Annotated in this window: 106 protein-coding genes, 2 pseudogenes and 1 riboswitch (1 of these 109 running past the window's edge); of the genes and pseudogenes, 57 read left to right on the top strand and 51 right to left on the bottom strand. The window is 59.8% G+C overall.

Annotated elements, in window-relative coordinates; translation table 11 throughout:
• Positions 1-728: 728 nt before the first annotated feature.
• Together CCGE525_RS29480 and CCGE525_RS29475 are read left to right on the top strand one after the other, a co-directional pair.
• Positions 729-1019 (top strand): exopolysaccharide production repressor protein, encoded by a 291-nt coding sequence (locus CCGE525_RS29480; RefSeq protein ID WP_120707767.1) that lies wholly within the window; start codon positions 729-731, stop codon positions 1017-1019.
• 88 nt (positions 1020-1107) lie between these two features.
• A complete protein-coding gene (locus CCGE525_RS29475; protein WP_120708694.1) occupies positions 1108-2118 on the top strand; it encodes a glycosyltransferase family 2 protein in 1011 nt (336 codons plus the stop codon).
• Positions 2119-2130: 12 nt separating this feature from the next.
• Here CCGE525_RS29475 and CCGE525_RS29470 read toward each other — a convergent pair whose 3' ends face one another.
• Together CCGE525_RS29470 and CCGE525_RS29465 are read right to left on the bottom strand one after the other, a co-directional pair.
• Positions 2131-3075 carry a polysaccharide pyruvyl transferase family protein gene (locus CCGE525_RS29470; protein WP_120707766.1) on the bottom strand — a complete coding sequence of 315 codons (945 nt, stop codon included), beginning with the start codon at positions 3073-3075 and terminating at the stop codon, positions 2131-2133.
• Between the two features lie 89 nt (positions 3076-3164).
• A complete protein-coding gene (locus CCGE525_RS29465; RefSeq protein WP_120707765.1) occupies positions 3165-4124 on the bottom strand; it encodes a glycosyltransferase family 2 protein in 960 nt (319 codons plus the stop codon).
• A gap of 119 nt (positions 4125-4243) precedes the next feature.
• Between CCGE525_RS29465 and CCGE525_RS29460 the strand changes: the two genes are divergently transcribed.
• The 9 genes from CCGE525_RS29460 (at position 4244) to CCGE525_RS29420 (ending at position 15674) form a co-directional block, all read left to right on the top strand.
• Positions 4244-5731, top strand: a complete 1488-nt coding sequence (locus tag CCGE525_RS29460; protein ID WP_120707764.1) for a lipopolysaccharide biosynthesis protein — start codon at positions 4244-4246, stop codon at positions 5729-5731.
• A gap of 382 nt (positions 5732-6113) precedes the next feature.
• Positions 6114-7229 (top strand): acyltransferase family protein, encoded by a 1116-nt coding sequence (locus CCGE525_RS29455; protein WP_245472204.1) that lies wholly within the window; start codon positions 6114-6116, stop codon positions 7227-7229.
• Between the two features lie 9 nt (positions 7230-7238).
• Positions 7239-8042 carry an endo-1,3-1,4-beta-glycanase ExoK gene (gene exoK / locus CCGE525_RS29450; protein ID WP_120707763.1) on the top strand — a complete coding sequence of 268 codons (804 nt, stop codon included), beginning with the start codon at positions 7239-7241 and terminating at the stop codon, positions 8040-8042.
• 107 nt (positions 8043-8149) lie between these two features.
• The gene (locus CCGE525_RS29445; RefSeq protein WP_120707762.1) at positions 8150-9358 is read left to right on the top strand and encodes a glycosyltransferase family protein; all 1209 of its coding nucleotides are present in this window, start codon (positions 8150-8152) and stop codon (positions 9356-9358) included.
• Positions 9359-9372: 14 nt separating this feature from the next.
• On the top strand, positions 9373-10380 hold the full coding sequence (locus CCGE525_RS29440) for a glycosyltransferase family 2 protein (protein WP_281024662.1): 1008 nt from the start codon (positions 9373-9375) through the stop codon (positions 10378-10380).
• Positions 10377-11291: a glycosyltransferase family 2 protein gene (locus tag CCGE525_RS29435; RefSeq protein ID WP_120707760.1), complete on the top strand. Its 915-nt coding sequence runs from the start codon at positions 10377-10379 to the stop codon at positions 11289-11291. The genes CCGE525_RS29440 and CCGE525_RS29435 overlap by 4 nt, the downstream gene beginning before the upstream one ends.
• Positions 11288-12337, top strand: a complete 1050-nt coding sequence (locus CCGE525_RS29430; protein WP_120707759.1) for a glycosyltransferase family 2 protein — start codon at positions 11288-11290, stop codon at positions 12335-12337. Before CCGE525_RS29435 ends, CCGE525_RS29430 begins: the two co-directional genes overlap by 4 nt.
• Positions 12338-12341: 4 nt before the next feature.
• A complete protein-coding gene (locus tag CCGE525_RS29425) occupies positions 12342-13247 on the top strand; it encodes a UTP--glucose-1-phosphate uridylyltransferase (protein WP_120707758.1) in 906 nt (301 codons plus the stop codon).
• Between the two features lie 84 nt (positions 13248-13331).
• Positions 13332-15674 (top strand): polysaccharide biosynthesis tyrosine autokinase, encoded by a 2343-nt coding sequence (locus CCGE525_RS29420; protein ID WP_120708692.1) that lies wholly within the window; start codon positions 13332-13334, stop codon positions 15672-15674.
• A gap of 32 nt (positions 15675-15706) precedes the next feature.
• On the opposite strand, the gene CCGE525_RS29415 is transcribed toward CCGE525_RS29420, so the two are convergent.
• The 5 genes from CCGE525_RS29415 to CCGE525_RS29395 all read right to left on the bottom strand — a co-directional run bounded on the left by CCGE525_RS29415 (position 15707) and on the right by CCGE525_RS29395 (position 20035).
• Positions 15707-16594 (bottom strand): DMT family transporter, encoded by an 888-nt coding sequence (locus tag CCGE525_RS29415; protein WP_120707757.1) that lies wholly within the window; start codon positions 16592-16594, stop codon positions 15707-15709.
• Between the two features lie 129 nt (positions 16595-16723).
• Complete coding sequence (locus CCGE525_RS29410) at positions 16724-17284, bottom strand: NADPH-dependent FMN reductase (RefSeq protein ID WP_120707756.1); 561 nt, start codon at positions 17282-17284, stop codon at positions 16724-16726.
• A gap of 82 nt (positions 17285-17366) precedes the next feature.
• Positions 17367-18593 (bottom strand): NAD(P)/FAD-dependent oxidoreductase, encoded by a 1227-nt coding sequence (locus tag CCGE525_RS29405; protein WP_120707755.1) that lies wholly within the window; start codon positions 18591-18593, stop codon positions 17367-17369.
• An 11-nt stretch (positions 18594-18604) separates the two neighbouring features.
• Complete coding sequence (locus CCGE525_RS29400) at positions 18605-18919, bottom strand: MocE family 2Fe-2S type ferredoxin (RefSeq protein WP_120707754.1); 315 nt, start codon at positions 18917-18919, stop codon at positions 18605-18607.
• 30 nt (positions 18920-18949) lie between these two features.
• Complete coding sequence (locus CCGE525_RS29395) at positions 18950-20035, bottom strand: fatty acid desaturase family protein (protein WP_120707753.1); 1086 nt, start codon at positions 20033-20035, stop codon at positions 18950-18952.
• A 152-nt stretch (positions 20036-20187) separates the two neighbouring features.
• On the opposite strand from CCGE525_RS29395, the gene CCGE525_RS29390 reads away from it, so the two are divergent.
• Together CCGE525_RS29390 and CCGE525_RS29385 are read left to right on the top strand one after the other, a co-directional pair.
• Positions 20188-21216 carry a LacI family DNA-binding transcriptional regulator gene (locus tag CCGE525_RS29390; protein WP_120707752.1) on the top strand — a complete coding sequence of 343 codons (1029 nt, stop codon included), beginning with the start codon at positions 20188-20190 and terminating at the stop codon, positions 21214-21216.
• Between the two features lie 168 nt (positions 21217-21384).
• A pseudogene (locus CCGE525_RS29385) lies at positions 21385-22196 on the top strand (TIM barrel protein).
• A gap of 37 nt (positions 22197-22233) precedes the next feature.
• Here CCGE525_RS29385 and cobM read toward each other — a convergent pair.
• Both cobM and cbiE read right to left on the bottom strand, forming a co-directional pair.
• The gene (gene cobM, locus CCGE525_RS29380; protein ID WP_120707751.1) at positions 22234-22992 is read right to left on the bottom strand and encodes a precorrin-4 C(11)-methyltransferase; all 759 of its coding nucleotides are present in this window, start codon (positions 22990-22992) and stop codon (positions 22234-22236) included.
• Between the two features lie 16 nt (positions 22993-23008).
• Positions 23009-24256, bottom strand: coding sequence for a precorrin-6y C5,15-methyltransferase (decarboxylating) subunit CbiE (gene cbiE / locus CCGE525_RS29375; RefSeq protein ID WP_162950342.1), 1248 nt, complete (start codon positions 24254-24256; stop codon positions 23009-23011).
• Between cbiE and CCGE525_RS29370 the strand changes: the two genes are divergently transcribed.
• Positions 24240-25010 (top strand): cobalt-precorrin-6A reductase, encoded by a 771-nt coding sequence (locus CCGE525_RS29370; protein WP_120707749.1) that lies wholly within the window; start codon positions 24240-24242, stop codon positions 25008-25010. The genes cbiE and CCGE525_RS29370 overlap by 17 nt on opposite strands.
• On the opposite strand, the gene CCGE525_RS29365 is transcribed toward CCGE525_RS29370, so the two are convergent.
• The 6 genes from CCGE525_RS29365 to CCGE525_RS29340 form a co-directional block, all read right to left on the bottom strand.
• Positions 24974-25738, bottom strand: a complete 765-nt coding sequence (locus CCGE525_RS29365; protein WP_120707748.1) for a precorrin-3B C(17)-methyltransferase — start codon at positions 25736-25738, stop codon at positions 24974-24976. The genes CCGE525_RS29370 and CCGE525_RS29365 overlap by 37 nt on opposite strands.
• Positions 25735-26472: a precorrin-2 C(20)-methyltransferase gene (locus CCGE525_RS29360; RefSeq protein WP_120707747.1), complete on the bottom strand. Its 738-nt coding sequence runs from the start codon at positions 26470-26472 to the stop codon at positions 25735-25737. Before CCGE525_RS29360 ends, CCGE525_RS29365 begins: the two co-directional genes overlap by 4 nt.
• Positions 26469-27101, bottom strand: a complete 633-nt coding sequence (locus CCGE525_RS29355; RefSeq protein WP_120707746.1) for a precorrin-8X methylmutase — start codon at positions 27099-27101, stop codon at positions 26469-26471. The genes CCGE525_RS29360 and CCGE525_RS29355 overlap by 4 nt, the downstream gene beginning before the upstream one ends.
• Positions 27102-27486: 385 nt before the next feature.
• On the bottom strand, positions 27487-28509 hold the full coding sequence (locus tag CCGE525_RS29350; protein WP_342637441.1) for a hypothetical protein: 1023 nt from the start codon (positions 28507-28509) through the stop codon (positions 27487-27489).
• An 82-nt stretch (positions 28510-28591) separates the two neighbouring features.
• Positions 28592-29368 carry a precorrin-6A synthase (deacetylating) gene (gene cobF / locus CCGE525_RS29345; RefSeq protein WP_120707745.1) on the bottom strand — a complete coding sequence of 259 codons (777 nt, stop codon included), beginning with the start codon at positions 29366-29368 and terminating at the stop codon, positions 28592-28594.
• Between the two features lie 231 nt (positions 29369-29599).
• Positions 29600-30328, bottom strand: a complete 729-nt coding sequence (locus CCGE525_RS29340) for an SDR family NAD(P)-dependent oxidoreductase (protein WP_120707744.1) — start codon at positions 30326-30328, stop codon at positions 29600-29602.
• 91 nt (positions 30329-30419) lie between these two features.
• Here CCGE525_RS29340 and CCGE525_RS29335 point away from each other — a divergent pair, with 91 nt between their 5' ends.
• Complete coding sequence (locus CCGE525_RS29335; RefSeq protein ID WP_120707743.1) at positions 30420-30803, top strand: winged helix-turn-helix transcriptional regulator; 384 nt, start codon at positions 30420-30422, stop codon at positions 30801-30803.
• Positions 30804-30913: 110 nt separating this feature from the next.
• Here the strand turns inward: CCGE525_RS29335 and CCGE525_RS29330 are convergent, their stop codons facing one another.
• From CCGE525_RS29330 to CCGE525_RS29315, 4 genes are all read right to left on the bottom strand, one after another.
• A complete protein-coding gene (locus CCGE525_RS29330; protein WP_120707742.1) occupies positions 30914-31897 on the bottom strand; it encodes an ABC transporter permease in 984 nt (327 codons plus the stop codon).
• Complete coding sequence (locus CCGE525_RS29325) at positions 31894-32889, bottom strand: ABC transporter permease (protein ID WP_120707741.1); 996 nt, start codon at positions 32887-32889, stop codon at positions 31894-31896. Before CCGE525_RS29325 ends, CCGE525_RS29330 begins: the two co-directional genes overlap by 4 nt.
• Positions 32886-34424, bottom strand: a complete 1539-nt coding sequence (locus CCGE525_RS29320; RefSeq protein WP_120707740.1) for a sugar ABC transporter ATP-binding protein — start codon at positions 34422-34424, stop codon at positions 32886-32888. Before CCGE525_RS29320 ends, CCGE525_RS29325 begins: the two co-directional genes overlap by 4 nt.
• 81 nt (positions 34425-34505) lie before the next feature.
• The gene (locus CCGE525_RS29315; protein ID WP_120707739.1) at positions 34506-35645 is read right to left on the bottom strand and encodes a sugar ABC transporter substrate-binding protein; all 1140 of its coding nucleotides are present in this window, start codon (positions 35643-35645) and stop codon (positions 34506-34508) included.
• A gap of 218 nt (positions 35646-35863) precedes the next feature.
• On the opposite strand from CCGE525_RS29315, the gene CCGE525_RS29310 reads away from it, so the two are divergent.
• Positions 35864-36868 carry a LacI family DNA-binding transcriptional regulator gene (locus CCGE525_RS29310; RefSeq protein ID WP_120707738.1) on the top strand — a complete coding sequence of 335 codons (1005 nt, stop codon included), beginning with the start codon at positions 35864-35866 and terminating at the stop codon, positions 36866-36868.
• Between the two features lie 57 nt (positions 36869-36925).
• Here the strand turns inward: CCGE525_RS29310 and CCGE525_RS29305 are convergent, their stop codons facing one another.
• The 5 genes from CCGE525_RS29305 to CCGE525_RS29285 form a co-directional block, all read right to left on the bottom strand.
• Positions 36926-37744, bottom strand: a complete 819-nt coding sequence (locus CCGE525_RS29305; protein ID WP_120708691.1) for a carbohydrate ABC transporter permease — start codon at positions 37742-37744, stop codon at positions 36926-36928.
• A 6-nt stretch (positions 37745-37750) separates the two neighbouring features.
• Entirely contained in the window at positions 37751-38617 is an 867-nt protein-coding gene (locus tag CCGE525_RS29300) for a carbohydrate ABC transporter permease (RefSeq protein WP_120707737.1), read from the bottom strand.
• Between the two features lie 53 nt (positions 38618-38670).
• Positions 38671-40002, bottom strand: coding sequence for an ABC transporter substrate-binding protein (locus CCGE525_RS29295; RefSeq protein WP_120707736.1), 1332 nt, complete (start codon positions 40000-40002; stop codon positions 38671-38673).
• A 53-nt stretch (positions 40003-40055) separates the two neighbouring features.
• Positions 40056-41573 carry a putative N-acetylmannosamine-6-phosphate 2-epimerase gene (locus tag CCGE525_RS29290; RefSeq protein WP_120707735.1) on the bottom strand — a complete coding sequence of 506 codons (1518 nt, stop codon included), beginning with the start codon at positions 41571-41573 and terminating at the stop codon, positions 40056-40058.
• A 68-nt stretch (positions 41574-41641) separates the two neighbouring features.
• Positions 41642-42391 (bottom strand): GntR family transcriptional regulator, encoded by a 750-nt coding sequence (locus CCGE525_RS29285; protein ID WP_120708690.1) that lies wholly within the window; start codon positions 42389-42391, stop codon positions 41642-41644.
• A gap of 191 nt (positions 42392-42582) precedes the next feature.
• Between CCGE525_RS29285 and CCGE525_RS29280 the strand changes: the two are divergent.
• The 8 genes and pseudogenes from CCGE525_RS29280 (at position 42583) to CCGE525_RS29245 (ending at position 50663) form a co-directional block, all read left to right on the top strand.
• A pseudogene (locus CCGE525_RS29280) lies at positions 42583-43325 on the top strand (FadR/GntR family transcriptional regulator).
• The gene (locus CCGE525_RS29275) at positions 43309-44904 is read left to right on the top strand and encodes an ABC transporter substrate-binding protein (protein WP_120707734.1); all 1596 of its coding nucleotides are present in this window, start codon (positions 43309-43311) and stop codon (positions 44902-44904) included. The pseudogene CCGE525_RS29280 and the gene CCGE525_RS29275 overlap by 17 nt, the downstream one beginning before the upstream one ends.
• A gap of 59 nt (positions 44905-44963) precedes the next feature.
• Positions 44964-45923: an ABC transporter permease gene (locus CCGE525_RS29270; RefSeq protein WP_120707733.1), complete on the top strand. Its 960-nt coding sequence runs from the start codon at positions 44964-44966 to the stop codon at positions 45921-45923.
• 2 nt (positions 45924-45925) lie between these two features.
• A complete protein-coding gene (locus CCGE525_RS29265) occupies positions 45926-46804 on the top strand; it encodes an ABC transporter permease (RefSeq protein ID WP_120707732.1) in 879 nt (292 codons plus the stop codon).
• Positions 46805-46823: 19 nt separating this feature from the next.
• A complete protein-coding gene (locus CCGE525_RS29260) occupies positions 46824-47741 on the top strand; it encodes a dihydrodipicolinate synthase family protein (protein WP_120707731.1) in 918 nt (305 codons plus the stop codon).
• A gap of 8 nt (positions 47742-47749) precedes the next feature.
• Positions 47750-48766, top strand: coding sequence for an ABC transporter ATP-binding protein (locus CCGE525_RS29255; protein WP_120707730.1), 1017 nt, complete (start codon positions 47750-47752; stop codon positions 48764-48766).
• Positions 48767-49720 carry an ABC transporter ATP-binding protein gene (locus CCGE525_RS29250; protein WP_120707729.1) on the top strand — a complete coding sequence of 318 codons (954 nt, stop codon included), beginning with the start codon at positions 48767-48769 and terminating at the stop codon, positions 49718-49720.
• Positions 49721-49730: 10 nt separating this feature from the next.
• The gene (locus CCGE525_RS29245; protein ID WP_120707728.1) at positions 49731-50663 is read left to right on the top strand and encodes a dihydrodipicolinate synthase family protein; all 933 of its coding nucleotides are present in this window, start codon (positions 49731-49733) and stop codon (positions 50661-50663) included.
• Between the two features lie 55 nt (positions 50664-50718).
• Here the strand turns inward: CCGE525_RS29245 and CCGE525_RS29240 are convergent, their stop codons facing one another.
• The 10 genes from CCGE525_RS29240 to CCGE525_RS29195 form a co-directional block, all read right to left on the bottom strand.
• Complete coding sequence (locus CCGE525_RS29240; RefSeq protein ID WP_120707727.1) at positions 50719-52353, bottom strand: FGGY-family carbohydrate kinase; 1635 nt, start codon at positions 52351-52353, stop codon at positions 50719-50721.
• 2 nt (positions 52354-52355) lie between these two features.
• Positions 52356-53084, bottom strand: coding sequence for an SDR family oxidoreductase (locus CCGE525_RS29235; RefSeq protein ID WP_120707726.1), 729 nt, complete (start codon positions 53082-53084; stop codon positions 52356-52358).
• Between the two features lie 25 nt (positions 53085-53109).
• On the bottom strand, positions 53110-54360 hold the full coding sequence (locus CCGE525_RS29230) for a sugar ABC transporter permease (RefSeq protein ID WP_120707725.1): 1251 nt from the start codon (positions 54358-54360) through the stop codon (positions 53110-53112).
• Entirely contained in the window at positions 54357-55178 is an 822-nt protein-coding gene (locus tag CCGE525_RS29225) for an ATP-binding cassette domain-containing protein (protein WP_120707724.1), read from the bottom strand. The genes CCGE525_RS29230 and CCGE525_RS29225 overlap by 4 nt, the downstream gene beginning before the upstream one ends.
• Before the next feature lie 93 nt (positions 55179-55271).
• Positions 55272-56357: an ABC transporter substrate-binding protein gene (locus tag CCGE525_RS29220; RefSeq protein ID WP_120707723.1), complete on the bottom strand. Its 1086-nt coding sequence runs from the start codon at positions 56355-56357 to the stop codon at positions 55272-55274.
• Positions 56358-56565: 208 nt separating this feature from the next.
• Entirely contained in the window at positions 56566-57450 is an 885-nt protein-coding gene (locus CCGE525_RS29215) for an AraC family transcriptional regulator (protein WP_120707722.1), read from the bottom strand.
• Positions 57451-57722: 272 nt separating this feature from the next.
• Positions 57723-58490, bottom strand: a complete 768-nt coding sequence (locus CCGE525_RS29210; protein WP_120707721.1) for a sulfite exporter TauE/SafE family protein — start codon at positions 58488-58490, stop codon at positions 57723-57725.
• Positions 58491-58536: 46 nt separating this feature from the next.
• The gene (locus tag CCGE525_RS29205; protein WP_120707720.1) at positions 58537-59694 is read right to left on the bottom strand and encodes a M20 family metallopeptidase; all 1158 of its coding nucleotides are present in this window, start codon (positions 59692-59694) and stop codon (positions 58537-58539) included.
• A gap of 38 nt (positions 59695-59732) precedes the next feature.
• Positions 59733-61229: an ABC transporter substrate-binding protein gene (locus tag CCGE525_RS29200; RefSeq protein ID WP_120707719.1), complete on the bottom strand. Its 1497-nt coding sequence runs from the start codon at positions 61227-61229 to the stop codon at positions 59733-59735.
• 62 nt (positions 61230-61291) lie between these two features.
• Positions 61292-62221 (bottom strand): polysaccharide deacetylase family protein, encoded by a 930-nt coding sequence (locus CCGE525_RS29195; RefSeq protein ID WP_120707718.1) that lies wholly within the window; start codon positions 62219-62221, stop codon positions 61292-61294.
• Between the two features lie 119 nt (positions 62222-62340).
• On the opposite strand from CCGE525_RS29195, the gene CCGE525_RS29190 reads away from it, so the two are divergent.
• Entirely contained in the window at positions 62341-63111 is a 771-nt protein-coding gene (locus tag CCGE525_RS29190; RefSeq protein WP_120707717.1) for an IclR family transcriptional regulator, read from the top strand.
• 86 nt (positions 63112-63197) lie between these two features.
• On the opposite strand, the gene CCGE525_RS29185 is transcribed toward CCGE525_RS29190, so the two are convergent.
• The 5 genes from CCGE525_RS29185 to CCGE525_RS29165 all read right to left on the bottom strand — a co-directional run bounded on the left by CCGE525_RS29185 (position 63198) and on the right by CCGE525_RS29165 (position 66529).
• A complete protein-coding gene (locus CCGE525_RS29185) occupies positions 63198-63731 on the bottom strand; it encodes an NUDIX hydrolase (RefSeq protein WP_120707716.1) in 534 nt (177 codons plus the stop codon).
• A 4-nt stretch (positions 63732-63735) separates the two neighbouring features.
• On the bottom strand, positions 63736-64749 hold the full coding sequence (locus CCGE525_RS29180) for a LacI family DNA-binding transcriptional regulator (protein ID WP_120708689.1): 1014 nt from the start codon (positions 64747-64749) through the stop codon (positions 63736-63738).
• A gap of 255 nt (positions 64750-65004) precedes the next feature.
• Positions 65005-65652: a protein-L-isoaspartate(D-aspartate) O-methyltransferase gene (locus tag CCGE525_RS29175; RefSeq protein WP_342637440.1), complete on the bottom strand. Its 648-nt coding sequence runs from the start codon at positions 65650-65652 to the stop codon at positions 65005-65007.
• A 35-nt stretch (positions 65653-65687) separates the two neighbouring features.
• Positions 65688-66122 (bottom strand): CBS domain-containing protein, encoded by a 435-nt coding sequence (locus CCGE525_RS29170; protein ID WP_120707714.1) that lies wholly within the window; start codon positions 66120-66122, stop codon positions 65688-65690.
• Between the two features lie 179 nt (positions 66123-66301).
• Positions 66302-66529: a hypothetical protein gene (locus CCGE525_RS29165; RefSeq protein WP_120707713.1), complete on the bottom strand. Its 228-nt coding sequence runs from the start codon at positions 66527-66529 to the stop codon at positions 66302-66304.
• A 163-nt stretch (positions 66530-66692) separates the two neighbouring features.
• Here CCGE525_RS29165 and CCGE525_RS29160 point away from each other — a divergent pair, with 163 nt between their 5' ends.
• The 3 genes from CCGE525_RS29160 to CCGE525_RS38530 all read left to right on the top strand — a co-directional run bounded on the left by CCGE525_RS29160 (position 66693) and on the right by CCGE525_RS38530 (position 67557).
• Positions 66693-67034, top strand: coding sequence for a hypothetical protein (locus CCGE525_RS29160; RefSeq protein ID WP_162950341.1), 342 nt, complete (start codon positions 66693-66695; stop codon positions 67032-67034).
• Positions 67035-67110: 76 nt separating this feature from the next.
• Positions 67111-67398: a BON domain-containing protein gene (locus tag CCGE525_RS29155; RefSeq protein ID WP_245472203.1), complete on the top strand. Its 288-nt coding sequence runs from the start codon at positions 67111-67113 to the stop codon at positions 67396-67398.
• A gap of 15 nt (positions 67399-67413) precedes the next feature.
• Positions 67414-67557, top strand: coding sequence for a hypothetical protein (locus CCGE525_RS38530; protein WP_162950260.1), 144 nt, complete (start codon positions 67414-67416; stop codon positions 67555-67557).
• 341 nt (positions 67558-67898) lie between these two features.
• Here CCGE525_RS38530 and CCGE525_RS29145 read toward each other — a convergent pair whose 3' ends face one another.
• Complete coding sequence (locus CCGE525_RS29145) at positions 67899-68222, bottom strand: hypothetical protein (protein WP_120707709.1); 324 nt, start codon at positions 68220-68222, stop codon at positions 67899-67901.
• 198 nt (positions 68223-68420) lie between these two features.
• Positions 68421-69320, bottom strand: coding sequence for a LysR family transcriptional regulator (locus CCGE525_RS29140; RefSeq protein ID WP_120707708.1), 900 nt, complete (start codon positions 69318-69320; stop codon positions 68421-68423).
• Positions 69321-69425: 105 nt separating this feature from the next.
• Here CCGE525_RS29140 and CCGE525_RS29135 point away from each other — a divergent pair, with 105 nt between their 5' ends.
• Positions 69426-69905 carry an ester cyclase gene (locus tag CCGE525_RS29135; RefSeq protein WP_120708688.1) on the top strand — a complete coding sequence of 160 codons (480 nt, stop codon included), beginning with the start codon at positions 69426-69428 and terminating at the stop codon, positions 69903-69905.
• Positions 69902-70831, top strand: coding sequence for an NADP-dependent oxidoreductase (locus tag CCGE525_RS29130; RefSeq protein WP_120707707.1), 930 nt, complete (start codon positions 69902-69904; stop codon positions 70829-70831). Before CCGE525_RS29135 ends, CCGE525_RS29130 begins: the two co-directional genes overlap by 4 nt.
• An 83-nt stretch (positions 70832-70914) precedes the next feature.
• Here the strand turns inward: CCGE525_RS29130 and CCGE525_RS29125 are convergent, their stop codons facing one another.
• A complete protein-coding gene (locus CCGE525_RS29125; protein ID WP_120707706.1) occupies positions 70915-72240 on the bottom strand; it encodes a dicarboxylate/amino acid:cation symporter in 1326 nt (441 codons plus the stop codon).
• Positions 72241-72458: 218 nt separating this feature from the next.
• Here CCGE525_RS29125 and CCGE525_RS29120 point away from each other — a divergent pair, with 218 nt between their 5' ends.
• The 4 genes from CCGE525_RS29120 (at position 72459) to CCGE525_RS29105 (ending at position 78636) form a co-directional block, all read left to right on the top strand.
• The gene (locus CCGE525_RS29120; RefSeq protein ID WP_162950340.1) at positions 72459-74336 is read left to right on the top strand and encodes a sensor histidine kinase; all 1878 of its coding nucleotides are present in this window, start codon (positions 72459-72461) and stop codon (positions 74334-74336) included.
• Positions 74333-75718: a sigma-54-dependent transcriptional regulator gene (locus CCGE525_RS29115; protein WP_120707705.1), complete on the top strand. Its 1386-nt coding sequence runs from the start codon at positions 74333-74335 to the stop codon at positions 75716-75718. The genes CCGE525_RS29120 and CCGE525_RS29115 overlap by 4 nt, the downstream gene beginning before the upstream one ends.
• A gap of 163 nt (positions 75719-75881) precedes the next feature.
• A complete protein-coding gene (locus CCGE525_RS29110) occupies positions 75882-77027 on the top strand; it encodes an HlyD family secretion protein (protein WP_425375906.1) in 1146 nt (381 codons plus the stop codon).
• A 1-nt stretch (position 77028) separates the two neighbouring features.
• Complete coding sequence (locus CCGE525_RS29105; protein WP_120707704.1) at positions 77029-78636, top strand: DHA2 family efflux MFS transporter permease subunit; 1608 nt, start codon at positions 77029-77031, stop codon at positions 78634-78636.
• A gap of 33 nt (positions 78637-78669) precedes the next feature.
• Here CCGE525_RS29105 and CCGE525_RS29100 read toward each other — a convergent pair whose 3' ends face one another.
• The 4 genes from CCGE525_RS29100 to CCGE525_RS29085 form a co-directional block, all read right to left on the bottom strand.
• Positions 78670-80739 (bottom strand): acyltransferase family protein, encoded by a 2070-nt coding sequence (locus CCGE525_RS29100; protein ID WP_245472202.1) that lies wholly within the window; start codon positions 80737-80739, stop codon positions 78670-78672.
• A gap of 305 nt (positions 80740-81044) precedes the next feature.
• The gene (locus CCGE525_RS29095) at positions 81045-82670 is read right to left on the bottom strand and encodes a hypothetical protein (RefSeq protein ID WP_120707703.1); all 1626 of its coding nucleotides are present in this window, start codon (positions 82668-82670) and stop codon (positions 81045-81047) included.
• Between the two features lie 561 nt (positions 82671-83231).
• Complete coding sequence (locus CCGE525_RS29090) at positions 83232-83378, bottom strand: DUF1127 domain-containing protein (RefSeq protein WP_120707702.1); 147 nt, start codon at positions 83376-83378, stop codon at positions 83232-83234.
• Positions 83379-83545: 167 nt separating this feature from the next.
• Entirely contained in the window at positions 83546-83947 is a 402-nt protein-coding gene (locus tag CCGE525_RS29085; protein WP_120707701.1) for an ester cyclase, read from the bottom strand.
• Positions 83948-84271: 324 nt separating this feature from the next.
• Here CCGE525_RS29085 and CCGE525_RS29080 point away from each other — a divergent pair, with 324 nt between their 5' ends.
• The 6 genes from CCGE525_RS29080 (at position 84272) to CCGE525_RS29055 (ending at position 89458) form a co-directional block, all read left to right on the top strand.
• Positions 84272-84991: a ParA family protein gene (locus tag CCGE525_RS29080; protein WP_120707700.1), complete on the top strand. Its 720-nt coding sequence runs from the start codon at positions 84272-84274 to the stop codon at positions 84989-84991.
• 310 nt (positions 84992-85301) lie between these two features.
• Positions 85302-86780 carry an MDR family MFS transporter gene (locus CCGE525_RS29075; RefSeq protein ID WP_120708684.1) on the top strand — a complete coding sequence of 493 codons (1479 nt, stop codon included), beginning with the start codon at positions 85302-85304 and terminating at the stop codon, positions 86778-86780.
• Positions 86781-86903: 123 nt separating this feature from the next.
• Positions 86904-87000, top strand: a riboswitch (TPP riboswitch).
• Between the two features lie 49 nt (positions 87001-87049).
• Positions 87050-87853 (top strand): hydroxyethylthiazole kinase, encoded by an 804-nt coding sequence (thiM, locus tag CCGE525_RS29070; RefSeq protein ID WP_120707699.1) that lies wholly within the window; start codon positions 87050-87052, stop codon positions 87851-87853.
• The gene (gene thiE, locus CCGE525_RS29065) at positions 87850-88485 is read left to right on the top strand and encodes a thiamine phosphate synthase (RefSeq protein ID WP_120707698.1); all 636 of its coding nucleotides are present in this window, start codon (positions 87850-87852) and stop codon (positions 88483-88485) included. Before thiM ends, thiE begins: the two co-directional genes overlap by 4 nt.
• On the top strand, positions 88482-89303 hold the full coding sequence (gene thiD, locus CCGE525_RS29060; RefSeq protein ID WP_120707697.1) for a bifunctional hydroxymethylpyrimidine kinase/phosphomethylpyrimidine kinase: 822 nt from the start codon (positions 88482-88484) through the stop codon (positions 89301-89303). Before thiE ends, thiD begins: the two co-directional genes overlap by 4 nt.
• Positions 89273-89458, top strand: a complete 186-nt coding sequence (locus tag CCGE525_RS29055) for a hypothetical protein (RefSeq protein ID WP_120707696.1) — start codon at positions 89273-89275, stop codon at positions 89456-89458. The genes thiD and CCGE525_RS29055 overlap by 31 nt, the downstream gene beginning before the upstream one ends.
• Before the next feature lie 4 nt (positions 89459-89462).
• Here CCGE525_RS29055 and CCGE525_RS29050 read toward each other — a convergent pair whose 3' ends face one another.
• From CCGE525_RS29050 to CCGE525_RS29040, 3 genes are all read right to left on the bottom strand, one after another.
• Positions 89463-90320, bottom strand: coding sequence for a sigma-70 family RNA polymerase sigma factor (locus tag CCGE525_RS29050; RefSeq protein WP_120707695.1), 858 nt, complete (start codon positions 90318-90320; stop codon positions 89463-89465).
• 234 nt (positions 90321-90554) lie between these two features.
• Positions 90555-90869, bottom strand: a complete 315-nt coding sequence (locus tag CCGE525_RS29045; RefSeq protein WP_120707694.1) for an EthD family reductase — start codon at positions 90867-90869, stop codon at positions 90555-90557.
• Positions 90870-90913: 44 nt separating this feature from the next.
• Positions 90914-91225, bottom strand: coding sequence for a putative quinol monooxygenase (locus CCGE525_RS29040; RefSeq protein ID WP_120707693.1), 312 nt, complete (start codon positions 91223-91225; stop codon positions 90914-90916).
• 246 nt (positions 91226-91471) lie between these two features.
• On the opposite strand from CCGE525_RS29040, the gene CCGE525_RS29035 reads away from it, so the two are divergent.
• From CCGE525_RS29035 to CCGE525_RS28995, 9 genes are all read left to right on the top strand, one after another.
• Positions 91472-92491, top strand: coding sequence for a LacI family DNA-binding transcriptional regulator (locus CCGE525_RS29035; protein ID WP_120707692.1), 1020 nt, complete (start codon positions 91472-91474; stop codon positions 92489-92491).
• A 22-nt stretch (positions 92492-92513) separates the two neighbouring features.
• Positions 92514-93833 carry an ABC transporter substrate-binding protein gene (locus tag CCGE525_RS29030; RefSeq protein ID WP_120707691.1) on the top strand — a complete coding sequence of 440 codons (1320 nt, stop codon included), beginning with the start codon at positions 92514-92516 and terminating at the stop codon, positions 93831-93833.
• 52 nt (positions 93834-93885) lie between these two features.
• On the top strand, positions 93886-94731 hold the full coding sequence (locus CCGE525_RS29025; RefSeq protein ID WP_120707690.1) for a carbohydrate ABC transporter permease: 846 nt from the start codon (positions 93886-93888) through the stop codon (positions 94729-94731).
• Complete coding sequence (locus CCGE525_RS29020; RefSeq protein WP_120707689.1) at positions 94728-95561, top strand: carbohydrate ABC transporter permease; 834 nt, start codon at positions 94728-94730, stop codon at positions 95559-95561. The genes CCGE525_RS29025 and CCGE525_RS29020 overlap by 4 nt, the downstream gene beginning before the upstream one ends.
• Positions 95562-95593: 32 nt before the next feature.
• Positions 95594-97705, top strand: a complete 2112-nt coding sequence (locus CCGE525_RS29015; RefSeq protein WP_120708683.1) for an ADP-ribosylglycohydrolase family protein — start codon at positions 95594-95596, stop codon at positions 97703-97705.
• 28 nt (positions 97706-97733) lie between these two features.
• Positions 97734-98807: an ABC transporter ATP-binding protein gene (locus CCGE525_RS29010; protein WP_120707688.1), complete on the top strand. Its 1074-nt coding sequence runs from the start codon at positions 97734-97736 to the stop codon at positions 98805-98807.
• 138 nt (positions 98808-98945) lie between these two features.
• Positions 98946-99608, top strand: coding sequence for an aldehyde dehydrogenase iron-sulfur subunit PaoA (gene paoA, locus CCGE525_RS29005; RefSeq protein ID WP_120707687.1), 663 nt, complete (start codon positions 98946-98948; stop codon positions 99606-99608).
• Positions 99605-100555: an FAD binding domain-containing protein gene (locus tag CCGE525_RS29000; RefSeq protein ID WP_120707686.1), complete on the top strand. Its 951-nt coding sequence runs from the start codon at positions 99605-99607 to the stop codon at positions 100553-100555. Before paoA ends, CCGE525_RS29000 begins: the two co-directional genes overlap by 4 nt.
• 9 nt (positions 100556-100564) lie before the next feature.
• Complete coding sequence (locus CCGE525_RS28995; RefSeq protein ID WP_120707685.1) at positions 100565-102754, top strand: xanthine dehydrogenase family protein molybdopterin-binding subunit; 2190 nt, start codon at positions 100565-100567, stop codon at positions 102752-102754.
• Positions 102755-103322: 568 nt separating this feature from the next.
• Here the strand turns inward: CCGE525_RS28995 and CCGE525_RS28990 are convergent.
• Positions 103323-104240, bottom strand: coding sequence for a DMT family transporter (locus tag CCGE525_RS28990; protein ID WP_120707684.1), 918 nt, complete (start codon positions 104238-104240; stop codon positions 103323-103325).
• Between the two features lie 108 nt (positions 104241-104348).
• On the opposite strand from CCGE525_RS28990, the gene CCGE525_RS28985 reads away from it, so the two are divergent.
• Complete coding sequence (locus CCGE525_RS28985; protein WP_120707683.1) at positions 104349-105224, top strand: LysR substrate-binding domain-containing protein; 876 nt, start codon at positions 104349-104351, stop codon at positions 105222-105224.
• On the opposite strand, the gene CCGE525_RS28980 is transcribed toward CCGE525_RS28985, so the two are convergent.
• Entirely contained in the window at positions 105199-106197 is a 999-nt protein-coding gene (locus CCGE525_RS28980) for a GlxA family transcriptional regulator (RefSeq protein ID WP_120707682.1), read from the bottom strand. The genes CCGE525_RS28985 and CCGE525_RS28980 overlap by 26 nt on opposite strands.
• Positions 106198-106295: 98 nt before the next feature.
• Here CCGE525_RS28980 and bcoG point away from each other — a divergent pair, with 98 nt between their 5' ends.
• The 7 genes from bcoG to CCGE525_RS28945 all read left to right on the top strand — a co-directional run.
• Positions 106296-107198 (top strand): 3-dehydrocarnitine:acetyl-CoA trimethylamine transferase BcoG, encoded by a 903-nt coding sequence (gene bcoG / locus CCGE525_RS28975; RefSeq protein ID WP_120707681.1) that lies wholly within the window; start codon positions 106296-106298, stop codon positions 107196-107198.
• Positions 107199-107205: 7 nt separating this feature from the next.
• Positions 107206-108696, top strand: coding sequence for a carnitine 3-dehydrogenase (locus tag CCGE525_RS28970; protein WP_120707680.1), 1491 nt, complete (start codon positions 107206-107208; stop codon positions 108694-108696).
• An 11-nt stretch (positions 108697-108707) separates the two neighbouring features.
• Positions 108708-109868, top strand: coding sequence for an acyl-CoA dehydrogenase family protein (locus CCGE525_RS28965; protein ID WP_120707679.1), 1161 nt, complete (start codon positions 108708-108710; stop codon positions 109866-109868).
• Positions 109869-109872: 4 nt separating this feature from the next.
• Entirely contained in the window at positions 109873-111930 is a 2058-nt protein-coding gene (locus CCGE525_RS28960; RefSeq protein WP_120707678.1) for an acetate--CoA ligase family protein, read from the top strand.
• Positions 111931-111936: 6 nt separating this feature from the next.
• Entirely contained in the window at positions 111937-112719 is a 783-nt protein-coding gene (locus tag CCGE525_RS28955) for a carnitinyl-CoA dehydratase (protein WP_120707677.1), read from the top strand.
• A gap of 127 nt (positions 112720-112846) precedes the next feature.
• On the top strand, positions 112847-114436 hold the full coding sequence (locus CCGE525_RS28950) for an ABC transporter substrate-binding protein (RefSeq protein WP_120707676.1): 1590 nt from the start codon (positions 112847-112849) through the stop codon (positions 114434-114436).
• A gap of 97 nt (positions 114437-114533) precedes the next feature.
• Positions 114534-115343, top strand: partial view of an ABC transporter permease gene (locus tag CCGE525_RS28945; RefSeq protein WP_120707675.1) — the 5' portion only. It continues 198 nt past the right edge of the window; only the first 810 of its 1008 coding nucleotides appear in the window; it begins with the start codon at positions 114534-114536; the stop codon falls past the right edge of the window.

Raw genomic sequence — 115343 nt, 5'->3', positions numbered from 1 at the left:
CCATTCATGTTGGCGAATTGGTCGGGAATGTCTCGGGCGCCTAGTTAGCGCTGTGCATGACGGAGTGTAGGTGTCGATTATGATTTTTTAAGCCAAATTTTTATGGCGACACGGATTCGTGGGGGGAGATTGCTGCCGATGCGGCAGATTTGATAAGTTTAGGTACTTCTTATATAATAACTATACTAAAGAATGTATTGTATAGAAGGCTAAAAAACCTGCGTCTTACGTTACGGATGGTGAGGTAAAAGAATGTTAAAGGCTATAGAGAGCGCTTTGTTCATCGGCTCTTGTTGGAAAGGGCTTTGCTCACTCTTGATCGTTCATGCACAATCTTGATTTTTCAAGAAAAATATTGCGCTGCAATACCATATTGCGATGCACATATTGACGTTCGCGAGGACCGGACTTTGTAATAAAAGTTGATTGAATTGTTTGAAATGCGGGTCAACAGCCCGCATCGGCTAATATCATGAAAATTGTATATACGCGCTTAATGAACAACCTTAATGAGAAGGGCAAAGAAAGAGAAAACACATCAAGTCCAATTGCGCATATTTCGGGGGCCTAGTTTTAACGAGTGGTGGGTAAAGTCGTATTCATTCGTAACAGACCACCATCACTCGGTTGAATCTAAAAGATTCATTAAATATATTTGCCTTGTGGGTCTATTTTGGGAGGCGAGACCTTGACCGCTTTTTTTGTAATTGTGCGCGCGAGGTAATGTTATGTATGCGCCACGTTTTTTTGTCAGCATGCTCGGCGCCCTGGCCGTATTTGCCATTGCGACCTATTTCCTGACGCAGTCTCTTTCGACCACGTTGATCGAAACGGTGATTTGCGCCGTACTGCTGCAGATCGGTTACTTTCTTGGCGTGCTTTTCCTCGTCTGGAAAGAACAGAGGGCGCGAAACGCGTTATTGAATGAAGATGCGGCCGCAATGCCGATGCGTGACGACGACAAGGTCACCGGCTTGCACGCCTCCAACCTCAACCGTTCCGAACCCTTCAATCCGTAAGGTCGCCGCTTGGTCGATCTTTTGGCAATCGTGTGGTTGCCGATATCCGATGCCGTCCTAAGTCTCCGGCAGAACCATGGAGGCTAATGTGACTAACAGTGCCCAGAACAACGTCTGTGTGATCATCGCCGCGAAGAATGCCAGCGACACCATTGGCCTTGCCGTCGCTTCGGCACTACGCGAGCCCGAAGTGGCTGAAGTCGTTGTCATCGACGATGGTTCGACAGATGGCACCGCCGCCGCCGCCAACCTCGCCAATGACGGCAGCGGGCGTCTCATCATTCAGGAATTCGAGAAAAATCGCGGCCCTGCCGCAGCACGCAATCACGCAATCGAGATTTCGCGCGCACCTCTGATCAGTATCCTCGACGCCGACGATTTCTTTTTCCCCGGGCGCTTCAAGCCGCTACTCTCTGGCGACGATTGGGATTTCGTTGCCGACAACATCGCTTTCGTCAATGCCGATACGGTCTCGGATGCTTTTACGATGCTCGATCATTTTGATCCGAAGCCGCGTTTTCTCGATCTGGTCGCCTTTGTCGAAGGCAATATTTCCAAGCGCGGCGTCCGACGCGGCGAGATCGGCTTCCTGAAGCCGTTGATGCGACGATCGTTTTTAGACGCTCACGGCCTGCGCTATGACGAGGCCCTGCGTCTCGGCGAAGATTATGATCTCTATGTGCGGGCGCTTGCCAAGGCTGCTCGCTACAAAGTCATCCATAGCTGCGGTTATGGCGCGGTCGTGCGCAGCAATTCGCTGAGTGGTCGCCATCGCACCGAGGATTTGCGGCGTCTTTACGAAGCCGATCGGGCGATCCTCGCGGCCGGCGGGCTTTCGCCTGCGGATGCAGCCGCCATTCGCCGCCATGAACAACATGTTCGCGGCCGCTATGAGCTGCGGCGTTTTCTGGATATCAAGGGGCAGTCTGGTCTGGCTGCTGCGGCCTCTTATGCGTTGGGTAAGCCCACCGCTATTCCGGCCATTGCCGGCGGCATTCTTGCCGACAAGACGGAGCGTTTTCGCAAGGGCGGCGGTGCGCCGATTGCTCATTCGGGAACGAACGGCCTGCGCTACCTACTGCAGGCCGCTCCCGAATAATTCTTCGCCGTGTCAGAGGTAGTCGCGGCGCACGCCTTCAAGAACATCCCAAAGACGCTGTTTGCGGTTGGCAAGTGTCGCATCGGCGCTCAATTGCGGCTTCGCCTTGCTGGCCTGCCAAAGCCCCAGCGCCGAGGGTACGGCAAGCGCCTGTTTTGCCATCACCCGTAGACGGGTCTGCTCGGGGTCGGTAAGGACCATCGTCTCCCCCTGCCGGCGTTTCTCCTGCTCTTCGACGGCCTGCTCGTCGCGTTCGAAACCGACGCCCCAGAACCGGGCACCCTTGGCGATCGCTTCGGCGCGGGTGGAGACAGGTATAAGTTTTGGCGCATAGGTAACGCCGAGAGAGCGGGCCCAATCGTTCCACTTGAAGCTGTTGATCGCTCGCGACGTGCTGACGGCGATCCACGGCACGCGGAAGGCATCGGCCAAGATCGCACCGTGCATGGATTCGGCGACGATCAGCTCGGATGTCGCGATCTCGCGGATCACGGCCTTCGCCTCGCCGCGAGGGTCGAGATAGGAAAGGCCGACGGTCTTGCATATCTCCGGCCAAATCCCAGCGGCAGCCGATTCCCAATGCGGTACGAAGGTACGGCGTTTGGTTTTGGGCAGGTTTTTGAATTCCGGCATTTCGGTCACCATCACCGCCGGATCGACGATGCCCATGTCCTGTGGAACGCCGACTTTTTCCGCCGTCAGCGGGCCGCGCACGCAGCGGATATCCCATTCGTTCCTGTCGCGCATATCGGGGAGCGAGCCATAGCCAAAGCCGCTGCCGATGACGAGCTTGCGGCCCTCAAGCGGCAGTATCAGGGTATTGAGGACGGTGCCGACACCGACCAGCAGTGTTTCTTCATGCACGTCGCGCAGGCCCGGGAGCAGAAAATCCCAGAGCCAGAGATTGAGATCGTCACCGAAATTGCCATGGGTGGATTCCCAGTGGAACGGCTTCATGCAGGTCTCCTTGGTGATCTAGATAGTAGCCGAACACGTGTTGGCTTTTGACTTGTATGGCATCGACAGCTTTGCTGCAGGTGCGAAAACTAGGGCGCAAACTTGCCCGCGGCAAGCTGCATCGCACTCTGCAATATCGCGGGATCGCGCCACGCCCATTTTGCCAGGAGCCCGAATTGGGGGATTCGCCGCCGACGTAATTGTCGTGCTTGGCTCCATAGCGCCTGTTTGCGGGCGCGGTTTTTGTAAACGCGAATGGCCGCAACGTCCTGAGGCCGGCGCAAAAACCGCTGTTCGAGCGTGTTAAGCGCCGTCCAGGTGTTGAACTGCTGGTGCAAGAATTCCGGTGAATCGTTATCCACGCCGTGAAAGATATTCATACCCTCGCCACGCAGCGCCCCGGTATCTTCACAAAGCAACACGCGTTTGGCCGCTAGGATGCAGTCGCAGAAGAACAACACATCCTCCGCCGCCAGCCGCAAGGCGGCTTCGAAGCGGATTTTCTCGAACAGTGGCCGACCGATAACCATGCAAGAGAGATGCAGAAAACTCCAGTCTTTCAACATAACGCTGGCGATCTCGGGAGTTTCGACAACCGACGGCGTTTGGGAGAGACGAGTGGTATCGATCGATTTGGACAGCTCCGCGATGCCGAAATGGTAGGAAAATTCCTCGCCACCTTCGATCGAGTCCCAATAACAATCGGCATCATGGCGCGTCAGCGCTTCGAAGGCGTTGCTCAGATGCAGCGGCGCCCATTCATCGTCGGAATCGAGGAAGGCAACAAAGCGGCTCGAGGCTGGCACATTGTCGAGGCCGGTATTGCGTGCGCCGCCTGGGCCGGCATTGGCCTGACGTATCACCCTTATTCGGGCCCGATCCTCTTCCCCAAGCGATTGAAGCTCGCTTTCCGCCGTAATCGGCGATTCATCGTCGACGACGAGGATATCGAAATCCTGAAACACTTGCCTAGATATCGACCTCAATGCGCGCTGCAGAATGCCTGATTGCTTCTGGTAGAAGGGAATAACAATCGTAATTGACGCCATTTTTCCGCCTTTACGGTTTCACCAAAGAGTTTGCGGCCCCCTCTGTGGGGTCGCGGCCATGTGTTTTTCGACAATCTCCACCACTCATTTCAGCCGGTCCCAAGAGATAGGATGTCGCAATGACCTCAACAGTTAGTGCCCGTTCGATTACGAACAATGTCGGATGGAGCGTTTTATCCAAGACAAGTACATTTGGATTGAAATTCATTACCGTGCCAATCCTGGCCCGCATCCTCAGCCCCGAGCAATTCGGCGTCGTCGCCGTAGCGATGACGGTGGTGCAATTCCTGGCCATGATCGGAGGAGCCGGGCTCACCTCGTCCCTCGTCATCCAGGAGAAGGAGGACATGCTGACCGTCCACTCGGTCTTCTGGGTCAATTTGGCAGTATCGACGCTGATGGCGGTGGTTCTCTACGTTTTCGCCGATTTCTTCGCAGCACTTTTGGGCGCCAAAGAGGCGGCCTACCTTTTGCGCATCATGGCCTTCATGATCCCGATCCAACTTTCTGGCGACGTCGCCTATTCGATCCTGGCGCGACGGATGAACTTCAGCAAGGATGCGGTCTGGAGCATGATTTCGGAGTCCGCCGGCGCGTTGATGGCCGTCGGCTTGGCCTATTTCGGGTTTGGCGTCTGGTCGCTCGTTGCCCAGCTTTTCGTTTCGGGCACTGTGCGCCTCGTCGGTCTTTATAGCGTCTCCGGTTATTTTCCACGGCCCGTCTTCTCGTTCAGCCGTGTCAAGGGACTGACGAAATTCTCCTTCGGAATGATGGGTTCGGAAATGGCCAATTTCGTCACGTTCCAGTCACCGATGGTGATCATCGCCCGCTATCTGGGCCTTGCCGATGCCGGCGCCTATTCGGCCGGCAACCGCTTCGCCAGCATTCCGAACCAGGTCGTGCTCTCGGCAGTCATGGGCGTACTGTTTCCAGCCTTCAGTCACATGGTGCATGACCGCAAGCGCCGATCGGACGCGCTGATGCTGAGCACGCAGGTGACGACGGTCCTCTTGGCGCCGATGATGTTCGGGCTGTGGGCGATCGCTCAGCCGGCCATGCTGGTGCTGTTCGGACAGAAATGGGCCTACGCCTGGCCCGTGCTCGGACTGCTGGCTATCTCCAAGGCGATCCTGACGCCCTGCAGTACCTTCATACCCTATCTCAAGGGCGTCGGCCGCGGCAATGTTCTGTTCTGGTCGGCGATCATCCGCGCCATCATAACGACTGCCGCCGTCGCCTATGGAGCGATCACCGGCGACCTGATCACGGCCATGGTCTGGCTTTGCATCGTCAGCGTCGTCACGCTGATCTTCTATTCCTGGGCGGTCTTTCGTGCCGACGGCACGCCGTTCTTCCAAGGCCTCTACATCAGCAACCGCCCGATGATCACCGCCCTCATCATGGCCCTGATTGTTCGCTTCATGCTTGACCATATGAAGACGCAGCTGCCAAGCGCCGCCCTGCAGGTCGTGGTCGGCTCGGTGGCAGGCGGAGCGGTCTATGCCGTGCTGGTTCTGCTGACCGAGGGTGCCCTCGTCCGCAAGCTGTTGGAACTTGTTCGCTCACGCAGGATGCCAAAGGCAGAACCACAACTCGTAGGTGAATGATCCTATTCTCACTTTCTCAAGAAGCTTGCATCGCCGCCCTAATTTGATCAAGTTTGGTCGCGGAATCTGCGGCGATGCAAAAAAATCCTCGGCCGGTGGAAAAAAATTTGATGCCGCTGCAGCGTGTATTTCCTTTTCGTTCACATAATATTACATCCGCCTTAAAATCGTTTTAAACCAGACACTTCCAATATAACTAGCCCGTTTGGGTTATATGCCTATCCAGCGTTTTCGCCGCGAAATGGCTGGCTTTAGAGCTCAAATACCCCCGTTTTTTGCTGCAGTGCCATATTTCCTTTCCCGAGATCGCCCTAGGTTAGGTCTGCGGGCTCTGGTCTGCTCTGGTTGAAACGGCCGCAAGGGGGAGCGGTCCGAAAAAGGGGTGACAGATATCGTGAACGTGACTGCCAACGTGTCTTCGCGGATCAATCTTATGCGCATCGTGCTTATCTCCGGCATCGTGTTTGTACATATCCCATTCGATACGGATTCCAGCCCGTTCCAAGGCGTCTATGGCTTCTTCGATTGGTTTCGGGTCTTCCTGCGCGACAGTTTGTTTCGTGTCGGCGTACCATGCCTCAGCGCTATTTCCGGCTATCTCCTCTTCCGTCACGGCGAAGCTTCGCTGGATTATGGCAAGACCGTTCGCCGCAAGGCTAAGACAGTTCTTCTGCCGTTCCTGGTGTGGAACAGCGCCTTCTTTCTTCTCGTGTTGATCCTGCAGAACCGCGGTATTGGCGACGGCTATATTCCGGATCTGACGGACGCCAGCCCGCGCACGCTTGCGACACTTCTGTTTGCCGTTGAAGGCACGCCGATTAATTTGCCGCTCTATTTCTTGCGCGATCTCTTCGTTTGCATTCTGCTCTCGCCGCTGCTGGCGATGCTGATCAGCCGCTATCCATTGCCGACGCTGGCGTCCTTGCTACTTCTTGCAGCACTGCCGGTATCGCTAGGCATCGTGCTCAGGAACTCCATCCTCTTCAGCTTCAGCTTCGGCATCTATCTCAGCCTTCATCGCATCGATCTGACAATCATCGATCGATACGCCGTTCGCGTTGGCGCAGCCTTTCTTGTGCTCGCGATGGCTTGGGCGACTGCGGCCTATATTGCCGGGCCGGACTTGCCCGTGTGGCTCGTATTCGGCCGAGATCTCATGGTGCTTGCCGGTATTCCAGGCTTCTGGGCGCTTTCAGCAATCCTGATCAAGAGCCGTCTTGCCCAGCGATTGGCTGAAACCGGCGGCTTGAGTTTCTGGATCTTCTGCGCCCATTACCCGCTGCTGTTCTGCCTCTTTGTTCTCTGGAACCGTAGCGGCGCGGACCCCTATCCTGTCTTCTACCTGCTGGCCGTTGGAATTACCCTGACGGCGCTGCCGCTGACCAATGGTTTGGCGCGCTCCGCCGCGCCCTCCTTCTACAATCTGCTGACCGGCAGCCGGATGCAGCCACGCGCCAGTGTTTTGACCGTCGATCGTCGGCAGACGACTTCCGAGTAAAGGTGATACATGACGAAACCGATCTTCCATGCGAGAAGACTTAGCCTTGTTTCATTCGCCATCCTGAGCGTCGGCCTCCTTCCTTGCGCAGCTTCTGCGCAGGAGGATAAGCCCAACGGCACATCTTTCGTCGACAATTTCGACAGGATCGACAGTGGCCGCTGGTATATTTCCGATGGCTGGAACAATGGGTCGTTCCAGAACTGCACCTGGTCGAAGAAGCAGGTCAGTGTCGACGGCGGCATGCTGCGGCTTCAGTTCACCCAAGCTAAGACCGGCCAGCGCGACTACGCCTGCGGCGAGATCCAGACGACCAAGACTTATGGCTATGGCACCTATGAGGCGCGTTATCGCACCGCGACCGGCTCCGGCCTCAATTCGGCTTTCTTCACCTATATCGGCGAGACCGACAAAAAGCCGCACGACGAGATCGATTTCGAAGTGCTCGGCAAGAATCCCGCACAGGTTCAGGTCAATCAATATATCGGCGCCAAAGGCGGCAACGAGAAACTTGTCCCGGTCGCGGGCGGCGCTGATCAAGGGTTCAACGACTATGCCTTCGTCTGGGAAAAGGATCGGCTTCGTTATTACGTGAACGGCAAGCTGGTTCAGGAGGTTACCAACCCTTCGAAGATCCCGACGCACGCCCAGAAGATCTTCTTCAGTCTCTGGGGCTCGGACACGTTTGGCGGCTGGATGGGCAAATTCGCCTATGGCGGCGGACCGGCAACCATGCAGATCGACCGAGTTGCTTTCACGGCGACTGGCGACAAGTGCCAATTCCCTGAATCGATCGCCTGCAAGCTGAACTGAGATATTCCGGCCGCGGGGTGAATTTCGCAGCCGGAGCAAGAACCCGTGATGCAACACGAATGAAACGAGGCGCCTGGCCACTGCCGGGCACGAGAGCGGAAGTTTTGATGCTGCATATTCTGTATTTCGTCCATGATCTTGCCGATCCCGCCGTCCGCCGGCGGGTGCTTATGCTGCAGGCGGGCGGGGCACGGGTGACGCTTGCTGGATTTCGCCGCGACGACAACGCGTTGGCTGCCATCCATGGTGTGAAACCGATCGAGCTCGGCCGGACGCGTGATGCGCAGTTCGCCCAGCGTATCGCTGCCGTCGCCAAATCCGCTCTGCAACTGCGCCGCTTGCTGCGCTCGGTCGACAAGCCGGACGTGGTCATCGGCCGCAATCTTGAAATGCTGGCTGTGGCCAAGCGCGCCAAATCCATCTTCGGCGGCGATATGCCCGTTGTCTATGAATGCCTGGACATTCACCGGCTGCTGCTGCGTAAAGATGTCTTCGGCGGCGCTCTGCGCGGCCTGGAGCGTCATTTCGGCACGGACGCGGCGCTGCTGCTCACCAGTTCGCCGGCTTTTGTCGAGCACTATTTCCGCTCACGCTCCGGTCTCGATCTGCCGATCGTCCTTCTCGAAAATAAGGTTCTGGCCCTCGAAGGCGGTGACGCTGGCATCGCGGTCACCCCTCGATTGCCGTCCAATGGCGAACCCTGGAAGATCGGCTGGTTCGGTGCGCTTCGTTGCCGCAAATCTCTGGAATTGCTCGCCGATTTCTCCCGCCGGATGGGGGGGCGCTTTGAGATCGTCTTGCGTGGCCGGCCGGCCTATTCGGAATTCAGCGATTTCGATGGTGTCGTGCGCGATGCGCCGTTCATGCGCTTCGACGGGCCCTACAAAAATCCCGAGGACCTCGCGGCGATCTATGGCGAGGTGCAATTCTCCTGGGCGATCGACTTCTTCGAAGAGGGGCTGAACTCCAGCTGGCTATTGCCGAACCGTCTTTATGAAGGCGGCCTGCATGGCGCGGTGCCGATCGCCGTCGATGGCACCGAGACCGCGCGGTTCCTGACAAGCCGCAAAATCGGACTGACGCTCAAAGAGGCGGACCCCACGCATCTCGCCGAACTTCTGGGCAACATGAACGAGGAACGCTATCTCGCCGCTGTCAATGCCTTGGCTGCGCAAGATCGCAGGCAATGGATGACTGACCACACTGATTGCCAAGCCCTGGTGCAGCGGCTTGCTTCTCTTACCCGCACCAGCGGGCAAACCGCCGAATTACAGGCCCTCCCACAACTGCATCGCAATAGAGGTGGATTGCAATGACGATCGGAATATCCATGGATACACGTTGCTTAATCGTTATCCCCTGCCTCAATGAAGAGAAGCATATCGGGCCGCTGATTGCCAAGCTCAGCCCCGCGCTGGACGAACTGGATGCCAGGATCGTGGTTGCCGATGGCGGCAGCACGGATAAAACCCGTGACATCGTCAGGGATATCTCCGCGGCCGATCCGCGCGTTCTCCTGCTCGATAACCCGAAACGGCTGCAAAGTGCTGCGATCAATCTCGCAATCGAAACCTTCGGCGACGACTACGACTATTTCATTCGTATCGATGCCCATGGCGACTACCCCGGAGACTATTGTCAGATACTGGTGCGTGAGGGCAGCGCAACAGGGGCCGATTCCGTCGTGGTCGCCATGCGTACCATGGGCTTCAGCGCTTTCCAGAAGGCGACGGCGGTGGCTCAGAATTCAAAGCTCGGCAATGGCGGTTCGAAACATCGCGAAGGCGCCAAAGGGCACTGGGCCGACCATGGCCATCATGCATTGATGCGCGTAGCCGCTTTCCGTGCGGTCGGCGGCTATGACGAGACCTTCAGCCACAATGAGGATGCCGAGCTCGACTATCGGCTGCGGAAGGCGGGATATCGTATCTGGCTTACCGACAAGACGGCGATGACCTACTATCCGCGCGCCAGCATTCCAACGCTTTTCCGGCAGTATCTCGGCTATGGTCGCGGTCGTGCCCGCAATATCCTCAAGCATCGCAGCATGCCGAGTATTCGCCAGATGTTGCCGCTGGCCGTGGTGCCGATCTTCGTCGGCGCGTTTCTGGCGATCCTGAATTGGATTGCGGTGATTCCAGTCGGCCTCTGGGCCTTCGCCTGCGTCGCCTACGGCTTCTGGATCGCGCTTGGTGAGCGGAACCCGTACGGACCGCTTGCTGCCATCTCGGCTATGGTCATGCACTTCGCCTGGTCGATGGGCTTTTGGATGGAAGTCCTCAGCTTCCGTGGACGCAGGGTGATACCAACACACAGAACCGGGAGCATCGCCCCGTGAAGATCGATATCGCCGTCTGCACCTATCGCCGTGTCGAACTGGACCAGACATTGTTGTCGCTGGCGGTCTTGTCCGTTCCAGCGGACACGCTCGTCCGCATTATCGTGGCGGACAATGACGTGACGCCGAGCGCGCGCGACCGTGTCGAAGCCATGCGCTTAGCGGTGCCCTTCGAGATTGCCTATGTGCACTGCCCTGCTTCGAATATTTCGATTGCCCGAAATGCCTGCCTCGAGCATGCGACGGGCGATTTCATAGCCTTTATCGATGATGATGAGACAGCGTCGGAAAATTGGCTGGCGGAATTGCTGGTGACGGCGGAAACGAGCGGGGCCGAGGCTGTTCTCGGTCCGGTGCACGCCGTTTACCCGAACATGGCGCCCGCCTGGATGCGGCGTGGCGATTTCCATTCGACATTGCCGGTGTGGGTCTCCGGCGATATCCGCACGGGCTATACCTGCAATGCGTTGCTGCGACGCAACGCGCCGTCCCTTGCCGGCCGCCGCTTCAACATCGCGCTGGGGCGCAGCGGTGGAGAGGATACGGAATTCTTCACCCACATGCACAAGGCCGGCGGACGGATCGCCTATGCCAAGGATGCCCTGGTCTACGAACCGGTGCCGAACGGACGGGCAACAGTCGCCTGGCTTACGAAGCGGCGGTACCGAATGGGGCAGACGCATGGGCGCATGCTGCTGGAGACTTCGGCCGGTCTTGGCCGATGGAAGGCAATTGCGCTTGCGGGCACCAAATCCGCCTACTGCTTCGCCGCCGCTGCGCTTCTTGCCGCTCTCCCCGTGCCGCGCCATCGCTACGGTCTGCGCGGCATCATGCATGCAGGTGTGGTCAGCGGCCTCTTCGGTGTCCGCGAAATTGAACAATACGGAAATTTGGAGAAGGCGCCGCAATGACGGATTTCATCCCTGATGTCAGTTTCGTCATCGCAGCCTACAATGCCGCGGACACGCTGGAGCGCGCCATTGACAGCGCGCTCGCCCAGGGTGCCGTCAGCATGGAGGTGATCGTCGTCGACGATTGTTCCAGCGACAGCACACCGACGATCGCCGGCAACCATGCCGATCCGCGAGTCCGGCTGGTCGCCATGCCCCGCAACGGCGGTCCCGCTGCGGCGCGCAATGCCGGCCTCGATGCCGCCCGCGGCCGATGGGTGGCCGTGCTCGATTCCGACGATGCCCTGCGCCCGGACCGGATGGCGCGGTTGATCGCACGCGCCGAAAAAGCCGAGGCCCAGATCGTAGTCGACAATCTCGACATCATCCGGGGAGAGACCGAGGCTGCGGGCACGATGTTTCCGGAAGCCGTGCTCACCCGCCTGCCCGTGCTGACGCTGGCGAAATTCATCGCGTCGAACATGATTTTCCAATCCGAGCATAATTTCGGCTACATGAAGCCGATCTTCGAGCGGGCCTTCCTGGAAAAACATCATCTGCGCTTCGATGAGTCCCTCCGGATCGGAGAGGATTACATCTTCCTCGCCTCGGCACTGGCCAGAGGCGGCGTCTGCGCGGTCGAGCCGATGGCCGGCTACCTGTATTACATTCGCGAAGGCTCGATCTCGCGGGTGCTGAAGCGGGATCATGTTGAAGCCATGATTGCCGCCGACCGCAAGTTTTTCGCTGAACATCCTTTCGGTGCTGCCGCCCTTGCCGCCCAGCGGCGACGGACACGGAACCTGAAAGAAACACTGTCCTTCCTTATGCTTGTCGAAAGCATCAAGGACGGCGGCCTGCTGAACACGCTGAAGATTGCCTGCAGCAATCCACGCGCGGTTCGTCACTTGCGCATGCCGATCGCAGCGCGTCTTCGTCGTCTTGCCGCCCTTCTTCGTGGTGGCGGTGAGGCAACCGTCCTGCGGGGCGGCGAAGTGGCTGCGGCGTCGCAAATCTCCTCCTCCCTCCCCAGTCTGGGCGCAGGCCCTCACTCTAATAAAGGATAGAGCCATGGACCCTAAGCATCCTGTGAGAAAAGCAATCATTCCGGTCGCCGGCAACGGAACCCGTTTCCTGCCCGCCACCAAGGCAATGCCGAAGGAAATGCTGACGATCGTCGATCGTCCGGTGGTGCAATACGCCGTCGATGAGGCCATCGAGGCCGGCATCGAACACATCGTTTTTGTCACCAGCCGCAACAAGTCGGCGATTGAAGATCATTTCGACGACACACCCGAGCTGATCTCCTCGCTGCACAGGGCTGGCAAGACAAAGCAGGTCTCCGAACTGGAACGTCTTCTGCCCCGTGCCGGTTCGATCAGCTTCACCCGCCAGCAGGCGCCGCTTGGCCTCGGTCATGCCGTCTGGTGTGCCCGTGACCTGATCGGCAATGAGCCGTTTGCGCTGCTGCTGCCCGACATGGTCTGCCATGGCCTGCGCGGCTGCATGGCGGGGTTGATGGACCTCTATGATGAAGTCGGCGGCAATATCGTCGCGGTCGAGGAATGTGCGCCGGAAGAGACCTCGAAATACGGCATCATCGGTCGGGGCGCCCCGGTACGACATGGCTTCGGTGTGACCAAAATGGTTGAAAAACCGCATCCGTCGGAAGCGCCTTCTAACTTTTACCTTAATGGGCGCTATATTCTGCAGCCTGAGATTTTCGACATCCTCGCGCGGCAAGAGCGCGGCGCCGGGAATGAAATCCAACTGACCGACGGCATGCTGCGCCTGTCGCAAACACAGGACTTCCATGCCCAGGCCTATAGCGGAAAGACTTTCGATTGCGGATCGAAGCAGGGCTTCATCGAGGCGAATGTCGCCTTCGCGCTTGCGCGCACCGATATCGGCGGTCTCGTCTATGACTCGATCCGAAACCTGGTTCTCTCGCACGAAGCGCAGATGACCGCAGCTTAAGCCGCTTCACACTTTCGCCTGCGGCCTCGCTGGCCGCAGGCCAGAGCCGTTATTTATTTGGGCTTCTCCGACAAGGTGGTCGCCATGCATCAGAAGAATTTCACCTTCCACAGCGCTCTTCCAAAGGCGGACGAACAGGATGGTTTCATCGACCTCGACCGGCTGATGGCGGTCGTGACCCGTCGCATTCGCACCATCCTCGCCGGCGTGGTCCTTTTCGTCGCGCTGGCGGTCGCCTACATCTTGACCGCACCTTCGAGCTATACGTCGGCAACGCAGATATTGCTCGACGAAACCATGACCAAATATGCTGAGGACCAGCCGCCGGCAGCCAGCAGCCAACAGGCCGATATGGAGATCGCCAGCGCTGTCGAAATCCTGAAATCGAACGAAATGGCGTTGCGCGTCGTCGATGCGGCCGGCCTCCTCAACAATGACGCGATCCTGAATCCGCCGCAGTCACCGGTAGCGCTTATCAAATCCGGTGTGAAGCTGATCGCCAGCGCCTTCAAACCAGCGAAGCCGCCGCTAACTCCTGAGGAGGCGCGCGAGGCGCAACGTCAGCAAATCGCCGCGACATTGCAGGACGCTCTGAAGGTGGAGCGTGTCACCCGCAGCTCCGTCGTCTCCGTATCTTTCGACTCGACCGATCCGCAATTGGCCGCCAAGGTTACGGCTGCTTATGCCGACGCCTACCTTACCGATCAGTTGAACGCCAATTTTGATGCGACCGAGCGGGCATCAGTCTGGCTGCAGGAACGGTTGAACGACCTGCGCCAGCGTTCGCAACAGGCTTCGCTCGATGTCGAAAAATACAAGGCGGACAATGGTTTGACCCAGACCGGCGGCGAGCTGATGTCGGAACAGCAGATTTCCGATCTCAACAAGCAACTGATCATCGCCCAGGCTGATACCGCCAGCGCCTCGGCGCGCTACAATCAATATAAATCGATCATCGACCAGGGACCGGACAATGCGGTGAAAAACGCCACGATCTCGTCCAGCCAGACCGACAACACCGTATTGCAGGATCTGAAGACCCGCTATCTCCAAGTGCAGAAGCGCGAGCAGGACGTGACGCAGAATTTTGGCGCCGATCATCCCCAGGCCGTGGCGTTGAAGGCAGAGCGCGAGGATATCACCCGGCAGATTTATCAGGAGCTCCAGCAGTTGACGGCGAGCTACAAGAATGAATTTGACGTGGCGCAGTCGCGTGCGGTGTCGCTGCGCGAGAGCATCGAGGGCGTGGTCGGCAAGAATTCCGAGGCCAATAAATCCCTGGTGCACCTGAACGAGCTTAATCAGAAGGCGACGGCGCTGAAGACGCTCTATGAATCCTATCTCAGCCGCTATGAAGAGGCATCGCAGCAGCGGTCCTTCCCGATCGCCAAGGCACGTGTCATCTCCGCCGCCGGCGTTCCGACCGCGCCGTCAGCTCCGAAAAAGACGCTCGTACTGGCACTTTCGATCGTTCTCGGCTTGATGGCCGGCGGCGCTTTTGCCGCGCTCCAGGAATTTCGTGATCGCTACTTCCGGGTCGAAGGCGATGTGCGCGCAGCACTCGGGCTTAAATTCCTGGGTTATCTGCCGCTACTTGGCCAGCGGGCATTCGACAAGAAGAAGGGCCGCAAACGCAAAGCTGGGGTCGCGCCCGCAACGGCAGAGGATGCCGAAAACGGCGTGGCTTTCGAACGCATCATGCGTGTCTCGGTCGAGGCGCCGCGTTCGATATTTGCCGAAACCCTGCGAAACGCCAAGCTTGCCAGTGACGTCATGCTGCAAGGGCGAGCCGACCGTGTGATCGGCGTCGTCTCGGCGCTGCCCGGCGAAGGCAAGTCGACGACGGCAGCCAATTTTGCCGCCCTGCTCGCAAGCAGCGGCAAACGCACGCTGCTGATCGATGCCGACTTGCGCAATCCCGGTTTGAGCCGGATGCTGAAGACGCCGCCGCAGACCGGCCTCATCGAGGCGGTTCTCGGCGAAGTGCCCTGGGCGAGCGCTGTCAGGGTCGATCCGCGCACCAAACTTGCCATTCTTCCGGTGGTACTGCGCGATCACCTGTTGCACACCAGCGAGCTGCTGTCTTCGCAGGGGATGATGAACCTGATGGAGAATGCACGGAAGATGTTCGACTATGTCGTCGTCGACCTTGCGCCGCTGGCACCTGTCATCGACGCCAAGGCATTCGCGCCGCAGGTAGACGCCTTTCTGTTCGTGGCCGAATGGGGCGCGACACCGACCAATCTCGTCAGGGATATTCTGGAACAGGAGCCGCAGATCAATTCGCGCATCCTGGGCGTCATTCTCAACAAGACGGATATGTCCGAGCTGTCGCGCTATAGCGATTTTGGTGGCACGGAGCGCTATCGGCAGAAATACACGAGCTACTACACCGAGGAGCATCCGAAGGAAAAGATCGACGCCTAAAGGTCAATTTGGCCTCTTGAACCTAAGGCCACCTACGCTCTCGACGTCTTGGCACTAGCACGTGCCAAGGCGTTTTCGCGCCAAATGGTGAAAATGCCCGCGGACACGACGATGATGGCGCCGGCGACCGTATAGAAATTGAGTGTCTCGCCGAAGACCGATACGCCGATGATCGCGGAAAAGACGAGCTGCAGATAGGTGAGCGGCTGGATGACCACCGCGTCGAGAAGGTCGTAGGCGCGAATGAGGAAATAGTGGCTCGACATACCGGTGAGGCAGAGCACGCCCATGAAAATCCAGTCATGTGGCGCAAGCGGTGTCCAGAAGAACGGTCCGATGCAGCTCATCGCAGCCGCGCCGACGATGCCCGTGTAGAGAAAGCTCGTCATCGCGGAGTCGTCACGGCTGACATAGCGCGTGAGGACGACATAAAGCGAAAACAGCAGGGCGCCTGAAAGCGGCACCAGGAAACGGACGTCGAAAAAGCCGCTTTCGGGTTTCAAGATGAGCAGCACGCCAACGAAGCCGATGCAGATCGCCAGCCAGCGCCGCCAGCCGACTTTTTCGCCGAGGATCGGCACGGACAACAATGCCACCATCAAGGGTCCGGACGAGAAAATCGCCTGCGAACGCGCAAGGCCGACGATGACGAAGGACGAGATGGCAACGACGATCTGGGAGCTGAGCAAAAGCCCGCGTGCAATCTGCAGTCGCGGCCGCCGGGTGTGGACGGCGACACGCAACCCGTCTGGCGACCTTGAAGCCATTGCCACGGCAAAGAGCATGAAGGCCCAATAGCGGATCATTGCCACGAAGAGCGGCGGATAGGCGCTCACCAGATGTTTTGAGATGCCGTCCTGTATGGCGAATATACTGATCGCCAACAGCGTGAACACATAACCGGCAGTACTGGATTTCATTTCGGCTCGAAGGAAGAATAGTATGCGGCCCCGGAAACGCCGGCCGAGCCGACGCTGCCGATCACAATAAGCTATTCGATCTTTCGATCATAGGCTCCGGCATCTGCCTCCCTACACGAAATGTATCGACTAGGTCTTTTGCGTGCTTTCGACAAAGGCGGCGAAACCCTCGACGAAAGCGGCGAGGTTTTGCTTGACTTTCTCGTCTACGATTTGACCTTCGGCGTCGAACACGCTGCCGGCGCGCGAAACCATCAGCCGGCCGCCGAACCACGGATTGGCGCCAAGCGTTCGCAACACGGACAGCCAGGCATTCTGACTGAGGATGGTGCCGAAATTGCCGGGCGACGCGCCGAGAACGGCGACAGGCTTTGCCCGGAAAATGCGGGGAATATCGCTGGACGGCCGGGTCATCCAATCGATGGCGTTCTTGAAGACGCCGGGAAGCGAATTGTTGTATTCCGGCGTGAACAACATCAGTCCATCGGCAGCAGCAACAAGCTCCTTGAGTTCGCTCACCTTCTCCGGGATACCCTCGGCCGCTTCGATATCGGCGTCGTAAAGCGGGACGCCATGGATGGTCTTGGCAATGAGCTCGACACCCGGCGGTGCAAGTTCGACGGCGGCGTGCAACAGTGCCGTGTTGAAAGAGCCTTTGCGGAGGCTGCCTGATATGCCGACTAGTTTCAACGCGTTCTCCTTAGCTGTTGTTATAAGGAGAGATTTATGGTTCGAGGCCGTTCGTCAAGGGCTGGCAGCCGCCTAAAAGCGATCATACAGCAAGAAGAGATTTGAGTTTGACGTGGCTCGCCGTAAGCGCCGCCGGATCCGCGCATATGCGCGCAGCAATCAGCATTTCGGCAAGGCGGATATCACGGGCCACTGCGTTGCCGCGACCGATACCGCTGGCAGCGAGCAACCGCCCGGTTTCATCGAGATGGAAAAGGATGAATGCGTCCTCGCCGAGATCACGTCTGAGCATCGTCGCCGCGCCGTCGGCGAGGCCGGCGATCTGCAGCGTCAGATCATATTGATCGGACCAGAACCACGGCACGGCCGAGATACTATTCTCTGCGCCAAGCAAATTGGCTGCAGCCAACGTTCCCTGTTCCTGCGCGTTGCGCCAGGATTCCAGGCGAACCCGCCGTCCGCCATAGAGTGCCAGAGGGAAGGAGCAACAATCGCCGGCGGCGTAGACATCGGCTGCGGAGGTCTCCAACCGCTCGTTGACGGCGATGCCGTTGTCGATCGCAAGGCCTGCTTTTTCCGCCAGGGCGACATTCGGCTGCGCGCCGATGCCGATCAGCACAAGATCCGCGGAAATCTCCTTGCCGCTCGCCAAGCGGACAATCGCACTGTCTGTCCCCTCTTCCACGGCCACAATGGTCTCGTCACAGCGGATATCGACGCCTTCTTGGCGATGACGCTGCGTTATCAGCTCGGCAATCGCTTCCGGCACGCCGCGCTTCAGGACGCGCGGCAGGCCCTCGATGACGGTTGCGTCGGCACCAAGTCTGCGCGCCGTGGCCGCCAGCTCGAGGCCGATAAAGCCGCCGCCAATAATGGCGACGTGCCGGCCCGGCAGAAGTGCTGCCCGCAGAGCCAGGGCATCGGCCTGGCTGCGGAGCATGCGAATACGCTCGCCGGTTCCCGCGATACCGGGAAAGCTGCGCGCGGATGCACCGGTCGCCAGCAACAACTTGTCGTAGCTGAGTCTTTCACCGTCTGTGAGGGTAACCACCTTGCCTGTCGGGTCGATGTCGGTCGCATCAATACCCAGCCGAAGATCTATGCCCTGCTCCGCATAGCGCTCCAATGCGGCCACGAATTTCGGCTCATGGGCGTGGACGAGACCTTCCTTCGAAAGCGGTGGGCGTTCATAAGGGGCAACCGGCTCGGCGCCGATCAAGGTGATGTCGCCTTCAAAACCCTTCTCCCTGAGCGCGAAGGCGGCGCGCGCGCCGCACTCTCCCGCCCCGACAACAACGAAATGCGGCATATTTTCGCTCCTTATACCGCAATGAAGACGGTGCCGTTTTCAACCCTGACTGGATAGGTCTTAAGATTGACGCAGACGGGCGCCCCCTTGGCTTCGCCGGTCCTGTAGTCGAAGCGGCCATTGTGCTTGGGACATTCGATGATGTTGTCCATGACCAGCCCGTCGGCGAGATGGATCTGCTCATGCGTGCAGAGGCCATCGGTGGCGAAATAATCGTCCTCCGGACTGCGATAGATGGCGAAGGTTCGACCGCCATGGTCGAACCGCATGACATCCTCTTCGTCTATCGCATCCGCCGCACAGACCTCGATCCAGTTGCCGCTCATTCTTGCCTCCCTGCTTGCAATTTTCGACTGTTATTGTGCTGCTTCAGCCAGCGTATTGTGGAATTCCTCGCGATAGGGTTTGGCCGTCGGCGGCAGTTCACGCTTCAGGAAATAATCCTCATTGCGCAGCTGCCGCAGGAAGGCCGGGATCATTTCGCGATACCCCGACCAGATGGAGGGATTCGGTCGCGGCAGATCATGCTTGATCATCGAATGCAGTTTCGGCAGCGCATGATAGGGGACCATCGGGAACATGTGGTGCTCGACATGATAGTTCATGTTCCAATAAATGAAGCGGCTCACCGGGTTCATCAGCACCGTGCGGCTGTTCAACCGGTGGTCGACGACATTGTCGGCCAACCCACCATGCTGCAACAGGCCAGCCATCACATGATGCCAGGCCCCGTAGAGCCGCGGCAGGCCGATCAGCACCAGCGGCAGAAACGAACCCGTGTAGAGAGAAGCGGCGATCGTTGCGATATAGATCGCGCTCCAGATGCGAGCGATGCGGACGACCTTCGGCTGCTCTTGCTCGGGAATGAAGGTCTTTTCGGCGGCGCTGACGATGCCCGACGCATTGCGGATCATGTCCAGCATGGCGTAGGCGACATCGAAGATGCCGAAGAAATTCAGGATAAGGCGCAGGAGATCCGGTGGCCGCATGACGGCGATTTCCGGATCGCGGCCAACGATGATGGTGTCGGTGTGATGGCGGGTATGGCTCCAGCGCCAGGTCACCGGATTGCGCATCATCATGAAGCTGGCGATCTGGTAGACCGCGTCGTTCATCCAGCGGGTTTTGAAGGCCGTGCCGTGCCCGCATTCATGCCAGCGGCTATCTGAGGCCGAGCCGTAGAGCACCCCGTAGGCCAGGAAGAACGGGACACACAGCCAGGAGCCCCAGAAATAAATGCCGAAGCCGGCGAAGACCGCCATGCAGCCCAGCCAGATGATGGTGTCGCGGATGGCGGCTTCATCGGAGCGCTGCATCAGCGCCTTCATCTCCTTGCGCGGGATGTCGGTGTGGTACCACTCCGCCGCCGCCAACCCGGTCTCCACCGCTGCCTTGCCGCTTGGGCCAAGCAGGCTGTAATCGCGCTTCACAATCTCGGTCATCTCAGCCTCCCGCGATGCGCAAAAGCGCGCGCCGCACCTCATGTTCATGATGATAGGTGCAGTTTCCGCTTGCCTCAATGCGGGAATGATGGAATCTATCAAAATCCATCACATCTCTAAGTCATTCATGAGGGAACACCTCAGGAGCATCCATGCGTCGCCCAACAATTTCCGATCTCGCAAAAGCATCCGGCGTGAGCGTCGCAACAATCGATCGCGTGCTGAACGGGCGGCATCGTGTCCGGGAAGAAACCGCTCGGCGTGTCTACGAGGCAGCGCAATCGATCGGCTACCATGCTGTCGGCCTGTTGCGGCAGCGGGTGTTCGAGGATCTGCCGCAATACCGATTGGGATTCGTGCTGCAGAAGCCGTCCCAGCCGTTCTATCAGTCGTTCGCCAAGGAGATCGGCGCGGCGGCACAATCGGTCGCCACGGCACGCATCCATGCGCATGTCGATTTCGTCGCCGCGTCGACACCCACGGCGATTGTCGAGAAGCTGAAAGCCATGGCGGCGCGGAGCCAGGCGGTCGCTCTGGTCGCGCCCGATTATCCAGCTGTGACTGCAGCAGTGGAGGAACTGAAGGAGAAAGGCATCCCCGTCTTCTCTCTGCTTTCCGATTTCGCGACAGGTGTGCGCGAAACCTATGTCGGCGTCGATAACCGCAAGGTCGGGCGCACTGCTGCCTGGACGATCGCCAGATCGGCTCACCACAAAGGCAAGGTCGCCTGCTTCGTCGGAAGTCACCGGTTTCACGGCCACGAACTCCGCGAGATTGGTTTTCGCTCCTATTTTCGCGAGAATGCGCCTGATTTCGAGGTGCTGGACACGCTGATCAATCTGGACACAGCGGAAATCACCCATGAGGCGACACTCAACCTGCTGCAGCAGCATCCCGATCTCATCGGCTTCTATGTCTGTGGCGGCGGCATGGAAGGCGCGATTTCCGCCATTCGCGAGGAGGGGCTTGCCGGCAAGCTGATCGTCGTGGTCAACGAGCTGACGCCGGAATCGAAAGCGGCGCTCGCCGACGATGTCGTCACCATGGTCATCGGCACCCCCCTCCCCTCGCTCTGCAAGGAGTTGCTTGGCTTGATGACCGGCGCGGTCGAACGCGGTGAAGCCGCAATGCCGGGGCAATCCTTTCTGCCCTTCGACATCTTCGTGTCGGAAAACATTTAGCCGAGAATGATGGAATTCCATCATCGTATGGAATATTTCTATCGCAAATGATGGGAGATGCCCGCGCTCGCCTGTGGATCGGCGGCATGATTCTCGGTACTCATTCGAAGCAACACGCAGCCGATCGGCGTCCTGTTGAGCCGGCAGCTAGGAGGAGGAATACCAGCTATGAGTTCCATTCGTTTTGCACTCAATCATATGTGCACCCCAGCCTTGAGCCTCGAGTCGTTCTTTTCCACGGCGAAAAGTCTCGCCATCGATAGCGTCGAGATCCGCAATGATTTGGCCGGCAATGCGATCCTGGACGGCACCCCGCCGCAACGGTCAGGGAGCTCGCGGCAGACTACGGGTTGACGATCATCTCAATAAATGCGCTGCAGCGTTTCAACGAGTGGAATGAGGCGCGCGCCAAGGAGGCGGCAGAACTGATCGGCTACGCCCGGGATTGCGGTGCAAAAGCACTGGTGCTCGTCCCCGTCAATGATGGCAGCGGCCGAGAGCCGGAGGTTCGCAAGCAGAATCTTGTGACGGCCTTGAAGGCACTGAAGCCGATGCTGGATGCCGCCGGAATTATCGGCCTCGTGGAGCCGCTTGGCTTCGAGATTTGCTCGCTGCGTTCGAAGACAGAAGCCGCCGCCGCAATCGAGGAGCTCGGCGCACAATCGACCTTTCGTCTTGTTCACGACACCTTCCATCACCACCTCGCCGGCGAGACGGCGATTTTCCCTGCGCTCACCGGCCTGGCTCATATCTCGGGCGTCAGCGATCCCGCCGTGTCGGTTTCCGATATGCGCGACCCGCACCGCGTCTTGGTCGATGCCACCGACCGGCTCGACAATGTCGGACAGATGCGAGCGCTACTATCTGCTGGCTATGCCGGCCCCTTCTCCTTCGAGCCCTTTGCTCCGGATGTGCATGCGCTGAAGGAGCCGGTGGAGGCGTTGAAAGAAAGCATGGCCTATTTGGCCGCCCACGTTTGATGATGAGATACGCGAGACCGCCCGGTCTCGCTGCCTGTCATTCCCTGCCTCGGAAGCGGCGCTGATAGGCGGGATCGTAAAGCGAGCTCTCGCGGAAGTTGCTGGCTGCCAGTGACGGGCCGACGAAGATCAACGCCGTGCGCTCGATCGGTTCGGCCGCGACCTTCGCCTCGATTGTCCCCAGCGTGCCGTGAAGAATGCGCTCATCCGGCCAGGACGCTTTGACAACGATGGCGACCGGGCAATCCGTGCCGTAAAGCGGCGTCAACTCCTCGACCACCTGCCCAAGCGCGTGGATCGCCAGATGGATGGCGAGCGTCGCACCCGTCGCGCCGAATTTTTCCAGAGTTTCATTGTTCGGCATCGGCGAGGCGCGGCCGGAAACGCGGGTCAGGACAAGGCTTTGTGCGACGGCGGGTATGGTCAGTTCGCGGCCGAGTGCAGACGCCGCCGCGGCAAAGGCGGGAACGCCTGGGGTCAGCGTATAGGCGATGCCATGCTTTTCCAGACGTCGGATCTGCTCGGCAACGGCGCTCCAGACGGAGAGGTCGCCGGAATGTAGGCGGGCGACATCCTTGCCCGATGCTGCGGCTTTCAGATATTCGGCCTCGATTTCGTCCAGCGACATCGGCGCGGTGTCGATGACGCGGGCGCCGGGCGGACAATATTGCAGGAGTTCGGGCGAGACGATCGAGCCGGCATAGAGGCAGACTGGACATTTGCCGATCAGATCCCTGCCACGCACGGTGATCAAGTCCGCCGCCCCTGGCCCCGCTCCAATGAAATGCACCGCCATTCCGTACCTCGTTCTTCTATTCTTGTGGTTTGGTCCAGGACCATTGCGTCACCGGCATTGCCGGCCGCCAGCCGGTCATGGTGCCGATGGGCGCGCTCCGGGCGATATCGATGCGGATCAGCGAGCCGCCACGACGGGCATGTTCGGCGAGCAGGATCGCCTCCATCTCCGTCGTCACCGCATTGGCGACCAGTCGTCCTCCCGCTCTCAATCCGGCAATAGCCGCGTCCATGACGCCTGCATCGCTGCCGCCGCCACCGATGAAGATCGCCTCAGGTGCCGGCAGACTTCCAACTGCGTCCGGCGCCTGTCCTTCAATGACGACAAGCCCTGGAACACCGAAGCTTGCCGCGTTGCGGCGAATGCCTGCAGCGCGTTCGCCCGAAGATTCGACGGCGATAGCGCGCATCGAAGGGTGCATCAGCATCCATTCGATGCCGATGGAACCGGAGCCGGCGCCAATATCCCACAACAATTCGCCATGGCGTGGCGCCAGCGCTGACAGGGTCATTGCCCGGATTTCGCGTTTGGTGATCTGGCCGTCATGCTCGAACAGGCTGTCGTCAAGTCCGGCGCTGAGCGGCAGGATGCGAGCGCCTGCTCCTGCCACGACTTCGATGCCACAAACGTTCAAATCATTGATGCCGGAGAGCGCAAAATCAGCCGCCCGCTGCGTCGAAACCCGTTCATGAAGCCCACCCAGGGCTTCGAGAACTGTCAGCGTCGATTGACCAAATCCAGTCTCCTGCAACAAACGCGCAAGATCGGCGGGACCCTGGCTATCCGACGTCAAGGCCAGGATTTTGCGACTGGGATGGAGGTGCGGACGGATGAGGTCAAGCGGTCGGCCATGCAGGGAAAGAACGGTCACGTCCTGCAGGGGCCAGCCGAGACGCGAAGCGGCAAGGCTGAAGGAGGAAGGTGCGGGAATCACCGTCATTTCGGATGCCGGAACATGCCGCGAGAGCGTAGCGCCAACGCCGTAGTAGAAGGGATCACCGGAGGCAAGAACGATGGTCGGCATTCCGCGTCGCGCCAGCACGGCTTCGATGGATTGCTCGAAGGGGCTCAGCCAGCGATGCGCCTCGCCCTTGATCAGAGTCTTCATCAGTTCGATATGCCGCGCTCCGCCGAAGACGACGGGCGCTGCAGTAATCAACCGCTTGGCCTCGTCACCGAGCCCGGCTGGACCGTCTTCGCCGATACCGATAATAATAAGCCAGCGTTGAGTGGAAGGCATCTCAGACATGGGCAGGACCCGCATTCTGATCTTGGGCGGCACGACGGAAGCCCGCCATCTGGCCGAGGCGCTGGCGTCGCGCGCCGATCTCGACGTCGTGCTGTCGCTGGCAGGCAGAACCGTCGAACCTGCTCCGCAACCGGTTCCGGTGCGCAGCGGCGGTTTTGGCGGCGCGGAGGGTCTTGCCCGCTATTTGAAGGACGAGGTGATCGATCTGCTTGTTGATGCGACCCATCCCTTCGCCGCCCGTATTTCCGCCAACGCTGCGGAAGCGGCTGACCTCTGCGGTATCTCCGCTTTTGCACTTCGCCGTCCGGCTTGGCTGCCCGTCGAAGGCGATCGCTGGCGCTCGGTGCAAGGTGTTTCGAAGGCCATAGCGGCGCTCGGCCCCACGCCTCTTCGCGTCTTTCTGGTGATTGGCCGACAGGAGGCTCATCAGGCCAATGCCGCGCCCATCCATCACTATTGGGTGCGCAGCGTCGACCCGGTCGATGTGCCGCTGACGGTGCCCAGCGTCACCTATATCCATGCCAAGGGTCCATTCCGACTCGAAGACGAACTGGCCATGTTGCAGCAGCATCATATCGACGTGATCGTGACGAAGAACAGCGGCGGCAGCGCGACCTACGCCAAGATCGAGGCGGCGCGGCAGCTCGGTATCGAGGTGATCATGATCGAGCGCGCACCCGCCGCCGACATGCTGGCGGTCGAGACTGTCGAGGCAGCGCTGCATCATATCGATCATCTCGCCCCTTCCTTGATGAAACGTGGCGTATAGACCAGATCGGGTTTTGTCTCTCGGGCAATAACACGCGTCTCAGCCGAGCCGATAATGACGCAGGTCGCCATATCCGCACTCGACGCATCTGCATCCGCTAGCCTCGCAACTGTCATGCGCTCGTCTGGCCGACCCGCGGCGCGGCCGAAAACGACGGGTGTCTTAGCCGGCAGAACATCGCGCAAGATGTCGAAGGCTTTGCCGAGTTGCCAGGGACGCGCTTTGCTGATGGGATTGTAGAGGGCGATCACAAGCCCGGCTTCCGCAACCAAACGCAGCCTATTTTCTATTATATTCCATGGCTTTAGATTGTCCGACAGCGAGATCGCGCAGAAATCGTGCCCCAACGGCGCGCCGATACGAGCCGCGACCGCAAGCATGGCGGTGATACCCGGCACGACGACGAGATCAACATTCCGCCATTCGCTAGGCCCATGATCGATCGCCTCGCACACTGCCGCCGCCATGGCAAAAACGCCGGGATCGCCACCGGAGACGACGCAGACATTTGCGCCGGCGACCGCACTGGTCAGCGCTGTCTTGGCCCGATCCAGCTCTTCGCGATTGTCGGAGGCATGCCGGATCTGATCCGGTCGCAACGACAGGCGATCGAGATAGGGGCCATAACCGAAAAATTCAGCGGCGTCGGCCACAGCCGCCAGCGCCTCCGGCGTCATCTGCGCGGGATTGCCGGGGCCGGTACCGATGACATAGAGGCGGCCGCTCATGGCTTGTCTTCCCAACCGGGAACAAGGATCAGGGAGAAATAGGGCGCTTCGGCGTCTCCCCTCTCTGCGAGTGACGTTATGGCACCGTTCGTCATTGTACCGCGCTCGACATACATTGCCTCATCGAGGCGTCCCGCTGCTTTAAGGGCACGGCGGATTTTCGGCAGATTGCGGCCAACCTTCATGATCACGGCTGCCTGCGTGTCGGCAAGGCGGCGGGCAAGTTCGGCTTCCGGCATTGTGCCGGGGAGTACGGAAAGGACATCGTCCCCCTGCACCATCGGCAGTCCAGCCAACGACCAGCAGCCCGACATCGCCGTCACCCCGGGGATAACTTCCGTCGGATAGCGGTCAGCAAGGCGCACATGCAAATGCATGTAAGAGCCGTAAAAAAGCGGATCGCCTTCGCTGAGCACGGCTACCGTCCTGCCAGCCTTTAAATAGGCGGCGACCATTTCGGCGGAGGCGTTATAGAAATCGGTGATCTGGCTCTTGTATTCGGCGGCATCCTTGTCGATCTCCGTCGTCACCGGATAGTAGAGCGGCAGCAGCGTCACGTCGGTTCTGAGCAGATCCCCGACGACAGTGCGGCCATTGCCGTTTCTCCCCTGCTTGGCGAAATAGGCGACGACATCGGCTTTCTCCAGGGCTCTGACGGCCTTGATGGTCAGCAGTTCGGGATCACCAGGCCCGGTGCCGACTCCGATCAGCCGGCCGGTGGAATGCGCGATCATAGGCCCGGCCTCGCCAATGCGTTGATCGCGGCGGCGGTGATGGCACTGCCGCCAAGACGCCCCCGAACGATGGCATAGGGAACGCCATAGGAATTTTCCGCCAGCGCGTCTTTCGATTCCGCAGCACCTACGAATCCGACGGGCATGCCGATGACGGCGGCAGGCTTGGGCGCGCCGTCGCGCAACATTTCGAGGAGATGGAACAACGCCGTCGGCGCATTGCCGATGGCGACGACAGCGCCGGCCAGACGGTCGCCCCAAAGATGCATAGCGGCTGCCGAGCGAGTGTTGCCGGTCGTCTTCGCCAGTTCGGGCGTGCGGGGATCATGCAGCGTGCAGATCACCTCATTGGCCGACGGCAGGCGCGCGCGGGTAACGCCGTGGGCGACCATCTCGGCATCGCAGAAGATCGGCGCGCCCCCCGCAAGTGCCGTGCGCCCAGCGCCGACGAAATCGGGAGAGAAGGCGAAATGCTCGGATGCTTCGACCAGGCCGCAGGCATGGATCATACGCACGGCAACATCGGCTTCCGCATCCGAAAAGCGTGACAGATCGGCCTCGCTGCGGATGATCGCGAAGGAGCGTTCGTAGATCGCATTCCCTTCGCGGATATAATCATAGTCCGGCATTCCTACCCCTGTCGTAGCGCTGTAACGATCGCGTCGGTGCCGAGCCGTGTAAGACACTCCTCCGCCGATTCGCCAGCAACTTTGTTGTTCCGCACCAGCCCGCTCATTTGCAGCAAGGCAGACTTTAGCTCTTCTCTTCCGATGTAAGCCAGCGGTTCGCTCGATGCCAACCCATTTACGACAATCCCATAGCCCGTTGGCGCACCAACGACAGTGAGAGCAGCTTCGCCTGGCCGGGCACAGCCCTTGCGGCAGCCGGACAGATGGACTGTGAGCGAGCCGTCGAGCAGCTCAGGGGCAATCTCAAGAAGGTCTGCCGCCACGGATTTCGTTGAGTAGAAGGCGGAAGCACACGCCCCTGCTCCGGCACAGACGTCTATGTGGTTTAGCGGATCGTCCGCGTCCGTTCGAAAACCGCAGTTGGCCGCGGCCAACTGAACGTCTCCGGCTGCCTGGGCATCAAAGCCCAACACCAAGATGGCATGGTCCGGCGCGGTGCGGATTTCGGTTGCTCCGGCCGTTTCGGCGATGGCGAGAAAGCCGAGTATGTCGCTTGCATGAATTTGCCCGAAGGATGGGCGCAGGCCGAGGGCAAGGCGATTGCCGCTAAGATCGTGAATGCCGATCGGGGAAACATGCATGCCGGCTGCACTGAATGCGCCGATTTCCGACGACGGATACCCTTTCGCAGCCCGTCCACATCGAGATCGCGGCCGCGCGCGCGTGGCCCGAGATGCGCCAGCGTTTTCAGAAGCCCAATGATGGCTGATACGGCTTGTTCGGCAGAGAGAGATGCCAGGATCTTCGCCGTCTGTTTCGTGCCGCCGATTGCGAGAACCCATATAGTCGAACCGTCAGCGGTTCTTGCCGCCCTCAGCCGAATATCCGCGGAAATCGCATCCAGGTTCAGCCGCCCGCCGGAATCGATGATGATGGTCAGCTTGGGCGCCAGCACGGGCTGAGGATCGAGCGCGGCGATCTGCTGGCGAAGCCGTGTGGCCAACTCCCGGGCATCTGCGATTTCCAGCGGGTCTAGTCCGCTGAGCGGCGGGATTTCTATTGTGACGCCGGTTTCAGGGATTATGGCGGCACGATCGATGTCCGCTGCCAGGCCGATCATGCTTTCAGCGGTCAGGCCCCGCAGTTGGAGATTGCCGCGGGCCGTGATTTCGATCAATGCATTGCCATGTCTGTCAGCCGCCTGGGCAAGCGCTCGGAATTGCCCGATCGTCAGGCCAGGCGTCGTCGGGCGCAGCCGCACGAGCAGTCCGTCACCGGTCATCATCGGAGCACTGAGCGAGGGGCAAGCGCCGCGGGCCATCGACGGCGCGTCCGCAATGCAGGCAACTGCATCGACATCTCCCCGCGAGGAGATAGCGCGCCCTTCCATCATTTGTCTGTCGGCCATTGCCATAAGACCATCCTTCCCGAAGGACATGTCCTTACACAATCCTAACCGGCGGGCAAACAATTTGGCGGGGCATAGTGCCTCATGCCTGATCGTCGAAATCCGAGCCTTTGCGCAACAGGTAGATATCCATGATCCAGCCATGTTTTGCCCGCGCTTCCGCCCGGGTCGCCACGATACGGTCAGAGACGTCGGCAAGCCGACCGGCGATGGTGATCTCGTCCTTCGTGCCGAGATAGGCGCCCCAATAAATATAGGCATCGGGATCATCGATCTTGCTGAAGGCCAGCTCGCCGTCGAGCATGACGACGGCGGTTTCGACCATACCCGGAAAGCTCTCGGCCAGCCGGCGGCCGGTGGTGATCTGCACCGGCTTTCCGACGAGGTTGAGCGGAATGCGGTGACTGGCAGTCAGCGCTTGGACACTGGTGATGCCGGGAATAACGCTGCAATCGAAGGCAAGGCGGCCCAATGCCCGAACCCGCTCGATGATGCGGATCGTGCTGTCGTAGAGGCTGGGATCGCCCCAGACCAGGAAGGCAGCGCTTCCATCTTCCGTCATATGATCCTGGAACAGCCGTTCGTAGATCGCCGTGATTTGCGCATGCCAGTCGTCGACGCTTTGTACGTAACTGCGGTCTGCCGTCTCGCGCGCCGGCACGGCATAGTCGATGAAACGGACGGCCTTGCTCTTAACATAGCGCTGGCAGATGTCTTTCCGGACATCGGCAAGCTCGGCCTTGGCCGCACCTTTGCTGGGAATGAAGATGACATCCACCTTATTCAGCGCGTTGATCGCCTGCACAGTGAGGTGCTCGGGATTTCCCGTTCCGATGCCGACAATGTAGATGTGCCTCATTTCCACGCCCTCGTTCCTCCGGCTGTTTGCCGGAAGCAAGGGGCCATTTCAAGTGCGGATGGCGACGAAATTGGCCGCTGCAGGCGACGGCATTTTAGCTTACTGCCACTAACCGTGGGTGCTCCTTCATGACACGTTCACGCCAATTCTGGTCATCCGCCCAAGAGAACAAAGCTCATCTCGAGCAAGAGGCAGCAGTGTCACCGCTGCCTCTTTCAAAGGTCATGTTGCTCAATGCGGGTCATGTTTGGCAGGCAGGATCGACTCGGCATGCGACCGCTCAGTAGCAAGCGACCAAATTTCCTCGGCAAGTATGTCAGGATTGATAGTTGCAAAACGCGGATCATTGACAGGCAGGCCGTTGGCGGCTGCCGCGCGAAGGCCGGTCGAGTTGTCGATCATCGCACCGATGTGGAGCATTCCGGCGAATACTCCGCGATCCTTGATCTCTTCGTGAAGACCCAGAATGTAGTTGCGCGTGGCGGCAAAGGCAGGACCTGGACCGCTCATTCCCGGCATGGGGGTCACGGCCGAAAGACCATCCGCGATGACGATCGCGCCGTCGCCGCGAGCGAGCATACCCGGCAACACGGCCCGAACAACCTCGAGCGGAGCGAGGGTCAGGATGTTGGCGAGTTCTCTGAGTAACGCGGCTGTCAGGTCGACCGCTGGAAGCATACGGAAGTTGCCGACAGGCGCAAAAATTGCGGTATGAATAGGACCTGACTTCTCTTCAATCTCGCGGACAAGAGCCGGAATTGCGTCGATTTCATTGAGGTCAGCGGGAAACGCCTTGGCATCCACACCCTGCGCCGATAGCTCGGCTACCCTCTCGCTGAGGGATTGAGCATTGCGAGCGACAAGGGCGACCTGGAATCCCGCCTTGCCGTAATGTCTTGCGACGGATGCACCAAGCCCGGTCCCGGCTCCAAAAATTGCAATTGTTTTCTGGTCAGTCATAACATCTCCTATGGTGGTATGTTTTCGTGACTAGATATGTCTGTTAGACTGGCGTTGAGCGCAAGAACGCATAATTTTAGGGCCTGGTCACATGGATTTACCTACCCCGCCGCAACAACCTGGAACGAGCGCAGATTGCCGCCCTATAAGCCAAATGCTCGGCCGCATCGGTGACAAGTGGACGATTATGACCATTACGATGCTGCTTAACGGCCCGAAGCGGTTCAATGAGCTGCGCAGGCTTATCGGGGGAATCAGCCAGCAAATGCTGACGAGGACGCTACGCGCCCTGGAGAACGACGGTCTCGTTTCCAGAAAGGTCTATCCCACGATTCCTCCGCAGGTGGAATACAGTTTGACCACCCTTGGTAAGTCTCTCGCCGAACCTCTCACAGAGCTAACCAGGTGGGTTCTGACGAATATCGCTGAGGTTGAGCGCAACCGTTCGCAGGCGACCAACAGATCGATGGATTAGCGTCCTCCGGATTGTTGGCGTGCAAGAAACAGTGCTTAAAGGCAGTTGCATTTGCTGCATAAGACCGCATTTTTACTTAGCCGAAGCACCCCGTTCCAGGCGACGTATTTCTAACTAAGCTTTTGTCGGCCGTAGAGCAGCAGCATACAGATGATGACGACGCCATAGATGAGCTGCCGTCCGGCTTCTTCGATCTGCATGACAGACAGGATGGATTGGAGAAGGGTGATCAGAATGACACCGGCGACAGTTCCGAGATACGACCCTTTGCCGCCGAGCACATGGGTACCACCGAGAACGACCGCTGCAATCGACGGCAAAAGATATGCATCTCCCATCGACTGGGACGCCTTGGACGCATAGCCAGCCAGCAATACGCCCCCGAGCGCGCTGAGCGAGCCGGACATGACGAATGCCAGCAGGGTGACGCGGCGCGTATCGATCCCCGACAAATAGGCTGCTCGTTCCCGATTTCCGATTGCATAGAGCGAACGGCCGAATGTTGTTCTGACGAGCAGGAAAACGGCTAGGATGCCTACTATCAGCCAGACAAGCACACCATTTGGAATCGCAGGGATGACATAGCCGGTCGCGAGAAACCGCATTGCCGGCGACGCCGCATCCTGGGGCGCGAAGCCTCCGGTATAGACGACCATCAGCCCCTGCACGACCGCATTCGTCGCCAGCGTGATGATCATCGACGGTATTCGCAGATAGGCAACAGCAAGGCCGTTGAGCGCGCCGATCACAGCGCCACACAATATCCCGAACGGAACAGCCAGAAATGAGCCGAAACTGCCATAGGCGGTTGCGGCGCAAGCCATCATCGCTCCTGCGGCGACGACCCAGGGTATGGAGAGGTCGATCTGCCCGAGAAGAATCACCATCATCATGCCGGTTGCGATGACGCCGAGAAACGAAGCAACCTTCAACTGTTGCAAGAGATAGTCCGGCGACAGGAAATTCGACGAATAGATCGAGCCTCCGAGAAGCAGCAGCAGGATGCAGCCGAAGGCGATTGGCACCGCCGGATCGACGCGGCGCAGGCGCGAGGGTATGCCGGATCGCCGCATGAGGGATGCATCCTCGCTCATTGAAACCACTCCAGACGATTGCGGACCCGCGCCAAGCCTATGCTGCCGATGCTGATCGCCAGCATGAGCACGATGCCCTGGAACAGGGGCTGCCAGAGCGGATCGAGATCGAAGACAAACAGAAGATCGCCGATCGTCCGGAAGGCCAGAGCGCCGAAGACCGCTCCGACGGCGCCACCCTTTCCGCCCGCCAGCGAAACACCACCAAGCACCACGGCCGCGATCGAATAGAGCGTGTAGGCATTGCCGCTCGCGAAGGCTGCTTCGCCGGTATAGGAGAAGAAGGTCAGGTACAGCCCGCCGATCGCCGACATCAATCCCGCCAGTGCATAGGCCGCGAACTTCGCGCGTTTGATCGGCATGCCGGACATGTAGGCAGCGTTTTCGGCTGATCCCGCCGCATAGGCGGCGCGGCCCAAGATCGACCGGCTGAACGGGATCCAGAAGATCAAGAGGGTTGCCGCAAGCACGACCAGACTTGCGGGGACGACATCGAAAAGCTTGGAGGTAAAGGCGTCCGCCAGCGTCTCGTTCACCGCACCGCCAGGCGTCGGACGTAGCAGCAGGGCCAATCCGAAAAAGATCGCGCTTGTCGCGATCGTGGTCACGATCGGCTGCAGCCGTCCGAAGATGATGATCAATCCGTTCAGCATGCCGCAGGCAAGCCCCGTCAGCAGAACGGCAATCACACCCACAGCGGTCTGAAACGGTGTTCCGACGACAAGCAATGAGGCGAGACAATTGCTGAGAATGAGGATCATACCAACAGAAAGATCGATGCCCGCGGTGATGACCACAAAACATTGCGCCATCGCCACGAAAGCGAGCAATGCCGCCTTGTTCGATGCGGTCTGTACGACATTCGCAGTAAACCCAGCCGGATGGTTCGAGACATAGATTGTGAACATGACGACAAAGAGCGCCGCAGCCAGCAGCGTCCCCTTGTGTTGCGCATACCAGAAGCGCCACTCGCCGTGTGGAATCTCTTTCATTGGCCGACCTTCTGTTCCGTCAGATGTGCGCCGATATTCAGCGCGCTGCCAATCAATTCGCGTTCATTGATATCGGAGCCTTCCAGCACGCGGACGATCCTGCCGTCGTACATCACAAGCACCCGATCACAGCAGCCGATCAGCTCGTCGTAGTCCGTGGAATAGAAGATGAGCGCGACGCCGGCTTCCGCCAGCTTGCGGAGCAGGAGGTAGATTTCCTGCTTGGTGCCGACGTCGATGCCCCGCGTCGGATCATTCAGCAAAACGATCTTCGGCCGGTTCATCAGCCATTTGGCAATGACCACCTTTTGCTGATTGCCACCGGAGAGGGCTCCGACCGGCATATCGATTGTCGCGGCCTTGATCGCCAGCAGCTTGAGGAGTTCGTCGATCCGCTCAGCCTCGGCCGCGCGATCGATCACGCCTCTGCTGGACACGCTGTGGAGTGCTGCAATAGAGAGATTTTCGCGCAGGGTCATAGGCAGCATGAGCCCCTCGGTTTTGCGGTCTTCCGGGATAAGCGCGATCGACATCTCGGCGGATTTTGCCTGCTTCGGACTTTTCAACGTCACGCTTCGGCCTGCAATCTGCACGTCGCCCCTGACGTCGCGCAGTACGCCGAACAGCGACAGCAACAGGTCCCGTTGCCCCTGCCCGTCCAGACCGCCGAGACCAACGATTTCGCCCGGTCTGACATCGAAGCTTATGCCGGAGAGCCGATCACCCCAGGAAAGGTTCCGACACGAGAGGATTGGGGCAAGCCCCTCCTCCGAGATATGTTTCGGCGGAAATACGCTGGTATACTCTCGGCCGATCATCAGCTCGATCACCTGATGATCGGTTTTCGTGCCGGCTGGATAGGATTCGATGCTGCGCCCGTTGCGAAAGACGGTGCATTCATCCGCAAGTTCGGCAATCTCGTGCATGCGATGCGATATGTAGATAAGCGCCATGCCCTCGGTGCGCAGCCGCTTCAAAACGCTGAAAACCTTTTCGACGTCCGGCTGCGTCAATGCCGAAGTTGCTTCGTCGAGGATCATGATCCGCGGTTCGCGGGCTAGCGCCTTGGCAATCTCGACCATCTGGCGACGCGAGAGCGGCAGATCCTTAACCAGAGAGGAAGGATGGATGTCGGAAGCGCCGGCGCGCGCCAGGGCTTCTTCAGCAATCAATCTCTGCCTGCGGCGGTCGATCATGCCAAATCGCAGCGGCGGATTGCTGATGACGATGTTGTCCGCGACCGACAGATCCGGAATCAGCGACAGTTCCTGAAAGACGCAGACGATGCCAGCGCTATTGGCGGCAGCGGGCGTGGCGAACGACACGTCCTTGCCGTCGAACACCATCCGGCCTTCGTCCGCGGCGACGACGCCGGCCATGATCTTGATAAGGGTCGATTTGCCCGCGCCGTTCTCACCGAGAACGGCGTGTATGGCTCCTGGCCGAATGGCGATGTTGGCCTCTTTCAGCGCGACGACACCGCCATAGCGCTTGGATATGCCTTCCATTCGGAAAAACGGTTCGGATAAACTCACGCGCCCAACCTCCCATCGGGTGCAGCAAGAACGAGACTGCGGACACGATGGTCCGCAGTCAAGCGTTGGAAGCAGAGGTAATTATTGATTTTCCTTTGTCTGCCCCATGATCTCCTGAGCCGTGAAATTGATGCCGCATGTGGGGAAGGAATTGCCGACAAAGAAGTTGTCGGACTGCTTGGGATAATAATCCTGGCCTTCCTTGAAATCCGGATCTTGGACGAGAGCCGTCGGCAGCTTCACGGCCTGGGGTATGACCTGGCCTTCGAGAGCGGCAATCGCAGTCTTGATGGCAACGGCAACCTGAGCCGGTCCGGTTCCCGCAGACGCACATTTCAGCCCGTCGGCCGCATGGGCGGCGCAAAGTTTCCGGAAGCCGTTTTCCGTCTCGCCGCCGAAGACCACGAAGGGATGCTTGGCATCCATCATTGCCTGCACGACACCGGTATCGCCACCTTGAGCCGTGATACCGTCGAAGGGACCATTGGTCGCGATTGCGTCGGCAGTCGCCTTCTGTGCAACGCCGTCATCCCACTTGCCAACAACTTCGGTCACATTGAATTTCTTGCCCGACGCATCCAGCGTCTCCTTGATGCCATTGTGCCGATCGGTATCGACAGAGGTGCCGGCAACCCCTCGTACCTCGAGAACCTTGCCGCCATTGGGCATGTGCTTCACAAGCCAATCGGCCCAGATGACGCCGAGACCCTTTTGATCGACGTTGACGTTGATGGCGTCTTTGGTATCGAGCGTATTGTCAAAGGCGACCAAGATGACGCCGGCTTCCTTGGCGCGTTTGATGACCGGGCCGAAGGCGGTCGGGTTTTGCGCGTCCACGACAATCGCATCATAGCCTGCATCGATGAAGTTATTGATTGCCGATATCTGGGCAGGGACATCTTCGCCCGTAGATACCACCTTGAACTCCTTCAGCTTGGCGGCAACATCAGGTTGTTTGGCGTAAGCCTTCGCCGTCTGCACCATCTGGATGCGCCAGGTATTGGCGATATAACCGTTGGCGAGCGCTATCCGATAAGGCCCCTTCTTTTGGGGATATTGAAGAAACTGAGTATCGGCTGCCCACGGCGTCATGCATTTCGGATCGCCCGCCGGGCCGGACACGACTTTTGGTGCCGCGTAAGCCGCGCCACAGAGCAGCGCAATAAACGGTACGGAAAACACGGCGATCCGGGCGGATCTTGCTTTGATTGCTTTTAGCATGGAAGTCCTCCTCCTCGGGCGGATTAACCCGTCCCTTTTATATCTGATCGGCATGATTGAATCCGGAGAGGCTCCATCCCACCCTTTCCGAACGTCCCGGAGCGTAACATAGTTGACAGCGCTGTCAAATTACAATTGCTAGCGCTGTCAACTATGGAGTATCTATAGATATTCTTGTTCTCGGGCAAAGCAATGCAACAACGACTGAAGCGATACTTATGCGCCGAATAACATTGGATGATGTGGCAAATCTGGCTGGCGTCAGCCCCATCACTGTATCCCGCGTTCTGAGGAAGCCCGGGGCAGTGTCGGAAGGGTTGCGCCTGCGCGTCCATGCGGCGGTAAATGAACTCGGCTATGTGCCGAATGTTGCGGCGAGCAGGCTTGCCTCGTCGCGTACGCATACGATCGGCGTGATCGTGCCAACCCTCTATAATGTCATCTTCGCTGAATATCTTTTTGCACTACACGAGGTTCTGATCGACGCAGGTTTCCAGGTGTTGGTCGTCAACAGCCGCTATTCCGAGATCGAGGAAGAAAACGCGATCAAAGCGCTGCTCGGACAAAGTGTCGAAGCAATCATCATTGCCGGCATTCACCATACGGCACTTTCCAGGCAGCTTCTCGGCCAGGCAAACCTACCGGTCGTCGAAACCTTCGAGCTTTCCGACGACCCCATAAATCTCAACATTGGAATGTCGCAGGAACATGCCGGCTATGTGGCCACACGCCATCTCATCGAGCGCGGCTTTCGGCGAATTGCCTTTCTGACAGGCAATCTCGATCATCGCGCGCAATCGCGCTTCGACGGGTATCACAGGGCCATGCTGGAGGCAGACGTGCCAAGCTCGGAAATTATCGCCCAGAAGCCGCGGCATAGTTCGGTTGCGCTGGGATCGGAACTCTTCGCCACGGCGCATGAAAGCGGCAATATTCCCGAAGCCATATTCTGCACCGACGACAATCTGGCTCTTGGCGCAATGCAGGAATGCCGTAAGCGCGGCATGCGGATGCCAGACGACATATCGATCATCGGGTTTCACGATCTCGAATTCGCAGCCTGCGTCTCGCCATCGCTTTCGTCGATCGCAACGCGACGCTATGAAACCGGAAAGCTTGCGGCGGAAAAGGTCCTTTCCGCCCTGGAGGCGGGTGCCAAGCCTGCGACGGAGCAGACAGATCTCGGATTTGCACTTTTGCCCCGCGAGAGTACCAGCGCCTGAGGGGCCACTATGCCCCACGGGCCGCACACGGTAGTGGAGCTGAGCCGAAAGTCGTCTCTATCCCTTTACAGCCCCAGCTGCCATAGAGCCCGAAATCTGGCGATACATCAAAAGACCGAGAAAAACCGGGGGCAGCGCGCCGAGCATCATCACCGCGGAAGCCGTGCCCCATTGAACGCCGCCGCCGCTTGCCGCGAAGAAGAACGACGCACCGACGGTCATTGGCACCGCCTTGTTGGTCGTCAGCATCAGGCCGAAGAGGAACTCGTTCCAGGCAGTGATGAAGCCGAAGATGAAGGTCGTCACCAGCGCCGGACGCACGACGGGCCGGATGATGCTGATCATGATGCGCCAGGAGTTCGCTCCGTCCACCTTTGCAGCCTCATCCAGTTCCAGCGGCACGTCGGAAATCGCGTTGACGAGAATGACAAGCGCCAGCGGCGTGTTGACGATGGTGAGGATCAGGCCGAGACCGAGCCGGGTATCAAGCAGTCCAAGCCATTGATACATCATGTAGAGTGGGATCGCGAAGATGATCAGCGGGACGGCGCGCAAGTTCACGACGATCGGCAATAAGGTGCGCTTGCCCGCTTCGCTTCGCGCAATTACATAGGCCGCCGGAAAAGCCAGAAGAATCGCGAGCCCCGTCCCGATGAAGGAAGCGACGGTGCTGTTCCAGAGATAGGAATAGATGTTGAAGCGATCCGTCTGCGTCAGAACGCGCAGGTAGTTCTCGAGCGTCGGCTGGTTGATCCACAAGCCGGGATTGACGGAGAGTTCGCGCGCGCTCTTGAAAGAGGTGACGAGCGTGACGATGATCGGAAAGTTCATCGCAAGGGCGGCAACGGCGAAGACTATCCAGCGCAGGGCGTTCATGAACACTCATAGTCTCCTGCGGCCGGCAAGCCAATTGAGGCCGTAGAGTACGGCGAGCGATGCGAGGAAAAGGATGACGGATGCCGCGACCGCCTTGCCGATCGCGCCTTCTTTGAAGAAGGCCTGATAGATGTAGATCGACAGCGACGTCGTCGAGCCGCCAGCCCCGCTGCCGGTCAGCGCATAGACGTTGTCGAATACGCGAAAGCCGTCGATGAAGCGGATAAAGAATGCGATCACCAGCGTCGGCAGCATCAACGGCAGCTCGATCCACCAAAGTATCTTGAGCCCCGATGCACCATCGAGCGAGGCCGCTTCGCGCACATCGAGCGGCACCGCGACATAGGCCATGTAGAACAGCAGAAAGGCGAAGGGCGTCCACTGAAGCGTTTCAACGACCGTCAACGTCCAGAAGGCATGATTGATATCGAGAAAAGCCGGACTGTCGCCGAACCACTCAAAGAGATAATAGGGCACCGGGCCGGCAAACTCGTGCAACACGAGGCGATACATCAGGCCGATCATGGCGGGCGCCACCATCAAAGGCAGCATCAACGGCGCCATCAGGGCCGCGCGTTTGGAAAGAAGAGGGGCGAGAAAGATCGCCAGGAAAAGGCCGAGCAAGCATTCGACGAGCGCCGTCAAAATGCCGAACCGCATGGAAAAGGAAATCGCCTGCCAAAAACCATGATCGGCTAATACGGTCAGATAGTTGCCGAATCCGCTGAGGCTCGGGCTTCGCAGCGTCTGGAAGCTGACGGTCGATACGGAATAGATGAGATTGACAATTGCGGGAAAGCCGAGGAACAGCAGTAGGAACCCCACGAGCGGCGTGAGATAGGCTCTTTCCTCGGCACGTTTTACGATAGCCATTTCGATCCGCCGGATGGGCCGGACGCCGGGAAAATCACGACGTCCGACAGATATTACTTTTTCAGAAGATCCTGCATGCCAGCCCTGGTGTGAGCAAGCGCGTCGTCAAGGCTTTGCTGGCCAGACCAGTAACCGGTAAACTCCTTGGCCTGCAGTTCGTAGATGGAGAGCGCATTGGCAGAGGTCGCGCCGTTCATCACGTAGCCGTACTTGCTGGCAAACTCACCGAGCTTGACGAGATCCGGCCGCTCCTTGGCAACCTTCGCCACCACGTCGGGCGCAAGCGCCGGGGAGCCACCGCTGCGGGCGTAAAGCAGGGCCGCATCTTCCGTCGCCAGCCACTTCAGGAACTTGACGGCGCCATCCTTGTTCTTGGCGTTCTTGTTGAGGCCGAGGCCAAGACCGTGGATATGGTCGGCACGGCCGTTCGGGCCGGCTGGCGGCGGTACGATCCCGGTGACCTCGGCAACCGCCGGAGACTTGTCGGCGCTGGTCAGGTCCGCGGCAGCGGCGTTCCACTGAAGCGCGGTAGCAGTCTGGCCGGAGCTATAGGCCGCATTGGTTTCCGGATATTCGTAACTCAGGGAATCCTTCGGTGAAGCGCCCGCGTCGTAGAGCTTCTTATAGAGCTCCAGTCCGGTCTTATAGGCATCGGAATCTATGGTGACGTTGCCGTCCTTGTCAGTCCAGTCCGCACCATAGGAGCGCGGCAGCGACTGGAACACCATCATGTTGAAGAGCAGGTTCTTCATCTGCAGCACCGTGCCATACCGCACGGGACTTCCCGAATTCACCTGCTTCGAGAAATAGAGCGCGGTTGCCGCCCAATCGTCCCATGTCCAGCTATCCGGATCTTTCGGCTGCAATTCCTTGTCGAGATACTTCTTGGAAATTTCGGCATATTTCGCTTTGGCCGCATCGTCCTTCATCAAGGCATCGATCAAATCCTTGCGGTAGTACATGAAGTGCAGCGACAGATCGGTCGGCACACCATATTGCTTGCCGTCGAACTGCATGGTCTTCAGCACGGATTCGCCGAACGTCTTGGCGGCGTCGCTACCGAGATCGACGGGTTCCATGTAAGGCGCGTAACGGCCGATCGAATAGGTCGCAACGAGGTTGATGTCGAAGGCATTCGAGCCTGCTGCCATGTCGGCCTGGAGCTTGTCGTAGAAGCCTTCGCGGTTGAAGAACAGGAGCTCGACCTTATCGGCATCGGCGATGCCGGGTTTGGCATTATAGGCTTCCACGGTTGCACGAAGCGCGGTTTCCTCCGAACCGCCCGGCCAGCCGAGAACGGTCACCGTCGCATTCGAGATGCCCGGCATGGCGACGCTTGCAAGAAGCGCTGCAATGGCCGGGAGAAACGTCCTGCTCAATTTCATCGTAGTTCCCTCTCTCTTATTGTTGGGGTCTGAATGCATGCCTTCCGGAATGGTCAGTCGCGTTCCACAGCAAGACTCGCGATCCCGATGATGCCGGCATGGCTACCGAGCTCTGCGGGGGCGAGAACGGGCCTCAGGCGGCTATCGATGCCGGCAAGCTGCTCCCGCATCTGATCGAGATAGCCCTTGGCAAGCCCGATGCCGCCGCCGATGACGATCCGCTCCGGATCGAGCATCATCTGAATATCTCGGCAGAGCGTGGCCGCACGGAATGCTGATTGCGAAACGATCGCGTTAGCCCAGGACTCGCCTTTTTCCGCACGGTCGAAAACCTCGGCGGCGCTTGCGTTGTGACCGGCTTTCAGAGCTTCCGAGGCCATCCACCGGCCCGATGTCTGATCTTCCAACGGGGATCGCCCCTGAGACGGACCGCGGATCAGGCCGAAATGACCGGCAAGGCCGGCAAGCGGGCGACCGTTGATGACGATCCCGCCGCCGATGCCGGTGGAGATGGTGAGAAACACCAGGTCGCCGCCCTCGCCGGAGCCGAACTTGTATTCGCCCCATGCAGCGGCTTGCGCGTCATTGGCCGCAAAAGCCGGCTTGCCGAAGACAGCCAGCGCCCTTTCGACGAGCGGATACTGGTCGGGAATACCGAGCGTCTCTGGATTGAGCGCCGACCACCGGCCGTCCTGAACGAAGCCGGTCACCGCGATGCCGACGCGGGAATAGCGATCCTTCCAGATGCGAACTTTCTCGGCTATCGCAGCAAGCCACGCATCTGGTCCGGCTTCCCGCGCGGTCGCTACGGTTATCTCGTCGAGAACATCGCTGCCTCTGACGAGCGCGGCCATGGTTTTCGTGCCGCCGATATCAATGGCAAGGACAGTTTCAGGGCTGCTTGCATCATAGGCTTTTGCCACCGCTTCATGAAACCATGAGGTCACATGTTCGGTGCGGGTAATCGCCGAGCCGACGACGACAGCGGAGGCGCCGGCCTTTACCGCTGCGGCGGCCTGTTCCGTCGTGCGGATGCGGCCCTCGGCAATGACATAGGGCGTGAGTAGCCGCATTTCGGCGATGAGACTGAGATCAGGATCGACGGGCTCGGCCCCGCCGACATAGCCGGAAAGCGTCGTGCCGACGAAATCGACACCCGCCGCTAATGCATGGCGTGCGTCATCGAGGCTCGAGCAATCGGCCATGGTCAGTTTGCCCTTCGCCCTTACCGCCTTCACCAATGCCTCGATGGAGGCAGGACGAACCCGGTCCGTGGCATCGAATGCAACGATGTCGGCACCCGCGTCCGCCAGAGCCTCGGCGTCTGCCACAAACGGGGTAATGCGCACTGGACTTTCTTCCAGATCACGCTTGACGATGCCGATAATCGGCACGGTCACGACCGGACGAACGGCTTGCACATAGGCAACTGATTCGATCCGTAATGCCCTTGCTCCGGCGTCAACGGCGGCTCTGGCAAATCCAATAACGAATTCCGCTGCATCCATCGGCCCATTGGGGACCGGCTGGCAGGAAACGATAAGGCTGTTCTTGATGTCGTCGCGCTGCAATCGTGACACTCCATTTCCGCGTCACGATAATTAGAAAATACCAGATTACAACCAGTTTATAACTGGTATCATCGCTGCAGTTCGAACACGAAGTCGTAGACATCGCCCTTGTAACGGCTTTCGCAATATTCCACGATCTGACCGTCGGCGAGGAAGCAGCGGCGTTCCGTCATCAGAAGGGGCGCGCCTGGATCGCAATGAAGATGCTGCGCATCTTCAACGGATGCCGCACGCGACCGCATTCTCTGGATGGCTCGTTGCGGCAGAAAACCTCGCGCCTCAAGGGCCTCGTAGAGCGAGTCCTTGACCATTTCCGCCGAGGGCAGGAAGCGCACCGGCACGGCCGAAATCTCGACTGCGATCGGTAGGCCGTCGGCAGTTCGGATGCGCTTCATGCGCACGACATTGCTGTTTCCGGCGACGCCCAGAGCCATCATCTCGGTTGGAGAAGGTCGGCTTATCTGCTTGGAAAGCCAGATACATCCTGGAACAAGCCCACGCGCGATGATGTCCTCGGAAAAACTTGTCAGGGTCGATAAGGATTTTTCGACGCGTGATCCGACTTCCGTCTTGAAGCCATGGCGGCGATTGAGAAAGCCCTCCTCCTCAAGTAACCCCAGAGCCTTGCGCACGGTCACGCGAGAGAGCGACAACGTATCGGCCAGAACGCGTTCCCCGGGCAGAACCGCGCCAGCCTTCAACGCGTTCGACAGGATCGCAGTTTCGATCGCCGTCTTAAGCCGCTTGTAGAGCGGCAGGCCCGGCGCCGCCGCCTCCAATTCCCTGCTGACGAGTTCGATCAACCCATCCGTCGTCATGCGTGCTCCCATCTCAAGCTTCGGCGCATCATATTTCTTCGGAAAATCCATCTGGACCTATACTGGTATTAGGATGAAAGGGCAATTGCATCACCGATGAAACTGCTGCATCGATGCGTTATTTGACAGATATCCTACAAGTGGATATGTACACCTCATCTTGATCGAGACGATCCGCGGAAGAAGCGAAAATGGCCCTGAAATCGATGAAGCCCCTGACCCGCGCACCCCTGCTGCATGTTTCCGTGCAGGAGAGTTTGCGCGCCTATATCGATGAAACGGCTTAGCGCCCGGTACCCTTTTGCCGGCCGAAGGAGAGCTCGCGACTCAGCTCGGCGTCAGCCGGAATTCGCTGCGTGAGGGGATAAAGGCACTGGAATCGCTTGGCGTGCTGGAGACGCGGCGTGGAGTCGGCATTTTCGTGAAGGCTTTTTCCTTCGAGCCGCTGCTCGACAACCTCGCCTATGGGCTCGGTGGCGCATTGCGGCAAATCGAGGAGGTCATCGAAATCCGCCGCACGCTTGAGGTGGGATTGATCGGTAAGACGATCGAGATGATCGGCGCGGAGGACATTACAGAACTCCGCAACACGGTCGATAGGATGCGCCTCCATGCCGAGCGCGGGGAGACCTTTGCCGAAGATGATCAGCTCTTTCACCGGCTGCTCTTTCGCTGCCAGCACAATGAAACGCTCGTGCGGCTGATCGATGTCTTCTGGCTCGCCTTCTACAAGGCTTCGGATTTCGTAAACCTGGAGAACCTCGATCCGATGGCGACCTGGCGCGATCACGCCGCGATCGTGGATGCAGTGGAAGCAAAAGATCTGGAGGAGGCTCGCAGGCGCCTGGATCGCCACTATGAGGGCATTGCCCGGGTGATTGCGAACAACAAAACAAGTTCAAATGTGGGAGGAACACATGAGAAGACCATTTAGATTATCCGTCATCGCCCTTGCAACCATGCTGTCGACGACCGCAATTTCGGCCCTAACTCCGGCCCTCGGCGGCCAGGCGCAGGCGGCTACCCTTTCCGGCGGCTTCGATGTCGGCCCGGGCGGCTTCCAGGGCAACTTCAATCCACTTGCGGCGACTGCCGGATTCACCTGGCTCAGCATCTATTACGAGCCGCTCGTGACCTATGACGAGAAGCTGCAGAAAGTCGTCGGCGAACTCGCGAGCTCCTATGAGGTGAGCCCGGATCAGAAGACCTACACATTCAAATTGACGGACGCCAAATGGCATGATGGCCAGGCATTCACGGCCAAGGACGCCAAGTTTACCCTCGGCCTCGCAATGAACGCCAAGACCGGCTCGGTACTCGCCGCCCGTTTGCAGAGCATCTCATCCGTTGAAACACCGGACGAGCACACGATTGTCGTCAAGCTGAACGCGCCGACCGGCAGCTTTCTCGACACCATGACGAAAATCATGATGCTGCCGGAGCATGCCCTCTCCTCCGTACCAGCCGACCAGTTGGCCAAGAGCACATGGTGGTCCACCACGCCGATCGGCACAGGACCTTTCAAGTTCACGAAATACGTCTCCGATCAATATGTCGAGCTCGCCGCCAACACCGAATACCGCGGCGGCAAGCCTGCGCTCGAACGCATCATCAACCGCTATTTCGCCAATCCGGCTGCGGCAATCGCGGCTCTGAGATCCGGTGAAATACAGTTCACCTACGTCGATTCCAACGATGTACCGACTTTCAAGGACAACAAGAATTTCAAGGTTATCGAAGGCGATTCCTTCGTCGTCAATTATCTCGGCTTCAACCAGGATTCCCCAATCTGCAAGGATGCGCGCGTCCGCAAGGCTGTGATGTACGCGATCAATCGCGATGCCATCATCAAGAGCCTTTATGGCGGCGCGGCCAAGCCGGCCAATTGCGCTTATGTTGCCGATCAACTGATACCAAAGGGCATCGATGACTATGCCTATGATCCGGCAAAGGCCAAGCAGTTGCTGACGGAAGCGGGATGGGATCAGATCAACGGCAGCAAACCGATCACGCTGCTGACCTATTATACGACACCACTCGCGACCAATGTTCTGGCGGCCGTCCAGGCGATGCTCGCGCAGGTCGGCATCAATGTCGTCCCGCGCGCGGTCGATGCGCCGACCTATAACAGCATCGTCCTCAATCCGAAACCGGATGTCGCGCAGTTCCAGATGGTCTATGCCGGACTACAGAACGGACCGGATGCCGGAAGCATCAATGTCGGGCTCAACGAAAGCCAGATTCCGCCAGCCGGAGCGAATGTCGTTCGGGCGCGCATGCCGGATCTCAGCGCCGCACTCAACGCCGCGCTGGCGGAAACCGACAATTCCAAGCGTGACGGCCGCTATCAGGACGTCTGCAAGGTCATGAATACGAATCTGCCCTGGGCAACGCTCTGGGTTGCAAAGCGCTACGGGATCATTTCGTCCAAGGCCACGGATTTCGTCTGGACGCCGGCGCCGGGTGGCGGCCCTTATCAGGCCGATCCGCAGAAATGGTCGATCGCCGAATAAGGCGCTCCCTTCCAAAGCCTTGAGGGTGGCTTCGGCCACCCTGACAAGACGGATCTACAATGCTTCGATACAGCCTTCGACGCCTGATCATAGGAGTTGGCATGCTCATCGCCCTGAGCATGCTGATCTTCCTGTTGTTGCGTCTGACGCCTGGCGATCCGATCGACGCCTATATCGATCCGAATGTCCCCATGTCGCCGGCCGACCTTGCCAATCTGCGCCGGAGCCTGGGTCTCGATCAGCCCTTGCCGCTGCAATATCTCGATTGGCTGCAGAACGCGCTGATGGGTAATCTCGGCTATTCGATCAAGCGTCTCGACCAGCCGGTTCTCGGTCTTGTGCTGTCGCGGATCGGACCGACGGTGCTCCTCATGGGTTCGGCGCTGGTGATTGCCATTATTGCCGGCATTGCCGTGGGTGTTTTCAGCGCCGTCCGCCGCAATTCGCTCGCCGATCTGTTTTTCTCGGTGTTCGCACTTGTCGGCATTTCCAGCCCCGCATTCCTCAGCGCCCTCATCGGCCTTTATATCTTCTCCGTCCGCCTGCATTGGATGCCCTCCGGCGGCATGCTGACGCCGGGCGAGGAATTCTCGGTCGGGGATCTTATCCATCACCTGATCCTGCCCGCCGCGCTGCTGTCCATCGCGCAGGCCGCATTGATTACGCGTTACATGCGCGCTTCGTTGCTCGAGGTTCTCAATCAGGATTATGTGCGCACAGCCCGCGCCAAAGGTGTCATGGAGTTCTGGGTCATCACCAAGCATGCGCTCCGTAATGCCCTCCTTCCCATCGTAACTCTCGTCGGTTCCACCATCGGGCTTGCGATCGGCGGTGCCATCTTCATCGAGAGCGTCTTTAATTGGCCGGGCATGGGCCTGCTTCTTGTCGATGCCGTTGAGACACGAGATTACCCCGTCATCATGGGCGCGACGCTCATGATCGGCATCTGCGTCATCGTCGTCAATCTCCTGACCGACATCACCTATGCGGTCGTCGATCCGCGCATCAAGGTGGGCTGACGATGTTTGCCCGCTCCACGTCCCGCCGCAGCCCAGGACCGCTCGCCCGTGCATTCGAACGCTTTCTGCTCAACCGCGCCGCCGTCGCCGGCATTTGCGTCGCCATTCCGATGTTGTTGCTGATCCTGTCCTATCCGCTGTGGTGGACATTCCAACCGAACGACATCGATCTTCTGGCCATGAACAGCGGTCCGACGGCAACGCACTGGTTCGGAACCGATGGCGTCGGCAGCGATGTCTTCGCGCGTGTTCTGGAAGGCGGGCGGATTTCACTCCTCGTCGCCGTCGCCTCGACCGCCCTTTCGGCCATCATCGGCTTCCTCTTCGGCGCCATCTCGGCACTGGCAGGACGGTGGGCGGATGCCGTCTCGATGCGCTTCGTCGATCTGGTGATGACCCTGCCGCCTGTCATTTTCCTGCTTGTGCTCGCCTCGATCGCCGGCACCGGCATCTGGCCGACGGTGCTCGTCATCTCGCTGCTCTCCTGGCCGCTTCTTGCGCGCATGGTCCGCTCACGGCTTCTGGAACTGCGCGAGCGCGATTTCGTCATGGCCTCGCGCGGCATGGGCGCTGGCATTGGGCATTTGCTTTTTCGCCACGGTCTGCCGAACGCGATCGACATTCTCGTCGTCTACGCAACGCTGCAGATCGCCAATGCCATCCTGCTCGAGGCGGGTTTATCCTTCCTCGGTCTCGGCATTGCCCCGCCTGCCGCAAGCTGGGGCAACATGCTGAATGCCGCCCGCTCGACCACCGTTCTCGAACAATATCCCTGGCAATGGCTCTTTCCCGGCGGAGCGCTGATCCTTGCCGTGCTCGCAATCAACTTCATCGGCGATGGCCTCAGAGATGCCTTCGATCCTCGTGTCGAACTAAACTGACAACCGAAAGAAAGCGAAAATGACCAAATTCAAGGGCGTCGTCCCCCCCGTCGTAACGCCACTCAATCCGGATTTCACCGTCGACTACCCGTCCTATACGCGGGTTCTCGAACATCTGATCGATGCCGGCTGCCACGGCGTATTCGTGCTCGGTTCGACGAGCGAAGTCGTCTTCCATGATGAAAAGACGCGGCGCGACATCATCGAGCATTCGGCAAAGGTGGTGAACGGCCGCGTGCCGCTCATCGTCGGCGTCATCGATCCAACGACCGATCGCGTCATCGCGCATTCGAAGGTCGCGAAGGCCGCAGGCGCCGACGCGGTGGTGGTAACGGCACCCTTCTATACGGTCACCAGCCAATCTGAGATCCTCGATCATTTCCGCTACATCAGGGATGCGGTTGATGTTCCGGTGGTCGCCTACGACATTCCCGTCTGCGTCCATGTCAAGCTGCAGCGGCAGACCGTTGTGACGCTCGCCAAGGAAGGCACCATCATCGGCCTCAAGGATTCAAGCGGCGATGACGGCAATTTCCGCTATGCGCTGCTCGATCTGGCCGAACACAAGGACGTCTTCCTGATGACCGGCTCCGAGATCGTCGTCGACAACGCCTTGCTGATGGGCGCGCACGGCGTCGTTCCGGGCATCGCCAACGTCGACCCGCATGGCTATGTGCGCTTGTGGGATGCGGCGCAGCGCGGCGATTGGGCCGCAGCGAGAAAGGAGCAGGAGCGCCTCTGCCGCCTCTTCGAAATCGTTTGGGTCGCCCAAGGTCGTGTCAGCGGCGGCCCATCGGGCATCGGCGCTTTCAAGGCCGCCATGCGCAGCCTCGGGATCATCGATACCGCCGTCATGCCGCGGCCCCGCGCAGCGTTGAACGAGGCCGAGACGGCGCGGATCGAGGAAATCCTGCGCGCCACCGGCCTGCTGAGCTGAGGCGCGCAATGGAGCCCGCGGCCGATCCTGTTCTCGACATCAAAGGACTGCGAACGATTTTCCGCGTCCGCGGCATCGAGATCACGGCTGTCCACGATATCGATCTGACCGTTACCGCGGGCGAGACCCTGGCGCTCGTCGGCGAATCCGGCTCGGGCAAATCGGTAACCAGCCTTTCCGTGATGCGCTTGCTCACCCGCAATATCGGGAAGATCGCCGCAGGCAGCATCCGACTGAAGAGCAAGAACGGTGCGGTCCGCAATCTGGTCTCTCTTGACGATGAGACCATGCGCAGGATCAGGGGCGATGATATCGGCATGGTGTTTCAGGAGCCGATGTCGAGCCTCAATCCCGTCTTCACGATCGGCGACCAGATATCGGAACCGATCCGCATTCATTGCGGCGCGGATCGGAAAACCGCGATGGATGCGGCGGTCCAACTGCTCCACAGCGTCGGTATTCCGGATGCGAAGCGGCGCGCAGGTCAGTATCCGCATGAACTGTCGGGCGGCATGCGCCAGAGGGCGACGATCGCTATGGCTCTCGCCTGCGATCCGACGTTGCTGATTGCCGATGAACCGACGACGGCGCTGGATGTGACGATCCAGGCGCAAATTCTCGATCTGCTTCTGAAGCTGCAGCGCGAACGCGGTATGGCCATGCTGTTCATCACGCACAATCTCGGCGTCGTTGCCGAGATCGCTCATCGCGTCGCGGTCATGTATACGGGGCGGATCGTCGAGGAGGGACCGGTCGGCGAGGTCTTTGGCAATCCGCGCCATCCCTATACGATGGGCCTTCTCGCCTCGATGCCGCGTCTCGGCGATGCGGCGCGGATGAAACAGGACGGCGAGAAGCTCGCGGCCATTCCAGGTGTGGTCCCAAGCCTGACGAATATGCCGGCCGGCTGCGCATTTTCGCCTCGTTGCAAATTCGCGATTGATGCCTGCCGCGCCGCCGTTCCCGCACTCGAAGAGGTCGGCCCGCAACACCGCAGCCGCTGCATAAGATGGCAGGAGATCTAGATGAGCGAGCCTTTGCTCTCCGTTCGCGATCTCGGGAAGCACTATACGTCCCGAGGTACCGAGCTGAACGTTCTGCAGGACATCTCCTTCGATATCGCCAAAGGCGAGGTCGTCGGACTTGTCGGCGAATCCGGCAGTGGAAAGACTACGATCGGACGTTCCGTCCTGCGCCTCGTGGAGCCGTCGGCGGGTAGTGTCCGCTTCGACGGCGTGGAACTGACCACGCTTTCCGCCTCCGCCCTAAGGCGCACACGACCGCGCATGCAGTATATTTTTCAAGACCCCTTCGCCAGCCTCTCGCCGCGCATGACGATTGGCGAGATTTTGACCGAAGGGTTGAAAATCCAGCGCATCGGAACCGGCAAGGAACGGCTGGAGCGGGCGCGTTCCGCCCTCGCTCAAGTCGATCTGCCTGAAGACGCGATCAATCGCTACGCGCACGAATTTTCTGGCGGCCAGCGCCAGCGTATCGGCATTGCCCGCGCTCTGACCCTGTCGCCGGAATTCATCGTGGCCGACGAGCCGGTCTCGGCACTTGACGTCTCGATCCAGGCGCAGGTCATCAATCTGCTGCGCGAATTGCAGATGCGCCTCGGCTTGACCATGCTCTTCATTTCGCATGATCTGGCCGTCGTCGAATATATCTGCGACCGGGTGATCGTGCTCTATCTCGGCCGGATCATGGAAATCGCGCCGAGCGCCGATCTCTACGCGAGGCCGCGGCATCCCTATACGCGTGCGCTGCTGTCGGCGATTCCGTCGACCGATCCCAACGCCCGGCGCAACCGCCAGATCCTCAAGGGCGACATACCGAGCCCGGCCAATCCACCCGCCGGCTGTGTGTTCCGCACGCGTTGTCCGCACGCAATGGACGCCTGCGGTAAGACGGTCCCGGAGTTGAGAGAGATCACGCCGGGTCATTTCAAAGCCTGCATTCGCGACGATTTGAATTGAGAGGCAGTCAGTGACAGCAAAAAAGCGGCGTGCCATCGCCGGCAATTGGGCGACCCTTCTCCTGCCGATCGGGATGGGTGATGAAATCGAATTCGCAAAGCTCGGCGAAGAGATCGACATCCTGATCGCGGCCGGCGTTGACGGCATCTATTCGAACGGCACGGCAGGGGAATTTCATAGCCAGACCGAACCTGAGTTCGACCGCATCCAATCGATGTTGGCCGAACGATGCGCCAAGGCCGGCATGAACTTCGTCATCGGCGCTTGCCAACCGGATGCCCGTATCATGCTGGAGCGGGTCCGCCGCGCAGCACTCCTGAAACCACTGGCGATCCAGGTCATCCTGCCCGACTGGTGGCCAGTAACGGATCAGGAAGCGACCGATTTTTTGAAACGCGCTGTCGATGCGGCAAACGGCGTCCCGCTGATCCTCTACAATCCGCCACATGCCAAACGTGTCCTGACGCCGGAGGAACTGGAAAGAATCTGCGCGGCGGCGCCAGGCGTCATCGGAGCGAAAGTGGCTGACGGTGACAGGCAATGGTATGCAGAAGCACGCGAGCACCTTTCGGAACTCTCACTCTTTGTCCCGGGTCATCATCTTGCAACCGGCACTATGGAGGGCGTTGCAGCGGGATCCTTTTCCAATGTCTGCTGTCTGAGCCCGCGAGGTGCACAAGCGTGGACCGCATCGATGCAAGAAGACATTCATGCCGCGCTCGATCTGGAGCGACGCATTTGCAAATTCATGGAAACGCACATCGTCCCCTACCGCCGGCGATTAGGCTATTCGAACGCCGCGCTCGACAAACTCCTTTGCGCCATCGGCAACTGGGGACCTGTCGGCACGGGCCTGCGCTGGCCCTACCGCTCGATCGACATGAGCGAGGCGATCCGGCTCCGAGACATCGCGCGAACGGAACTGAGCGAACTTTTTGTATAGTCGAGGCGACCGGAACATCTGCGGTGTTCAGCTTCTATTTGCGGCCGATACTCGCTCATGCGCCCGCTGCGGCGAACTTGCGGATTTCCCGGTCTGCGGACTGCAACAGCTCGAAAGCCCGATAGCGGTTCCTATGTAGCGTGCCGATCGTGCCACCTGCCGGAGAGAAGATTGTCGAGAGGCTCGACATCGCCTTCATCGCCTCCAGCAGCGAGGCATAGCGTCCGGCGGAAACAGCTCCCAGCATTGCCGCGCCCAGCAGCACGGGTTCCTCGGTATTGGCGATCGCGACCGGGGTATTCGTCGTGTCCGCCAGAAGCTGCCGCACGAGATTGCTTTGCGCGGCCCCACCGCTCGCGACGATCATACCGATCTCGATACCATCCTTTGAAAGCGTCTCCAGGAGCTGTCTAAGCCCGTAGCCGATACCGCAGAGACCGGCGATATAGAGCGAAATCAGGTCAGCGATCTCAGCCTCGAGTCCGATCCCGGCGATGACCGCGCGGGCATCGGGATCAGCATGGGGTGACCGGTTTCCGAGAAATTCTGGCACCACGTGGACCGACTTTGCAAGTTCGACAGCACGCGCGAAGTCAGGGCACAATTCGGTGGCCTGGCGGTCAAGCCATGCGACGAGAGAGAGACCTTCCGCCTCCGCCTTCGCACGCGCTTCGGCAGATGCGGGATGCATCGTAACCAGATGATCGATCGCCGCTCCAGCGGCCGACTGGCCGCCTTCCGTCACCCAGAGTCCCGGTATCATCGCCGAATAATATGGCCCCCATACGCCGCCGACAAAGATGGGATTGTCGCTGGAAGCCATCGAACAGGCCGATGTGCCAAAGACATAGGCGAGCCTGCTTTGCACTCTCGATCCACCGTCCGCACCATCCCCTCCAAGCGTACCGACGCCGCCCGCATGGGCATCGATCAGGGCCGCTCCGACAGAGGTTCCGATCGGCAGCCCCAGATCCAAGGCCGCCGCCTCGGTCAACCCGTTCGCCAACGCCGTGCCGGGTTCGACGATATCCGTACCGACCCTCGAAAAACCTTCCGCTGCCAACTCTTCCAGGCCGATGGCCTTGAAATACTCCGCATCCCAACGTTTCTCGTGGGCAAGGTAGGTCCACTTGCAGGTGACCGTGCAGATCGATCGGTTCAGGGAGCCGGTCGCACGCCAGGTCAGATAGTCCGCAAGGTCGAAGAAGTGATCGGTAGCCGCAAAGGATTGCGGCAGATTGCGTTTCAGCCAGAGAAGCTTCGGCGTTTCCATCTCCGGCGAAATACTGCCTCCAACGTAACGCAGAACCTCGTGATTGCCCGCGTTGATTTCAGCCGCTTCGCCGGCGGCGCGATGGTCCATCCAGACGATGATGTTGCGATCCGGATCTCCGGAAGGGCCGACGGCAACCGGTGCACCGTCAGCTTTGATGGCGACGAGAGAACAGGTTGCATCGAATCCTAGTCCGGCGACGGCCGTAGCCGGGATTCCGGCTGAGGCAATGGCCTCCGTGACGCTGCCGCAAACAGCTTTCCATATCTGTTCGCTCGACTGCTCGACGATGCTGCCCGGCTCATGCCAGATCGTGATCGGGCGTTTTGCCGAAGCCAGCAGATTGCCATTCTCGGTGAAGACACCCGCTCGGGTGCTGCCTGTACCGACGTCGACACCGATAAAATATTGCGTCATATTTAGAGGTCCGTGCTGTTCGGCAAGATGACGAGATCGCGGATCGTGACATTGCGCGGCCTGGAGAGCATGAACAACACCGCCTCGGCCACCTCCGTCGCCTCCATCAATCCGCCCGCCGCGATCGTTTCATCAAGCTTTGCCTTGGGCCAGTCGCTGATCAGGGCCGTCACCACCGGGCCGGGGGCAACCGCGCCAACGCGTATACCATGTTTCGCGACTTGTCTCCGTAGCGTATGGACGAAAGCCTGCACCGCGTGCTTGGAGGCCGTGTAGATCGGCTCCCAGACGACAGGAACCAGGCCGGCGATGGAACTGGTCATGATGATATCGCCGGTCCTCCTCTCCACCATGTGGGGCAATACGGCCTGGACCGACCTGAAGGCGGCATTGATATTCAGGTTCAGCATCCGGTCCCAGGCGTCCGGATCGCCATCGACGACCTCGCCGCCAATATAGGAGCCGGCATTGGCATGGAAGATGTCGAGCTTTCCGAACCTCTCCAATATCTGCGGCATCATCGTCGCAACGCTGGCGGAATTGGTGAGGTCGATAACCAGAGGAAAAGCCTCCGGACCAAGCTCGAAACATATGCTCCTCAAAGACTCTTCGGCTCTGTCGATGAGGGCGACGCTCACGCCCTCTTGCAATAGCGATTTGGCGCATTCAAGACCGATCCCCGAGGCGGCCCCGGTAATCGCTGCGACCTTTCCAGAAAGTTCCTGTCTCATATAAATCCTTACGTTGGTCGTTATATTAGGCCCGGCCATGCGAAACGCGCGACCGGCGTGCCAGCGAGTCGACGATGACGGCAATGGCAAGGACTGCGCCGGTGATCATGTAGCGAAGGGCCGAGGACAGATCGAGCATCGTCAGTCCGCTGGCGATCGACTGGATGACGATGATGCCGAGCAGCGCCGAATATGCGCTGCCACGGCCGCCAAAGAGGCTCGTTCCGCCGATAACGGCGGCTGCGATGGCATTCAGGTTGACGTCGCCGGTCCCGGCCTGCTGGCTCGCCGATGCGAGACGCGCCGCCGCGAGCACGCCGCCGAGCGCTGCAAACATTGCGCAGAGAACGAACGCGCTCGTGTAGATGAAGCGGACGTTGATGCCCGCACGGCGCGCTGCCTCGCGATTGCCGCCGACGGCTGCCATCGACCGGCCCCATTGGGTCCGCGTCAACGCATAATTCATGACGATGGCCAGCGCGACGAAGAGCGCGAACATCCACGGGATTCCGCGATCCTGGTTGAGATAGAAGGCAACGAATTCCAGCGCAACGGTGATCGCAGCGGCGCGCACCACAAGACCGCCGATCGACCGAGAGGAGAGATTGGCCACGCGACGGCGCAGAGCCGCACGATAGCCCGAAAACAGCAATATGATGCCGGGAAGCAGCGCAAAGACATAGGCGAGCGGGCGCGGGATAACCATGAGCTGACCGAAGTTTACGATCGCCGATCCGTAGGGCAGGTTGATCGAACCCGTGGCGCCGAGCAGGTAAAGCTGCATGCCAAGGACCGCCAGCAGGCCCGCCAGCGTCGAAACGAAGCTCGGCATTCCCAGCCGGTTGAAAAGCAATGCGTAGAGCGATCCGATCAATCCACCGACGAGAAGCGCGGCGATAATGGCAAGTGCTGCGGGCCAGCCCTCGTTGACCCAGAGCATGCCGACCATGGCGGAGGCAAAGCCGCTGATTGAGCCGACGGAAAGATCGATCTCCCCTACCGTCAGGACACAGACGATTCCGAGCGAGATGACGCCGACCGTCGATGCATCGAACAGGAGGTTGGCAAGGTTGTTGCTCGAAAGGAATGTCGGGTTGAGGGTGCCGAAGACAGTCCAGATAATGATGAGGCCGACGACTACCGGCAACGAACCGAGATCGCCCGAGCGTATCTTGTCGATCGACGAACGGATCGTGCCGCCGAGGCCAGCTTCATGCTTGACGCGAATATCGCTGCGGTCGAGGAGCGCTCCCGCCTGTTTGACGTCGCTGGTCATATCTGACCCTCCTGCCCTATTTGCTGCTGTGCCTGACGGCGGCCTGCGCGGCGCGAAACCGCATTTTCGGTGGCGCCGGTGATGGCACTGACCAGTTCCTGGTTGGATGCGTCGGGATAGAAAATTCCGTTGTTCCGGCCGAGCCGCAACACGACGATGCGATCCGCCACGGCGCGGACGTCCTCCATGTTGTGGCTGATCATGACGACGCCTAGGCCACGGTCGCGAACGCGCTCGATGAGGTTCAGAACTTCGGCCGTCTGGGCGACGCCAAGGGCTGCGGTGGGCTCGTCGAGCAGAATAAGTTTTGGCTCCAGCAGCAGTGATCGCGCGATCGCCACCGTCTGACGCTGCCCGCCGGAGAGCGACGCGATCGGAATGCGGACACTCGGAATGCGGGCCGAAAGCTCGTTCAGCAGCGTCCAGGCACGAACCTCCATTGCGGTCTCGTCAAGTTTCAGGGGGCTAAGTTCCCGCCCAAGGAAGATATTGGCGACGACATCCAGATTTTCGCAGAGCGCCAAATCCTGGAAGACCGTAGCGATGCCCAGATGCAGGGCGGTGCTGGGGTCGTTTAGCGTCACTTTTGAACCACGGAAGGTGATCGTGCCGGCGCTCGGCTGGTGAACGCCGGCAAGAATCTTGACGAGGGTCGATTTGCCGGCGCCGTTGTCGCCGACAAGGGCGACGACTTCGCCCGCATGCACGTCGAGATCGATGTCGGTCAGCGCCGACACCGCACCGAAATGTTTGGAGACGCCCCGCAGGCTGAGCACCAACTCGCCTGTCGCGGCTGTTTGGTCGGAAGCGTCAGTCATATGTCGCGAGCCTTTCTATATGATTGGAACAGGATGAGTTCCCGGTACCCCGGCCGCCCGCAAGCGGCCGGGGATATTGGTGGGAGGATATGATCACTTCGTGATGCCGAGCTTCTTGCAGCCTTCCGCATACCGATCTCCGCAGAGCTGTTCTGCAGTCTGGATCGGCTTGTCGTTGACCTGCTTGTCGATGATCTCGGCCTTCAGGTTCTCGGTGGTAACGAGGGCCGGCACGAAGAGTTGCGTCGGCGTGTCGAAGAGCTTCGTATCGGCCTTCGGCGTTTCGCCCGACAGCAACTGCATCGCGACATTTGCCGCAGCCGCAGCAACGATCTCGCTCGGCTTGGAGATCGTGTTGTACTGGTCGCCGGCGATGATGAGCTGCAGGCCGGCGATCGTCGCGTCATTGCCGGTGACTGGCGGCACGGGATCGATGCCGGCTGCCTTGAAGGCTGCAACGGCCGCGCCGCCGGTACCGTCATTGGCGGCGACAACGCCCAGGATCTTCTTGCCGAAGCGGGTGATCTGGCCGCTTGCCCATTGCTGTGCCTTCGGCGGCGCCCATTCCGGCGTATCGAACTCGGCAAGCACTGGATAGCCGCCTTCAGCGAGGCCGGCATGGATACCCTTCTTGATCAGGCCCGCAGCCGCATCGGTCGGCGAACCGTTGATTTCCAGAAGGCCGCCATCGCCGGCCTTGACGTTCTTAGCTTTCAGATGATCCACCAGCGACTTGGCGATCATCTTCCCGATTTCCTCGTTATTGAAGGAAACGTAGTAGTCGGCTGCCGCCGATGGGATCGGACGATCATAGGCAATGACCTTGACGCCCTGGCTCTGCGCCATCTTGACGAGCGATGCTGCCGCCGTCGAGTCGACCGGATCGAGCACGATCGCCTTTGCGCCCTGGGAAATCGCGGAGTTGAACTGCTGCTGCTGGCGCGAAGCGTCACCGTTTGCATTCTGGTAGATCACTTTGCAGCCGGCGCAGAGCTTCTTCATCTCCGCCTGGAAGCCAGGATAGTCATGCTCCTCGTAGCGCGTCGAGCTCTGGTCGGGCATCAGGAAGGCGACTGTCGCGTCCGTCACTTTCGCGGATTGGGCAAATGCGGACGTGCCGCTCAGAAGGCCGATGGCGAGTGTTGCAGCGCCTGCCAGTTTCAATGCGAATTGAGTCATTGGAATTCCTCCACTCCAAATGATAGTTGTATTGATGAAGCCTCGGCTCATGTCTTGAGCGCGATGCCTGTTCTGTGTGCCGCCGCAAAAGCGGGCCTGCGGCCATGCTTAGGGGCTAATTTGCGGACAAAGGTTCCCCTTCGGGTCATTCGCATGCCCCGGTCCTTCTTGCCCCGATTGTCTGGTCTCTCCTCCCGGTCCTCCCTTTTTATGCGGCCTCCACCGCTCTTACATTCTGCGCCAGCAATGTTCTGAAGCGCGAGGGCGCCATGCCCTTCTGATCCAGAAAACGACGATTGAAATTCGAGATATTGTTGAAGCCGGCGGCAAAGCAGATGTCGGTAATCGACATTTCCGCTTTGCTCATCAGTAGGTGGCAGGCGAAATTGATCCGCAGCCGATTGACGTATTGAACGAGCGCCATGCCGGTATGCCGGCGAAAGCTGCGCGAGAACGCGCTCGGGCTCTGGCCCGTCAACTCCGCAAGATCAGCTTCGCTGAACGGCTCCGTCAGATGCGTGTTGATGTAGGCCAATGCCTGGTTGACCCCGGCCGACATGAATCCCGAAGGATCGGGATGATAGCGTGTGCTGGCGAGGGTGGAAGCATTCTGGGCGCTGCTCAACGCATTCAGAACGTTCATGAAAAGCTCGATACGACGAATTCCTTTGGCTTCGACCAGCTCACCGAGGATCGGCCCGACGAGCGCCGCGGTTTCCGGCGTGAACAGCACGCCGCGGCGGCTCATCTCCAGGATGTCGATGCATCCGGAAAGCTCGGGAAAAACCCTGTTTGCGTCGGCAAAGAAGGATTCGGAGAATTGAAGCACCCTGCAGCGCAGCGGCAGGCAGGTGCCCGGCGGCACATCACTCACCCAATTGTGCGGGAGGTTCGGACCTGTCAGCACGAGGTTTCCGGGCTCGAACTCACCGATGAAATCGCCGACGAAATATTGTCCCGTCGTTGCCACGACATGATGGATTTCATATTCGGGATGGAAATGCCAGCGGACCGTACGATAGGGATAGCCGTGCTCCCATGCCTTGAAGGACTCGGCGCTACCGATCGCGACCACTTCCAAATCTGGGGTCATGCCGTCCTCCTGCCTGCATCCGGCCGGATTTTTCCGGCACCGGAACCTCCTCCCAGAGGCCATTGTTCCTTTTCCACTGATGCGACTTTACGCGGGGACATTAACGCCCGCTACTACGCCATCGACGTCGAGCTGATACTTTTTTGACAATTATGCGACGATTTGGTGTCTGATCGCATAGGAGCGCAGGTCTGCCGCGTGCAATTAGTAGTTGCCTTCGCGGCTTTTTCGGCTCCGGACATGACGCTCCGGCCACAGGCACCGCGCCCGTGCTAGCTCCAGCCAATCGCCTTCGGAATTGCCGGCAGTGCAAGTGACAGCCCCGATGCGCAAAGCAAAAGAAAGACGATCAGCTTCAGGACCTTAGGCGACAAGGGCGGCGGCAGGTGCCTGGCCAGGTGGGTGCCGATCGCAACGGTGACGACGGCTGAGAAGGCTGGCCAATAATGGAGTTCGGGAAAGGTATCGTCGGCGATGACGACGAGAAGACGGATCAACGCATTGAAAGCGAAGATTGCCACCAGCGTCTCACGGATGGCGGCGATCGGCAGCGGCTGGCGGTAGAAATGATAGACCAGCGGCGGGCCGCTAGTGGAGAACAGTCCGCTCATGATGCCCGAGAAGGCGCCAAAGAAGACAAAGGACGAATTCGTCGCTTCCTGTTGCTCCTTCTTGGGCGGCAGAACCAGTTGCAGGGAGGAGATGACAATGACGACACCGAGGATGATGCGCAGATAGATCAGCCCGTTAGTAGCGAGAACATCGAGCAGGAAGTAGCCCGCCACCAGTGTCGGCAGGCTGCTGCACAACACCAGAACGAGCTCCCTGCGCAATACATCGCGCCAGCCCTTCACCATCATGATCGTCGCGTTGACCAGCGTCAGCACGCCTGCCACCACTGCCGCATCCCGTAGCGGCATGACGGCGGTAAGACCGACACCGCCCATCAGCAGCAAGCCGAAGGCAAAGCCCGTCAATGTCTGCACATAGGCGGCCACTCCGGCCATCAGGACGAAGCCCAGAATTTCAGCCGTCGTCATTGTTCGGCAATACCTGGGAATACGCCCTCGATCGGTTGCAGAGGCATCAGGCGTCTCCGTCGAGCGTCAACATCAGATTGGCGAGCAATGCCGTGCGCGGCGCTACGCTGCTGACATGAATATACTCATCGAACGTATGGGCACCGGCACCATCCGCACCCAGGCCGTCGAGCGTAGCGACGCCGAGGGCGGCGGTGAAATTGCCGTCCGAGCCTCCCCCGGTGCTGACTCCTTCCAACGTGATGCCGAGTTCGGCGGCGATCTCTGCTGTATGGTCGAAGAGTCGCCGGCCGCTTTCCGATTGCGCGAAGGGTGGCCGGCTGAGGCCTCCGCTGATCTCGATGGTGATGTCCGGATCGACCGGCTTCACGGCCTCGATCTTGCCGAGGATTTCCACCGCCGCCTGCTCGTCGGGCAGGCGGGCATCGACCTGCATGCGGCATTCCGCCGGTACCGTGTTGCGGCCGGTTCCACCGCGGATGGTGCCGACGGTCACGGTGACGCCACTCGCTGGATCGTTCAGCGCTTCGAGTTCGAGTACCAGCCGCGCGGCGGCACGGATCGCACTTCGGCCATCCTGCGGCCTGCTGCCGGCGTGGGAAGCGCGGCCGCGAACGACGATGTCGTACATGGCGACACCCTTGCGCGCGACGACGATCTTGCCGCCGTCCCGGGCAGGCTCGACCACTAGCGCATAGCGGGCATTGCGGCCATAGGTTTCGATCAATGCGCGGGAGCTGACGCTGCCCATCTCCTCGTCCGGCATGAAGAGCAGATCGACCGGAAGCTTCAGACCGGAATCGTGCCGGACGGCGAGCTTCATCGCCTCCAACGCCATCAGCGCGCCTGCCTTCATGTCGTAGATACCGGGCCCATAGACACGATCGCCCTCCTGTCGCCAGGGCAGCGTGGTCTTGATCGTGCCGGGCTCATGAACCGTGTCGAGGTGGGCAAGGATCAGCGTGCTTTTCTGATTGCTGCCCGCAGGGCGCGGCGTGCGCACAGCAAGAATATCGCCGAACCCCATCGTGCCTGGCGTCCGCTCGGTGACGAGACCGGCGGCCTTGGCGATCGCCTCGACGCGATCGACCAGACTGTTCACGGCATCCGCATCGGGCGTATGCGTTTCCAGTTCCACCCAATGCCGCAATTCTGCGAGCAGGGCTGCCTGGTCGATATCATCAGCCGAAATCTCGAGGGTCATGAAAGATATCCAATTCAGAAATCAGGCGGCCGCCCGGCTCACTGCTGCCAGCTCATGTCCATGACGAACATGGCTTCGTTCGGGCTCGGCTGCCACTTCAGATGGCTGTTGGCGCCGTAAACGGCGTCGCTCTGATATAGGCCGATGCCGGGTACATCGTCCCTCAGGATCTCGTAGGCTTTCTGGTAGTCCGCCAGCCGCTTGCCGTTGTCGAGCGTCGAACGCGCGTAGTCGACAAGGCTGTCGAATTGCGGATTGCTGTATTTCGCCCAGCTGCTGCCGGTGCGAAAGAGCGGGAAGATGATGCCATCCGCATCCTGGCAGGCGCAGGACCAGCGGCCGAGCGCGACGCTTCCGGCGTCCTTGGCGTCACCCTGGCGGCGCTTCAGGAATGTCGCCTGATCGAGCGCGGTAATTTCCGTATTAAGGCCGACGTCGTTCAACATCTGCTGGATGGCCTCCACCATCGAGCGATCATAGGCCGGCGAGGTCAGGAACTCGATCTTCGCCCCTTCGGCGCCTGCTTCCTTGATCAAGGCGCGCGCCTTGTCCGGGTCGAAAGGGTAGCCTTCGACCTTGTCGGTATAGCCGAAGATCGGTTGCGCGCCGAGAATGTTCACCGGGGACCCGAAGCCCTGCAGCAGCGCGTCGATCAGGGTCTGCCGGTCGATCGCATAGGCGATCGCCTGGCGCACGCGGACGTCCTTGGTCGCTCCAGCCTGAGCGTTGATGTAGATATAGCCGACGCGCTCCGTCGGAACCGACAGCACCTGCGCACCCTGATCGCTCTTCAGCGCGATCGCCTGATCGGAAGGAAGATCGCGAACAAGATCGGCTTTTCCGGCCTTCAGGTCGGCGATACGGGTCGACACGTCGGGCACGGCACGAAAGAAGACATGTTCGAACGGTGGCTTTGTGCGCCAGTAGTGATCGTTGGCCTGCAGCTCGGTCTGTACGCCCTTCTGCCACTGCACGAGCTTGTAGGGGCCGCTGCCCATGGGCTTTTGATTGAATTCCTGAGCGCCCACCTTCTCGACATAGGCCTTCGGCACGATCGAAAGCTTGACGAGTTGGGCAAGCAATGCCGGATAGGGCGATTTCGTCATCACCTTCACGACGGTCGGACTGGTCGCCTCGGCCTTGTCGATCTGGTTGAACTGCGACAGTTGCGGGCTCTTCAGGGCCGGATCGATAATGCGGTTGATGCTGTAGACGACGTCATCGGCCGTCAGCTTGCTGCCGTCCTGGAAAGTCACGTCATCGCGGATCTGAAACTCCAGCGTTTTGTCGTCGAGATATTTCCAGGAGGTCGCGATCTGCGGCACGATCGAGCCCGATAAATCGCGGGTGATGAGATTGTCGAAGATATTGCGGTAGACGCTGTAGCTGTCGGTGTCCCATTGAAGATGCGGATCGAGCGTCGCCGCGTCATTCGGCAGGTCGATGGTCAGCGTATCTTTTGCCGATTGAGCATAGGCTGCCGATGCCAGGAGGCCCAGGGCAATGGCGGCTGCGGATAGAAACCTGGAATGCATAGTCTGAAACCCCTCTTTTATATCTCGAAATCTCGTAACATCCTTACCTAGCGACGGTCATTCTACTTGCCCGATGCCCGCAAGCCAGCTTCTGCCGCGCAGTAAGCGGCAAGTTCCGCATGGGTGGTAAACCATACGTCGCCCTTGGCCTGTGCCTGACGGATGATCTCTTCCAGAATGAAGATGCGCGAGCGATGGCCCACGTGGTGGGGATGAAGAGTGAGCTGAAAAAGCCCCCCTTCCTCATAGGCCACTTCCAGTTCGCGTTGGAAAATATCGAGAAGCATCGACGGACCGCCGTATGGCCGCGCTCCCGTCATGCGATCCATCGCCACATAGGGAGCGTCGTCGCGGATCCATTCCACGGGAATTTCGACGATGCCCGTCGGCTCGCCGTCTTCAAGGAGCTCATAGGGTTCGTCATCGGCCATCAGCGAGGAATCATAGAGCAGGCCCATTTCACGGGCGATCTTCAGCGTATAGGGGCTGAAATCCCAGGAGGCCGTGCGCATGCCGACCGGCCGCACGCCGGAAATGCGCTCCAGCACATCGGCTGCGCGCAATGCAAGGTCCCGTTCGGTCGCCTCGTCCAGGCGCGAGTTGAACTCGTGAATCCAGCTATGCATGCCGAGTTCATGACCTGAGGCCACCACGGCACGCACTTCATCGACATTGATCATCGCCGATACCGCCGGCATGAAGACCGAGGCCGGAACCGCGTATTTGTCGAGAAGCTTAAGGATGCGCGGCATGCCGGAACGGGCGCCGTACTGCCCCTGGCTCATGCGGCCGAACGAAACGCCGCCATTGCGCAGCTCCACGGTCTCGTGATCGGCATCGAAGGACAAGGCCACCGCCATGTGGGCGCCGTTCTTCCATTTCGCCGGCCGTAGCGACCGTCCGGCACGGACCTTGTTGACGCTCTTCTGCCAGAGATCGTCCGGCCAGAGCCAGGGTTCGCTGATCGTTGCCTGCTTTTGCGTCTCGCCCATCGCCGCTTCCATCGTCGCGCCCGTCTTTCGAAGGGCAACTCTCTTGCCGGTGTCGTTTTTCCAGGCAAAACTGTTACAAGCCAATCAATTGATCAACAACGTGGGAATCGTTCACGTATATGAACTCCGAGGTGAAGAGCGCCGGTCGTATCCTCGACATACTGGAGTATATGGCCGAACGGCGGGAGGCAGTGGCCTTGTCGCAGATCATCAGGGATCTGACGCTGCCGAAAAGCAGCGCTCATGGGCTGATCCAGACGCTCACCGCGCGCGGCCATCTCGTGCAGGATGCAGCTGGGCGCTACATGCTGGTCGAGGCGGGCCGGCATGGCTTTCCCTTCCGCCGCCATGAGGAGCCGCTGATCGTCACCGCCACTCCCTTCATGGAACGCCTGCGCGATCTCTCCGGCGAGACCGTGCTGCTCAGCACCATGAACGCCCATTGTGACGTCCGCCGGCTGGCAAAGTGCGTCAGCCACCATCCCGTGCGTTACGATGTGAACATGGATGCCGCAATCAGCGCCTATTGCACCGCAACCGGCCGCGTCATGCTCGCCTACGCGCCGCAGCCGACTGTGGAGGACTATCTCTCCCGCGTGCGGTTTCTCTCCTACACCCGCTATACCATCACCGAGCTTCAGGACATCCGCGATATCCTCGCAAAGGTGCGACGCGATGGATATGCAATCAACGATCAGGAGTTCGTCACCGGCTCGACTGGCATCGCAGCCCCACTCTTCGACGCGAACGGCAACGTCGTCGCCGCCCTCAATCTCGGCACACTGACCAGCCGTTACGTCGAACGCCGCGAGGCACTCCTGCTGATGCTGCGCAGCACCGCGGATGAGATCAGCCGCAGCCTCGGATATCGGGCGAAGCCGAGACAATGACCTATCCAGTTTCCGCTCACGCTGTCGCTAAGCCGGATTCGAAGAAGGCATAGCCGGCTGACGTATGGGCGCGGGCGTAGCGAACGCTATTTCTTCGCTTTCGTCCGCCTGAGCTTTCGATCGGCCATCAGGAGAAGGCCCTTGAGTTCCGGTTCGCGCACACGACCTGCCGCTTCGATAAAGGAGATCCATTCGATGCGGCGCTGACCTCTTTCCGGAAAGTTCTCACAGGTTTTTTCGACTTCAAGAAGGTGCACTTGCACGATGCAGGGAACGCGGTTGCCGTCGACAAGTTGCTTCAGGTAGGTGAAATAGCCGAACGGTTTCTTCTTGATCTTACCGCGCACGCCGGCTTCCTCGAAAGCCTCTATCGCAGCAACCTCGTGCGGCTTTTTCCCCCTTATCGGCCAGCCCTTCGGAACAATCCAGCGTCCGCTTTCACGGCTGGTGACGACAAGCACTTCTGCCGCACCAAACTCCGGATGTTTCCGGTAGCAGATAGCCCCATATTGCTCATATGTCGGACCATGAAACAGTGCATCCGCATGGGAGGCGAGATCAGACAGAAATCTATCCGATCCTCCCGAGGATTTCGTCCGGGCCAAGATCAAAGGTGCCATGTCGTCAGCCACCCCTGATCGAGCTGCGCCAAACGAGATCGGCGTGAAGGCGGATGGCGGACGCCCGTCCTTCCGGGTTGGCGACCGGCTCGTTTTCGAGCCAGAGGATCGCCTCCCGAGCAATGGTGGCAAGCGGCTGGGCAAAGGTCGTCAGTTGATAGGATGCCCAGGAGGCCTGTTCGATGTTGTCGAAACCGGCGATGCAAAGCTGGTTGGGGACAGAGATGGAAAACTGGTGGCGGGCAGCATCCATGAAGCCGCAGGCAAGCAGATCGGTCGCGCAGAAGACGGCATCCGGTCGTTGGCTCTGGGTAAGCAACCGCTGTGCAAGAATCCTGCCGCTTTCATAGCTGGTCCAGCCATAGCGCTCGACAACCACGTCCAGGCCGTGCGCCCTGGCCGTAGCAACGAAGCCGTTCTCCCTTGCCATAAGGCTTGGCGTGCCGGCTTCCGAGTTGGCGAAGGCCAGTCTGCGGCAGCCGGCGCGAAGGAAGGCAATCAGGATGCGGCTGGCGGCCTCTTCGTCATCGAGATTGATCCGCAAAGGTCCGTCCTGCTCGTCGTCGCGATTGATCAATACCAGGCGCTGACCACTCTTCAGGCAGAGCTGCGTGATAGACTTATCGGGCATCCCCGAGAGAATGATTGAGGCATCGGCGCGGTAACGGATCGCCTGGCGCAGTGCCAGGTCGACACTGCCGTCGGAAAGATCGGTGTTGATGAGCATGGCAATCTTGCCGGTATTCTGCAGCTCCTGCGTCAGAGCCTTGATAAGACCGGAGCGATGCGGCGTTGCCAGGTCGGACACGATCAGGCACACGATGCCGCTTTCGTTGCGCATCAGCCCGCGTGCGAGATGGTTGACATGGTAACCCAGTGTCTCGGCGGCATCGAGCACCTTCCGCCGCGTCTCGGGCGACACGCTCGCCCCTGGGGTGAACGTGCGCGACACGGCCGATCGGGAGACCCCTGCACGGTCCGCCACCTCCTGTGCGCTCACGAACACTTTCTGCGACACGCCACTCTCCTGCTCGCCGGCGACTCCGCTCAATTTTGCAATTGCGTGCATCATCCTGTGAGCCGCTGCGATGACAGTTTTATGAAGAAAGCTGTTGATGGTGACGTAGGGTTATGCGGCATTTGCACGCGCTTGCAAGGCTCGCAGGATGGGCAAGAGAGGCGATGGGAAAACATGCTCGGCGCGACGTGCCCGTCAGTCGCACGCAACCAGGTTGATTACGGCGTTGCAGGCTTTGCGGTTGAGGCGATGTGATCAGCGATAGTCTTCACTTCCGCCCCGCTCGCTGATCAGCGGCACAAAAATCACGGCGCCGAGGTTTTGGGTGGCAAAATCATCCGGGCCTTTTCGCAGGATTTTCAGAAGCGTCTGCCTGCTCTCCTCCGGCCCCACGGGGATGATCAGCCGGCCGCCGGTCGCCAGCTGCTCTTTGAGCGCCTGCGGCACCACCGGGGCGGCGGCGGAGACAAGGATGGCGTCGAAGGGTGCCGCTTCCGGCCATCCCCTCGAACCGTCTCCACAATGCAAATCGACATTGTCGTAGCCGAGACGGTGCAATCGTTCGGCAGCCCCCGCCGCCAGAGAGGCGTGGCGTTCCACGGCAACGACATGAGCCGCTATGCGGCTGAGGATCGCAACCGCATAGCCCAGCCCGGCGCCGACTTCGAGAACCGTGTCGTCGGGCTTGACTTCGGCCGCCTCGATCATCAGAGCAACCATATAGGGCTGGGAGATCGTCTGCCCCTTGCCGATCGGCAGCGGGCAGTCGTTATAGGCAAACATCTCGAAGCCCTTCTCGACGAACAATTCCCGCGGTATCCGTCGCATAGCCTCCAGCACCGCCGGATCGCGAATGCCGCGCCCGGCGATCTGCTTTTCCACCATGCGAAGACGTCCGTGCATCGTCGGCTGTCTCAACGACCGAAACATGCCGAGGTTCACGGCGTCTGGCTATGCATGCCACCGTGGCGCGAAATGCCCTTCAGCGCTTCGCCGGCTGCACCGTTGCCTTGGGCTACGGCGATATCGCCGAGCGACAGGATACCAACCAGCCGCTTGCTATGATCCAGCACCGGCAGGCGCCGAACCTTGATATTACCCATGTTGCGGCAGACCTCATCGATCTCCTGATCGTCGAAGCAATATTTGACTTCCGATGTCATTACGTCGCGGACCTTCGTGTCCGGGCCTCTGCCCTTGGCGATGCCGCGGATGGCGATATCACGATCGGTGATCATGCCGACCAAACGGTCATGGTCGCCGACAGGCAGGATGCCGGCGTCGAGATTCGCCATCGTCTGGGCGGCCTGCAGGATCGTTTCGTCGGGATTGGTGATGCGCACATCGTGCGTCATGGCGTCTCGAACTTTCATTGGCTCCTCCATGATCGGACGCCCGTGTCCGGACGTTAGCCACGGAACACATCTTTCCAGCGACCTTAGATCGGGCGGGCGCCCGGCTCCCCACTGGTCGCGGCACCCTCTTCTGAGGGCCCGTTACAACAACAAGCGAAACGCCGATCTGTTCCAGTCCTCGGCGCGGATATTCGAAATTACATGTCGAATTCGTCGTCTTCATCGGCGGAAAGCAGTTCGACAAGCTCAGCCACCTTGCCGCTCGGCAGCGTCCTGCCCTCACCAATCAGGGCCTCATCATTGTTGACCCAGGCCCAGGCTTCCGCGAGCTCGCCCAGCGTTGCCCCGGTCGCGAAGACATTCGCCATCAGGGTCTCATCGATAGGTCCAAGAACGGAGACGATATCTTTTGCACTTATGGTCATGCGCATTCTCCTGAAATCGGCAGAGGCCCTTCATCCCCTTGGGGACGGAACGAAATCCCTCCAGCTTTGTTCCGGCATTCGATGTCGACCATGACCATGGGTTGGCTATCTCGGAACATTCTTGGCCGGCGACGGTTTGCCCTCCGAAGGACAGGAGGATGCCATGGTCAAAATCAGACAGATGGAACCGAAAGATACTCCCTCCGTTGAGGCCGATATCCGCACATGGCAAGCACTCGATCAGGCTGCGGGCGGTTCCGCAGATATCGATGCGCCGGAAGCCAGATATGTCTATTCCGAACCCGGCACCGACGACGCGCGGTCGGCGGACGATGCGCATTGTGACAGGCAGCGCAGGGAAGCCTTAGATGCAGCCGCCGGCCGGATTGCGGCGGCAGTGAGGGCTTCGCGGCCGCGAGATAGTCTCACGATGCGCGATGCTGCAATGCTGGCAATCGGCGGTCTCGCCGGCTTCTTGCTGCGCGGTGTTCTGACGGGTCGATAAACAGCTCCGAAAGCAGAGATGGAACCTTATGGTGTTTTCCTTGTTGCGCTTCATGAGCCAACGAAGGGAGGGCATCATGCAACGCCATCACAAGGAACATAGCGCCGAGGAGAGAAACCCGTTCAAGCTCTCCGAAACGCAGTGGCGGCCGGATGCAGAGATTCGCGCAGAGATTCAGGAGAGATTGAACGAAGACCCGCTGCTGGATGCCACGAGCATCTTCGTTTCCGTCAGCAGCGGCCGTGTCCTCATCGAAGGATCGGTCGAAAACGACGAAGCCAAGCGACGGGCCGAAACGCACTCCCGTCAGGTAAGCGGCATCAGCGGTCATGACAGCAATCTCTGCATCCGTAGGCCGCGATAGAAAGCGAAGACGGACATGCGCGCATTGCTGATCATCATACTGGCATTGATGGTGGCCTCGATTCTCAGCCTCATCGTCATCAAACCGTTCGTGACCAAAAACGACCAGAATTCGACCGTCGCCCAGAAGACCATCGAGCAGCCGGAACCGAAGCCGTAGGCGTGTCACCACAGGTTTACTTGGCCTGCGGTGTGTTGTTTCCTTGCTCGTCCGGCACGTTGCCGGGCGGTATGACCGGTGTCTTGCCGCCACGCGGCGCCGGCTTTTCCATTGCGCTGTCTCCCGTCGCCGGCGGTTTGAGGACACCACCGCAATCCGAAAGTTTCTGACCGGTGCTATCCTGAGAACGAGGCGCCGTCTGCCCACCTTCGGTCTGCTTGTTGGCATCCGGAGCCGCACAAGGATCACCGCCTGGCATTTGCTGTGCGGATGCGATTCCCGGTATCGCAACCATCAGTGCTGCAACGAGTAAGAACCGCCCATTTGGCCGGTATGATGCTTCAGATCTGCGTGGAGATGATGGTGTCGACATCAATCGTGCCGCTGACGACACCACGCTCGTGATGTGTCCTGCCATTGTCTACCTCGATAACCGTATAGAGTTTTTCGTTGCGGAAAACGCTCGCCATGACGGTCGTCTTGTCTTCCGCCGGTGCAGCATCGATGTCCATGAAGTCCAACTCGCGTTCGGCTGCGACAACGCTGGCATCGCCAGCGGTGCGGGCTGCGACCAGCACTTCGCCATCTGATTTCGCGCCTAGCCAATTGGGATCGACGGCGGCTGCTACTGGAACCAGCCGATAAAGCTTCAAGCTCTCGTCCATGCCGTTCTCCATCGTTGAGAGTGCGGAGCCGCAGGCCGGATGGATGGGAAGCTCGCGTGCCATTTCGTCGGCCGTGGAGAGAAAACGGAAAAATCTCCATGTTCTTCAGCACCATCATGTCCGTTTGGCACGGCCTGCAGCTCTGTTGGCTAACGTCCGGCGGCCGCTGATGTTCCGGCTTATCTCAAGGCGCCGATCTCACATGAGCGTGGCGATGAAGTCGCGAAACCAACGCTGGGCCGGATGCGCATCGTTGCGCCGATGCCAGGACAGCACGAAGGGAATTGGCGCGAGATGCAGAGGCGGTGGCAGAATGACGAGGTCTCCCGCCCTGCCCGAAGCCTCGACGACGCCTGCCATCACGGTCGCAATCATGTCGGAACAGGCAACAAGGACGGGAGCCATGTACATTTGCGGCAAAGTCAATCCGAGCTTGCGCTTGAGGCCGCTTTTTGCGAGCTCCGCATCGACATGACCGAAGCGTTCGTTTTCCGGCGAAACCAGGAGGTGGGAAAGCGCCAGGAATTGGTCGAGCGTCAATGGTCCGAGGGCTGCCGGATGATCCTTTCGCAGGATACAGACAAACCGTTCTTCGAAGAGAGGACGCGCCAATATCCGGCCGGTCGCCGTCGATGGGACGCCGACGGCGACATCGACCTCGCCGGCATCCAACATCGCGATCGCATCGTCTCGCGCGGTAAATTCACGCAGCCGCAGGCTGATAGCGGGGGCCTGCCGGCCAAGTGCCGCAATCAAAGGCGGCAGCAGGACATGGCTCGGATGTTCGGATAGCCCGAGCGTCAATGTCGCAGCCGAGGCCGATGGAACAAATTCCTGCGTGAATTCCAATGTCCGCTGAATATGCGCCAGCGCATGGGAAAGCGGCTCGGCGAGGTCGAGCGCCCGTGGCGTCGGCTGTAGTCCCTTCGGGCCGCGCACAAACAGCTCATCGCGAAGAAGCGCCCGCAGGCGGGCAAGGGCCGCACTCATGGCCGGCTGCGTCCGTCCGATCCGCGCGCCCGCCCGCGTGACGTTCCGCTCCGCCATCAGCGCGTCGAAGGCGACGAGAAGGTTCAAGTCGATACCATGCAAATCCATGAAATGGATGATGCCATATACCGACTATCGATTTCAATCATGATGCGGCGACTCCTAGATTTCGTTCGTCGGCACCTCCCGCCGACAGAACAGGATCAAGGCATCATGAGCAACGAAACAGAAAATACATTCCCCGTCACCGGGCTGAGCGCAACCGAACGGAAGTCTATCGAGACGCTCTATCGCGCTTTCAGCGATAACAACCCCGACCTCTTAGACGAGGCTGTAACATCGGACTGGCAGGATATTCCGCTGGCGCCCGGCCAAGGTCCCGGTCCGGCCGGGCTGAAGCCCATTATCGACGCCTTCATAGCTGCCTTTCCGGACATGAAGATCACCATCAAGGAAATCATCGGCGCGCCAGGCCGAGCCGGCGTGCGCGCGCTCATCACCGGCACGCACAAGGGCGAATGGTTCGGCATCGCTCCAACCAACAAGACCGTCAGCATTCCGCTGCACGAATTCCACCATCTCGAAAACGGCCGGATCACCCACACCTGGCATTTGGAAGACTGGTTCTGGATGCTGCAGCAAGTCGGCGCCTGGCCGCCGGCAGAGGGCGCCACGACAGGGGATGCGCTATGAAAGCCTTCCGCCTCCACGCCTATGGCGACATAGCGAGTGTCGTGACCGAGGATGTTCCGGTGCCGGATACCGGCCCGCATGAGGTCCTCATCCGGGTGGCTGCGGCGAGTGTCAATCCACTCGACCTGAAGCTTATCACCGGTCACGCCGCTGCGTATTTCCCGCTAACCTTTACACACACGCTAGGCACCGATCTCGCGGGAACAGTCGAACAGGCCGGCCCGCTGGCAGCGGGTTGGCGTCCCGGCGACAGGGTTATCGCCCGCCCTGCCCCGACACGGGGCGGCGCTTTCGCCGAATTCGCGGCCGTTCCGGCGAGCCACGTGGCCTCCGCCCCGACGAGCCTGCCGCTCGAAACGGCAGCCGGTCTGCCCACCGCCGCGGCTACGGCTTGGCAAGCCCTTTTCGAAACTGCCCGTCTGGAACGTGGACAGACTGTCCTCATCCACGCCGCCGCCGGCGGTGTCGGGAGTTTCGCTGTGCAACTTGCCCGGATCGCGGGCGCACACGTCATCGCGACCGCCTCTGCTGCCAATGCCGATCTCGTCCGCGAGCTTGGGGCGTCGCGCGTGATTGACTACCGGAGCCAAGACTTTGCTGGCGATCTCGACGATGTCGATATCGTCCTGGACACGATCGGCGGTGAAACGCAGCAACGTTCCTTTTCCGTCCTGCGCCCCGGCGGAATGCTTGTCAGCATCGTCGCGCCACCCGACGAATTGCTTGCGGCCGCTCACAAGGTGAACGGCGCGTTCGTCTTCCACCAGACCGATGCCACACGTCTCCGATCGATCTCCGGACTATGCGACGCCGGGTCGTTGAGGGTTGTCACGGATCAGGTGTTTGACTTTACCGATATGCAAGCTGCCCTTCAGCGCGTCGCTTCGCAGCGGTCTCGCGGCAAGGTATTGCTGGCGATCGGGTGACCGTGCAGGACGGCAGAAACTGAAAAAGGGCCTCCTGTGAGAGGGAGGCCCTTTTGCATTCTTCAACGGCGAGGATGGCGCCGTTATTCGGCAGGTTGCAACGCCGGCGTTTCGAAGTCGCTGCTCAACTGCCCGGCCATGGCAGCCGAGAATTTCGACCGATCGAGCTCATTCTCCCAGCGCGCAACGACGATGGTGGCCACGGCGTTGCCGACGAGGTTGGTCAGCGCGCGGCATTCCGACATGAAGCGGTCGATACCGAGGATCAACGCCATGCCAGCGATCGGAACCGAGGGGATGACGGAGAGCGTGGCAGCAAGGGTGATGAAGCCGGCGCCGGTGATGCCGGCAGCGCCCTTGGAGCTCAGCATCGCCACTAGCAGCAACAGGATCTGGTCACCGAGCGTCAGCGGCGTATCGGTCGCCTGGGCGATGAAGAGCGCTGCCAACGTCATGTAGATATTGGTGCCGTCGAGATTGAAGGAATAGCCCGTCGGAATGACGAGGCCAACGACGGAGCGCTTGCAGCCGGCGCGTTCCATCTTATTCATCAGGCCGGGCAATGCGGCTTCCGAAGATGAGGTGCCGAGCACCAGCAGCAACTCTTCCTTGATGTAGCGGATCAACGCGAGGATCGAGAAGCCGTTATAGCGAGCGACAGCGCCAAGCACGACGAGCACGAACAGCAGCGACGTCAGATAGAAGGTGCCGATCAGGAATGCCAGATTGGCGATCGTGCCGATACCATATTTGCCGATGGTGAAGGCCATGGCGCCGAATGCACCGATCGGTGCGAACTTCATCAGGATCGACACCATACGGAAAATCGGCGCCGTCAGCACTTGCAGGAAATCCTGCACAGGACGTCCGCGTTCGCCGACTGCGCCGAGCGCGATGCCGAAGATCACCGAGAAGAACAGGACCTGGAGGATATCCCCCTTGGCGAAGGCGCCGACGATGGTGTCCGGGATGATGTTCATCAAGAAGCCGACGACGGAGGCGTCATGTGCTTGCGCCGCATAGTTGTTGACGGCCTTTGTGTCGAGCGTCGCTGGATTGATATGCATGCCGGCGCCCGGCTGCAGGACGTTCGAGACAATAAGGCCAACGGCCAGTGCCAGCGTCGAGAACACCAGGAAATAGAGGAGCGCCTTGCCAACGACACGGCCGAATTTCTTCAGGTCCGACATGCCGGCAATGCCGGTTGCCACCGTCAGGAAGATGACCGGCGCAATGACCATGCGCACCAGCTTGATGAAGGCATCGCCAAGCGGCTGCAAGGACGCGCCGGTTTGCGGATAGAAATGTCCAAGCAGGATACCGGCGGCAATGGCGGCGAGAACCTGCACATAGAGATGCCGATAAAAGGGAAGTTTGCCGTGTATCTCGGCGGCTTCGGGTATAATCATGATATCCTCCGTTACGCCCAACCGATCTCTCGGCCCTCCGGGCAACGACCAATCTTCAACAGCCTCCGACTGTTTGGCGGATCGTTGCAACAGGCGTGCCAGATGAAGGAACTTCTCTTAATATATTGATATAAAACACATTTTATGAACGCGCCGCGATTAAGTCTCCAGATTTGTGCGACAATCCGCACAGATTGAATTGCAGCCCGCGCGAAATCATGCACAATGCGCCAATGCTGCAGCGGCCGGCCATGGAACGATTTTCAACGCCTGAGCAACTGGGCCGGCGTTCTCGCCGCGTCTGGTTGGTCTTTGCCATCTTCTGCGCGATCTGTATTGCGGCCGCGCTCTATGGCGCCGGCGTTTATGGCCGCGCGACCGCAATCGAGGCGCTGCAGGGCCAGGGTCGCACCGATGCGAACCTTAAGGTCGCGCTGCTAAGGGCCGTCCTTGAACGCCCCCGCGCCTTGCCGCTGATCTTGGCAGACGACCAGCAGGTGCACGATGCGCTTGCGGCGACGAAGGGCGATGCCGTCGCCACGCTGGACCGCAAACTCGAAAGCCTCGTGTCCGGCACCAAAGCCTCAGTGCTCTATGTCACCGGCAAGGATGGAGTGGCAATCGCATCGAGCAATTGGCGCGAACCGCTGAGCTTCGTCGGCAACGATTATTCCTTCCGCGATTATTTCAGCCGCGCGATGGAGACGGGAACTGCCGAACATTTTGCCCTCGGCAATGTCAGCAACCGCCCCGGCCTCTATATTTCCCGCCGTGTCGGCGATGTGGACGCGGCGCTGGGCGTCGTGGTCGTCAAGATGGAATTCGATCAGCTCGAAGCCGATTGGCGCGAAGCCGGCCGTCCGGCCTATGTGACCGACGAGCACGGCGTCGTGCTGATCACCAGCATTCCCTCCTGGCGCTTCATGACGGCGTCACCGCTGTCTGCCGACAATCTCGCCGCTATCCGCAAGAGCCTGCAATTCGGCGATGCACCTTTGACACCTCTGCCGATCGCTCGTCCCGAAGCCATTGGCCCGGATACGGCTATCGTGCGCGCGGTCCTGCCAGGCAGCAGCGCCGCCGAATATCTGCGCCTGACGACACCGGTCCCTTCGACCCCCTGGCAGTTGGACTATCTCATCCCGACGGACCAGGCGATTTCCGCCACCGTTCGCGAAACGCGCTTTCTCGCGTTGAGCGTGCTTTTACCGATCTTGGCGATAGCCGCCTTCCTGCTGAGGCGCCGCCACGTTTCCGCAATGCAGATCGCCATCAGCAGGATTGCACGTGAGGAATTGGAGCGGCGCGTGCTTGAGCGCACCGAAGATCTCAGCCGCGCTCGCGATCGTCTGGAGGCGGAAATTTCCGATCACCGCGCAACGGAGGCGAAGCTGCAGGTGGTGCAGCAGGAACTGGTGCAGGCCAATCGTCTCGCGATTCTCGGCCAGGTCGCCGCCGGCGTCGCCCATGAGATCAACCAGCCGGTCGCAACCATCCGCGCCTATGCCGACAACGCCCATATCTTTCTGCAGCGAGAACAGATCACGCCGGCGAAAGAGAACCTTTCCTCCATCGCGGCCCTGACCGAGCGGATCGGAACGATCACCGAAGAGTTGAAGGCGTTTGCCCGCAAAGGGCGAAGTGCGCCGGAACCGGTGGAACTTAAAAGCGTCATCGAAGGCGCCGTCATCCTGCTTAAAAGCCGCTTTGCCGGCCGGCTCGATGCCTTGGTGATCGATCTTCCGCCCGCCGGGCTGACGGTTATCGGCACGCGCGTTCGGCTTGAACAGGTGCTGATCAATCTCTTTCAGAACGCGCTCGAAGCATTGGAAGGCCGCGACCAGGCTAAAGTCGACGTTTCGGTGCGGGACACCGCCGAGAGCGTTGCGGTCGTCGTCTCCGACAATGGTCCCGGCATTCCGCCGGCGATCCGCCATTCACTGTTCACCCCCTTCAACACATCGAAGGAAAAAGGCCTTGGCCTTGGCCTCGTCATCTCCAAGGACATCGTCGCCGACTATGGCGGCCGGATCGATGTTGAAAGCTGCGAGAGCGGTACCCGTTTTACCATCCATCTGCGCAAGGCGATTTCATGAGCGACGTTTCCTCGGTCTTCCTCATCGACGACGACAAGGACTTGTTGAAGGCGGCGAAACAAACGCTTGAACTTGCCGGCTTTTATGTCTTTGCCTTCCCCTCGGCGGCAGATGCGCTCGGCGCGCTGGACGCCGGTTTTGCCGGCGTGGTCGTTTCCGATATACGCATGCCGCAAATGGATGGGCAGCAGCTCTTCAGCCGCGTCAAAGAGCAGGATGCGGATCTACCGGTCATTCTGGTTACCGGTCATGGCGATATCCCGATGGCGGTCAAGGCGATCCAGGACGGTGCTTATGATTTCATCACCAAACCCTTCGCCACCGACCGGCTGGTGCAGAGTGTGCGGCGCGCGGCGGAGAAGCGCCGGCTCGTTCTGGAAAACCGTGCCCTTCGGATCGCAGCCGAACAGGCGCAGGGCGATCTGCCGTTGATCGGCCAGACGCCTGCGATGGAGCGGCTACGCCGCACCCTCCGGCAAATCGCGGATACGGATGTCGATGTGCTGGTGACCGGCGAGACCGGCAGCGGCAAGGAAGTGGTCGCGAGCTTGCTGCATCGCTGGAGCCGGCGTGCGGCAGGCAATTTCGTCGCGCTCAATTGCGGGGCTCTCCCCGAAACAGTCATCGAAAGCGAGCTTTTCGGCCACGAACCAGGCGCCTTCACCGGTGCACAAAAGAAACGCGTCGGTCGCATCGAACATGCAAGCGCCGGCACGCTGTTTCTCGATGAGATCGAGAGCATGCCGCCGGCAATTCAGGTGCAGATGCTGCGTGTCCTGGAGATGCGCGAGGTGACGCCGCTCGGTACCAACGAGGTGCGCCCGGTCGATCTCCGCGTCGTTGCGGCGGCGAAGGTCGATCTCGGCGATCCCCGCCAGCGCGGCGATTTCCGTGAAGATCTCTATTACCGTCTCAACGTCGTCACCATCTCCATTCCACCGTTGCGCGACAGATGTGACGATATCCCCCTGCTCTTCGGATATTTCGCGGAACGCGCCGCCAGCCGCTTCAAGCGAGACGTGCCCGCCATTTCGGCCGCCGTCCACCGTCATTTGCAGAGCCACGACTGGCCGGGCAATGTTCGCGAGCTTTCGCACTTCGCCGAGCGTTTCGTCCTTGGCCTGGAGTCGTCTGCGGGGCCAAAGCCAAATGAAATCCCCTCGGCTGATGCAACACTGCCCCTGCCCGTCCGCGTCGAGCGCTACGAGGCCGACCTCATCCGTGAGACGCTTGCTCAAAACGGCGGTGATGTGCGCCGGACAATCGAGGCCCTCGGCATTCCTCGGAAGACCTTCTACGACAAACTCCAACGCCACGGCATCGTCAGGGGAGATTTTGCGGGTTTAGATGGAGATGACCGGCGAACGCCCGTCGGCGAATAGTACGACGCCACAATATGCCACCACCGAAGAAACCGCGTAAACGCCTTGCTTGAAGGCAGGTGCTCGGCGCTGCGGCAAACTGTCCTGCTGGCGAGGCTCGCCAGGAACAGATCTCCCGCCGAAACGTTACCGATCCTATGGCCAACAATATGCGAGTTGTGCCGTGGTCGATGATCAGCGCATCGCTTCGAAAAACAACCAGACCGAACCTCGGATTGAACGTATCCGCCCGGGTGATGATCGGCAGACTGACCGGACCGAGGAAAAACGTCCGTCCTTTGTCCGCCGCCACCCTCTCTGGGTCTTGCTCGGCGTCGTGATTCTCGCGGCCCTTATCGCTGCCGCATGGCTCGGCTGGCTAATCTATTTCCATCCCTATGAGTCGACGGACGATGCCTTCATTGATGCGCGCAGCTTCTCGCTCGCCATGAAAGTCTCGGGCTATGTCTCCGAGGTTCCGGTGACCGACAATCAGCATGTCCAGGCTGGCCAAGTCATCCTGAAGATCGATCCGCGCGATTACCAGATCGCCCTCGACCAGGCCGATGGACAGGTGAACGTCGCAAGCGCCGCCGTAACAAGCACCGGCGCCCAGATCGACGCCGCCACCGCCGCAATCGACGTTGCAAAAGCCCAGCAGAACTCGGCATCGGCGGCGCTGCAATATGCGCAGCAGCAGGCCAGCCGCCAGCAGCAATTGGTCAAGAGCGGATCCGGCAGCGTGCAGGCGGTGCAGCAGGCGGAATCGACCCTACAGCAAAGCCAGGCGAGCCTGGCACAGGCCGAGGCAAACGTCACCTCGGCACTGAAGAACAAAGCGGTTGCCGAAGCCCAGAAGGCGAGTGCCGCCGCCAGTCTGAGCCAAGCTCAGGCGCAGGCCGAAGAAGCACAGCAGAACCTGAAATACACGACAATCGTCGCAGCCCAGCCCGGCCGTGTCGTCCGGCTCACTGGCGCCAAGGGCCAATATATCGAAGCCGGGCAGGCAATCTCGATGTTTGTTCCCGACGAGGTCTGGATCACCGCGAATTTCAAGGAGACGCAATTGACGGACATGCGGCCGGGCCAGCCGGTGGATGTGACGATCGACGCCTATCCAGATCACAAGCTGCACGGCAGAGTCGCTTCGATCCAACCGGGCTCCGGCACGGTGTTCTCCTTGCTTCCCGCCGAGAACGCGACTGGCAATTATGTCAAGGTCACGCAGCGTGTGCCGGTAAAGATCGTCGTCGACAACTGGCCGGCGGATCTATCGATCGGCCCCGGCATGTCCGTGGTCCCAACTGTCACCGTCCGGCCGAGGCATTGATATGAGTAGCGCGAGTACAACCGCCGGCGGAGCGAACCCAGCCGCCGCCGGTGCCACCAATCCATGGCTGATTGCGATCGTGGTCTCGCTTGCGACCTTCATGGAGGTGCTCGATACGACGATCGCCAATGTGGCATTGCGCTATATTTCGGGAGGTCTCGCGGTCAGCGCGGACGAGGCCTCCTGGGTTGTCACGACCTATCTCGTTTCCAACGCAACCATACTGGTCGCTAGCAGTTTCATCGCCGAACGGTATGGGAGGCGACGCTTCTATCTCTCTTGCCTGGCGATCTTCACGATCGCCTCCGTTCTCTGCGGACTGGCGTGGAATCTTCAATCGCTGCTTATCTTTCGCATCATCCAGGGATTTGCCGGCGGCGGCATGGTGCCGACGTCGCAGGCGATTCTCGCCGATGCATTTCCGTCATCGAAACGCGGCCAGGCGTTCGCGCTGTTCGGCGTCGCCGTCGTGGTGGCGCCCATAGTCGGTCCGACGCTCGGCGGCTATCTCTCGGATAATTTTTCCTGGCACTGGTGTTTTCTGATCAACGGCCCGGTGGGCGTCTTTGCCTTCATCCTCGTCTATTTTCTGGTGGAAAGATCAGAGGAAATGCGTCGAAAACGGCAGGAACTCCTTAGGCAAGGCATCCGCTTCGATCTTGTCGGCTTCCTGCTTGTCGCAACATTTCTCGGTGCGCTGGAACTCGTTCTCGATCGCGGTCAGACGGAGGACTGGTTCGATTCTAATTTCATCATCGCCATGACTGCGCTTTGCGTGCTGGCCTTTGCTCTGGCGATCCCTTGGGTGCTGACGAAATCGAACCCGATCATCGACGGTCGGCTGCTTGGAACCCGCCAGTTCGGGTCCTGCTTTATCGTCATGATGGCAACCGGCGCAATCCTGATAGCCACGACACAATTCCTTCCGCAGGTCCTGCAACAGAATTACGGATACACCGCCACCTGGGCCGGCCTGGCGCTGTCGCCGGGTGGTTTCGTCACCATGGTCATGATGTTCGTCGCAGGTCGCTTAACGACGGTAGTCCAGCCGAAATACATGATCGCCGCCGGTGCAGCGATCATCGCGGGCTCGATGTGGTGGCTGACACAACTTAGCCCCGGTCTCAATTTCGCGTTCTTCGTCTGGTCGCGCCTGTATATCGGATTGGGCCTGCCCTTGATCTTCATCGCGATCACCTCGGCATCCTATTATGGCCTGCGGCCGAACCAGACCAATCAGGCCTCCGCCATGATCAACGCCGCCCGCAATATCGGCGGCTCGATCGGCGTCTGCATCGGGTTGAACGTTCTGGCGCATCGCCAGCAATGGCATCGGAGCCGACTCGTCGAACACATTATCCCTTCCTCCCCGGCCTATCACGACACGCTCCAGACCATGTCGCGCTATTTTGCGGAGAAAGGCGCGACCATGGCCGACGCGCAAGCACAGGCAAGGGCCTGGATCGGACAACAAGTTCAGACGCAATCGACCTTTCTCGCCTATATCGACGTCTTCTACGTGTTGATGCTGATCGCGCTCTCAGCGATCCCGCTTGCGCTGATCCTCAGCAATATCGACCTCAAGGGCGGCGGCGGCGGAATGCATTGAATGGTGGCCAAATGGCACTGTGCTGAGCCGATCTCATGAATTGCCGGACGGACTCGGGTTACGCTGCGGGACTGTGAATACAGGAGAAAAGAGATAGCTCAGTCTTCTCGATGTCGTAGCCGTTATGTGGTCGGCATCCTTATAGAGCGGCATTCCGTCATATGTCGCATCGCAATGCCCGTCATGGCAGATCGCTGATAGCGGGTCGATTATGCCAGCGTCATATTTGGCAGCGAGACGGCTCAGAATCGTGCGCGACAGCGCCTGCCGTTCCGCAACGTAATTCCATGGCGGCGCGATGTCGGTCGATGTATTGGTCATCAAGGCCTTGGCGATGGCTTCCGGCATGTAGTGGCCCATTTCCGGCACATCCATGACCAGCACGACTTTGGTGCCCTGCTGCGTCAATTCCGCCATAAGGCGGTCTAGCGATGCCGTCACCCCTGCGGACTTATCTTGCAATGGCGGCGGCACCGACGGATCGAAGTAGACACCTTCTTTCGGCAGCTCCGCGTCATGGACGTATTTCGGCCAGTAGGCGATCAGGAACACCAGCGGAATGTGCTTCGATCTGACTAGGTCGCGGACTGCGCCATTGAAGTCGTCGCATCGCTTCACACCGCCGTGAGCTGGAAGATGCGCATCCGGTAGCGGTGCACATGACGCATGCCCGGCAAACAGACCGGAAACACCGGCCTGTTTCGCGGCGCCGTCGATCGCCGGAGACATGGCTCCGGAATGCGAGTCTCCCCAAACGAGGAATGCAGGAGGATTAGATCCGTCGACGCCGACCGAACAAAGCCTGCCAGCGCGTATGTCCGATAAGGACGGACCGGTCGTATCGGAGTCGGCAAAGCATGGCGGTTGGCCGAAGCGGCTGATGTCATATGTGGCGGCATAGACCTTTTGCACGTCGGTCGGGAGGCGACCCGGGACACCGGCGTCACGAATGACATAGTTGCCGAAGATGACCATCGCGACCATGACCGCCGTTGCAGCGGCAAACAAGGACCTTCGACCCAGGCTGCTGCTACGACCGCGAAAGGGACGCTCGATAAACCGCCACGAAAATACGGCAAGGGCAAGCGAAGCGAACACGATCACACCGCCCTGGACCGGGGAAAGCTCCCGGCCGGAGATTTCGCGGCTGAATACGATGATCGGCCAGTGCCAGAGATAGAGGGAATAGGAAATCAACCCGACAAATACCAGGGGTTTTGCCCGCAGCGCCCGGCCAGCCAATCCATATTCAGCTCCGCCAAGGATCACCAGGGCGGCGCCGAGGCAAGGCAGCAAGGCCGCCGGGCCGGGAAACCTAGTATGGTCGGTGAAACCGAAGACAGCTATGGCGATCAAGCCTATACCCAAGGCAGCCAGGGCCTCCCGCATCACGGGACGCGCCGGCCTCGGTATCACGTTGAAAGCCAGCAAGCCGCCGAGAAGCAGTTCCCAGGCGCGGAACTGCAGCAGATAGAACGTCGCCGTCTGGTTCCGGAATACCGTCCAAGCACTCGCCGCGAAGGAGGCGACCAACAGGCCAAGCAGAATGGGCACCGTATATCGCCGCGCAAATCGGCTGACAGCAATCAGCAGCAGCGGAAACAGGATATAGAACTGCTCTTCGACCGCGAGCGACCAGGTGTGCAGCAGCGGCTTGATCTGGGCGCCGATGTCGAAATAGCCGCTCTCTTTTTCGAACTGGATGTTCGAGGTGAACAATGCGGCCGCCTTCAGGCTGCGGGCGAAATACTCCAGCTCGACCGGCATTAGAAGCAGCCATGCCGCTACCGACGAGGCCACCAGAACAGCAAAGAGGGCAGGAAAGATTCGCCGTATTCGCCTCTCGTAAAAGCGCAGGATGCTGAAATCATCGCCAGCGATTTCGCCTGAGATCAGCGTGGCCATCAGGAATCCGGAGATGACGAAGAAAACATCGACACCGACGAAACCACCGCCGAACCCTGGAATGCCCGCATGATAAAACACAACCGGCATGATCGCGAGCGCACGAAGCCCGTCAATATCAGCTCGATACTTGAAATGGCCGGAAATAGGCTGGCGCACCAGCCCCGGAGGAGAATCACGCAATATTATGAGATTCAATCTTAATCTCCGAAGGCTGCGGTGGATTCTGCGTCTGGCTTCGCCAAGCTGTTATAACGATGAGCTGACGCCAGGCTGAAAAACGAGCCGGCAAAGGCTCAAAGTCGGGCCTATATTCGTCTGTTTGGTCGGATAGCTCGGGTTTGACGGACTCTAGCCGAGCGTATATGGCGGGCCTGTTAGCCTTTGATGAACGGGGCGGCGGCGCGAATGAAAGCCGAGCAACACGTTAGACTCGGTAACCTGGTCAAACGTATGGCAGGTGGAATCACCGAAAGCGGATAAGATGCCCTGGCTTCAAAAGCCTAGAGCGACGCGCGTGCGCTACTCGGCTCAAATGTCAACTGCGCGGCGGCGTCAGCCGTTCGATCCAGGACCGTCATTGCCTGTGAGATCAAGCCATTGAACGCATCGGCGCTTTCACAAGCCTGCGCGATCAATGGTGCACTCAGGCATATCCTTAGGGCACTTGCCGGCATGTCGCTGAAATCGGCGCAGCGGACGGGCTGACCGAGACGCACCGGTACAAGGTCGCCATGCTCGACGGCGAGATTCTTGTAGACCGCAGCAGTCTCCGCCGCCGTCAGCATGCCTCCCCGATGGGGGTTGCATAGATAGAATGAAAAGATCGACGGTATCTCGTCCCAGCGCGCAGCCTCCGATCCGTCCCACAAAGGCTTCCGGTCTATTGGCCGACCGTCGAGCGGTTTAAAGGCACTGTCTTGCGCAAGCCGCTCTCCCACTGCTTCGGCAAAGGCGGATAGCACGGCGATCACCTTCTCCTCGGGCGCGCGAACGAAGCGTTCAAGTTCAAACAGAGCCGCCTTCCACCGCAGCAAAAGGCCAAAATTGGCACGATGCGGCAGCACGTCCCGAGCCATCCAACCCTCCGGCCAATCTGCTTTCGCGCAATAATCGGCAAGCGCTGCCGGCAAGGGCCGCTGCTTCAGGCGTTCCGACATCCGAGGCGAGCAGAGTAGCGCTCCGCTGAAAATCGGACCGGCGAGGAATTTGGAACCAGTGACGGCCACCAGAAAATCGTGCGTGAGATAAGCACGGATCGTCGCCGCGGAGACGCGAAACTGGCAGGCGTCGATCATGATATCGAGCATGCTGCCGAAACGCGCCTTCAGGCGGAAGACAGTTTCGAGACCCGGCGCCAACAAGCTGGTCTTGGAAACATCCGTGACAACCAAAAGGCACCGGAGGCCTGCCGCACGGGCAAGTTCGATCAACCCTCTCAGTTCGAACTCCACTTCTTCATCGCTCCGGAGCGTACCGTCCGCACTGCGCACTGCTACCGTGGTATTTCGCGTCGCATGTCCGGGGCTCAGTTCTTCACCCTTGGCGACGGGGCAATCGTTGCTGACGCGGCTCATGAAATGGCGCCCGGACGCCGCGGCCATCACTCCGCTCCCGGTCTCGTTGCCCATCAGCGTTACGGTCATCAGGGTCTGGTCGTCTTGGCGCGCAAGCAGCGCCGCGGCGAAAAGATGGATATCGGTGCCGGACGTCGCCATGATGGCATCCACCGGCAAGGACCCTAGCCCTTGATCGAGGCCCAGCAGAAGCAGTAGCTCTGTCCGCGTCCGCGCGATCTCCCGCGCATAGATATCGGCGGCCGAGTGGGTTTCCATTTCTCGCAAAAGATCCGCATGATAGGCGCCGACCGCCGCGAAGGCCGGTGCGGAAATGGTCGATGCCGTCGAGGAGCCGAAGGCCAAGTCCAGCGGCCGGGGCGACGGACCGTAACCGTACATGTTGAGGCCGGTCGCCGGCTCACACTCCAATCTCTCGTCTCCGCCGGAGATCAGGCAATTGAGAAGCGCATCCCGGCCCTTGCTGGACTGCTCCAAAGGCGTCCCTGCCGACGGAGCCACTTTGTTGCTCGAGGAGGAGCCGAGCGCGCGGTCGTCAAAGGTCTTCAGCATGCAGGAGCGTTCCTCTTATGGTCCTGTTGTCGAAGCGCTTTAAAGCGCCCCGTTGTCCACTTAACCCGTGGGATGGTTTCGGGCATGGAATATTAAGACGGATAAGATGGAGCGAAGCTGACTTGCCGATTGGGCCTCGCCACGTCATGGCGGCACCGGGAACCGATCAATCGAGTTCGTTGACTTTTCCGAAGCTCAAAACGAAAAAGCCTGCCGCGGGAGGAGGTGCGGCAGGCTTTCGAAAAGAACCGAACGGCAGCTGGGAGGAGGAGTGCTGCCATTCCCGCAGACGACCTTGGGAGGAGGATAAGGGCGCCTGCATCACGAAGGGGTGCGGGAGGAGTGCACCGCTTCGATGGTCCTGATAATATCGCCAATTTGCTCAGTTCATAGGCATTTCTTTGCAGGGCAGGCATGCGTTATGCGAAAAGCGGGAGGCTTTTTCGGGCTTGCCTTGTCTTGGACTACCGAGACCGCCAACCGAGAACGCAAAAACAAAAGCGCCCGCTCGGGAGGAAGCAGGCGCTGGCGAAAAGTCGAAATTTGAGGCGTTATGAGCCGTTAGCGAGCAATCGCCCCGCGGGCAACATTGCGGATATCAGCACGACCGATACCGAGGTCATCCAGTTCGCGAGTGGACATACGGCCCAGTTCGGCGACCGTCTGACGGTACTTGCGCCAGTTGTTGAAAGAGCGTGCTACATTCATGATGATCCCCTTTCCTTGGGCATTCGAAGCCGAGCTGCCATCCGTGGCGCTCCATTCGCTTCGATGACGTTTATATAATATGCGGCCCTCGATTGTTGCAGCGCTAAGGCTTCACTGCACCCATGCGCCCGTTGCATGGGTTTTTCCTGACGGCATGTTGCCCAGCTTTATGAGCTCAGGACCCAGAGCTGAGCTTCGATCGCGGCCTTATCGATAACCGACCATACCTGCTCAATCTTTTCTCCCTGAAATTGATAGAACACATTCTCGGCAAAGGAGACTGTCTTTCCGTTTACATCAAGGCCTAGAAACTTTCCCTGTGGCGTACAATCAAAGCTTAGCCGGCTCGCCACATATGGCGGATCTGAAATCAGCAGATCGATGTTGAAATAAAGGTCTGGAATTTCATGAAAATCGCGCTCCAGCATCTCGCGATAACCTGATAGTCCGATCCGCTGACCGTTGTAGCGCACGTCGTCATGAACAAACTGCGCCAGCTTCGGCCAGTCCTGCTTGTTCAGGCAGGCAATATAGTCTCGGTAGAGGTGGGAGAGCTTGGCTCCAATCATCGCAATTGCCCCAGTGCCTCTGCGACAAATTAGGACAGACGAATTCCGTAGCCAAGAATAATCCCCGAAATTGCCCAGGGTCCAGGCATTCGCCGCCGCCACACATGAAGCTTCGCGCAGTGGCGGCGGCATGAAAAATGAAAGCTCTCAAGAGCTCTGCATTGCCCGCGTTTCGGTCAAAAGTCGAGTTACGGAAACAGCGTCACACAAGGTTGGGTCTGCACCTTTTTCATCGTCTCTAGAATATCTTGCGCTGGCACTGTGCTCATCAGGCTGCTGGCCGTGGATTACTGTTCCTTATCACTATATCTACGAGGTTAAACGATGCCCATTATCACCTTTGCGAATACAAAAGGCGGCGCCGGCAAGACGACCGTTGCCCTCGTCCTTGCCACTGAGCTTGCCCGCCGCGGTCTTCGGGTCGCGCTGCTGGATGCCGACCCGCAGCAATGGATGAGCCGCTGGCATCGTTTGTCCGGTGCTTCCGCGAATTTCGATATCGTTGTCGACGTTAGCGACGACACGATCGAGAAGCAGATCAAGGATATCAAGAAGCGCACCGACTATATCATCGTCGACCTCCCAGGCGGCCTCAATCCGCTGCTCGCCAAGGCCATCGGCCTATCGGACCATATCATGGTTCCCGTCCAGGGCTGCGCAATGGACGCCGTCGGTGGCGCTCAAGTGCTGGAAATCCTCAAGCAACTAGCGGCGCAATGCGACATCCGCATCCCGCACTCCGTCGTTCTGACGCGCATCAACTCGATCATCACCACCCGCTCGCTGCTGACCGTCAAGATGCTGCTGGCCGAACAGCAGGTCCATGTCCTGGATACGCCGTTGATCGAGCGGGCCGCTTACCGCGATATGTTCAATACCGGCGGCACGATTTATTCGATGGACCCCACCCGCGTCAGCAATCTCGACAAGGCGCAGGTGAACGCGCAGATGTTCGCTGACGAGATCCTTCGTCTTGTCCCGGCGAAGATCGCGCGAACGAAGGCGACAAAAAAATCGCCCGCAACAGCCAAGCGTGCCGCCTGATCCAGTTTAGTCTATAGGGCGTGATGCCTGTCGACCGTTGAGCGGCGCGCTGCGCCCTCGCCTCCTCGTGCGATCTCATGGGTCCGAACATAGCCATGAAAACATCTTAAGGGTTGACCTTGGTCAACCCTTTCCCATTCTTGGCCGTAAGTGATTATCGAGAATTGCAATCGCACAAGTTGCTCTGCCAGCCGACGGTGCAGAAATAATTCGCTGCACGTGTCGTAATTTCATGCAGCCGTTCGTCATAGTGACGAAAGACGTCAAGCAATTCACCGTTCCCTTCCCGAATTCAAGCCAAGGCAAAACCATGAAGCCCGATACTCAGACTATTGCCGATGCGGAGCAGGATATCCCCGCCGTGGAAGACCATGGCGCCCGCAATAAACTCGTTATCGCCCTGCTGTTGGTGTCGGCTTTTGTTGTCATTCTGAACGAAACCATCATGGGTGTAGCGCTGCCCCATCTGATGGCCGATCTCAATATCACCGCCAGCGCCGCTCAATGGCTCACCACAGCATTCATGCTGACCATGGCCGTCGTCATCCCGATTACCGGCTATTTGCTTCAGCGGCTCAATACGCGGCCGGTATTCATTCTCGCCATGTCGCTGTTCAGCGCCGGTACGCTTATTTCGGCACTGGCGCCGGGCTTCGCCGTGCTGGTCCTCGGACGGATCGTGCAGGCCTCGGGCACGGCGATCATGATGCCGCTGTTGATGACGACGGTGATGACCTTGGTGCCGCCGGAATCCCGCGGCCGAACCATGGGCAATATCTCTGTCGTCATTTCGGTGGCGCCGGCCATCGGGCCGACGATTTCCGGCTTGATCCTTTCGACGCTCGAATGGCGCTGGCTGTTCCTCCTGGTGTTGCCGATCGCGCTCAGCGCATTGGCGCTCGGCACCTTGCGGATGAGGAATGTGACTACTCCAACCACCGCGCCGATCGATATCCTTTCAATCGTTCTCTCCGCCATCGGCTTCGGTGGTTTCGTCTATGGCCTCAGCGGCCTCGGCGAAGCGGCTCTTCATCCGCCGGCGGTGTCGCCATGGTTTCCGCTATTGACGGGTGCTGTTGTCATTGCGGTTTTTGTATTGCGTCAGTTGCGGTTGCAGAGACAGGATCGAGCATTGCTCGACCTGCGCACCTTGACCACGAAGACATTCACGATCTCAATGGTCATGATGGCCATCCTGATGATGTCGATGTTCGGCGTCTTCATCCTGCTGCCCATCTATCTGCAAAACGTGCTGGGACTATCGACGCTGCAAACCGGGCTGTTGTTACTGCCCGGTGGGTTGATTATGGGCCTTTGCGCGCCGAGGGTCGGGCACCTCTTCGACAAATACGGTCCAGCGCCGCTGATCATTCCTGGCGCGATCATGCTGAGTGTGGTCATGGGCGGATTGGTTTTCATACAACAGGATACGCCGTTCTGGATGCTGCTGATTGCCCATATCGTGCTCAGCATTGGCCTGGCACTGATGTTCACGCCGCTGTTCACCGTCAGCCTGGGATCGCTGCCGCCAAACCTCTATTCGCACGGCAGCGCCATGCTCGGCGCGACCCAACAAGTCGCCGGCGCCGCCGGCACAGCATTGTTCGTCGCAATCATGACCCTGCGAGCCGCCAGCCTCTCCGCCAGCGGCGCCAGTGTCGCCGCGGCAACAACCGGGGGCATCAAGGCGGCATTTCTCTGCGGGATGATCATCTCGTTGGGAGCGATCGCAGCAGCCTTCTTCATCAGGAAACCGGAACACGGGCCGGATACGGCACGCCACCATTAGACAAAATGATGTGTCCGCCATGCCTTCGCGTTTTTGAATTCAGGCATCCGACCCTCCGCAAACTCGATCGTCTCGCGACGATTTTTTGATGACAGGGCGGCCTTTCTCTGCGAAAAGGATCGTGATGAGAGACAGGGGCGCCCGTCACATGACGGGCTGAGAAGTACCCTTTGAACCTGAACCAGATAATGCTGGCGTAGGGAGTCGCTCGGGGTCCTGCAAGCTGCATCGTCACCCCTATGCGTCTCGCCCCGCCCGAAAGGAGCGATATGCAAAACCAGACCACTCCCGGCGCTCTGCTCACGGCCATGCGGGCGAATCCTCCGCTGGTGCAATGCATTACCAACTTTGTCGCGATGAACATCGCCGCCAATGTGATGCTGGCCGCCGGAGCGTCTCCCGCGATGGTGCATGCCGAAGAGGAAGCCGGCGAGTTCGCCGAGATCTCCGGCGCATTGACGATCAATATCGGCACCTTGTCCACCGACTGGATGGCCGGCATGGTATCGGCCGCGCAGTCGGCGACAAAGGCGGGCAAACCCTGGGTTCTTGATCCCGTCGCCCATTACGCAACGTCCTTCAGGCGTAAGGCGGTGGCAGAATTGCTGGAGCTCAATCCGGCTGTTATCCGCGGCAATGCGTCTGAAATCATTGCATTGGCCGGCGGAGCAAGCCGTGGCCAGGGCGTCGACAGCCGCGATCCCGTCGAATTGGCCGAGGAGGCCGCGATCCTGCTTGCCCGGAAATATCGGTCCGTCGTCGCGGTCACCGGCGCCACGGATTTCGTCACCGATGGCAACAGAGCGGTGCGCATAAACGGTGGATCGCCGCTGATGCCGCAGGTGACCGCACTCGGCTGCGCACTGACCTGCCTCGTCGGTGCATTCGCGGCGACAAGACCGCAAGACCCGTTCGATGCTTCGGTCGCAGCACTGGCCGCTTTCGCGGTCGCGGGCGAACGGACGGGCCGCGAAGCGGTCGGGCCTGGCTCCTTCTCCTGGCGTTTCCTTGACGCACTGGCCGCCCTCGATGAGAAGGCGATCGACCGGGAAGCGCGGATCACCCCGGCATGAAAAGCTTCGATCTTTCCCTCTACCTCGTTCTCGATCCGGTGCTCTGCGCCGGTATCGGCATGGTGGAAACCGCACGTGCCGCCGTCGCCGGTGGTGCCACCATCGTACAGTTGCGCGACAAGCATGCCTCGACCTCGCATATGATCGAAACGGGCCGTGCGCTGAAGCAGGCGCTGGCTGGCACGAAGGCACGCCTCGTCATCAATGACGATGTCGACGCCGCCATCGCAATCGAAGCCGATGGTCTGCATATCGGCCAGGATGACATGGATGCCCGCGCTGCACGTCGATTGATTGGGCCCGACATGATCCTCGGCCTCTCCGTGGAAACGGAAGCGCTAGCAGCGGCCATCGATCCCGGCATTGTCGATTACGCCGGCATCGGGCCTGTTTTTGCGACTCCGACCAAACCTGACCATAAACAGCCGATCGGCTTCGCGGGTCTGGCCCGCATGGTCGATCTCTGCCCCGTTCCTTCCGTCGCGATCGGTGGCCTGAAGGCCGAGCATGCAGCCGATACCCTCCTGGCTGGAGCCGACGGCCTTGCCGTCGTTTCCGCCATATGCGGCACGCCGGACCCGCAGGCTGCGGCAGCCGACATAGCGAGAGCCATCAGAAAGGCGCGCCCATGATCCGAAACGTTCTTTCTATCGCCGGCTCCGACCCCTCCGGCGGCGCCGGTATTCAGGCGGACCTGAAGGCATTTTCAGCACGTGGCGTCTATGGCATGGCGGCCCTAACTGCGCTGACGGCCCAGAACACGCAAGGCGTTTCCGGCGTCCACCCCGTTCCTCCGCAATTCGTCGCACAGCAGATCAAAGCCATCTTTGCCGATGTGCGCGTCGATGCGGTCAAGATCGGCATGATTGCGAATGCGCCAATCGCCGAAGCCGTCGCCGATGCGCTCGCTCCACATCGAAATGTTCCCGTCGTGCTCGACCCGGTGATGATCGCCAAGGGCGGAGCAGCGCTTCTCGCCGCCGACGCCGTCGACGTTCTGATTAACCGGCTTCTTCCGCTGGCCACGTTGCTGACGCCAAACCTGCCGGAGGCAGCCGCACTTCTGCACGAACCTGTTGCCGAAAATCGCGAGACGATGGCCCGGCAGGCGGAAGCCCTGGCAAAGCTCGGTCCGCTGGCCGTCCTGGTCAAGGGCGGGCATCTTGCGGGCGACGAAAGCCCGGACGTGCTTGCAAGCCCGGAAGGTTTGACCTGGTTCGAAGCTGACCGCGTTCCGACCAGGAACACGCATGGAACCGGCTGCACCCTCTCCAGCGCTTTGGCAGCCGAGATCTCCAAAGGCTCCGCGCTAAGGGACGCCGTCACCACGGCCAAGCAGTATCTCGCGGGTGCGGTTGCAGCTGCCGACTCGCTGTCGGTCGGTACCGGCCATGGGCCGGTTCAACATTTCTACGAGCTTTGGCCGCACGGAAAAGCACATTCGGCCTGACCCTGCCTTTCGACGAACAGGTTGTCTCCGACGCCGGCGGCGGTTTCGGTACGGCGATCGCAGCCGCCTTCGCCCCTGACGACACGAAGGATGAAATCGCAGTCGGCCGCCATTGGCTGGCATTCGACGATCCGCGGCTAGAACCTCGACCATAGCTACTCAGCCTAACCGCACCCAATCTATGGCTTCGAGCACATAGGGAGCGAACAAGAAATCGCGGATCTCGATGATCCGGCTTTCCGACCAGCCGACCAGGATAAAATGCGCAGGTCTTTCCATCGGGCCAGTGCTGTCGAAGACCAGCATGGCCGGCAGCCCTTCAACCGCGCCCAAAGCGAAGCGCCATTTCGTCTCTTCGGCATAGCGCGTGAAATAGAGGCCAATCTTGTCGCGCCCTTCCCATTGCAGCCGGTTCACCAGATCGAGCTTCACGTCATCGGCGAGCATGGCGCGGATTGCGTCGAAATCGCCGCTGCGAAACAGATCGACATAAGCGGTGATTTTCTGCCGGTCAGAATCGGACATCAGCGGCAGCCGGGTGTCTTCTGGCGCCTGCGCGAGTTGCCGTAGCGCGGCTCGCCCGCGCTGAAGCGCCGATTTGGCAGCGGCCGGAGAGCATTCGGCGATGCCCGCGATCTCTTCGACCGAATGACCCAGAACATCCTTGAGGATCACCGCGCAGCGCTGAAGTTCCGGCAACCGCAGAAATGTCTGAAAGCTGAATGCGACGATGTCCGCCTCGGCCATGGGCGCCGCTTCGACATCTTCGGTGAGCGGAACGATCGTGCTCCGGGACCTGGCGCGCAGGAAATCGCGGCTCGCATTGTGGGCGATGCGAAACAGCCAGCCCTCGAGATTATCCACGCCGGCGCCATCAGCTCGCGCGTGAAGGGCCTTGACCAGCGTGTCCTGCAAGACATCCTCGCCATTGACCGCCGATCCCGTCATGCGCGCGCAGTAGCGATGAAGGCGTGGCCGCAGCGCTTTCAGACGATCTTCGAATTCGTCGGTGTTCATGTAATCGGGACCTACAACGCTTCCGCGCTCTGTTCCGTTCGGCATTGGTCACAAATGTCGATGAGAATCTTCGACAAGATGGCCGGTTGTGACAGAAATGGCGAGTGGCTGCTTTCCAATGTGTGGATAATTGTCTTGCCGCCGATGGCGCTGTCAACCGTCGCGATCCCGCATGTATAAGCGCCACCCGCCATTTGCCCCCACGCCCGCCGAGACGAACAAAGGGGGATGGTTTCAAACTTCCTTATTGTCAAAAAGGAACATTTGCACGCCCGAGTCATCGGGCGCGAAAATTCGGCGATCCGCGCCAGCCGCTTGTCCCTCGGAGCTCGCAAACGCCTTTTCAATTGCCGCAAGGTCGTCGAAATACAGCGTTCCGATCCGATGAATAGTGGTGCTTCCTATCGGCGTAGCAATAGGACCGTCGTTGACCTCGTATTTCCTGAGACCTGGGATCTTCTTGGCGAGAGGCACGTGGATTTCGAAGTAATGCCGGTCAAATTCCTCGACATTCTTCGGTGTTGGGTAAATAACGACCATCCGAGCCATTGCAATTCTCCTTTGTTACTTGGGTTACGCAACCTGATCTGTGTTCAATTCCACCGGGTTTCGTCGAATACCGGCAAGCCCACCATCGAGTCCAAGCTCGCCAGCTCAATGATCTGTGGGAAATAGGCTTTCATGCGTGGATCGTTGCGCATCGCCTCAATGGCCTCCGAGGTCTCCCACTCGGAGTAGATAACGACGCTGGCGCCATCCTTTGCCGCGATCAGCCGGGTTGTCTTCCAGCCGTGGAGTGTGCAGACCACGGTCTCGGTGTTCTGCTTCAAGAGCGCGATCAGTACGTCCTGCTTCCCGGGTTTAACCTTCAACAGATTGATCAAAATGACGGACTCGTCGGACATGCAGTGTCTCCTTCTGTTTCAGACATGCCAAAGACGACCCGAAGAGTGGAAACGGATCGCGACCTACTAGATTTTTTGGAAATCGTTTCGCGCGCCCGCCTAGTCCTTTGAATCTGGGCCAGAACCGAAGGCCGTCTGCCGCTGGTTGCAAGCATCTCGCTCTCTTCCCTCCTAACGGCATTTTCCTTGACTCGATCGATGCACGCTGTTTATTTATACGTATCAGTAATACGTATAAGCGAGATTATGTTGGCGGGCGGACGGGCGACACAGAAGGATGTGGCAAAGGCGGCAGGTGTCTCGCAGGCGACAGTATCGCTCGTGCTGAGCGGCGGCGGCGCGCTGTCCATCCCCGCCGAGACATGGGCGCGCATCACCAAGGCGGCGAAAGATCTTGGCTATGTTCCCAATCGGTTTGCGCAGGCGCTGAAGACCAGCCGATCGATGACGATCGCTTGCATCGTGCCCGACATCACCAATCCGTTCTATCCTTCGCTTATCCGCGGCATTCAGTCGGTCACCGACGGCCTGAATTACGACGTCATCGCGGTCAATACAGATGGTTCATCCGATCGCGAGCGGCACTTTCTCGATTGGGCGCGGCAAGGGCGTGTCGACGGGGTGATTGGCGTATTCTTCACTCTTCGCGCCAGCGATTTCAGCCCGTTGATCGAGGCCGGCGTACCCATCGTGCGGATTGAATCCTCGAAGAAGCGCGGTGGCGACATCGCCGTCGACGACATCTTCGTCGACAGCCAGGCAGCCGCTTTTGCCGTGACGGAATATTTGATCGCCCAAGGCCATCAGCGTATCGCGATGATCGCCGGGCGCGGCGGCCCGCAAGGCAATCGTATCGAGGGATATCTAACCGCGCTCGCCAATGCCGGTTATGAGGAACATGTCGTTGTCGACGACGAGTTCAGCGAGATCGGCGGCATACGGGCGGCGGAAACCATTCTTGCCAGCGCATTCCGGCCGACCGCGATTTTCGCCGCCAATGACCTGATGGCGATCGGCGTCATGCAGACGCTCCGCGAGCGCAATATCGATATTCCTGGCGACATCGCGGTCGTCGGCTTCGACGATATTTCCGCGGCCAAGCTTGTCACGCCAACGCTGACCACCGTCGCCCAGTTTCAATGGCAGATGGGAGAACGCGCCGCCCACACGCTCATGGAGCGATTGCGCGGCACCAAGACCGGCGCGGGAACCGCGCTCGAAATGCCTTTCGAACTCATCAAGAGGGGCTCGACGCAGACCCCGTAAGACAAACCTGGAGGAGGAAAATATGCAACGCCGTACAGTTTTGAAAGCCGGGCTCGGCCTGGCCAGCCTACCGCTTCTGCCTCGCCTCGCATTCGCGGCGGACCAGAAGCCTGTGACGTTCTGGTACGAGTCCGCCTCGCCGGAAAACCAGGACAATCTGAAGAACCTGCTGGTCGATCCGTTTAATACCGCCCATCCCGAGGATCTTCTGAGCATCGATTTTCGCGGCTCTGACCTCGACAAGCAGCTCCGCGTCGCCATGCTTGCGGGCACCGGCCCGGACGTCGTCTTTACCGCCGGTCCAAGCTATGTAGCCGCCATGGCCCAGGCCGGACAGCTCCTGCCGCTCGACGACTATGCCAAGAAATACGGCTGGAACGACAATCTGCTGCCGCTCTTCCTCGAGCTCGGAAAGTATAACGGTAAGCTTTATGCGCTCGCCAAGACCTATGAGACGCTCGGCCTGTTCTACAACAAGACGTTGTTCAACACCAACGGCTGGAAAGCGCCGACCACCATTGCCGAATTCGAAGCTCTGGCTGACGAGATGAAGGCCAAGGGTCTGACGCCCTTTGGCGCCGGCAATGCGGACTGGCGTCCAGCCAACGAACATTATGTCTCGATCATTCTCAATTCCGTTGCGGGGCCGGAAAATGTCTACAAGGCGCTGAACGGCACGATCCCCTGGACCGATCCGGCCTTCGTTGCCTCGATCGACAAGCTGGCCGAGTGGTGGAACAAGGGCTATTTCGGCGACAACTATTTCTCGCTAACGCTCGAACAGGCCTTCGCCCAGGTCGCCACCGGCCAGGCCGGCATGGCGCCCACCGGGACCTGGAACTTCACCAACATTCCCACCTACTTCCCGCAGAACAATGCAGAACCCGGCTTTGTCGGCTTCCCGAGCGCCAAGGGCGATCCGATCTATCCGCTCGGCATCGGCTCGACTCTCTCCATCAATGCGAAGTCGGACAATGCGGATGGCGCAGCCGCGGTGCTGGATTACATCTTCAAGGACGATTTCTACAGCAAGATGAATTCGGCCTGGCAGGGCGAATGGAACCTTCCGCTGAAAGATCTCTCCAACGTGAAGCTCTCCGACAAGGTGCTGCCGCTCTATAGCGAGGTCATGAAAAACCTGTCGGCCGCCGTCAGCGCCGGCAAATATGGTTATACGACCTGGACTTTCCTGCCGCCGGCCACCGACACCTATCTCGTCAGCGGCATGGAGGAGGTGTGGCTCAAGAAGACGTCGTCAGCGGACTTCCTGAAGAAGCTGGATGAGACCTTCAAGGGCGAAAAGGACGCTGGCAAAGCGCCCGCGGTTCCGCCCCGCGCTTGATCACCAGCATGAAGGGCGGTGACCAGGCACCGCCCTCCCCGGAGGAAAATCCATGCATCGGCTCTACATCGTTCCGACGATGATCATCAATGTTGTCATCGTGCTGGTTCCGGCACTGCTGACAGTCGTGCTCGCCTTCTACAATTGGGACGGCATATCGACACCAACCTTTGCCGGCCTCAACAATTTCAGAGCGCTGGCGGCGGACGGTGTTTTCTGGTCGGCGCTCGGAAACAACATCATCTGGACGCTTATCTTCCTGACTGTCCCGATCGCCATGGGTCTGCTTGCGGCATCCATGCTGCTGATCACACGCCGCGGCAGCAACCTCCTCCAAATCGTCTATTTTCTCCCGGTCGTCATCGCCACGCCGATCACAGCGCGCATCTGGCAAGGCATGATTTACAGCCCGGTGACCGGTATTTTCGGCGTCCTCAAGAAATATGGTCTGCCGATCCCCAATCCTCTCACCCAGCCTTCCATCGCACTCTTCGGCGTTGCCACGGTCGACCTCTGGCACTGGTGGGGTTTTCTCTGCGTCATCTTCTTTGCCGCCCTCAGGCAGGTTCCGCAGGAGCAGATCGAGGCTGCGCGGCTGGAAGGTGCCACCTATTTCCAGATGATGCGTTACGTGCTGCTGCCCGGCATTCGTCCGACGATCACGCTTTTGATGATCATGACGGTCATTTGGTCGTTCCTTGCTTTCGATTTTGTCTATATCCTAACACAGGGTGGGCCGGCCTATTCGAGCGAGGTGCTCTCGACGCTCGCCTATCGCCACGCCTTTTATGATCTCAATGTCGGACAGGCCGCGGCCGCTGCCCTGGTCATCAGTATTTTCGGACTGATCGGCACCTTCTTTTATGTTCGCATCCAGACGCGGGAGGGCGAGCAATGAGGCTGGTCGAAAGCCGTGCGACGCTGACGATCTCCTATCTCGTGCTCGCCATTTTTGCCTTTATCGCACTTTTCCCGATCGCGCTTCTGCTGCTGAATTCGTTGAAGCCCGCAGCGCAGATCGTGCAAAATCCGCTGGGCCTGCCGCAGCCGATCCGCTGGCAGAACTTCGTCAATGCCTGGAATCATGCGAAATTTTCCAAGACTTTTGTGAATTCGCTGTTCGTCAGCGGCACGACGATCGTGCTTGTCTGCAGCACGTCCTCACTGACCGCCTATGTGCTGGCACGCAAGAAGATCAAATCCTGGAAGATCTTCACATTCTATCTTCTAGCCACGACCACCGCGCCGATACAGCTTTATCTCTTCCCGCTCTATTTCGGCTTCGCCAAGCTTGGCCTGATCAACAATATCTTCGGCGTGGCGTTGATCTATACGGCGCTCTTCAGTCCCTTCGCCGTCATGTTGCTGCGGACCTATTTCCTCGCGGTGCCGAAGGAGCTCGAGGAAGCGGCGATCGTCGACGGCGCCACATCCTGGCAGGTGTTCTCCAAGGTCATGCTGCCGATCGTTTCGCCGGGAATCCTGACCGTGGCGCTGATCATCGGCCTCAACTCCTGGAACGAGTTCCTGATCGCCACGACATTCCTGCAGAAGGCGGACAACGTGACCGCCGTCATCGCCTTCTATCTCCTCTCAGGCCAGTACAGCTCCGACTGGGGCGAGATCATGGCCGCCGCCCTCATCATCGTCATCCCCGTCGTTGCGCTCTTCGTCTTCATGCAGAAGCGTTTCATCGAGGGCATGGCTGGTGGTTCGGTAAAGGGCTGAACCCATTGAAATCACACATGGAGTCATCTGATATGCAGCTTCCAAACGATTATCTCGAACGTGTCTATGCCGGCGTGCTCGGCAAACTTGTGGGCGTTTATCTCGGCCGTCCGTTCGAGGGCTGGACCTACCGGAAGATCATGGAGGAACTCGGCCCGATCGAATATTACGTGCATGAGCGCTTGAACCAGCCACTGGTCGTCACCGACGACGACGTCGCCGGCACCTTCACCTTCATTCGTGCGCTCGAGGACTACGGCGTGAAGCCGAGCCTTGCAGCCGAAGAGATCGGCAAGGCCTGGCTGAACTATATTGTCGAGGAGCGCTCGATCCTCTGGTGGGGCGGCAATGGCAATTCTACGGAACATACTGCCTGGTTGAACCTCAAGAAGGGCGTTGCCGCGCCGGCATCCGGTTCGATTGCCGCCAATGGCCAGGCGGTCGCTGAGCAGATCGGCGCGCAGATCTTCATCGACGGCTGGGCCATGGTCGCGCCGCGCCAGCCGGAACTTGCGGCCAAACTCGCCGAACAAGCCGGCAAAGTCAGCCATGACGGCGAATCCGTCTATGCCGCCATGCTCTGGGCGGCCATGGAGGCCGAAGCCTTCGGATCATCGGATATCGACCATCTACTCGACACCGGCCTCGCGCAGATTCCGCGCAGCAGCCTGATTGCGAAGCTCATTGCTGATGTCCGCGCCTGGCACAAGGCCAGTCCGGACTGGCGCGATACCCGCCAGAAGATCGAGGATCACTACGGCTACGACAAATATCCCGGCAACTGCCATGTCGTGCCCAACCATGCGCTGATGGTGATGGCCGTGCTTTATGCACCGCATGACTTCCAGAAGGCGCAGATGATCGTCAATACATCCGGCTGGGATACGGACTGCAATGCCGGCAATGTCGGCTGCCTGCTGGGCATCATGAACGGCCTTGAAGGGCTGGAAGAAGGTCCTGACTGGCGCGGACCGATCGCCGACCGCATGCTGATCTCCTCCGCCGACGGCGGCAATTCGATCAACGATGCGGTGCGCCAGGCCTATTATCTCGCCAATCTCGGCCTTGAACTCGCCGGCAGCCAGAAGCTCGACCCACCCAAGAACGGTGCGCAGTTCCACTTCTCGCTGCCGGGCAGCCAGCAGGGATTCCGCCCGCAGACTGGGCTCGACGTCAGCAAGGCCGTGCGCGTCGGCAATGTCGAGTTCGAGGGCAGCCGGGCTCTCGCGATCGACTACGAAGCACTTGGCCCAAGCCAGGTGGCGGCCGTCACCAGCCCGACCTTCTCGCCGCGCGAGATGCTGAATATGCGCACTTACGATCTGATGGCGACACCCCTGGTCTATCCCGGACAGGTGGTTGCGACCCGGATCATCGCGGATGCCGCAAACCATGGCTCGATCGAGGTAAGGCTGCGCGCCCGCGTCTATGACGAGCACGACCAGATGTGCGATGTGGAGAGCGAGCCCAAGAAGGTTGGCCCGGGCGAGCAGGCGGTGCTCGAATGGCAACTGCCCGACATGGGCGGGCAGCCGATCGCCGAGCTTGGCCTGGCCATTTCAAGCACAGGCAAACGCGCCGATGGCAGGTTGCTGGTCGATCATCTTCGCTGGGACGGCACACCGGCTTTGACGCTGCGCCGACCGCAAGGTGATGGCGATTTCTGGCGCATGTCCTGGGTCAACGGCGCGAGCTTCTTCTCCAAGCGGTTCCCGCAAGCCTTCCGGATTTCTCAGAACCGCGGCGAAGGCATCATCATCCACGGCACGCGCCAATGGAAGGACTACCAGGCCTCCGGGAATGTCATGCTGCATCTCGGCAGTTACGGCGGCCTCGCCGTCCGTGCTCAGGGCCTTCGACGCTATTACGGCGCGCGCGTCACCCGCGACGGCAAGATGCAGATCGTCCGCGTTCGCGACGAGGATGTCCATATCTTGGCCGAAGCCGCCTTCAAGACCGAGTTCGAGAAGCCGATCTCGATGCGCGTCATTGCCAAGGACGACAAGATCGTCTTTGAGGCGGACGGCGTCTCGATCTCTGCCACGGATAACGGTCCCGAAGCTTTCAGCGACGGCGGCATCGGGCTTTTGGTGCATGAAGGCGCACTCTCCTCCAACGAAATTCGCATCGGAGCAGCCCGATGACGGCCTCTGACCGGGAAGGAAACTGACGATGGCGACAGTCACGATCGATAAGGCGCGCAAGGCCTATGGCGCCGTTGAAGTGCTGCATGGAGTCTCCGTCGATATCGCCGACGGCGAGTTCGTCGTGCTCGTCGGCCCGTCCGGCTGTGGGAAATCAACATTGCTGCGGATGATCGCGGGTCTTGAGGACATTTCCGGCGGCACCATCGGTATCGGCGGGCGGGTGGTCAACAACCTGCCCCCGAAACAACGCGACATTTCCATGGTCTTCCAAAACTACGCGCTCTATCCGCATATGACCGTTGCCGAGAACATGGCGTTTTCGCTGACGCTGGCCAATGCCCCGAAAGCGGAAAAACAGAAGCGTGTCGCGGAGGCGGCGCAAATCCTCGGGCTGACGCCCCTGCTCGACCGCTATCCGCGGCAGCTTTCCGGCGGCCAGCGCCAACGCGTCGCGATGGGACGGTCGATCGTGCGCAATCCTCAGGTTTTCCTGTTCGACGAGCCGCTCAGCAATCTCGATGCCAAGCTGCGCGTTGCGATGCGAGGAGAGATCAAGAGCCTGCACCGGCGGCTGACGACGACGACAATCTATGTCACGCATGATCAGGTCGAGGCGATGACCATGGCCGACCGCATCGTCGTCATGAATGAGGGCCGGATCGAGCAGATCGGCGCGCCGCTCGAACTCTACGACAATCCCGGTAGCGTCTTCGTGGCCGGCTTCATCGGCTCACCATCGATGAATTTGCTGAAAGGCAAGTTAGACGTGTCGAACGGCGCACCGGTCTTTCGGCTTGGCGCAGATGCAACGCTGCCCATACCGTCCGGTCTCAGCCCATTGCCTGATACTGCCGAAATCTACGGCGTTCGGCCGGAATATCTCGGCATTGCAAAACCGGGAAACGGCATGGCAGCAAAAGTCATCGTCGTCGAGCCGCTGGGCTCGGAAATTCAGGTGACGATGTCGGTCGGCGATCAAACTGTCGTAGCGCTCTTTCGCGATCGCATCAGCGTTCAGCCTGACGAGATCATATGGCTGATGCCGCAGGTGGATCGTGTGTGCCTGTTCGACAAAAACGGGTTGAGGCTACGCACTTGATCCAGCAGTGCCCGCAAACTTTAGAATAGTCGGAACACCCGCACTAAAGTTTTCGTGATGATGTTTTGATCCATTTTGCATGGAATTTGCTGCGTCACCCCCTAGCCTCTCCTGCGGACGTCACCGCAGGAGTTCGCCATGGAAGACAAGGATCTCTGTCGGATCGGCATTACTCGCCGAGAAGTTCTCCAATCGAGTGTCGCAGCCGCCGCGGTTTTGGCGATCGGTCCGCTGGCTGCCCAATCCGATGCCGAAGCCGCGGTTGCCGATGTCGTCGATGCAACGGTGCCGACTGCGCATTTCGATCTGAACATCAACGGCACCCGTCATGATTTGACGCTTGATACCCGAACCACGCTTCTCGATGCCCTTCGCAATCATCTCCATCTGACCGGCAGCAAGAAGGGGTGCGACCATGGCCAATGCGGGGCCTGCACCGTCATTGTCAACGGCCGGCGCATCAACAGTTGCCTCACCCTTGCCGTCATGCATGAAGGGGATGAAATCACCACCATAGAAGGCCTCGGCACGCCCGAACATCTGCATCCCATGCAGGCGGCCTTCGTGGCTCATGATGGCTTCCAATGCGGCTATTGCACGCCAGGGCAAATTTGCTCCGCCGTCGCCGTGCTGAAGGAAATCGAGGCGGGCATCCCAAGCCATGTCAGCGAAGATATCCAGAACGTGGCTTTCTCCGACAACGAGGTCCGCGAGCGCATGAGCGGCAATATCTGCCGCTGCGCCGCCTATCCGAATATCGTCGCTGCAATCCGGGATGTTCAACACGGAGAACACATATGAGACAGTTCACCTATGAACGCGCCGCGACGCCTGCTGCAGCCGCCGATGCAGTCGCCCATCACGAGAACGCCAAATTCATCGCCGGCGGGACGAACCTTCTCGATCTCATGAAGCTGGAGATCGAAACACCGGCCCATCTTGTCGACATCAACCATCTTGGCCTCGACACCATCGAGGCGACGCCGGAGGGCGGATTGCGGATCGGTGCGTTGGTGCGGAACACGGATCTTGCGGCCAACCGCACCGTGATGGAACATTATCCCGTCCTCTCCCGCGCGCTAGTCGCCGGTGCCTCCGGGCAATTGCGCAACAAGGCGACGACGGCCGGAAATCTCCTGCAGAGAACACGCTGTCCTTATTTCTACGATACCGCCCAACCCTGCAACAAACGCGTCCCCGGCTCCGGCTGTTCTGCGCTTGGCGGATTCAGCCGCAACCTCGCGATTGTAGGTGTCAGCAATGCGTGCATCGCTCAGCATCCCTCGGACATGGCCGTTGCGATGCGGCTCCTAGATGCGGTTGTCGAGGTGGCTAGCGCCGATGGAAAAACGAAGCACATGCCGATAGCGAACCTGCATCGCCTGCCGGGCGACACACCCCATGTCGAAAACGCGCTGCAAAAAGGCGACATGATCACATCGGTCATCTTACCGAAGCCTCTCGGCGGTCGGCACATCTACCGCAAAGTCCGCGACCGAGCGTCCTATGCGTTTGCGACAGTATCGGTTGCGGCAGTCATCCAGCAGGACGGGTCCGGCCGCTTTGCCTTCGGCGGAATAGCGCCAAAACCCTGGCGCGTGGAAAGTGCCGAAAGGGCGCATGCAAGCGACCCCAAACGTCTGACCGATGCCGTACTCGCCGATGCCCGACCGACCGAGCAAAACCGGTTCAAGGTCGCGCTGTTGGAGCGCACCATTGCGTCCGTTCTGACATCGAGAACGCTTTAGGAGTTGGCCATGCTGTTCAATAGCCCCGCCCCTCGCAACCCGATCGACAATGAGACCGTTGTTGGTCATCCCCATGTGCGCATCGACGGCCCGCTCAAGGTCTCGGGACAGGCGCGTTACGCCTATGAATACAATGACGAAATCCCGAACGCTGCTTATGGATTCATGCTCGGCGCCGGCATCGCCACCGGCTCGATCCGGTCGATCGATACGAAAGCGGCGGAGCGCGCTCCGGGCGTCCTGCTGGTCCTCACATACAAGAACGCCCCGAAGCAGGGCGACGATGGCGCGCCCCAGCTTCAGGGTACGGATATCAAGCATTATGACCAGGCCATCGCCTTCGTCGTCGCAGAAACCTTCGAGCAGGCCAGGGCCGCCGTGGGGATGATCAAGGTCGAATACAGCAAGAGCAGAGGCACCTTCGACCTCGGCGCGGTCAAAGACAGCGGCGAGGTGACGAGATACGCAGCGGATACCCACATGGGCGATTTCCAGAAGGCATTTTCGGCGGCGGCCGCGAGTGTCGACGTCACCTACACGACGCCAGATCAAAGCCACTCGATGATGGAGCCGCATGCCAGCATCGCGAAATGGGACGGTGACAAGCTGACGGTCTATACTTCGCATCAAATCATCCATTCGGCGCAGGCCAATATCGCCGATACATTCGGCATACCGCAGGACAATGTGCGGGTGGTGTCGGCTTATGTCGGCGGCGGCTTCGGCTCCAAACTGGTCGTCTATAGCGACCCCATCCTTGCGGCGATGGCGGCAAGACAATTGGGTCGTCCGGTGAAAGTGGCTCTCACCCGGCCGCAGATCTATAACCACACGACGCACCGGGCAGCGACAATTCAGCATCTGCGTCTGGGCGCTGGCGCTGATGGGCGACTGACGGCCGTCGGTCATCAGGTCTGGTGCGGCAACCAGGCTGGCCACGGTCCGGAAAATGCAGCGGCGCAGACCAAGCTGCTTTATCCCGGCGACAACAGGTGGATCGAAACGCGGTTGAGCAAGCTCGACCTGCCCATCGGTGCCGCCATGCGGGCCCCCGGCGAGGCAGCCGGACTCCTCGCCCTGGAATGCGCGATGGACGAGCTGGCCGAAAAACTCGATATCGACCCGGTGGAGCTGCGCATTCGCAACGATATCCAGCACGACCCCGAGGCTGGGCCGAGCAGGCCTTTTTCGACGCGAAAGCTGGTCCAATGTATGCAGACGGGTGCGGAACGCTTCGGATGGTCGAAGCGTAGCCCGAAACCCGGACAGGTGCGAGACGGCGAGTGGCTTGTCGGCATGGGTGTTGCCGCTGCCATCCGCAATAATCCGGTCCGGCCTTCAGGCGCCCGTGCCACGGTCGATCGCGACGGCATCCTGACCATAGAAACCCAGCAGACCGATATCGGTACGGGCAGCTACACCATCCTTGCCATGATCGGCGCCGAGATGCTCGGGCTGCCGGTGGAGGCAGTCCGGGTCAAGCTCGGCGACAGCGATTTCCCGGAGGCCGCGGGCTCCGGCGGCTCCTTCGGCGCGAATTCGTCCAGCACCGGCGTCTACTACACCTGCAGCGCCCTTCGGGACGAAATCGTCCGCCGATCCGGGCTGAACACTTCAGATGTATCCTTCTCGGATGGCTCTGTGATATCGCAGGGACACTCGATCCGTTTGGCTGATATCGCGGGCGACGCTGGGATATCCGTCGAAGAAAAGGCGGAATTCGGCGATCTGCAGAAGAAATTCGCACAGGCCGCCTTCGGCGCTCATTTCGCCGAAGTCGGCGTGGATATCGCAACCGGGGAAATCAGGGTCCGGCGCATGTTGAGCGTCTGTGCTGCCGGTCGCATCATCAACCCGGTAACGGCCCGCAGCCAATGCCTTGGCGGCATGACGATGGGAATAGGCGCGGCTCTGATGGAGGAATGCGTCGTTGACAAAAGATACGGTTACTTCGTCAACCATGACCTGGCGGAATATCAGGTGCCTGTTCATGCGGACATACCGGATCTCGACGTCGTGTTCCTCGATGAAGTCGACGATCAGTCATCGCCAATCCGCGCCAAAGGCCTCGGCGAACTGGGTATCTGCGGGGTCGGAGCTGCCGTGGCAAATGCCGTCTACAACGCTTGTGGCGTTCGGGTGCGAGACTATCCGCTGACGATGGACAAGATCATAGCTGGATTGCCCGCCATTGGATGATATATGCCGGGCTCGCTGGTAGCGCCTTATTCCTTCAATTCCCGCTCGAATTCTTCGATCTGCCTGAGAACCCACGGATCATCGGCGGAATATTGGACGGTCTCCCGCTCCGATTGCTTCCGCCGCCGCCCTAAGATCCAGTCAATTAAAGCGAGAAGCAGCCGCATTGCGCCCATCATATCGTTTGGGAATCTGAGAGGCCCGACCACCTGCCTCGTGAGCTATGTTGGCAGCCGAGCCTCGATCAGCCGCAAGGCGTTGCGGCGGTTGTCTATTTGCCTTTCACTAAATGAACGGTAGCTGAACATATATGCACTTTATAAGTGAATATTTATATTCATCGCAACGGACGAGCCTTTCGCCTCGCGACGCTGCAGGCGGCGTGGAAGACTGTGAACTTGGTCGCCCCCTGACCTCGCCGGCAAAATCGAGATGCGGCGCCGACTCCATGCCCTGGATGGGGATGACCTTCTCGAGCGCCGTGTCGTTGCCGGAGGTCATGTCGCTTTCATCGCCTTTGTGAAATCGAGGCTCAAGCCGCCATCTTTGCCGAGCCGAGGGCCGATGGTTAAAGCCTAACAGGCGGCTCACCGGTACGACGGCCCTGTCGCAGGTCGACGGCCGTGTGCCAGACGATCGTCGCAAAAATGATCGCACCGCCGACGAAAGTAGCCACGGGCGGCATTTCAGAAAAAAAGAGCCAGACCCAGAACGGAGTCAATACGATTTCCATGGAGCTGATGAGGGCCGCGTCGGCCGCCGGCATTTTTCTCGAACCGAAAAGGAAGAGGACGAAGGCCAGCGCGAAATTCGTCGCCCCAAAGGCTGCCAGCAAGAACCAATTGTTGACGTCCAGCGAGTTCGTCGCGGCGAAAGGGACGAAGACCGCGAATGTCAGGAAGCCGCTGACGACGCTCGACGGCAGGATCGGAATACTGCTGTCGATGCGCGGGATGACGATGATCAACGCGAAGCTGATTGTCATGCCTAGCGCCAGCAGATCGCCGACGCCGGTGCCGCCGCCAATCGAGGAAGCAACGATGACGGCGACGCCGATAAGACAGATGCCGCCGGCAATCAGCGTTCGCTTCGCCACGCGCTCCTTGAGTATCGTCCAGCTTAGGAAGGCTGCGATGAACGGTGCGGTCGCATAGATCATGGTCACATTGGCGACCGTCGTCATATAGAGCGCACCGATGAAGCAAGCCTGACAGATGGTCTGACAGGCAAGCATCGCCAGACCGGCAGGATGAAAAACCGAACTCCATTGGCGCCGCGAAAACCCACCTTCGAGGAAAAAGCTGGGGATCAGCAGGAACAGGCCGCCGAACAGTGACCGCCAAGCGATCGCCGTCCAAATGTCCGTGGTCAGGAGGCGTGCGTAGATGCCGCTGCAGCTCCACGCAAGCATTGCCGTAACCACGAGTACAACGCCCCTCTCATAGTCGCTGGCAAGAGCGGAGCGGGCCGGAAACTGGAATGTCATGTATGGACTCAGGAATGAATAGAAGGAACGTCCCTGTGTGCGCCGATATTTGACATCAGACAAACGAATAGTAGAGATAGGTGTCATCGGAAATTTTTGTGGCTTGTCATGCGCGAACCCATCGAAAGCGATTTACTCAGGACGTTTCTAGTTATTACCGAGACGTCGAATTTTTCCGTTGCCGCGCAACGCATCGGCCGCACGCAATCGGCCGTCAGTGCCCAGATCAAGCGCCTGGAGGAAATTGTCGGCGAAGCGCTGTTCGAAAGAAGCGCACGCGGGGTCGTGCTGACCCGGTCGGGAAATCAGTTGCTTCCCTATGCCCGGCGGATCGTCGACCTGCTGAACGAAGCAGCCGCGACGATCCGCACCAAGCCGTTGAATGGACCTGTCCGGATCGGAATTCCGGAAGAATACAGCCAGACCGTGCTGCCGGCGGCGCTTGCCGCCTTCGCCGTCCGGCACCCCGCCGTCGAAGTGACCGTGTCCTGTGACTATACCGCTCGAAATCTCGCCGCCCTGGAGAAGGACGAACTTGATCTTGCCGTCGTCTTCGACTGGAGCAAGCATTCCAATGGCGAGGTACTCTGCGTCGATCCGACCGTCTGGGTGACCTCGCTGGTACATCGCTTACATGATGCGACGCCGCTGCCGGTTGCCACATACCGAAACTCGACCTGGGCGCGCGACTTTGCCCTGCGGTCGCTGGAGCAGCAGGCCCGGCCCTATCGCATCGCCTTCATCGCCGACACCAGTTCTGGCCTGAAAAACGCCGTTTCCGCCGGCCTCGCCGTCACGACGCTTTCTCGGAGCAACATCCCGCATGGTTGCCGGGAGCTGACGAGCGACGACGGCTTTCCGCCCGTCGACTCTTCGCGTGTCGTGCTGCGCCGCAATCCTTATCATTCCAGCGAGGCGATCCAAGAGCTCGCGGAAATGGTGCGGGAGGCCTTTCAGCCTATGTCGGCTCTGCTGCAGTCGTAGCGCGCCCGCGCAGGCGCCGCCGCGTGCCGGATGGACTTTCCGAAAAGCTGGCGCGATAGCTGCGGGAAAAGGCCGAGGCCGAGTTGAAGCCGGTCGCCGCGGCGATCTCTGCGAACGAATCCTTTGTCTCGATTACCTTGCGTCGTGCAGCGTTGAGCCGAAGAGCCAGATAATGCACGTGCGGAGGCGCACCGATGCTTTCCTGAAAGAGCGCCTGGAGATGACGGGCACTGACGCCGATGCGCCGCGCCAGGCGTGTCAGGATCAGCGGTTGCTCGATGTTTTCCTCCATCAGCCGCACGGCCTGCGCGACGCGCGGGTCGCGCATGCGCAAGCCGGCCGTCGACGGCGAAAGTTCTGCTGCGCTCTGCGTATTGGCCGGCTCGTAGATGAAAAGCCGGCTGACTTCCAGCGCGAGTGAATAGCCTTGCCGCCGCCGGATGATTTCCAGCATCAGGTCGACGGTCGGCAATGAGCCGGCGGTGGTGATGCGCTTGCCATCGATCACGAAACGGTCCTTGACGGCACGCACCTGCGGATAGGCCAGCGCGAAATCCTCGAAATCCTCCCAATGGACAGCCGCCGACACATTGTCGAGAAGGCTTGCTTCCGCGAGCAGCCAGCTGCCGGATTCGATGCCCGCCATCATCGAACGATAGCGTGCTGTCTGCGACAATTGCATCTTCAGCGCCTGAGTCGCGCTGCGCCGCCAATTATAGCTCGCGAGCACGAAGAGCGGAGCGGAGTCGACGGTGGGCCTGAATCCGCCGGAAGCTGGAACTGGAATGTGGCTCGTCGTTTCGACGGGCGAGCCATCAGGTGTAAACAAACGCCAGCGATAGATTTCGGCTCCGGAAATGCGATTGGCGCCGCGCAACGGTTCGATCACTGAAGCGATCAGAATCAGGTTCGTTTCGGGAAGCACCAGCAGATCGATGTCGAGCGGCGTGTTGGATGAAGTCAGCACAGGCATCCTCCGATAATTCCGATAATGTATCGTCTGCTTCCGGAAATGCAAAGCATGGAAACGCCGCTTGTCTCGTAATGCCCTCAATACGAGGGAGAACAAAAATGCCTCTTGCGATGAACCGCGATGTCTTCATCACCTGTGCCGTCACCGGCGCCGGCGACACGGTTTCGAAATCCGGCCATGTTCCGATCACGCCCAAGCAGATCGCGGAATCGGCGATCGATGCCGCCAAAGCGGGCGCAGCAGTGGTTCACTGCCATGTCCGCGATCCCGAAACCGGCGCTGCCAGCCGCCGCAACGATCTCTACAAGGAAGTGACAGACCGCATTCGCTCTGCCGATGTCGATGTCGTGCTCAATCTGACTGCCGGCATGGGCGGCGACCTGATCTTCGGCGATGTTGAACGCCCCCTTCCCCTGAACGATCGAGGCACAGATATGGCCGGCGCCTCCGAGCGCGTCAGCCACGTTGCCGAATGCTTGCCGGAAATCTGTACGCTCGATTGCGGCACGATGAATTTCAGTCTCGGCGACTATGTGATGACCAATACGCCATCCATGCTGCGCGCAATGGCGAAAAAGATGACGGACCTCGGCGTGCGTCCCGAGATCGAAGCCTTCGATACCGGTCATCTCTGGTTTGCCAAACAGCTTGCCGAGGAGGGTCTGATTGAGGACCCCATCCTCATCCAGCTCTGCATGGGCATCCCTTGGGGAGCGCCCGATGACCTCAACACCTTCATGGCGATGGTCAATAACGTTCCCTCGAGCTGGACCTTCTCGGCCTTTTCTATCGGCCGCAACGCCATGGCCTACCCGGCTGCGGCCGTGCTTGCCGGCGGCAATGTCCGCGTCGGGCTTGAGGACAATCTCTATGCCGGAAAGGGCATGCTCGCCACCAACGCCCAGCTCGTCGAAAAGGCGGTGCAGGTCGTCGAAGGCATGGGTGCGCGCATCATCGGCCCTGAGGATGTCCGCAAGAAACTGAAACTGACGAAGCGCTGAGGCCCCGATGACCAGGATCAACAAGGCGGCCTGCATCGGCGGCGGCGTCATCGGCGGCGGATGGATCGCTCGCTTCCTGCTGGCGGGCATCGACGTCGATGTCTTCGACCCCCATCCCGAAGCAACCCGCATCGTCGGTGAAGTGCTGGCGAACGCGGAAAAGGCCTATGCGATGCTGACCGGGGCGCCGCTTCCGCAGCGCGGCAAGCTCACCTTTCGCGTGACGCTGGAGCAAGCCGTTGCCGATGCTGACTGGATCCAGGAAAGCGTGCCCGAGCGGCTTGATCTCAAGCGTAAAGTCCTGACGCAGATCGATGCGGCAGCAAGGCCGGATGCCCTGATCGGCTCATCGACCTCCGGCCTGTTGCCGACCGATCTGCAACGCGACATGCGCCATCCGGAACGTCTCTTCGTCGCGCATCCCTATAACCCCGTCTATCTGCTGCCGCTCGTCGAAATCGTCGGGGGCGAAAAGACTTCGATGGAAACGATCAAGGCGGCCATGGAACGGCTGCCGCCGATCGGCATGAAGGGCGTGCACATCGCCAAGGAGATCGAAGCTTTCGTGGGCGATCGCCTGTTGGAGGCCCTCTGGCGCGAGGCGCTCTGGCTGATCAAGGACGACATCTGCACCGTCGAAACACTGGATGACGTCATCCGCTATTCCTTCGGCCTGCGCTGGGCGCAGATGGGTCTCTTCCAGACCTATCGCATTGCCGGCGGCGAAGCGGGCATGCGGCACTTCCTCGCGCAGTTCGGCCCGGCCCTGCAATGGAACTGGACGAAGCTGATGGATGTCGTCGACCTCGACGATGCTCTCGTCGAAAAGATCGGTCAGCAGTCGGACGAGCAAGCGGATGGATTATCGATCCGCGAGCTGGAGCGCATTCGCGACGAAAATCTCGTCGGCATCCTGCAGACGCTGAAGGGCAGCCATGGCGGCAAGGGCTGGGGTGCAGGCAAACTGCTTAAGGATTTCGAGCAGGGCCTCTGGGCGTCCGCCGGAGACGACAAAAAGCTGGTGGATGTCGCGCAGCCATTGCGGCTTATCGAAACGAAAGTCAGCCCGGCATGGGTGGATTACAATGGCCATATGACCGAGCACCGCTATCTGCAGGTGTTCGGCGATACGTCGGATGCGCTGCTGCGGCTGATCGGCGTAGACTTCGCCTATGTCGAACGCGGTCACAGCTATTACACCGTCGAGACGCATATTCGCCATCTCGGCGAAGCCAAGCTCGGCCAGGCGATCCATTCGACTTGCCAGCTTCTATCAGCCGATGAAAAGCGGCTGCATGTGTTCCACACGATCTGCGATACGGCAACGGGCGAAACGATCGCCACTGCCGAACATATGCTGCTGCATGTCGATGCCAAGGCCGGAAAAGCCGCGCCTGCACCGGAGGAGGTGCTGAGCAAAGTCAGGTCCATTGTTAAGGCCCATGCAAAACTGCCTGTGCCTGAAGGCGTCGGGCGTCATGTCGGACAAAAACGCTAGGAGGAAGCGTCATGAATTTCGGGCTCGATGAAGAACAGGAGATGATCGTCAAGACAGTCCGCGATTTCGTCGAAGCGGAAATCTATCCGCATGAGAACGAGGTCGATCGCACCGGCATAGTCCCGCCGGAACTTGCCCAGGGGATCCGGCGCAAATGCATCGACCTCGGTTTTTATGCGTGTAATTTTCCCGAGGAGATCGGCGGCGCCGGCCTCGACCATGTGACCTTCACGCTTGTCGAGCGTGAGCTCGGCCGCGGCTCGATGGGGCTCACCGTCTTTTTCGGCCGCCCTTCCGGAATTCTGATGGCCTGCGAAGGCGAGCAACGCGGTAGATATCTGCTGCCGGCCGTACGCGGCGAGAAGATTGACGCGCTGGCCATCACCGAGCCCGATGCCGGCTCCGACATGCGTGGCATGAAATGCGCCGCACGGCAGGATGGCGGCGATTTCGTTCTGAACGGCACCAAGCATTTCATCTCCCACGCCGATGTCGCCGATTTCGTCATCGTCTTTGCCGCCACTGGCGAGGAGGAAACGCCGAAGGGCGTGAAGAAGAAGATTACGGCTTTTCTGGTCGATCGCGGCACGCCGGGGTTCGAGATCCTCAAAGGCTATGACTCGGTTTCCCATCGCGGCTATCACAATGTCATCCTGAGCTTCACGGACTGCCGTCTGCCCAAATCCCAGGTGCTTGGCGAGGTGCATCGCGGCTTCGATATCGCCAATGAATGGCTTTACGGCACGCGGCTGACAGTCGCAGCGACCTGCGTCGGGCGGGCTCGGCGCGTCTTCGACCTGGCCCTGCCTTATGCGGCGGAGCGCAAACAATTTGGCCGGCCGATCGGCGCCAATCAGGGCGTGTCGTTCAAGCTGGCTGACATGATCACGGAAATCGACGCCGCCGACCTGCTGACCCTATCCGCCGCTTGGCGGCTCGACGCCGGTCTTCCCGCCAATCGCGAAATCGCATCGGCCAAGCTCTATGCCTCCGAAATGCTTGCCCGCGTCACTGACGAGGCGATCCAGATCTTCGGCGGCATGGGGTTGATGGACGACCTGCCGCTTGCCCGCTTCTGGCGCGATGCCCGTGTCGAACGCATCTGGGACGGAACCTCGGAAATCCAGCGGCACATCATCAGCCGCGATCTGCTTCGGCCGTACGGAGCGTGATTGGATGAAACAACGCCCGCTCGATCGCCTGATCAGACCGCAAACGATCGCCGTCTTCGGCGGCCGTGAGGCGCGCCGGGTCATCGAACAATGCGATCGGATGGGTTTTGCCGGGGACATCTGGCCGGTGCATCCGACGCTCGACACCGTGCTGGGACGCCGCTGCTATCGATCGGTGGAAGATCTGCCCGCCGCGCCGGATGCCGCCTTCGTCGGCGTCAACCGACTGCTGACCATCGATATCGTGCGTACCCTCTCAGCGAGGGGTGCCGGTGGCGCCGTCTGCTACGCGTCCGGCTTCAGCGAAGCGGTCGCCGAACTGGCGGATGGCGTCGCGCTGCAGGAGGCGTTGGTCAGTGCAGCCGGCGACATGCCGATCATCGGGCCGAATTGTTATGGCGTGATCAACGGACTGGACGGCGCCTTGCTCTGGCCCGACCAGCACGGAATGGTACGTGTGGAACGTGGCGTTGCCATTCTCACCCAATCCTCCAACATCGCCATCAATCTTTCCATGCAGAAGCGCGGCCTGCCCATCAGCTATCTGATGACGGCGGGCAACCAGGCGCAGACCGGGTTATCGGATCTTGCCCTCGCCGTCCTCGAAGACCCCCGCGTTACGGCAATCGGCCTTCATATCGAAGGTTTCGGCAACGTCCAGACACTTCAAAAACTTGCCACGCGTGCGAGGGAACTGCGAAAGCCCGTCGTCGCTCTGAAGGTCGGCAAATCCGAACAGGCACAGCGCGCGGCTGTTTCACATACGGCATCCCTCGCCGGCAGCGATGCAGTCGCCGATGCGGTTCTCGCCCGTCTCGGTATCGGCCGAGTCGCAACGCTTCCGGAACTGATCGAAACGCTGAAACTGCTGCACGTGACCGGCCCGCTCACAAGCAACGCAATTTCGTCGATGAGCTGTTCCGGTGGCGAAGCCTCATTGATGGCCGATGCTGCGACCGGCCGGGCCGTCGATTTTCGCGCTCTGAAACCGGAGCAACTGCCTGCCTTGCGGCGCAGTCTCGGCGAGATGGTCACCCTATCTAACCCTCTCGACTATCACACCTTCGTTTGGGGCGATCTTTCCCGCCAAACGGAAGCCTTCACCGCCATGTTTAAAGGCGACTATGCATTCAATCTGATCGTCCTCGATTTTCCACGGGACGATCGTTGCGATGCAGCGGACTGGATGACGACGATCGCCGCCGTCGCGGCAGCGGCCAAGCGCACCGGCGCCCGTGCGGGCATCCTGGCGACGCTGCCGGAAAACATGCCGGAAGCGATCGCCTTGCGGCTGATGCAGGATGGCATAGTGCCTCTCTGCGGCATCAGCGAAGCGATTGCAGCGGCCGAGGTTGCAAGTCGGATCGGCTTGGCATGGCATGCTCGCGCACCGCTGCCCCTGCTTGATAGTCCTCTGGTCCCAGGCGAGATCGAAACCCTGAGTGAGGCGGCGGCCAAGGCGGAGCTATCCGCCGCCGGGCTCACCATTCCACTGGGAGCAACGGCATCCAGTCCAGGTGACGTAGCGGAGCAGGCGCAACGCATCGGTTTTCCTGTCGCCCTGAAGGCGTTGGGCCTCGAACACAAGTCCGAGGTTGGAGCGGTCGTACTCAACCTCCGGGATGTGGAGGCGGTGCGAAACGCGGCAGAGCGCATGGCCTCGATCGCCTCCGGATACCTGGTCGAACGCATGATCGAGCGCCCCGTCGCCGAGTTGATCGTCGGTGCCGTGCGCGATCCCGTCGTCGGATTGACATTGACGGTCGGCGCGGGCGGAATTCTGGTGGAATTGCTCGAAGATTCCGTCATTTTGCCTCTTCCAGTGACGAAGGCGGACGTCCTGGAAGCCATTTCGCGGCTGAAGGTTAGGAAATTGATCGAAGGCTATCGCGGCGCGGCGAAGGGCAACCTCGATATAGTTGCGGACGCCGTCGTATCGGCGGCAGAATATGTCGTAAAAAACGCCGCGCGACTTGAGGAACTGGACATTAATCCATTGATGGTTCTGCCTGAAAATCGTGGCGTCGTCGCCGCAGACGCGCTCATCCGGCGAAGGAGGTAGCGGAAGTTGCAAAGCCCCATCCGCATCAGGCGTGACAACAGTATCTTGGAGGTCATCATTGACCGGCCGAAGGCGAACGCCATCGACCTTGCGACAAGCCGCGAGATGGGCCTGATCTTCCGCGATTTCCGTGATGATCCCGAGCTGCGCGTCGCGATCGTTTCGGGCGCCGGCGAGAAGTTCTTTTCGGCCGGTTGGGATTTGAAGGCGGCTGCCGCCGGCGACGCGGTCGATGGCGACTACGGCGTCGGCGGTTTCGGCGGCCTGCAGGAACTTCGCAATCTCAACAAGCCCGTGATTTGCGCCGTCAACGGTATCTGCTGCGGCGGCGGCCTGGAGATTGCCCTTTCCACCGATCTGATCATCGCCGCCGAGCATGCGACCTTCGCCCTTCCGGAGATCCGCTCCGGGACTGTCGCGGACGCCGCATCGATCAAATTGCCGAAGCGCATTCCCTATCATATCGCCATGGACATGCTCCTGACCGGCCGCTGGCTTGACGTCGCCGAGGCTCATCGCTGGGGCTTCGTCAATGAGATCGTCGCCGCGGACCGATTGATGGACCGGGCATGGGAACTCGCCCGGCTTCTCGAAAGCGGGCCGCCGCTTGTCTACGCAGCCATCAAGGAAATCGTGCGCGAAGCGGAGGGAACGACGTTTCAGACTGCCATGAACAAGATCACCAAACGGCAGTTTGCGACGGTTGATGCCCTCTATTCGAGCGAGGATCAATTGGAAGGAGCAAGGGCTTTCGCAGAGAAGCGAACACCAATCTGGAAAGGAAAGTGAGAAGGCGGCGACAACCGCATTATTTTCCCGCATGATCGCGGGCAAACAGGCTTCCGGCGGAGAGGAAACCGCATCCGAAGTCTTGCCCGAGAGTTCTATCAACGCATCAAGAAGAAGGAACAGGGGAATGAAAGACTACACGAAACACTTGGCGAGCCGTGTGACCTCGGGCGGATTGAGCCGTCGCGAATTCATGGGACGTGCCATGGCGGCCGGCATGACATTGGCCCTTGCCGACCAGCTTTTCACCGAAAGCGCCATGGCAGCCGAACCGAAACGCGGCGGCCATCTGAAACTCGGACTTGAAGGCGGTGCCGCCACCGATTCCAAGGACCCGGCAAAGTTCCTGTCGCAGTTCATGTTCTGCGTCGGCCGTTGCTGGGGCGACATGCTGGTCGAATCCCATCCGCTGACCGGTGCGGCCGTTCCGGCGCTCGCCGAATCCTGGGAGCCGTCGAAGGATGCCGCCACGTGGACCTTCAAAATCCGCAAGGGCGTCAAGTTCCACAACGGCAAAGATCTGACCATCGACGACGTCGTTGCCACATTGAACCGCCACACGGACAGCAAGTCGGAATCCGGCGCGCTCGGCGTCATGAAGTCGATCAAGGAGATCAAGGCCGATGGTGATAACCTCGTCCTGACCCTAACCGAAGGCAACGCCGACATGCCGTTGCTGCTCTCCGATTACCATCTCGTCATCCAGCCGAACGGCGGCAAAGACGATCCCCTCGCTTCGATCGGTACAGGTCCCTACAAGCTCGTCAGTTTCGAGCCCGGCGTGCGCGCCACCTTCGAGAGGAACAAGGACGATTGGCGTACCGATCGCGGTTTCGTCGACTCGGTCGAAATCATCGGCATGAATGATGCGACTGCGCGTATTGCCGCCCTGTCGTCGGGTCAGGTGCATTACATCAACCGCGTCGATCCGAAGACCGTGGACCTGTTGAAGCGCGCACCCAATGTCGAAATCCTGTCGACCGCCGGCCGCGGGCATTACGTGTTCATCATGCATTGCAACACCGCACCGTTCGACAATAACGACCTTCGCCTGGCGCTGAAATATGCCATGGACCGCGAAACCATGGTGAAGAAGATCCTCGGCGGCTACGGCAAGGTCGGCAACGACTTCCCGATCAACAGCACCTATGCCCTCTTCCCCGAAGGCATCGAGCAGCGTGTCTACGATCCCGACAAGGCCGCCTTCCACTACAAGAAGTCCGGCCACAGCGGCTCCGTGCTGTTGCGCACCTCGGAAGTCGCCTTCCCGGGTGCCGTCGACGCCGCCGTCCTCTATCAGGAAAGCTGCAAGAAGGCCGGCATCAACATCGAGGTCAAGCGCGAGCCGGGCGATGGCTACTGGACCAACGTCTGGAATGTCCAGCCTTTCTCCACCTCCTATTGGGGCGGCCGGCCGACGCAGGATCAGATGTATTCCACCGCCTATCTCTCGACGGCCGACTGGAACGACACTCGCTTCAAGCGTCCGGACTTCGACAAGCTTCTTCTCCAGGCGCGCTCTGAACTCGACGAGGCCAAGCGCAAGGAGCTTTACCGCACCATGGCGATGATGGTCCGGGACGAGGGCGGCGTCATTCTGCCGATGTTCAACGACTTCGTGAATGCCTCCACCAAGCAGGTGAAGGGCTATGTTCATGACATCGGCAACGACATGTCGAACGGCTACGTCGCCACCCGCGTCTGGCTGGAGTCCTGATGCCCAAAGCAGGGCGGAAACGCCCTCATCTCTAACGGAACCGGGATCGCGGAAAACCTTCGCGGTCCTCCTGACGTTTCAGCGCGAGGCATCAGCCATGTCCGATTTACAACCCAGCACAGTCCTGCCCGGATTGCGGTTCAATCAGCGTTTTCCGCTGCTGTCCCTCATTATCGAGCGCTTCTTGCTCAGCCTCGTGCTGCTTTTCGCGGTCTCGGTCCTGATCTTCGGCGGCCTTGAAGCCTTGCCGGGCGATTTCGCGACGACCTATCTCGGCCAGTCGGCAACACCGCAAGCCGTCGCCAATATCCGCGCCGAACTCGGCCTCAATCGGCCCGTCACCACTCGCTACGTCGAATGGCTCGGCAATGCGGTCCAGGGGAATTTTGGCACATCCTGGGCCAGCAAGAATTCCGTCAGCGAACAGATCGGCAAACGTCTCGGCAATTCGCTATTCCTTGCAGCCTGTGCCGCGGTCATCTCGGTGCCGCTCGCAGTCGGGCTCGGCATGCTGGCCGTGCATTTTCGAAACCGTTTGCCTGACAAGATCATCAACGTGATCTCGCTGGCGGCGATCTCGCTGCCGGAGTTCTTCATCGGCTATCTGCTTATCCTGTTTTTCGGGGTGAAATTCGGGATCGCGACATTCCCAGCGACCGTCTATGACGGTATGGCCTTCGTCGATCGGCTGAAGGCCATTGCCCTGCCGACGGCGACGTTGGTGCTCGTCGTTCTCGCCCATATGATGCGCATGACACGGGCCGCCATCCTCTCGGTGATGTCGTCCGCCTATATGGAAACAGCGGAATTGAAGGGCCTCAGCGCCTTTCGCGCGATCGTCAAACATGCCGCCCCCAATGCTCTGGCGCCGATCATCAACGTTGTGGCACTGAACCTCGCCTATCTG

Origin of the sequence: Rhizobium jaguaris (assembly GCF_003627755.1) — a bacterium.
Taxonomy (GTDB): Bacteria; Pseudomonadota; Alphaproteobacteria; order Rhizobiales; family Rhizobiaceae; genus Rhizobium; species Rhizobium jaguaris.
The sequence above is the reverse complement of the archived record's forward strand: the minus strand, read 5'-3'. Positions and strand labels throughout refer to the sequence as shown.

Bases quoted from the DNA above. Each gene is read 5' to 3' on its own strand.
- CCGE525_RS29480 (WP_120707767.1), top strand. From the start codon at position 729: ATGTATGCGCCACGTTTTTTTGTCAGCATGCTCGGCGCCCTGGCCGTA.
- CCGE525_RS29470 (WP_120707766.1), bottom strand. From the start codon at position 3,075: ATGAAGCCGTTCCACTGGGAATCCACCCATGGCAATTTCGGTGACGAT.
- CCGE525_RS29465 (WP_120707765.1), bottom strand. From the start codon at position 4,124: ATGGCGTCAATTACGATTGTTATTCCCTTCTACCAGAAGCAATCAGGC.
- CCGE525_RS29460 (WP_120707764.1), top strand. From the start codon at position 4,244: ATGACCTCAACAGTTAGTGCCCGTTCGATTACGAACAATGTCGGATGG.
- exoK (WP_120707763.1), top strand. From the start codon at position 7,239: ATGACGAAACCGATCTTCCATGCGAGAAGACTTAGCCTTGTTTCATTC.
- CCGE525_RS29445 (WP_120707762.1), top strand. From the start codon at position 8,150: ATGCTGCATATTCTGTATTTCGTCCATGATCTTGCCGATCCCGCCGTC.
- CCGE525_RS29440 (WP_281024662.1), top strand. From the start codon at position 9,373: ATGGATACACGTTGCTTAATCGTTATCCCCTGCCTCAATGAAGAGAAG.
- CCGE525_RS29430 (WP_120707759.1), top strand. From the start codon at position 11,288: ATGACGGATTTCATCCCTGATGTCAGTTTCGTCATCGCAGCCTACAAT.
- CCGE525_RS29425 (WP_120707758.1), top strand. From the start codon at position 12,342: ATGGACCCTAAGCATCCTGTGAGAAAAGCAATCATTCCGGTCGCCGGC.
- CCGE525_RS29420 (WP_120708692.1), top strand. From the start codon at position 13,332: ATGCATCAGAAGAATTTCACCTTCCACAGCGCTCTTCCAAAGGCGGAC.
- CCGE525_RS29415 (WP_120707757.1), bottom strand. From the start codon at position 16,594: ATGAAATCCAGTACTGCCGGTTATGTGTTCACGCTGTTGGCGATCAGT.
- CCGE525_RS29405 (WP_120707755.1), bottom strand. From the start codon at position 18,593: ATGCCGCATTTCGTTGTTGTCGGGGCGGGAGAGTGCGGCGCGCGCGCC.
- CCGE525_RS29400 (WP_120707754.1), bottom strand. From the start codon at position 18,919: ATGAGCGGCAACTGGATCGAGGTCTGTGCGGCGGATGCGATAGACGAA.
- CCGE525_RS29395 (WP_120707753.1), bottom strand. From the start codon at position 20,035: ATGACCGAGATTGTGAAGCGCGATTACAGCCTGCTTGGCCCAAGCGGC.
- CCGE525_RS29390 (WP_120707752.1), top strand. From the start codon at position 20,188: ATGCGTCGCCCAACAATTTCCGATCTCGCAAAAGCATCCGGCGTGAGC.
- cobM (WP_120707751.1), bottom strand. From the start codon at position 22,992: ATGGCGGTGCATTTCATTGGAGCGGGGCCAGGGGCGGCGGACTTGATC.
- CCGE525_RS29370 (WP_120707749.1), top strand. From the start codon at position 24,240: ATGGGCAGGACCCGCATTCTGATCTTGGGCGGCACGACGGAAGCCCGC.
- cbiE (WP_162950342.1), bottom strand. From the start codon at position 24,256: ATGCGGGTCCTGCCCATGTCTGAGATGCCTTCCACTCAACGCTGGCTT.
- CCGE525_RS29365 (WP_120707748.1), bottom strand. From the start codon at position 25,738: ATGAGCGGCCGCCTCTATGTCATCGGTACCGGCCCCGGCAATCCCGCG.
- CCGE525_RS29360 (WP_120707747.1), bottom strand. From the start codon at position 26,472: ATGATCGCGCATTCCACCGGCCGGCTGATCGGAGTCGGCACCGGGCCT.
- CCGE525_RS29355 (WP_120707746.1), bottom strand. From the start codon at position 27,101: ATGCCGGACTATGATTATATCCGCGAAGGGAATGCGATCTACGAACGC.
- CCGE525_RS29350 (WP_342637441.1), bottom strand. From the start codon at position 28,509: ATGGCCGACAGACAAATGATGGAAGGGCGCGCTATCTCCTCGCGGGGA.
- cobF (WP_120707745.1), bottom strand. From the start codon at position 29,368: ATGAGGCACATCTACATTGTCGGCATCGGAACGGGAAATCCCGAGCAC.
- CCGE525_RS29340 (WP_120707744.1), bottom strand. From the start codon at position 30,328: ATGACTGACCAGAAAACAATTGCAATTTTTGGAGCCGGGACCGGGCTT.
- CCGE525_RS29335 (WP_120707743.1), top strand. From the start codon at position 30,420: ATGGATTTACCTACCCCGCCGCAACAACCTGGAACGAGCGCAGATTGC.
- CCGE525_RS29330 (WP_120707742.1), bottom strand. From the start codon at position 31,897: ATGAGCGAGGATGCATCCCTCATGCGGCGATCCGGCATACCCTCGCGC.
- CCGE525_RS29325 (WP_120707741.1), bottom strand. From the start codon at position 32,889: ATGAAAGAGATTCCACACGGCGAGTGGCGCTTCTGGTATGCGCAACAC.
- CCGE525_RS29315 (WP_120707739.1), bottom strand. From the start codon at position 35,645: ATGCTAAAAGCAATCAAAGCAAGATCCGCCCGGATCGCCGTGTTTTCC.
- CCGE525_RS29310 (WP_120707738.1), top strand. From the start codon at position 35,864: ATGCGCCGAATAACATTGGATGATGTGGCAAATCTGGCTGGCGTCAGC.
- CCGE525_RS29305 (WP_120708691.1), bottom strand. From the start codon at position 37,744: ATGAACGCCCTGCGCTGGATAGTCTTCGCCGTTGCCGCCCTTGCGATG.
- CCGE525_RS29300 (WP_120707737.1), bottom strand. From the start codon at position 38,617: ATGGCTATCGTAAAACGTGCCGAGGAAAGAGCCTATCTCACGCCGCTC.
- CCGE525_RS29295 (WP_120707736.1), bottom strand. From the start codon at position 40,002: ATGAAATTGAGCAGGACGTTTCTCCCGGCCATTGCAGCGCTTCTTGCA.
- CCGE525_RS29285 (WP_120708690.1), bottom strand. From the start codon at position 42,391: ATGACGACGGATGGGTTGATCGAACTCGTCAGCAGGGAATTGGAGGCG.
- CCGE525_RS29275 (WP_120707734.1), top strand. From the start codon at position 43,309: ATGAGAAGACCATTTAGATTATCCGTCATCGCCCTTGCAACCATGCTG.
- CCGE525_RS29270 (WP_120707733.1), top strand. From the start codon at position 44,964: ATGCTTCGATACAGCCTTCGACGCCTGATCATAGGAGTTGGCATGCTC.
- CCGE525_RS29265 (WP_120707732.1), top strand. From the start codon at position 45,926: ATGTTTGCCCGCTCCACGTCCCGCCGCAGCCCAGGACCGCTCGCCCGT.
- CCGE525_RS29260 (WP_120707731.1), top strand. From the start codon at position 46,824: ATGACCAAATTCAAGGGCGTCGTCCCCCCCGTCGTAACGCCACTCAAT.
- CCGE525_RS29255 (WP_120707730.1), top strand. From the start codon at position 47,750: ATGGAGCCCGCGGCCGATCCTGTTCTCGACATCAAAGGACTGCGAACG.
- CCGE525_RS29250 (WP_120707729.1), top strand. From the start codon at position 48,767: ATGAGCGAGCCTTTGCTCTCCGTTCGCGATCTCGGGAAGCACTATACG.
- CCGE525_RS29240 (WP_120707727.1), bottom strand. From the start codon at position 52,353: ATGACGCAATATTTTATCGGTGTCGACGTCGGTACAGGCAGCACCCGA.
- CCGE525_RS29235 (WP_120707726.1), bottom strand. From the start codon at position 53,084: ATGAGACAGGAACTTTCTGGAAAGGTCGCAGCGATTACCGGGGCCGCC.
- CCGE525_RS29230 (WP_120707725.1), bottom strand. From the start codon at position 54,360: ATGACCAGCGACGTCAAACAGGCGGGAGCGCTCCTCGACCGCAGCGAT.
- CCGE525_RS29225 (WP_120707724.1), bottom strand. From the start codon at position 55,178: ATGACTGACGCTTCCGACCAAACAGCCGCGACAGGCGAGTTGGTGCTC.
- CCGE525_RS29220 (WP_120707723.1), bottom strand. From the start codon at position 56,357: ATGACTCAATTCGCATTGAAACTGGCAGGCGCTGCAACACTCGCCATC.
- CCGE525_RS29215 (WP_120707722.1), bottom strand. From the start codon at position 57,450: ATGACCCCAGATTTGGAAGTGGTCGCGATCGGTAGCGCCGAGTCCTTC.
- CCGE525_RS29210 (WP_120707721.1), bottom strand. From the start codon at position 58,490: ATGACGACGGCTGAAATTCTGGGCTTCGTCCTGATGGCCGGAGTGGCC.
- CCGE525_RS29205 (WP_120707720.1), bottom strand. From the start codon at position 59,694: ATGACCCTCGAGATTTCGGCTGATGATATCGACCAGGCAGCCCTGCTC.
- CCGE525_RS29200 (WP_120707719.1), bottom strand. From the start codon at position 61,229: ATGCATTCCAGGTTTCTATCCGCAGCCGCCATTGCCCTGGGCCTCCTG.
- CCGE525_RS29195 (WP_120707718.1), bottom strand. From the start codon at position 62,221: ATGGGCGAGACGCAAAAGCAGGCAACGATCAGCGAACCCTGGCTCTGG.
- CCGE525_RS29190 (WP_120707717.1), top strand. From the start codon at position 62,341: ATGAACTCCGAGGTGAAGAGCGCCGGTCGTATCCTCGACATACTGGAG.
- CCGE525_RS29185 (WP_120707716.1), bottom strand. From the start codon at position 63,731: ATGGCACCTTTGATCTTGGCCCGGACGAAATCCTCGGGAGGATCGGAT.
- CCGE525_RS29175 (WP_342637440.1), bottom strand. From the start codon at position 65,652: ATGCACGGACGTCTTCGCATGGTGGAAAAGCAGATCGCCGGGCGCGGC.
- CCGE525_RS29170 (WP_120707714.1), bottom strand. From the start codon at position 66,122: ATGAAAGTTCGAGACGCCATGACGCACGATGTGCGCATCACCAATCCC.
- CCGE525_RS29165 (WP_120707713.1), bottom strand. From the start codon at position 66,529: ATGACCATAAGTGCAAAAGATATCGTCTCCGTTCTTGGACCTATCGAT.
- CCGE525_RS29160 (WP_162950341.1), top strand. From the start codon at position 66,693: ATGGTCAAAATCAGACAGATGGAACCGAAAGATACTCCCTCCGTTGAG.
- CCGE525_RS29155 (WP_245472203.1), top strand. From the start codon at position 67,111: ATGCAACGCCATCACAAGGAACATAGCGCCGAGGAGAGAAACCCGTTC.
- CCGE525_RS38530 (WP_162950260.1), top strand. From the start codon at position 67,414: ATGCGCGCATTGCTGATCATCATACTGGCATTGATGGTGGCCTCGATT.
- CCGE525_RS29145 (WP_120707709.1), bottom strand. From the start codon at position 68,222: ATGGACGAGAGCTTGAAGCTTTATCGGCTGGTTCCAGTAGCAGCCGCC.
- CCGE525_RS29140 (WP_120707708.1), bottom strand. From the start codon at position 69,320: ATGGATTTGCATGGTATCGACTTGAACCTTCTCGTCGCCTTCGACGCG.
- CCGE525_RS29135 (WP_120708688.1), top strand. From the start codon at position 69,426: ATGAGCAACGAAACAGAAAATACATTCCCCGTCACCGGGCTGAGCGCA.
- CCGE525_RS29130 (WP_120707707.1), top strand. From the start codon at position 69,902: ATGAAAGCCTTCCGCCTCCACGCCTATGGCGACATAGCGAGTGTCGTG.
- CCGE525_RS29125 (WP_120707706.1), bottom strand. From the start codon at position 72,240: ATGATTATACCCGAAGCCGCCGAGATACACGGCAAACTTCCCTTTTAT.
- CCGE525_RS29120 (WP_162950340.1), top strand. From the start codon at position 72,459: ATGCACAATGCGCCAATGCTGCAGCGGCCGGCCATGGAACGATTTTCA.
- CCGE525_RS29115 (WP_120707705.1), top strand. From the start codon at position 74,333: ATGAGCGACGTTTCCTCGGTCTTCCTCATCGACGACGACAAGGACTTG.
- CCGE525_RS29105 (WP_120707704.1), top strand. From the start codon at position 77,029: ATGAGTAGCGCGAGTACAACCGCCGGCGGAGCGAACCCAGCCGCCGCC.
- CCGE525_RS29095 (WP_120707703.1), bottom strand. From the start codon at position 82,670: ATGCTGAAGACCTTTGACGACCGCGCGCTCGGCTCCTCCTCGAGCAAC.
- CCGE525_RS29090 (WP_120707702.1), bottom strand. From the start codon at position 83,378: ATGAATGTAGCACGCTCTTTCAACAACTGGCGCAAGTACCGTCAGACG.
- CCGE525_RS29085 (WP_120707701.1), bottom strand. From the start codon at position 83,947: ATGATTGGAGCCAAGCTCTCCCACCTCTACCGAGACTATATTGCCTGC.
- CCGE525_RS29080 (WP_120707700.1), top strand. From the start codon at position 84,272: ATGCCCATTATCACCTTTGCGAATACAAAAGGCGGCGCCGGCAAGACG.
- CCGE525_RS29075 (WP_120708684.1), top strand. From the start codon at position 85,302: ATGAAGCCCGATACTCAGACTATTGCCGATGCGGAGCAGGATATCCCC.
- thiM (WP_120707699.1), top strand. From the start codon at position 87,050: ATGCAAAACCAGACCACTCCCGGCGCTCTGCTCACGGCCATGCGGGCG.
- thiE (WP_120707698.1), top strand. From the start codon at position 87,850: ATGAAAAGCTTCGATCTTTCCCTCTACCTCGTTCTCGATCCGGTGCTC.
- thiD (WP_120707697.1), top strand. From the start codon at position 88,482: ATGATCCGAAACGTTCTTTCTATCGCCGGCTCCGACCCCTCCGGCGGC.
- CCGE525_RS29050 (WP_120707695.1), bottom strand. From the start codon at position 90,320: ATGAACACCGACGAATTCGAAGATCGTCTGAAAGCGCTGCGGCCACGC.
- CCGE525_RS29045 (WP_120707694.1), bottom strand. From the start codon at position 90,869: ATGGCTCGGATGGTCGTTATTTACCCAACACCGAAGAATGTCGAGGAA.
- CCGE525_RS29040 (WP_120707693.1), bottom strand. From the start codon at position 91,225: ATGTCCGACGAGTCCGTCATTTTGATCAATCTGTTGAAGGTTAAACCC.
- CCGE525_RS29035 (WP_120707692.1), top strand. From the start codon at position 91,472: ATGTTGGCGGGCGGACGGGCGACACAGAAGGATGTGGCAAAGGCGGCA.
- CCGE525_RS29030 (WP_120707691.1), top strand. From the start codon at position 92,514: ATGCAACGCCGTACAGTTTTGAAAGCCGGGCTCGGCCTGGCCAGCCTA.
- CCGE525_RS29025 (WP_120707690.1), top strand. From the start codon at position 93,886: ATGCATCGGCTCTACATCGTTCCGACGATGATCATCAATGTTGTCATC.
- CCGE525_RS29020 (WP_120707689.1), top strand. From the start codon at position 94,728: ATGAGGCTGGTCGAAAGCCGTGCGACGCTGACGATCTCCTATCTCGTG.
- CCGE525_RS29015 (WP_120708683.1), top strand. From the start codon at position 95,594: ATGCAGCTTCCAAACGATTATCTCGAACGTGTCTATGCCGGCGTGCTC.
- CCGE525_RS29010 (WP_120707688.1), top strand. From the start codon at position 97,734: ATGGCGACAGTCACGATCGATAAGGCGCGCAAGGCCTATGGCGCCGTT.
- paoA (WP_120707687.1), top strand. From the start codon at position 98,946: ATGGAAGACAAGGATCTCTGTCGGATCGGCATTACTCGCCGAGAAGTT.
- CCGE525_RS29000 (WP_120707686.1), top strand. From the start codon at position 99,605: ATGAGACAGTTCACCTATGAACGCGCCGCGACGCCTGCTGCAGCCGCC.
- CCGE525_RS28995 (WP_120707685.1), top strand. From the start codon at position 100,565: ATGCTGTTCAATAGCCCCGCCCCTCGCAACCCGATCGACAATGAGACC.
- CCGE525_RS28990 (WP_120707684.1), bottom strand. From the start codon at position 104,240: ATGACATTCCAGTTTCCGGCCCGCTCCGCTCTTGCCAGCGACTATGAG.
- CCGE525_RS28985 (WP_120707683.1), top strand. From the start codon at position 104,349: ATGCGCGAACCCATCGAAAGCGATTTACTCAGGACGTTTCTAGTTATT.
- CCGE525_RS28980 (WP_120707682.1), bottom strand. From the start codon at position 106,197: ATGCCTGTGCTGACTTCATCCAACACGCCGCTCGACATCGATCTGCTG.
- bcoG (WP_120707681.1), top strand. From the start codon at position 106,296: ATGCCTCTTGCGATGAACCGCGATGTCTTCATCACCTGTGCCGTCACC.
- CCGE525_RS28970 (WP_120707680.1), top strand. From the start codon at position 107,206: ATGACCAGGATCAACAAGGCGGCCTGCATCGGCGGCGGCGTCATCGGC.
- CCGE525_RS28965 (WP_120707679.1), top strand. From the start codon at position 108,708: ATGAATTTCGGGCTCGATGAAGAACAGGAGATGATCGTCAAGACAGTC.
- CCGE525_RS28960 (WP_120707678.1), top strand. From the start codon at position 109,873: ATGAAACAACGCCCGCTCGATCGCCTGATCAGACCGCAAACGATCGCC.
- CCGE525_RS28950 (WP_120707676.1), top strand. From the start codon at position 112,847: ATGAAAGACTACACGAAACACTTGGCGAGCCGTGTGACCTCGGGCGGA.